The organism is Seongchinamella sediminis (assembly GCF_003457605.1).
Lineage (GTDB): Bacteria > Pseudomonadota > Gammaproteobacteria > Pseudomonadales > Halieaceae > Halioglobus > Halioglobus sediminis.
Genome location: NZ_QRAN01000006.1, coordinates 1 through 115,343 on the forward strand (window position 1 = coordinate 1; position 115,343 = coordinate 115,343).

Annotated in this window: 94 protein-coding genes (1 of these 94 running past the window's edge); 45 read left to right on the forward strand and 49 right to left on the reverse strand. The window is 63.6% G+C overall.

The genetic code is table 11. The annotated features are described in order from the left end of the window. Positions 1–509 (forward strand): transposase (locus tag DWB85_RS07015; protein WP_162846043.1); only part of this gene is annotated, 509 nt, incomplete at its 5' end. A 314-nt stretch (positions 510–823) separates the two neighbouring features. Here the strand turns inward: DWB85_RS07015 and DWB85_RS07020 are convergent. The 3 genes from DWB85_RS07020 to DWB85_RS07030 form a co-directional block, all read right to left on the reverse strand. After that, positions 824–2,074 (reverse strand): ATP-binding protein, encoded by a 1,251-nt coding sequence (locus DWB85_RS07020; RefSeq protein ID WP_117953510.1) that lies wholly within the window; start codon positions 2,072–2,074, stop codon positions 824–826. A gap of 213 nt (positions 2,075–2,287) precedes the next feature. Further along, positions 2,288–2,701, reverse strand: a complete 414-nt coding sequence (locus tag DWB85_RS19645; protein WP_117953511.1) for an integrase core domain-containing protein — start codon at positions 2,699–2,701, stop codon at positions 2,288–2,290. A 36-nt stretch (positions 2,702–2,737) separates the two neighbouring features. Beyond that, positions 2,738–3,190, reverse strand: coding sequence for an RDD family protein (locus DWB85_RS07030; protein WP_117953512.1), 453 nt, complete (start codon positions 3,188–3,190; stop codon positions 2,738–2,740). Between the two features lie 290 nt (positions 3,191–3,480). On the opposite strand from DWB85_RS07030, the gene DWB85_RS07035 reads away from it, so the two are divergent. From DWB85_RS07035 to DWB85_RS07045, 3 genes are all read left to right on the forward strand, one after another. Next, complete coding sequence (locus DWB85_RS07035) at positions 3,481–6,978, forward strand: indolepyruvate ferredoxin oxidoreductase family protein (protein ID WP_205422680.1); 3,498 nt, start codon at positions 3,481–3,483, stop codon at positions 6,976–6,978. Positions 6,979–7,146: 168 nt separating this feature from the next. Next, on the forward strand, positions 7,147–8,988 hold the full coding sequence (locus DWB85_RS07040) for a DUF3604 domain-containing protein (protein ID WP_239017247.1): 1,842 nt from the start codon (positions 7,147–7,149) through the stop codon (positions 8,986–8,988). A 235-nt stretch (positions 8,989–9,223) separates the two neighbouring features. Next, positions 9,224–9,928, forward strand: a complete 705-nt coding sequence (locus tag DWB85_RS07045) for a Crp/Fnr family transcriptional regulator (protein WP_117953515.1) — start codon at positions 9,224–9,226, stop codon at positions 9,926–9,928. 39 nt (positions 9,929–9,967) lie between these two features. On the opposite strand, the gene DWB85_RS07050 is transcribed toward DWB85_RS07045, so the two are convergent. From DWB85_RS07050 to DWB85_RS07070, 5 genes are all read right to left on the reverse strand, one after another. Beyond that, a complete protein-coding gene (locus DWB85_RS07050; protein WP_239017248.1) occupies positions 9,968–11,620 on the reverse strand; it encodes an AMP-binding protein in 1,653 nt (550 codons plus the stop codon). Positions 11,621–11,873: 253 nt separating this feature from the next. Next, positions 11,874–12,539: a glutathione S-transferase family protein gene (locus DWB85_RS07055; RefSeq protein ID WP_117953516.1), complete on the reverse strand. Its 666-nt coding sequence runs from the start codon at positions 12,537–12,539 to the stop codon at positions 11,874–11,876. Positions 12,540–12,660: 121 nt separating this feature from the next. Further along, positions 12,661–14,205 (reverse strand): WS/DGAT/MGAT family O-acyltransferase, encoded by a 1,545-nt coding sequence (locus DWB85_RS07060; protein WP_117953517.1) that lies wholly within the window; start codon positions 14,203–14,205, stop codon positions 12,661–12,663. 47 nt (positions 14,206–14,252) lie between these two features. Further along, on the reverse strand, positions 14,253–16,454 hold the full coding sequence (locus tag DWB85_RS07065) for a PQQ-dependent dehydrogenase, methanol/ethanol family (RefSeq protein WP_117953518.1): 2,202 nt from the start codon (positions 16,452–16,454) through the stop codon (positions 14,253–14,255). A gap of 106 nt (positions 16,455–16,560) precedes the next feature. Continuing rightward, complete coding sequence (locus DWB85_RS07070; protein WP_117953519.1) at positions 16,561–18,132, reverse strand: arylsulfatase; 1,572 nt, start codon at positions 18,130–18,132, stop codon at positions 16,561–16,563. A gap of 249 nt (positions 18,133–18,381) precedes the next feature. Between DWB85_RS07070 and DWB85_RS07075 the strand changes: the two genes are divergently transcribed. Both DWB85_RS07075 and DWB85_RS07080 read left to right on the forward strand, forming a co-directional pair. Further along, a complete protein-coding gene (locus DWB85_RS07075) occupies positions 18,382–19,821 on the forward strand; it encodes an aldehyde dehydrogenase family protein (protein ID WP_117953520.1) in 1,440 nt (479 codons plus the stop codon). Continuing rightward, a complete protein-coding gene (locus tag DWB85_RS07080; RefSeq protein WP_239017249.1) occupies positions 19,818–20,585 on the forward strand; it encodes an SDR family NAD(P)-dependent oxidoreductase in 768 nt (255 codons plus the stop codon). The genes DWB85_RS07075 and DWB85_RS07080 overlap by 4 nt, the downstream gene beginning before the upstream one ends. Before the next feature lie 84 nt (positions 20,586–20,669). Here the strand turns inward: DWB85_RS07080 and DWB85_RS07085 are convergent, their stop codons facing one another. The 3 genes from DWB85_RS07085 to DWB85_RS07095 form a co-directional block, all read right to left on the reverse strand. Next, complete coding sequence (locus DWB85_RS07085) at positions 20,670–21,446, reverse strand: acetoin reductase (protein ID WP_117953522.1); 777 nt, start codon at positions 21,444–21,446, stop codon at positions 20,670–20,672. A 68-nt stretch (positions 21,447–21,514) separates the two neighbouring features. Next, a complete protein-coding gene (locus DWB85_RS07090) occupies positions 21,515–22,555 on the reverse strand; it encodes a zinc-dependent alcohol dehydrogenase (protein ID WP_162846044.1) in 1,041 nt (346 codons plus the stop codon). A 201-nt stretch (positions 22,556–22,756) separates the two neighbouring features. Further along, positions 22,757–23,764 carry an AraC family transcriptional regulator gene (locus DWB85_RS07095; protein ID WP_117953524.1) on the reverse strand — a complete coding sequence of 336 codons (1,008 nt, stop codon included), beginning with the start codon at positions 23,762–23,764 and terminating at the stop codon, positions 22,757–22,759. A gap of 136 nt (positions 23,765–23,900) precedes the next feature. Between DWB85_RS07095 and DWB85_RS07100 the strand changes: the two genes are divergently transcribed. The 5 genes from DWB85_RS07100 to DWB85_RS07120 all read left to right on the forward strand — a co-directional run bounded on the left by DWB85_RS07100 (position 23,901) and on the right by DWB85_RS07120 (position 30,897). Beyond that, the gene (locus DWB85_RS07100) at positions 23,901–24,869 is read left to right on the forward strand and encodes a thiamine pyrophosphate-dependent dehydrogenase E1 component subunit alpha (RefSeq protein ID WP_117953525.1); all 969 of its coding nucleotides are present in this window, start codon (positions 23,901–23,903) and stop codon (positions 24,867–24,869) included. A 28-nt stretch (positions 24,870–24,897) separates the two neighbouring features. Further along, entirely contained in the window at positions 24,898–25,923 is a 1,026-nt protein-coding gene (locus tag DWB85_RS07105) for an alpha-ketoacid dehydrogenase subunit beta (RefSeq protein WP_338055633.1), read from the forward strand. A 12-nt stretch (positions 25,924–25,935) separates the two neighbouring features. Beyond that, entirely contained in the window at positions 25,936–27,468 is a 1,533-nt protein-coding gene (locus DWB85_RS07110) for a 2-oxo acid dehydrogenase subunit E2 (protein ID WP_117953526.1), read from the forward strand. Positions 27,469–27,476: 8 nt separating this feature from the next. Continuing rightward, positions 27,477–28,874 carry a dihydrolipoyl dehydrogenase gene (lpdA, locus tag DWB85_RS07115; RefSeq protein ID WP_117953527.1) on the forward strand — a complete coding sequence of 466 codons (1,398 nt, stop codon included), beginning with the start codon at positions 27,477–27,479 and terminating at the stop codon, positions 28,872–28,874. A gap of 118 nt (positions 28,875–28,992) precedes the next feature. Next, on the forward strand, positions 28,993–30,897 hold the full coding sequence (locus tag DWB85_RS07120; RefSeq protein ID WP_117953528.1) for a DUF3604 domain-containing protein: 1,905 nt from the start codon (positions 28,993–28,995) through the stop codon (positions 30,895–30,897). 27 nt (positions 30,898–30,924) lie between these two features. Here DWB85_RS07120 and DWB85_RS19760 read toward each other — a convergent pair whose 3' ends face one another. The 5 genes from DWB85_RS19760 to DWB85_RS07140 all read right to left on the reverse strand — a co-directional run bounded on the left by DWB85_RS19760 (position 30,925) and on the right by DWB85_RS07140 (position 37,497). Next, on the reverse strand, positions 30,925–31,755 hold the full coding sequence (locus DWB85_RS19760; protein WP_239017250.1) for an MFS transporter: 831 nt from the start codon (positions 31,753–31,755) through the stop codon (positions 30,925–30,927). Next, a complete protein-coding gene (locus DWB85_RS19765) occupies positions 31,718–32,227 on the reverse strand; it encodes an MFS transporter (protein ID WP_239017251.1) in 510 nt (169 codons plus the stop codon). The genes DWB85_RS19760 and DWB85_RS19765 overlap by 38 nt, the downstream gene beginning before the upstream one ends. 37 nt (positions 32,228–32,264) lie before the next feature. Further along, positions 32,265–33,449, reverse strand: a complete 1,185-nt coding sequence (locus tag DWB85_RS07130; RefSeq protein ID WP_117953529.1) for an acetyl-CoA C-acyltransferase — start codon at positions 33,447–33,449, stop codon at positions 32,265–32,267. A 60-nt stretch (positions 33,450–33,509) separates the two neighbouring features. Continuing rightward, positions 33,510–35,624, reverse strand: a complete 2,115-nt coding sequence (locus tag DWB85_RS07135) for a 3-hydroxyacyl-CoA dehydrogenase NAD-binding domain-containing protein (RefSeq protein ID WP_117953530.1) — start codon at positions 35,622–35,624, stop codon at positions 33,510–33,512. Between the two features lie 67 nt (positions 35,625–35,691). Continuing rightward, positions 35,692–37,497 (reverse strand): acyl-CoA dehydrogenase, encoded by a 1,806-nt coding sequence (locus DWB85_RS07140; protein WP_117953531.1) that lies wholly within the window; start codon positions 37,495–37,497, stop codon positions 35,692–35,694. Positions 37,498–37,630: 133 nt separating this feature from the next. On the opposite strand from DWB85_RS07140, the gene DWB85_RS07145 reads away from it, so the two are divergent. Then, positions 37,631–38,767, forward strand: a complete 1,137-nt coding sequence (locus tag DWB85_RS07145) for a sensor histidine kinase (protein ID WP_162846045.1) — start codon at positions 37,631–37,633, stop codon at positions 38,765–38,767. A gap of 4 nt (positions 38,768–38,771) precedes the next feature. Then, a complete protein-coding gene (locus tag DWB85_RS07150; RefSeq protein ID WP_117953533.1) occupies positions 38,772–39,377 on the forward strand; it encodes a response regulator transcription factor in 606 nt (201 codons plus the stop codon). Positions 39,378–39,577: 200 nt separating this feature from the next. Here DWB85_RS07150 and DWB85_RS07155 read toward each other — a convergent pair whose 3' ends face one another. Next, positions 39,578–41,845 (reverse strand): TonB-dependent receptor, encoded by a 2,268-nt coding sequence (locus tag DWB85_RS07155; RefSeq protein WP_117953534.1) that lies wholly within the window; start codon positions 41,843–41,845, stop codon positions 39,578–39,580. 414 nt (positions 41,846–42,259) lie between these two features. On the opposite strand from DWB85_RS07155, the gene DWB85_RS07160 reads away from it, so the two are divergent. From DWB85_RS07160 to DWB85_RS07170, 3 genes are all read left to right on the forward strand, one after another. Continuing rightward, positions 42,260–42,559, forward strand: coding sequence for a DUF1330 domain-containing protein (locus tag DWB85_RS07160; RefSeq protein ID WP_117953535.1), 300 nt, complete (start codon positions 42,260–42,262; stop codon positions 42,557–42,559). Positions 42,560–42,573: 14 nt separating this feature from the next. Further along, the gene (locus DWB85_RS07165; RefSeq protein ID WP_117953536.1) at positions 42,574–43,668 is read left to right on the forward strand and encodes a zinc-dependent alcohol dehydrogenase family protein; all 1,095 of its coding nucleotides are present in this window, start codon (positions 42,574–42,576) and stop codon (positions 43,666–43,668) included. A gap of 169 nt (positions 43,669–43,837) precedes the next feature. Next, positions 43,838–44,560 (forward strand): FHA domain-containing protein, encoded by a 723-nt coding sequence (locus DWB85_RS07170; protein WP_117953537.1) that lies wholly within the window; start codon positions 43,838–43,840, stop codon positions 44,558–44,560. A gap of 16 nt (positions 44,561–44,576) precedes the next feature. On the opposite strand, the gene DWB85_RS07175 is transcribed toward DWB85_RS07170, so the two are convergent. After that, positions 44,577–45,428 carry a PP2C family protein-serine/threonine phosphatase gene (locus tag DWB85_RS07175; protein ID WP_117953538.1) on the reverse strand — a complete coding sequence of 284 codons (852 nt, stop codon included), beginning with the start codon at positions 45,426–45,428 and terminating at the stop codon, positions 44,577–44,579. Between the two features lie 166 nt (positions 45,429–45,594). Between DWB85_RS07175 and DWB85_RS07180 the strand changes: the two genes are divergently transcribed. Together DWB85_RS07180 and DWB85_RS07185 are read left to right on the forward strand one after the other, a co-directional pair. Continuing rightward, positions 45,595–47,517 carry a serine/threonine-protein kinase gene (locus tag DWB85_RS07180; protein ID WP_117953539.1) on the forward strand — a complete coding sequence of 641 codons (1,923 nt, stop codon included), beginning with the start codon at positions 45,595–45,597 and terminating at the stop codon, positions 47,515–47,517. A gap of 80 nt (positions 47,518–47,597) precedes the next feature. Beyond that, a complete protein-coding gene (locus DWB85_RS07185) occupies positions 47,598–48,674 on the forward strand; it encodes an energy transducer TonB (RefSeq protein ID WP_117953540.1) in 1,077 nt (358 codons plus the stop codon). 3 nt (positions 48,675–48,677) lie between these two features. Here the strand turns inward: DWB85_RS07185 and DWB85_RS07190 are convergent, their stop codons facing one another. The 6 genes from DWB85_RS07190 to DWB85_RS07215 form a co-directional block, all read right to left on the reverse strand. Continuing rightward, positions 48,678–49,487 carry a LytR/AlgR family response regulator transcription factor gene (locus tag DWB85_RS07190; protein ID WP_117953541.1) on the reverse strand — a complete coding sequence of 270 codons (810 nt, stop codon included), beginning with the start codon at positions 49,485–49,487 and terminating at the stop codon, positions 48,678–48,680. Further along, positions 49,484–50,569, reverse strand: a complete 1,086-nt coding sequence (locus tag DWB85_RS07195) for a sensor histidine kinase (protein ID WP_239017252.1) — start codon at positions 50,567–50,569, stop codon at positions 49,484–49,486. The genes DWB85_RS07190 and DWB85_RS07195 overlap by 4 nt, the downstream gene beginning before the upstream one ends. 72 nt (positions 50,570–50,641) lie before the next feature. After that, positions 50,642–52,447 carry an ABCB family ABC transporter ATP-binding protein/permease gene (locus DWB85_RS07200; protein ID WP_117953542.1) on the reverse strand — a complete coding sequence of 602 codons (1,806 nt, stop codon included), beginning with the start codon at positions 52,445–52,447 and terminating at the stop codon, positions 50,642–50,644. A 43-nt stretch (positions 52,448–52,490) separates the two neighbouring features. Continuing rightward, positions 52,491–53,231 carry a fumarate reductase iron-sulfur subunit gene (locus tag DWB85_RS07205; RefSeq protein ID WP_117953543.1) on the reverse strand — a complete coding sequence of 247 codons (741 nt, stop codon included), beginning with the start codon at positions 53,229–53,231 and terminating at the stop codon, positions 52,491–52,493. Then, positions 53,224–55,206, reverse strand: a complete 1,983-nt coding sequence (locus DWB85_RS07210; RefSeq protein ID WP_117953544.1) for a fumarate reductase flavoprotein subunit — start codon at positions 55,204–55,206, stop codon at positions 53,224–53,226. Before DWB85_RS07210 ends, DWB85_RS07205 begins: the two co-directional genes overlap by 8 nt. Continuing rightward, positions 55,203–55,919 (reverse strand): fumarate reductase cytochrome b subunit, encoded by a 717-nt coding sequence (locus DWB85_RS07215; RefSeq protein WP_117953545.1) that lies wholly within the window; start codon positions 55,917–55,919, stop codon positions 55,203–55,205. Before DWB85_RS07215 ends, DWB85_RS07210 begins: the two co-directional genes overlap by 4 nt. Positions 55,920–56,061: 142 nt before the next feature. Between DWB85_RS07215 and lipA the strand changes: the two genes are divergently transcribed. Both lipA and DWB85_RS07225 read left to right on the forward strand, forming a co-directional pair. After that, a complete protein-coding gene (gene lipA, locus DWB85_RS07220) occupies positions 56,062–57,072 on the forward strand; it encodes a lipoyl synthase (RefSeq protein ID WP_117953657.1) in 1,011 nt (336 codons plus the stop codon). Positions 57,073–57,470: 398 nt separating this feature from the next. Next, positions 57,471–58,343, forward strand: coding sequence for a 1-aminocyclopropane-1-carboxylate deaminase/D-cysteine desulfhydrase (locus DWB85_RS07225; protein ID WP_162846046.1), 873 nt, complete (start codon positions 57,471–57,473; stop codon positions 58,341–58,343). A 29-nt stretch (positions 58,344–58,372) separates the two neighbouring features. On the opposite strand, the gene DWB85_RS07230 is transcribed toward DWB85_RS07225, so the two are convergent. Further along, positions 58,373–59,314 (reverse strand): DUF1853 family protein, encoded by a 942-nt coding sequence (locus DWB85_RS07230; RefSeq protein ID WP_117953547.1) that lies wholly within the window; start codon positions 59,312–59,314, stop codon positions 58,373–58,375. Between DWB85_RS07230 and DWB85_RS07235 the strand changes: the two genes are divergently transcribed. The 6 genes from DWB85_RS07235 to pepN all read left to right on the forward strand — a co-directional run bounded on the left by DWB85_RS07235 (position 59,313) and on the right by pepN (position 65,374). Continuing rightward, positions 59,313–60,197, forward strand: a complete 885-nt coding sequence (locus tag DWB85_RS07235; RefSeq protein WP_117953548.1) for an NAD(+) kinase — start codon at positions 59,313–59,315, stop codon at positions 60,195–60,197. The genes DWB85_RS07230 and DWB85_RS07235 overlap by 2 nt on opposite strands. Further along, complete coding sequence (locus DWB85_RS07240) at positions 60,197–61,063, forward strand: rhomboid family intramembrane serine protease (protein ID WP_117953549.1); 867 nt, start codon at positions 60,197–60,199, stop codon at positions 61,061–61,063. The genes DWB85_RS07235 and DWB85_RS07240 overlap by 1 nt, the downstream gene beginning before the upstream one ends. A gap of 57 nt (positions 61,064–61,120) precedes the next feature. Next, on the forward strand, positions 61,121–61,531 hold the full coding sequence (locus DWB85_RS07245; RefSeq protein WP_239017253.1) for a zf-TFIIB domain-containing protein: 411 nt from the start codon (positions 61,121–61,123) through the stop codon (positions 61,529–61,531). A gap of 88 nt (positions 61,532–61,619) precedes the next feature. Next, entirely contained in the window at positions 61,620–61,871 is a 252-nt protein-coding gene (locus tag DWB85_RS07250; protein ID WP_117953551.1) for a YeaC family protein, read from the forward strand. Between the two features lie 9 nt (positions 61,872–61,880). Continuing rightward, a complete protein-coding gene (locus DWB85_RS07255) occupies positions 61,881–62,717 on the forward strand; it encodes a DUF2797 domain-containing protein (protein ID WP_239017254.1) in 837 nt (278 codons plus the stop codon). Positions 62,718–62,725: 8 nt separating this feature from the next. Then, on the forward strand, positions 62,726–65,374 hold the full coding sequence (gene pepN / locus DWB85_RS07260) for an aminopeptidase N (protein WP_117953552.1): 2,649 nt from the start codon (positions 62,726–62,728) through the stop codon (positions 65,372–65,374). 5 nt (positions 65,375–65,379) lie between these two features. Here pepN and DWB85_RS07265 read toward each other — a convergent pair whose 3' ends face one another. Genes DWB85_RS07265 through DWB85_RS07290 form a run of 6 tightly spaced genes read right to left on the reverse strand, consistent with a single transcriptional unit; the run spans position 65,380 to position 72,240 of the window. After that, positions 65,380–67,053, reverse strand: a complete 1,674-nt coding sequence (locus tag DWB85_RS07265; protein ID WP_162846047.1) for a BatD family protein — start codon at positions 67,051–67,053, stop codon at positions 65,380–65,382. After that, positions 67,034–68,836 carry a vWA domain-containing protein gene (locus tag DWB85_RS07270; RefSeq protein ID WP_239017255.1) on the reverse strand — a complete coding sequence of 601 codons (1,803 nt, stop codon included), beginning with the start codon at positions 68,834–68,836 and terminating at the stop codon, positions 67,034–67,036. The genes DWB85_RS07265 and DWB85_RS07270 overlap by 20 nt, the downstream gene beginning before the upstream one ends. After that, complete coding sequence (locus DWB85_RS07275) at positions 68,833–69,873, reverse strand: vWA domain-containing protein (protein ID WP_117953554.1); 1,041 nt, start codon at positions 69,871–69,873, stop codon at positions 68,833–68,835. The genes DWB85_RS07270 and DWB85_RS07275 overlap by 4 nt, the downstream gene beginning before the upstream one ends. Then, on the reverse strand, positions 69,870–70,346 hold the full coding sequence (locus tag DWB85_RS07280; RefSeq protein WP_162846048.1) for a DUF4381 domain-containing protein: 477 nt from the start codon (positions 70,344–70,346) through the stop codon (positions 69,870–69,872). The genes DWB85_RS07275 and DWB85_RS07280 overlap by 4 nt, the downstream gene beginning before the upstream one ends. Then, positions 70,343–71,284: a DUF58 domain-containing protein gene (locus DWB85_RS07285; protein ID WP_117953556.1), complete on the reverse strand. Its 942-nt coding sequence runs from the start codon at positions 71,282–71,284 to the stop codon at positions 70,343–70,345. The genes DWB85_RS07280 and DWB85_RS07285 overlap by 4 nt, the downstream gene beginning before the upstream one ends. Next, positions 71,284–72,240 carry an AAA family ATPase gene (locus DWB85_RS07290; RefSeq protein ID WP_117953557.1) on the reverse strand — a complete coding sequence of 319 codons (957 nt, stop codon included), beginning with the start codon at positions 72,238–72,240 and terminating at the stop codon, positions 71,284–71,286. Before DWB85_RS07290 ends, DWB85_RS07285 begins: the two co-directional genes overlap by 1 nt. A 227-nt stretch (positions 72,241–72,467) precedes the next feature. On the opposite strand from DWB85_RS07290, the gene DWB85_RS07295 reads away from it, so the two are divergent. Further along, positions 72,468–77,345: an NAD-glutamate dehydrogenase gene (locus tag DWB85_RS07295; RefSeq protein ID WP_117953558.1), complete on the forward strand. Its 4,878-nt coding sequence runs from the start codon at positions 72,468–72,470 to the stop codon at positions 77,343–77,345. A 4-nt stretch (positions 77,346–77,349) separates the two neighbouring features. Here the strand turns inward: DWB85_RS07295 and rmf are convergent, their stop codons facing one another. Next, entirely contained in the window at positions 77,350–77,553 is a 204-nt protein-coding gene (rmf, locus tag DWB85_RS07300) for a ribosome modulation factor (RefSeq protein ID WP_117953559.1), read from the reverse strand. 462 nt (positions 77,554–78,015) lie between these two features. On the opposite strand from rmf, the gene DWB85_RS07305 reads away from it, so the two are divergent. Together DWB85_RS07305 and DWB85_RS07310 are read left to right on the forward strand one after the other, a co-directional pair. Further along, a complete protein-coding gene (locus DWB85_RS07305; protein WP_162846049.1) occupies positions 78,016–78,423 on the forward strand; it encodes a bactofilin family protein in 408 nt (135 codons plus the stop codon). A 10-nt stretch (positions 78,424–78,433) separates the two neighbouring features. After that, complete coding sequence (locus DWB85_RS07310) at positions 78,434–79,006, forward strand: hypothetical protein (RefSeq protein WP_117953561.1); 573 nt, start codon at positions 78,434–78,436, stop codon at positions 79,004–79,006. Here the strand turns inward: DWB85_RS07310 and DWB85_RS07315 are convergent. The 6 genes from DWB85_RS07315 to DWB85_RS07340 all read right to left on the reverse strand — a co-directional run bounded on the left by DWB85_RS07315 (position 79,003) and on the right by DWB85_RS07340 (position 85,343). Then, entirely contained in the window at positions 79,003–79,500 is a 498-nt protein-coding gene (locus DWB85_RS07315; protein WP_117953562.1) for a GNAT family N-acetyltransferase, read from the reverse strand. The two genes, DWB85_RS07310 and DWB85_RS07315, sit on opposite strands and share 4 nt — an antisense overlap. Before the next feature lies 1 nt (position 79,501). Beyond that, on the reverse strand, positions 79,502–81,169 hold the full coding sequence (locus tag DWB85_RS07320; protein WP_117953563.1) for an AMP-binding protein: 1,668 nt from the start codon (positions 81,167–81,169) through the stop codon (positions 79,502–79,504). A 79-nt stretch (positions 81,170–81,248) separates the two neighbouring features. After that, complete coding sequence (gene glcF, locus DWB85_RS07325) at positions 81,249–82,475, reverse strand: glycolate oxidase subunit GlcF (RefSeq protein ID WP_117953564.1); 1,227 nt, start codon at positions 82,473–82,475, stop codon at positions 81,249–81,251. Between the two features lie 3 nt (positions 82,476–82,478). Beyond that, positions 82,479–83,513, reverse strand: a complete 1,035-nt coding sequence (gene glcE, locus DWB85_RS07330; RefSeq protein ID WP_117953565.1) for a glycolate oxidase subunit GlcE — start codon at positions 83,511–83,513, stop codon at positions 82,479–82,481. Next, positions 83,506–84,945 (reverse strand): FAD-linked oxidase C-terminal domain-containing protein, encoded by a 1,440-nt coding sequence (locus DWB85_RS07335; protein WP_117953566.1) that lies wholly within the window; start codon positions 84,943–84,945, stop codon positions 83,506–83,508. The genes glcE and DWB85_RS07335 overlap by 8 nt, the downstream gene beginning before the upstream one ends. After that, a complete protein-coding gene (locus tag DWB85_RS07340) occupies positions 84,942–85,343 on the reverse strand; it encodes a secondary thiamine-phosphate synthase enzyme YjbQ (RefSeq protein ID WP_117953660.1) in 402 nt (133 codons plus the stop codon). Before DWB85_RS07340 ends, DWB85_RS07335 begins: the two co-directional genes overlap by 4 nt. A 96-nt stretch (positions 85,344–85,439) precedes the next feature. Here DWB85_RS07340 and DWB85_RS07345 point away from each other — a divergent pair, with 96 nt between their 5' ends. Both DWB85_RS07345 and DWB85_RS07350 read left to right on the forward strand, forming a co-directional pair. After that, complete coding sequence (locus tag DWB85_RS07345; RefSeq protein WP_205422685.1) at positions 85,440–85,889, forward strand: YaiI/YqxD family protein; 450 nt, start codon at positions 85,440–85,442, stop codon at positions 85,887–85,889. 56 nt (positions 85,890–85,945) lie between these two features. Then, positions 85,946–86,512: a lysophospholipid acyltransferase family protein gene (locus tag DWB85_RS07350; RefSeq protein ID WP_117953568.1), complete on the forward strand. Its 567-nt coding sequence runs from the start codon at positions 85,946–85,948 to the stop codon at positions 86,510–86,512. Between the two features lie 8 nt (positions 86,513–86,520). Here the strand turns inward: DWB85_RS07350 and DWB85_RS07355 are convergent, their stop codons facing one another. The 5 genes from DWB85_RS07355 to DWB85_RS07375 form a co-directional block, all read right to left on the reverse strand. Next, positions 86,521–87,615, reverse strand: coding sequence for an ATP-binding protein (locus DWB85_RS07355; RefSeq protein ID WP_205422681.1), 1,095 nt, complete (start codon positions 87,613–87,615; stop codon positions 86,521–86,523). After that, positions 87,616–89,874, reverse strand: coding sequence for an ATPase, T2SS/T4P/T4SS family (locus tag DWB85_RS07360; protein WP_117953569.1), 2,259 nt, complete (start codon positions 89,872–89,874; stop codon positions 87,616–87,618). A 177-nt stretch (positions 89,875–90,051) separates the two neighbouring features. Then, entirely contained in the window at positions 90,052–90,732 is a 681-nt protein-coding gene (gene folE, locus DWB85_RS07365) for a GTP cyclohydrolase I FolE (protein WP_117953570.1), read from the reverse strand. 113 nt (positions 90,733–90,845) lie between these two features. Further along, entirely contained in the window at positions 90,846–91,499 is a 654-nt protein-coding gene (locus DWB85_RS07370; protein WP_117953571.1) for a ChrR family anti-sigma-E factor, read from the reverse strand. A 4-nt stretch (positions 91,500–91,503) separates the two neighbouring features. Then, positions 91,504–92,112, reverse strand: a complete 609-nt coding sequence (locus tag DWB85_RS07375; RefSeq protein WP_338055634.1) for a sigma-70 family RNA polymerase sigma factor — start codon at positions 92,110–92,112, stop codon at positions 91,504–91,506. A gap of 155 nt (positions 92,113–92,267) precedes the next feature. On the opposite strand from DWB85_RS07375, the gene DWB85_RS07380 reads away from it, so the two are divergent. Genes DWB85_RS07380 through DWB85_RS07400 form a run of 5 tightly spaced genes read left to right on the forward strand, consistent with a single transcriptional unit; the run spans position 92,268 to position 96,714 of the window. Then, positions 92,268–93,554, forward strand: a complete 1,287-nt coding sequence (locus tag DWB85_RS07380; protein WP_117953573.1) for an NAD(P)/FAD-dependent oxidoreductase — start codon at positions 92,268–92,270, stop codon at positions 93,552–93,554. Then, complete coding sequence (locus DWB85_RS07385; RefSeq protein WP_117953574.1) at positions 93,551–94,303, forward strand: DUF1365 domain-containing protein; 753 nt, start codon at positions 93,551–93,553, stop codon at positions 94,301–94,303. Before DWB85_RS07380 ends, DWB85_RS07385 begins: the two co-directional genes overlap by 4 nt. A gap of 2 nt (positions 94,304–94,305) precedes the next feature. Beyond that, a complete protein-coding gene (locus DWB85_RS07390; protein WP_117953575.1) occupies positions 94,306–95,562 on the forward strand; it encodes an SAM-dependent methyltransferase in 1,257 nt (418 codons plus the stop codon). Then, entirely contained in the window at positions 95,559–96,080 is a 522-nt protein-coding gene (locus DWB85_RS07395; RefSeq protein WP_117953576.1) for a DUF2878 domain-containing protein, read from the forward strand. Before DWB85_RS07390 ends, DWB85_RS07395 begins: the two co-directional genes overlap by 4 nt. Next, the gene (locus DWB85_RS07400) at positions 96,067–96,714 is read left to right on the forward strand and encodes a hypothetical protein (RefSeq protein ID WP_117953577.1); all 648 of its coding nucleotides are present in this window, start codon (positions 96,067–96,069) and stop codon (positions 96,712–96,714) included. Before DWB85_RS07395 ends, DWB85_RS07400 begins: the two co-directional genes overlap by 14 nt. Here DWB85_RS07400 and DWB85_RS07405 read toward each other — a convergent pair. Together DWB85_RS07405 and DWB85_RS07410 are read right to left on the reverse strand one after the other, a co-directional pair. Next, a complete protein-coding gene (locus tag DWB85_RS07405) occupies positions 96,678–98,132 on the reverse strand; it encodes a cryptochrome/photolyase family protein (protein WP_117953578.1) in 1,455 nt (484 codons plus the stop codon). The genes DWB85_RS07400 and DWB85_RS07405 overlap by 37 nt on opposite strands. Beyond that, positions 98,129–99,568, reverse strand: coding sequence for an SDR family NAD(P)-dependent oxidoreductase (locus DWB85_RS07410; RefSeq protein ID WP_117953579.1), 1,440 nt, complete (start codon positions 99,566–99,568; stop codon positions 98,129–98,131). Before DWB85_RS07410 ends, DWB85_RS07405 begins: the two co-directional genes overlap by 4 nt. A 181-nt stretch (positions 99,569–99,749) precedes the next feature. Here DWB85_RS07410 and DWB85_RS07415 point away from each other — a divergent pair, with 181 nt between their 5' ends. Beyond that, positions 99,750–101,192: a coniferyl aldehyde dehydrogenase gene (locus DWB85_RS07415; RefSeq protein WP_117953580.1), complete on the forward strand. Its 1,443-nt coding sequence runs from the start codon at positions 99,750–99,752 to the stop codon at positions 101,190–101,192. A gap of 84 nt (positions 101,193–101,276) precedes the next feature. Here DWB85_RS07415 and DWB85_RS07420 read toward each other — a convergent pair whose 3' ends face one another. Further along, positions 101,277–102,041, reverse strand: coding sequence for a DUF2189 domain-containing protein (locus DWB85_RS07420; RefSeq protein WP_117953581.1), 765 nt, complete (start codon positions 102,039–102,041; stop codon positions 101,277–101,279). A 266-nt stretch (positions 102,042–102,307) separates the two neighbouring features. On the opposite strand from DWB85_RS07420, the gene DWB85_RS07425 reads away from it, so the two are divergent. Then, positions 102,308–104,182 carry a propionyl-CoA synthetase gene (locus tag DWB85_RS07425; RefSeq protein WP_117953582.1) on the forward strand — a complete coding sequence of 625 codons (1,875 nt, stop codon included), beginning with the start codon at positions 102,308–102,310 and terminating at the stop codon, positions 104,180–104,182. On the opposite strand, the gene amrA is transcribed toward DWB85_RS07425, so the two are convergent. Further along, entirely contained in the window at positions 104,127–104,732 is a 606-nt protein-coding gene (gene amrA, locus DWB85_RS07430; protein WP_117953583.1) for an AmmeMemoRadiSam system protein A, read from the reverse strand. The genes DWB85_RS07425 and amrA overlap by 56 nt on opposite strands. Beyond that, positions 104,710–105,504, reverse strand: a complete 795-nt coding sequence (gene amrB / locus DWB85_RS07435) for an AmmeMemoRadiSam system protein B (protein ID WP_117953584.1) — start codon at positions 105,502–105,504, stop codon at positions 104,710–104,712. Before amrB ends, amrA begins: the two co-directional genes overlap by 23 nt. A 66-nt stretch (positions 105,505–105,570) precedes the next feature. On the opposite strand from amrB, the gene amrS reads away from it, so the two are divergent. Together amrS and DWB85_RS07445 are read left to right on the forward strand one after the other, a co-directional pair. Beyond that, positions 105,571–106,659 carry an AmmeMemoRadiSam system radical SAM enzyme gene (gene amrS, locus DWB85_RS07440; RefSeq protein WP_117953585.1) on the forward strand — a complete coding sequence of 363 codons (1,089 nt, stop codon included), beginning with the start codon at positions 105,571–105,573 and terminating at the stop codon, positions 106,657–106,659. A 276-nt stretch (positions 106,660–106,935) separates the two neighbouring features. Next, positions 106,936–108,474, forward strand: coding sequence for a phospholipase D-like domain-containing protein (locus DWB85_RS07445; RefSeq protein ID WP_117953586.1), 1,539 nt, complete (start codon positions 106,936–106,938; stop codon positions 108,472–108,474). Between the two features lie 44 nt (positions 108,475–108,518). On the opposite strand, the gene DWB85_RS07450 is transcribed toward DWB85_RS07445, so the two are convergent. Continuing rightward, positions 108,519–110,996, reverse strand: coding sequence for a GcvT family protein (locus DWB85_RS07450; protein WP_117953587.1), 2,478 nt, complete (start codon positions 110,994–110,996; stop codon positions 108,519–108,521). Positions 110,997–111,267: 271 nt separating this feature from the next. Here DWB85_RS07450 and DWB85_RS07455 point away from each other — a divergent pair, with 271 nt between their 5' ends. The 5 genes from DWB85_RS07455 to DWB85_RS07480 all read left to right on the forward strand — a co-directional run. Next, positions 111,268–112,092: a class I SAM-dependent methyltransferase gene (locus DWB85_RS07455; RefSeq protein ID WP_117953588.1), complete on the forward strand. Its 825-nt coding sequence runs from the start codon at positions 111,268–111,270 to the stop codon at positions 112,090–112,092. Between the two features lies 1 nt (position 112,093). Further along, positions 112,094–112,465 (forward strand): outer membrane protein assembly factor BamE, encoded by a 372-nt coding sequence (locus DWB85_RS07460; RefSeq protein WP_117953589.1) that lies wholly within the window; start codon positions 112,094–112,096, stop codon positions 112,463–112,465. Further along, positions 112,465–113,052 (forward strand): hypothetical protein, encoded by a 588-nt coding sequence (locus DWB85_RS07465; RefSeq protein ID WP_117953590.1) that lies wholly within the window; start codon positions 112,465–112,467, stop codon positions 113,050–113,052. Before DWB85_RS07460 ends, DWB85_RS07465 begins: the two co-directional genes overlap by 1 nt. An 88-nt stretch (positions 113,053–113,140) precedes the next feature. Further along, the gene (locus tag DWB85_RS07470; protein ID WP_117953591.1) at positions 113,141–114,364 is read left to right on the forward strand and encodes a saccharopine dehydrogenase family protein; all 1,224 of its coding nucleotides are present in this window, start codon (positions 113,141–113,143) and stop codon (positions 114,362–114,364) included. 335 nt (positions 114,365–114,699) lie between these two features. Further along, positions 114,700–115,343, forward strand: partial view of an alpha/beta fold hydrolase gene (locus DWB85_RS07480; protein ID WP_117953593.1) — the 5' portion only. Its footprint extends 232 nt past the window's final position; the window shows 644 of its 876 coding nt (coding positions 1–644); the start codon lies at positions 114,700–114,702; its stop codon lies off the right edge, out of view.

The window sequence follows — 115,343 nt, forward strand, 5'->3', positions numbered from 1 at the left end:
AGTATCTCGGCAAAGGCGTTGACCAGGTGCGCCGCGATGAGCACCGCCTGCTGCTCAAAGCCGGTGATCCGCAGCTGAAAGGCACCAAATACCAGTGGCTGCGGAGTCCGGACAACATGAGTTGGCACCAACGACGTGCCTTTACCTCGCTGCGCAACTCCACGTTGAAAACGGCTCGTGCCTGGGCAATGAAAGACTTTGCGGCGCAGCTGTGGCACTACAAGCACCGGACGTGGGCGATGAAGGGCTGGAAACGCCTGATCAACTGGATGTCTCGCAGTCGCCTGGCGCCGATGAAGAAAGTGGCAGCTACGCTGAAGAAGCACCTGTGGGGCATTATCAACGCCGTTGTTCTCAATGCCGATAACAGTCATGCCGAGAGCATCAACAGCCGAATCAAGACGGTAAAGACGCGAGCGCGAGGGTTCCGCAACAAGCAACGATTCCGCGATGCCATCTACTTCCATCTCGGCGGCCTACAGTTGTATCCGGCTGGAGTTCGTCAATGATTACCCACCATGATTGGTGAAGACCCACAAAGAAAGGCATCAAGGCGCCTTCGGTGTGGGACAGTTTCGTATAGAGGTGGCCCCATTTAATGGAATCGTCAATGAACAAACGTAAAAGCGTGGCGCCCTTGCCGATATTCGCGACGGCTTCGCAAGCGCGGATATGCTTGAGCCGGTATTGCTGGCGCTCAGTGAGGGGGTTCTACTGGGTACTACTCATGGTGCGGCTCCTGTCAGTGGTGACTGACAGGGTGCAGGCCGTCTCGGTTCAGATGAAGGGCGTGGTTAACTTGGCGCTTACGTTGTATGCGTACTTAAACCCCCAGCGCGCCAACTGGCACGACAGCCACACCATCCTCGCGACGGTAGCCGTACCCCGCGCCGATAATGACTCCGAGCAGCGCGGGCTCACCACATTTACGTGTATCCACCCGATCGGCAAATTTCAGCAGGTTGCTGGCCGCGTCATCAACGTGTCCGGTACCCAGCTTGATTTCCAGTGCGGCCCAGCGGCCGTCGGCTGTTTCAATGATGGCATCGACTTCCAGGCCCGTGTTGTCCCGGTAATGGAGCACCCTGGCGTCGTTCGCCTGTGCATAAACACGGAGGTCTCTCACCACCATGGATTCGAACAGCAGGCCCAGCAGGTTCATGTCCTTTAGAAGGCGTTCCGGCGTGGCCCGCAGAGCCGCCACGGCCAGCGAGGGATCGACAAAATGCCGTTTGGCGGCGCTGCGCAGGATGGATCTCGATCGTAGATGCGGCGCCCAGGCTGGTTGATCTTCGATAATCATCAATCGCTCCAGCGCATCGAGATATCCGCGCACGGTCTCGTCTTCCAGCGCACCGTCGGAACCTCCAGCATCGGTCGCGAGTGACCGGGTCGCCACCGGTGTGGCCACGTTGCGGGCAAGGGACTGGGTAACACGCGTCACCTTGAAGGGGTCGCGCCTGCCTCCGTCCAGACGATTGATGTCCACGCGAGTGATCTCTTCCATGTAATCCCGCGCCCGTTGCAGCGCCTGCCTGACGTCCAGTACCTGATGCGCCGGCCAGCCCCCCACGGCGATTCTTTCAACAATATCGCCGATCGAGAGGCCGGGATCCGGGCAATGCTCGAACAGGCCAGAGAGACAATTGCCCAGCGATGCAACGCCGCTGGCATGGCCGGTTTCAAAAAGTGACATCGGACGCAAGCGCAGGCGGGTTAGACGCCCGGCACCTGTATGTCGTGTGATATCGTCTGCTGGTACGGCAGACCCCGTCAGGATGAATTGACCCGGCAGACCGCGCTCGTCCACGGTGCGGCGTATATGATTCCAGATCGCCGGCTCTATCTGCCATTCATCGATTAGTCGTGGAGTCTTGCCCTCGAGCACCAGCTTTGGCTCGATGGCGAGTGCCTGCCTGGCGTTATCGTCGATATCCAGCAGTACCTCGCTGGCTGCGAGCTGGCGTGCGGTCTCTGTTTTACCACAGGCCTTTGGACCCTCTATGACCACTGCGCCCGTAGATGTGAGCCTCGTGGCAAGCTCCGCGTCGGCGATCCTGGCTCGATAAGTCATGTTTAGTGTCCACTGGCGAGATACGGACGATTATATTGCTTTTATACGTAAATATGTAACACATTTATTCGTTAAAATATAATATTTATAATCGGTAAATTGTAATGTGATCACAGGCCAGAAATGCAGGGTGATTAATCCCTGAGTGGATATTCGCAATCGGATTGTATTTCCAGGCAGCGAGGTGCAGGCTGTGGCTGGCGAAATCGTAATTCAAGCAGCCACTGGTAGTTGAAAAAGACCACGGCAATGTCTGTCCCATAGATAATTGGTGAGATCAACGACCTTGTCGTTACCTGAAGAATCAGGCGTAACGCCATGTTGGCTCGAATGACACCGATGTTCGTTGTAGTAGCGTTGGTAGTCTCTAAGCTTGTTCTCCAGATCAGTCACAGTCCAGAAAAAGGCCTGGTCCAGTAGTTCTCTCCTGATGCTGCCGATTAAACGCTCAACAAATGGATGAGACATCGTTTCATGTGGCAGTGACCTGATCGCTTCGATATCCAGCACGCGCCGGACGGTGTCCTTGTCCAGATCCAGTCCGAATGCCAGGTTTATCTGCTGGGCAATTCGCGGATAACCGAATCGTGGATTTCGTTGTTTCATTTCAACGACGGCTTCGATCACTTCTGTGGAAGGAGAGCAGTGTAGAAGGCTTGATAATCACTGTTCGCCGAATCTAACCGTTTCTTTACCCGTTTGGCGTACGACGACTGTTCCCGCCAGCTTGTCGTGGAATCCTTGTTTGCGCTTATCGATACCCACCCAGATTATGCCGAGCATCAGCGGCAAGATGGAAACGTAATAACCGAGGTATCGGCCGATGGCCTTGGGGGTAGAGATGGCTTGCCCTGTGTTGGCATCAACCACTCTCAACCGCAGAGCCAGCTTTCCGGGAGTGCCCATAAATTTGACCCAGAACCAAACGGTGGCGACCGCGGGTAGGATGTACTGCAGCAGGATGTCCCAGAATCCTTTCACCGCCGTTTGATCGGTCCAGTAGGCTGCGCCATATATTAACGTTAGCGGTATTACACAGACGATGACTAACAGGAGTGTATCTATCAGTGCGGCCGCAACTCTGATCCAGAACCCAGCGTATTCTTGTTCTTCCATGAGGCTATCTCTCCTTGGTTGGTGCGCGCCGCCGATAATGTACCACGCATGTAGGCAGAAATCGTAGCAGCTCGTCAGCGGTAAATGATATCGCTCAAACTATATTGATCTTGCCTGGCTTGTGGCAGCGCCCCTTCCCATCGACCTTTTCTCGCACCGGTTTTTGCAGGCCGACTACACTACCTGACAGCCCCCTGCATTTGCCCCAACTGTCAACAGCTTGACAGTATTCCGGCGCCTGGCGGGCGACGATAGTCTGGTTCGATTCCCTGGTCTAAATGGTGCTGAATATGGCAGAGCAAACCGCGGCAAGTGCGTCCGTCTCCCTTGACGACAAGTTCGAGATCACTCATGGGCGAATCTTCATCAACGGCAACCAGGCGTTGGTGCGCCTGCCGCTTATCCAGCAGGAGCTGGACCGGCAGCAGGGCCTGAACACCGCTGGCTACCTGACCGGCTATCGCGGGTCGCCCCTGGGGGGGCTGGACGCCACCCTGTGGCGGGAGCAGCGTCGGCTCGAGGCCCACAACATCGTGTTCCAGCCGGGCATGAACGAGGACCTGGCCGCCACCGCTGTCTGGGGCACCCAGCAGCTGGCGGGGGTCGAGAACCCCAAGTACGACGGGGTATTCTCCTACTGGTATGGCAAGGGCCCCGGCGTCGACCGCTCCGGCGACCCGCTCAAGCACGGCAACTACAACGGCACCAACCGCAACGGCGGGGTACTGGTGCTGTATGGCGATGACCATCCGGGCAAGTCGTCCACTATCGCCCACCAGAGCGAGCAGGCGCTGGCGGCGAACAGCATTCCCTCCCTGTATCCCGCCAGCGTGGCCGAGTTCATCGAGTTCGGCCTGTACGGCTGGGCCCTGTCGCGTTATTGCGGCCTGTGGGTCGGCTTCAAGACCGTGAACGAGACGGTGGAACAGACTGCCACCGTCGATATCGACCTCGACAAGCTCAAGTTCGACTGGCCGGAGCGGGGCGAGCTGCCGGTGAATACGGTGAACATCGAGAACGACCAGTACCTGCTGCCGGTCATCAGCTACGAACTCAACCTCAACCGCTATCGCCTGCCCCTGCTGCACCGCTTCGTGCGCGCCAACCCGATCGACAAGACCCCGGTGGTCAGTTCCCGCCGCAAGCTGGGGATCGTCACCGCCGGCAAGGCCTACACGGACGTGGTGCAGGCACTGCAGCTGCTGGGTATCGATGAGCAGCGCGCCGAAGCGCTGGGGCTGTCGGTGTACAAGGTGGGCCTGATCTGGCCGCTCGAGCCCGAGGGCCTCAAGGCATTCGCCGCCGGTCATGAGGAGTTACTCTTCATCGAGGAGAAGCGCGCCTTCATGGAGCCGCAGGCGGCGAGCATTCTGTTCAATGAAGCCGAGCGGCCACGGATTATTGGCAAGGTGGACGAGGCTGGCGCATCGCTGTTGCCCGTCGACGAACAACTGGAGCCCCGGGACGTGGCGCGCGTTATCGCCGGGCGCCTGCGTCGCTGCGGCAGTGGCGACGCGGCCCTGGATGCCCGCCTGGACCTCTTCGGTGACAGCGCCGGGGAGGCATCCTCCACGGCACCCGCTGCGGTGCGCGGCCCCTATTTCTGTTCCGGCTGTCCGCACAACACCTCCACCCGGGTCCCGGAGGGCAGCGTTGCCATGGCTGGTATCGGCTGTCATACCATGGCAGCGGTGTACCGCCCCGATACCGTGGCGCCGGCGCATATGGGCGGCGAGGGGGCGCAGTGGTCCGGGCTGCAGCACTTCTGCGAGCGCGATCACGTGTTCCAGAACATGGGGGACGGCACCTTCTTTCATTCGGGGCTGATGTGTGTGCGCAACTCAGTCGCTACCGGGGCCAACATCACCTACAAGATCCTCTACAACGACGCCGTGGCCATGACCGGCGGCCAGCCGGTGGACGGCCAGATTTCCGTCGCCGACATGGCCAGGCAGGTCCTGGCCGAGCGCATCAGGGGCCTGGCGCTGGTCAGTGACGACCCGGCCAAGTTCCGCTCCGGCGACCTGCCTGCCGGTGTGGAGGTGTATCACCGGGACGAGCTGGACCACGTGCAGAAGACCATGCGCAAGATTCCCGGCACCACGGTCATCATCTACGAGCAGACCTGCGCGGCCGAGAAACGCCGGCGGCGCAAGCGCGGCACCTATCCGGACCCGGCCCAGCGGCTGTTCATCAACCAGGAGGTGTGCGAGGGCTGCGGCGACTGCTCGAAGCAGTCCACCTGCGTCAGTCTCGAACCCGTGGAAACCAGCAGGGGCACCAAACGTGCCATCGACCAGAGCTCCTGTAACAAGGACTACAGCTGCAAGAAGGGCTTCTGTCCCTCCTTCGTCACGGTGCGCGGCGGCAGCCTGCGCAAGGCGAAAGCCGCCTCCCTCGACGACAGCCTGTTCGCGGCGCTGCCGGCGCCCCGGCCCTGCGCGTTGGACGGCGCCTACGGGGTCATGGTGGCTGGCATCGGCGGCACCGGGGTGATCACCGTCAGCGCGGTGCTGGGCATGGCCGCCCACATCGACGGCAAGGCGGCCTCCATTTTCGATATGACCGGTCTGTCGCAGAAAAACGGCGCCGTGTTCAGCCACCTGAAAATTGCCACCGATCCCGGGCAACTGGGCGCCCAGAAGCTCGGCCTGGGGGACGCCCAGCTGCTGATGGGCTTCGACCTGGTGGCATCGGTGGCCGATGACGCCTTCCGCAGCGTGGGCCCGGCAACCCGGGTCATCGGCAACAGCAAGGTCACCCAGACCGTGCTGTTCCAGCTGATTCCGGGGACCCGGGTGGATGATTCACTGCTGGTACAGCGCCTCAACGGCGCGGTGGGCAGCGACAATGCCCACTATGTGGATGCCACCGGCATTGCCCGGGCCATCCTCGGTGACTCCATCGGTACCAACATGTTCATGGTCGGCTATGCCTCCCAGCAGGGCATGCTGCCCCTGTCACCGGAGGCGATCCGTCAGGCCATCGCCCTGAACGGCACCGCGGTGGCCTTCAACCAGCGCGCCTTTGAGCTCGGCCGGCTCTGCGCCCATGACCCGCAGGCGCTGGTTCCCTATCTGCCGCAGGCGCGACAGGAAGCGAGCCTGCCGACGACGCTGGAGGCGGCCCGTTCCGCGGGCATCGAGCTGTTGACCCAGTACCAGAACGCCGCCTACGCAGAGCGCTTCAGCGCGCTGGTGGACCGGGTTGCCCGGGCGGAGCGCGCCCTTGCCCCGGAGTCGGAGCAGCTGGCCGTGGCCACGGCCAACAGTATGGCCAAGCTGATGGCCTACAAGGACGAATACGAGGTGGCGCGCTTTTACAGCGATCCGAAGTTCATGGAGCGCCTGAGCTCTGTGTTCGAGGGCGACTTCGAACTGCGCTTTAACCTGGCGCCACCCCTGCTGTCGGGCAAGGATCCCAACACCGGGCTGCCGGTGAAGCGGGAGTACGGCGGCTGGATGATGAAGGTGTTCCCGCTGTTGGCGAAATTCAAGTTCCTGCGGGGTACCGCTCTGGACCCCTTCGGCTACCTCGCCGAACGTCGGGCGGAGCGCCAGCTGATCGAGGATTTCGAACAGCTGATGGAGCGGGTGATTGCGCAGCTGAACAGCGGGAATCTCCCGGTGGCCCTGCAGCTGGCCGCGTCCCCCATGGAAATCAAGGGTTACGGGCACGTCAAGGACGAGGCCATCGACAGCGTCAGGCGGCAGCAGGAGGATCTGTGGCAGCGGATGAGCGGGCAAGCCGAGATCGTACAATTGGTCGATCCCGCGGGCGCGGCCTGAGGCTTGAGAGACACGGCTCTGGACAGCTAAGCGGGGGGGGCAAACGCGCTCTATCGGTATTCAGGGTAGTGAGGCCGGCTGCGGCATAGCTCGATGCCGTACCTCTGCTACCCGCCCAATGCTGGCAACTAAACAAAACGACAATTAACCAGAAAAAGGAAAACAGCTATGCCCTGCAACTACTGGATAGGAATGAGCGCGCTCACCGCGACCCTGCTTTGCGCGCCCGGGGCGCTCGCCGCGGAGGCGGCGGGGACGCAGCTCTACTGGGGCGATACCCACCTGCACACCAGCAATTCATTCGACGTCTACCTGTTCAATACACCGACATCTACGCCGGACACTGCGCTGCGCTTCGCCCGCGGCCTGCCGGTGGTGAGCCCGACCACCCAGACTCGCTGGCAACTCAGCGTGCCCCTGGACTTTGCCGTGGTGTCCGACCACGCGGAGCTGTTGGGGTCGATCCCGCGGATGTTTCGCGGTGACGAGGATATCGTCGGCACCAAAGCCGGCAGTGCCCTGCGCAAACTCGGGGGTGAGGAAAGCGAGGAGGAACTGCAGGCTATCTACGACGAGGTGGTGAGCGTGGGCAGTGGTCTGGGTTCGAAGCTCGGCCTGACCCCGGGCGACCTGATCGCCGGCCTGCACGCCGGCGACAAGCGTCGGCCCGCCTGGGAAGCCAATATCGACACCGTGGAGCACCACAATACGCCGGGCGAGTTCACCGCGTTTATTGGCTGGGAGTGGAGCGCCCAGCCAAAAGCCGGCAACCTGCACCGGGTGGTCTTCACGCCCCAGGGGGGCGACGTGGCGCGGCAGTTCCTGCCCTACAGCTCCCTGGAGAGTGGTGATCCACGGGACCTCTGGGCCTGGCTGGAGGAGACCCAGCAACGCACCGGGGCGGATTTCGTCGCCATACCCCACAACGGCAACATCAGCATGGGGCAGATGTTCCCGCTGGTGGACCAGGACGGTGATCCACTGGATGCAGAATACGCCCGCGCCCGGGAGAAGTGGGAGCGGGTGATAGAGATCACCCAGATCAAGGGCGACAGTGAGACCCATCCGCTGCTGTCACCGACCGACGAGTTCGCTGATTTCGAGACCTTTCCTTTCGTGTTGACCCCGGACGGCCGCACCCCGGACCCCACCGAGGGCGACTACGTGCGCGCGGCTTTCAAGCGGGGGCTGGCCTGGGAGGAGCAGTTGGGCGTCAATCCCTTCAAGGCCGGGGTGATCGGCAGCACCGACAGTCATACGGGAATGAGTGCGGCCGAGGAAGATAACTTCGCCGGCAAGGGCCAGCACGATTCCCGCCCTGGGCTGCGCCCCAAGTTGACCGGCATCGGCGGCTCCCGGGGCTGGGATATGGGCGCTGCGGGCTACGCCGCTGTGTGGGCCACGGAAAACTCCCGCCAGGCGATCTTCGAGGCCTTCCAGCGCCGCGAGGTGTACGCGACCACCGGACCGCGGATTACCCTGCGTTTCTTCGGCGGCTTCGCCTTTGAGCAGGCCGACACCCGGGCCCGGGACCTGGCCGGCACGGGCTACCGCAAGGGTGTCCCCATGGGCGGCGACCTGGCGGGCAGCGATGACCAGGCACCGGGATTCCTGGTGGCCGCGTTCAAGGACCCCAACGGCGCCAATCTCGACCGGGTGCAGATCGTCAAGGGCTGGCTGCGGGAGGACGGTACAACTGCTGAAAAAGTCTATGACGTGGCCCTGTCCGACGGGCGCGCCGACGGTGCGGTGATGGTGGGCAACACGGTGGACCTCGAGACCGGCAGCTACAGCAACAGCATCGGCGCCAGCGACTTCACGGTCTTGTGGAAGGATCCCGATTTCGATCCGGCGCAGCGCGCTTTCTATTATGCGCGGGTACTGGAGATTCCGACCCCGCGCCACTCGCTGCTGGACGCTATTGCCCTGGGCCTCGACGTCGCCGAGACCGGCCACCCCGCGACCATACAGGAGCGGGTCTACAGTTCGCCGATCTGGTACACGCCCTGAGCAAGCGGCGCTGCGCGCCCCAGCGCCGAGGCTGCGCGCCGCCACCTTCACAGCCAGCACCAGCGGCATTACCGATATTTCAGGCAGCGGACGGCGGCCACCCGGCGCCTGCTTTTCCATGATTTTTTCCTGATCGATTCTCCTGCTACACTGGCCGGCGGCCCCAAGGGCATTGCCAGTGCCCTGGCAGAAAAACCATAAATGACAGGAAATACAGTTATCAGGTAGAGAACCTATGGCGTCTATCTCACCCCCCGCCGACAACTGGATCTCCCGCTTGTCCCCGGCCCTGCGCGAAGAAATCACAGCAAGCATGACCATCAGGGATTATGCCGATAAGGACCTGATTTACCGCAGTGGTGAACCCGGTGAAGAGATTTTCCAGGTCGTCAGCGGCTATGTCCGGATGTATACCCTGACGGCGGAAGGCAAGGAGCTCGTTTACACTATCTTCGAGCCCGGCTGTTGTTTTGGCGAGATGAGCCTGATCGACAACCTGCCGCGCTTTCACATGGCGCAGGCCTTTGGCGAGGTGCGCCTCGCGGTGTTGTCACGGGCGGATTTCGACAGGTTCTGGGCGTCACACCCGGAGGTCTCGCAGGAACTGTGCCGGTTTTTCGTGATGCGGGAACGGCGCATCTTCCAGATTTATGACCAGAGTAGCCTGGATCCGCTGCCGGTCAAAATTACCCACCGCCTGTTGTCACTGGCCGATACCATCGGCGAGGAGCGGGCCGACGGGATCCATTTCGACATGCGTATCACCCAGGAAGACATCGGGTTTATGGTCGCCGCATCGCGGCAGTCGGTGAACAAGGTGCTGGGACTGTGGCGGCAACAGGGGCTGATCAAAATTGAATACGGCAACCTGGTCATTACGGATGTTGGCAAATTGCGCGAGCTGGCGGCAACGGCGATGACGGCTTACCACCCGGTCTAGGCCCAGGCCGGCCAGCGCAATCAGGCTCTGGCCGGCCCTTCAGTCGTCCCATTCCACCACTACAGTGCCTGTGACCGCCGCCTGGTTCGCCAGTTCTGCCGCTCGCGTTCCGAAGCGTTCCTCAACCTCGTTCCGGCGTATTTTCAGGGTCGGGGTCAACATGGTATTTTCAATCGTCCAGGGTTCCCGGGTGATGATCACGGCCCCTATGCGGGCGTGTTTTTCCACCTCCGCATTGATGCCGGCGATATGTTGTTGCAGGCCCGCAGTGACCTCGGCGGGATCCAGCTCCCTGGCCACCTCTGACAGTACGCAGACAATCACTGTTTTCGAGTAGCCGCGACCGAGCAGGCAGAGTTGCTCGGTCCATTCATTGGCGGCAAAGGCGCTTTCGATGGGGGCAGGGGCGACGAATTTTCCCTGAATGGTCTTGAAGTAGTCCTTGACTCTGCCGGTGAGATAGAGGAAACCATCCGCGTCGATACGTGCCCTGTCTCCGGTGTGGACCCAGCCATCGCGAAAGGTTTCACTGCTTTGTTCCGGCATTTTGTAGTAGCCGATCGCCGCGCCCTCTGCCTTGAAGGCCAGCTCACCTTCCTCGGTAATTTTCATTTCCACATCGGGTGGCACCCGGCCGATTGAGCCAATACGCCGCGACACGGATGTATTGAGGCTGACGGCCATGATCTCTGTCTGGCCAAAGCCCTCCATCAATGGCAGACCGAGCTCCTCGAACCAGGCGATCAGGGCCGGCGGTGTGGGGGCAGCGGCCGTGAGCATGTAATCCGCCTGATCCAGGCCCAGGGTCTGGCGAACGGCCAGCGAGGTGCCTTCCCTGTCCTGCTGCAGTGCCTGGTCGAGGGCGGTCCGGGAGCCAAACTGGGCGAGCACTTTCTGCTGCAACTGTTCCCAGACGCGCGGCGCCCCGAAAAAGAAATTAGGCCGGGTATCGGTCATGTCGCGAATGAGGGTCGCCGCGGATTCGTTAAAGGTCACGGAGCCGTTCTGCAGGATTGACTGCACCATCACCAGTTGTCGCTCGGCGATGTGCGACAGCGGCAGGTAGGAGAGGAATCGCGGGTTTCTCCTGACCTCGGTGTACTTGCATATCCGCTGCATGGGGACAGTCAGCGAGTCGTGGGTTTGCATGACGCCCTTGGGCGCCCCGGTGGTGCCCGAGGTAAAGACAATGGACACCAGGTCGGCGGGTGCCGGCTGGTTAGCCGGCTGCGCCGTACCGGCCTCGCTGATGATTTGCTCCCAGGGAATATGCGCTGCGTCAATGCTCACTCCGGGAAGGGTAATGATATCGACCCCGTCGGGAATCACCTGTCGCACGGCGTTCCAGTTGTCCGCCTCGCCGAGTATAAGCGCGCGGGCATCGGTAAATTCCAGAATGTACTGTGCGGTATCTGCGACCAGCGTGGTGAACAGGGGAATGCTGACGTTGCCGGATGCCATCAGCGCAAGGTCTGCGAGCATCCAGTGAGCCCTGTTGCGGGATAACAGGGCGACATTCGCCTGGTTGTTGCCGTAGCGTTGCTCCAGCCAGGCCGCCGCCGCGTTGATCTCGTCCCTCGCCTGGGTCCAGGTCCATTCTTCGAACACCTCGCCCTGGCGGTCACGCAGCCATACCGCATCGGGATTGCGCGCACATGCTTTGTCCAGGTATCCCATCATTGATTTGTGCATTATTTCAACTCCAACTCCACATCATCGCCTGTCGCGGTCTGCCAGCGCCCAGGTCGTCCCCGGCCCGATCTGCGTACTGACCTTAAGGTTTGCTGAATTATGCCCGAGCCGCCGGGAGGAGAATGTCAATTAAACGACAGCAAATGGCGGCCGGCGCTCCGGGAACCCACCAAGTTGTTGCAATGTATGAATCCCGGTGTGCCCGAACACCGCCTGCGCAGGGATGACGGAATTGTAAGTTTCCGGACGGGCCCTAGCTGCCGTAGCGTTGCCTGATATAGGCGAAAAACTCAGAGGCGTTTGCCTGCTTGTCGGCATCAATCTTCACCGCCGCGGGGCTTTCCGCCATCGCCGCCTCCCAGTTGGCTGCTGCCGGGATGTCGGAGAGCGCGTACCACTGCAGCTGGTTTTCGCCGACAGTGCGCACCATGCCGCTGACGTAGCGTAGATAAATATCGGCCATCGAGAATTCCGCGCCAGTTACCCAGGGATCGAATCGGCAGAGATGATCGAGGGCGGCAATCCCGCGCTGCAGGGTCTGGCGGACCTGCTCCTTGAGCGGCTCCGGCGCCTGGCGCTGCCCGAGGACGTGGGGGAGTAACTGCCGGCTCGACAGTTCCAGGTATAACTCCGACATTTTCATTATCTGGCGTACCTGTGCCCGCCGGTACGGGTCCTCGGGATAGAGCGGCCTGTCGGGGTAGGCTTCCTCCAGGTAGTCGCAGATCACGCTGGTTTCCGACAGGCTGTCGCCGTTTTCGGTGGTGATCGCCGGCACCTTGCTGGCGGGGCTGATCTGTAGCCAGTCCTCGCCGCCGCCATAGGTGAGATCTTCCCTGAAGGGTATATCCTTGTACAGCAGTGCGTGTTTGACGATGTTGTAATAGTTGCTGTAGGGAAATCCGTGCAGAGTCAGCATATTTTTTCTCCTGGTAAATGCCGGTGCTGTTCGAGCCAGTGATTGTCGTGCCAGTAACGGCGGCAGCTGCCGCGAGAAACGGCGAACCAAGGGTAGTGCGTATACATTGCCCCGGTGGCAGCTATTTTTTCCGGCCGCTTCCCGCCTTGCTTTTTGTCGGCGCCCTGGACTTCGATTTTACCCGGGCTTTGGCTTTGGGTGTGGCTTTGGTTTTGCGCTTTGCGCCGCCTGTGGCCCTGGACTTGCCCGGACTGGCTTTCAGCCCGGCCATCTCCTCCAGTTCCTGCAGTGCATCCTCGAGGTAGTCAATCATTCGCTGCACGTGGGGAACGCTGCGCCGGCAGGCGATAATGCCGAAGTCCAGATTCTGGTTGTATCCCACCAGGGTTACGTTCATGGCGAAGCCATCAAAAACAATGGATGCGGGGTACATGCCCTGTAATGCAGCGCCATGCCAGTACAGCTGCTCGCGCGGGCCGGGCACATTGGATATTACCGTGCTGAATGAAGGAAACCGCGCAGCCATGCCCAGCACCGTGGTCAGCACGGTGGGTACCTGGACGAACTGCAGAAAAATCTCGGCCTCCCGCTGCGACATACTGTTTATGAACTTCTTGCCCGCTTGCACCGATTCCTGGATCACCCGCAGCCGACGCTCCGGTGAGCGGATGTTTGTGGCCAGGTCGGCAGTGATGAAGCCGACAGCGTTGGCGGATTCAATATCGCTTTCCGACCGCAACGACACCGGCACCATGGCCTTGAGGGGCAGTTTGGGCAGCTCATTCTGGTCGATGAGATAGCGCCGGAATGCACCTGAGCACATGGCCAGTACCACATCGTTCAGGGTTCCGTTCACTGCCTTCGACACCGCCTTGACCCGTGCGATGGGCCAGGACTGGGCGACAAAGCGGCGGGAGCCGCTGACCTTGGTGTTGATCGAGGTGTGCGGCACATTGCGCCATGGCACCGTCAGCTCACTGTTGCCGACACCGAACAGCGCTCCGCCAAAACTCTTCAGCGCGCCCAGCACATTGGCCGTGGTGTCGAACTGGCTACGGAACAGCTCGGAAACCGAGCGCAGTTCCTGGTCGGTAGGTGCCACCGGCTTTTTCGGCGTGCCGAGTCCGGTTGCGTCTCTGTAGCGTTCAAACATGGAGAGCGAGAGGGGCGAATCGAAGGCTTTTGCATTCGGGTCGGTCGAGCACATGGCCCGGGTCATATGCATCGCCCCGACGCCGTCGATGGCGGCGTGATGTAGCTTCTGGTAGATGGCGAACTGCCGGTTCTCCAGGCCCTCTATCAGATGAATCTCCCACAGCGGCCGGGTGCGGTCGAGCAGTGTGGCATGCAGCCGGGAGACCAGCGCGAACAACTCGCGATAGCGGCCGGGTTTGGGCAGCGCAGAGTGGCGAATGTGGTAGTCCAGGTCGAGATCCTTGTCCTCTTCCCAGTACATCTGCCCGGGCAGTCGCCCCGGTACCGCTATCTCACCAAAGGGCTTGCGAAAATCCCTTGCGTTGTAGAGGATCTCCTTCAACTCGGCGAAGTACTCCCGCTCGTTGACTCCCCGGGGGAGAGAAAAGAGGTTGATGCCCCCCACGTGCTGGGGGGCCTCTCGTTTTTCGGCCAGCAGGAAACCGGCGTCAGTGGCTGGGATACGTCTCATGGTGCTACCCCCTCAAAGCGGGATGTTGCTGTGGTTGGACTTTGCGTTCACTCTGCCGCCTGCATTTCGTCACGGGTTTCGTGGGCCCGGTGGATAAGGTAGGCGTGAATCGCCTCCGCGTCCTGGGCGTCGAGGCGGTCAGCGAATCCCGCCATGCCCCGTTCATGCCGCAGACCGCCCAGCACGATAGCCAGGAACTGTTCGTGCGTCTCCGGGCTCATGAAGCGCAGGTCGGGAATACTGCTGCCGGAGACCGCGCGGTCGCCATGGCAGAAGTGGCAGTAATTGACGAAGGTCTCGTGACCTTCCTCAATGGTTGCAGCATCGGCGGTGAGCGGCGGTGGCTGCGGCAGGCGCAACTGTTGCGGCTCGGGTACTGGCAGCGCCTGCTCGCCGTCCAGGCTGAAGACCAGCAGCCGACTGTTGTTGCTGCTGCCCGCAAGGGTGCTGCCGGCAGCGCGGCCGGCAATTTCGCCGAAGGCAACCAGGGCGCCGCCCCAGCCGGACACTACGGCCACATACTGCTTGCCATCGATGCTGTAGGTGATGGGCGCGGCGACGATGCCGGTATGGGCGGGGCTGGACCACAACTGTTCGCCGGTATCGGCCCGATAGGCGACAAATTCACCATCGGCATTGCCCTGGAACAGGAGATTACCGGCAGTGCTCAGCATGCCGCCGTTCCACAGGGTGGTGTGGGGTACGCGCCATGCCTCTTTCTGCTTGACCGGATCCCAGGCGGTGATAAAACCGGTAAACTCCGCCAGTACCTTGGTTCGCAGTTCGGGGTCGTCCGGCGTTACTGCCGGCATCAGGTCCAGCCCGGTGTTCCAGGCGCCGGGTTTGAACGCGAAGTTTTCATCGTGGGCGTAATTCATCAGGCCCTGGTGGGCGGGGATGTAGACCAGCCCGGTAAGGGGGCTGTAACTCATCGGGTGCCAGTTATGTCCGCCCTGGGTATTGGGGTAGAGGAGGACCGGTTCGCCCTTGTCGTAGCGGGCGTTCTCGGTCTCTACCGGGCGTCCGGTAGCCAGGTCCACATGGCTGGCCCAGGTGACCTTGGTGTATTTCTCGGCGGAGACCAGTTTGCCGTTGGCACGGTCGATCACGTAGAAAAAGCCGTTTTTCGGCGCCTGCATGATCACCTGGCGGGTTTTACCGTCGATTTCGATATCCGCGAGGATCATGTGCTGGGTGGCAGTGTAGTCCCAGCTCTCACCCGGTGTCGTCTGGTAGTGCCAGACATACTCGCCGGTATCGGGCCGCACGGCGACTATCGATGACAGGAACAGGTTGTCACCGCCGCCGGGACTGCGGACCAGCCTGTTCCAGGGGGCGCCATTGCCCACGCCGAAGTAGAGCAGGTCCAGTTCCGGATCGTAAGCCATGGAGTCCCACACGGTGCCGCCCCCGCCGATCTCCCAGTAGCTGTCGCCGGTCCAGGTGGCGGCGGCCTTTTCCAGAATGGGGTTCTCGAAGGGCTTGTCCGGATCGCCGGGGACGGTATAAAAACGCCAGGCGAGCTCGCCACTCTCGGCGTCGTAGGCGCTGATGTAGCCGCGTACCCCCAATTCCGAGCCGCCATTGCCGATCAGCACCTTGCCCTTGACCACGCGGGGCGCGCCGGTGATGGAGTAGGGTTTGTCCCTGGGGGTGGTCTGTATGTCCCACAACTCACTGCCGGTCCCGGCATCCAGCGCCACCAGGCGGCCGTCGATGGTGCCCACGTACACGCGGCCCTGCCAGACGGCGACCCCGCGATTGACCGCGTCGCAACACAGGTTGACCATCCAGGCCTTCGGTACTTCCGGATCGTAGTGCCAGAGCAATTCGCCGCTGCGCGCATCAAAGGCGTAGACCATGCTCCAGGAACTGGTGGTATAGATCACGCCATCGACAAACAGGGGCGTCGCCTCCATACCCCTGTTGGTGGGGAAATCAAAGTACCAGTCCAGTCCCAGCTGATCGACATTGGTGTCGTTGATCATCTTGAGAGGGCTGAAGCGCTGCTCGTCATAGGTCCTGCCGTGGGACAGCCATTGTCCCGGTTCCTTGTCTGCCTCGGTTATGCGTTCACCGGTGACCGCGGCATAGGCAGTGGCGGTGCTCTCCTTCGTGGTCGGCGGGGCGCTGGGGGCGACACTGGTCGTTGCCGGTTCCTGCTGGCAGCCAGCCAGCACAGCGGACAGTAACAGCGCGGTGCCCAGCCTGGTGGCGACACCGCAGTTCGCGCGTGGTGCAGAATTCATACAAACCTCATCTATTTATTCAAATTGGTAAATACGCCCCTGTCGCGGGGCGTGCAATGGGTCAGAGTGACAGTATAGGTCGCTACTATACCGCCGCCAGTGTCGCCTATTCCTGGCGCATGTACTTCTCGACCACCTGGTCGATGGTAAAGCTGGCCGGGCGCTGGCGCGGCGGGAATTCCTTGAAGGTCATCAGGAACTCCTGGACTTTGACCACTGCCGGGCGGGCGTAGATGCCGATCTTGCGCATCATCCAGTCCTCGTAGTGGTTGGAGTCCGTGTCGGCGCGCTCAAAGGGGTCGCGCCGCAGGTTGAACAGTTTTGGAATACGCAGGGAGACAAAAGGTTCGCGCCAGACCTTGAACTGGCGGGCGCGCTGTTCGGCGAATACCATCTTCCAGTCGCCGCTACGTAGCGCCACCAGGCCCCCGTCATCGCTGAAGTAGAAGAAGTCCTCGCGCGGCCCGGAGGCGGTTTCACCGGTCAGGTGGGGCAGGAAATTGTAGCCATCCAGGTGAACCCTGAAGCGCTTGTCGCCCGCGCGGTGCCCCTCGAGCAGGTCCTGCTTGATAGTCGGCTGCCCGGCAGCGGCCATCAGCGTGGGAACCCAGTCCAGGTGCGACATGATGGTGTTGGATACCCCGCCGGCAGCTATCTTCTCGGGCCAGCGCACCATGGCCGGTACCCGGAAGCCGCCTTCCCAGTTGGTATTTTTTTCACTGCGGAAGGGGGTGATGGCGGCGTCAGGCCACTGGTTGAAATGCGGGCCGTTGTCGGTCGAGTAGAACACGATGGTATTGTCGGCGATGCCCAGGTCGTCCAGTTTTTGCAGCAGTTGCCCGACATGGCCGTCGTGTTCCAGCATGGCATCATTGTAGAAACCCTGGCCGGAGGCGCCCAGTTGGGAATCCTTGACGTGGGTGTAGTAGTGCATCCGGGTCGAATTGAACCAGACAAAAAACGGTTTGTTCTCACTGTGGGCCTTGTCGATGAACTTCAGGCTGGCGGCGAGGAACTCCTCATCGACGGTTTCCATGCGCTTTTTGGTCAGGGGGCCCGAATCTTCAATACGACCGTCCGCATAGCTGCGAATGACGCCCCGGGGTCCAAAGCGCTTGTGGAATTCGGGATCCCTGGGGTAATCGGGATCTTCCGGCTCCTCTTCCGCGTTCAGGTGGTACAGGTTGCCGAAAAACTCGTCGAAGCCGTGGTTGGTAGGAAGAAACTCGTCGCGGTCGCCCAGGTGGTTCTTGCCGAACTGGCCGGTTGCGTATCCCAGTGGCTTCAGCAGCTCCGCCAGGGTCGGGTCCTCGGGTTGCAGGCCGATATCCGCCCCCGGTACTCCCACCTTGGTCAGCCCGGTGCGCACCGGGTGTTGTCCGGTGATAAAGGCCGAGCGTCCGGCAGTGCAGCTCTGCTCGCCGTAGTAGTCGGTGAAGACCAACCCTTCCTCGGCAATGCGGTCAATATTGGGCGTGTGGTAGCCCATGGCCCCGCGGCTGTAATTGCTGATGTTGGTAATACCGATGTCGTCACCCCAGATCACCAGAATATTCGGCTTGTTTGCCGCCAGCGTGGCGGCGGCAGGGGCAAGCAATACGGCCAGCAGCACGGTTTTTATCGCTGGCAGTCGCCAGCGAGGAAGGTTGCAAAAAGAGAACGATAGTTTGTCTGACATTGTTTTATAGCCTTTTGCTTCGCTTATAGGTATGTCACAGGACGTTGGAGCTACCGTACCACGGCGCAACTCAACGCACTGATCGAAGTGTACGCTACCATGGGGCCAGCCGGGGCACTGTCAAAGGGGTGACAGTCTGGCCAGATTAGTGCGCGTAAGTTGTCGCCTTGTTGACATTCACGGCATGTTCACTGTGGCAGTATGGGTCTGTTTACATAACGACAATTGGTATCGGAGGCAGAGAGTAATATGCGCAACTATCAGAAATTTTATATTGACGGTCAGTGGGTGACACCTGAGGGAGCGATTGAGCTGGATGTCATCAATCCCTGCACGGAAGAGCGTGCCGGCGTCATTGCGCTGGGCAATGAGGCCCACGTCAACCAGGCGGTCGCGGCGGCCAGGGCGGCCTTTCCCGCCTGGTCACGCACCACCCGCGAGGAGCGCGTGGAAGTGCTCCAGCGCATTTGCAGCATCTATGAGCGACGCCTGCAGGAGATGGCCGAGGCCATCACTGACGAGATGGGCGCGCCGCTGACGAACGTGTCGCTAACCATGCAGGCGCCCGCTGGTCTCGGTCATTTCATGACGACCACGGAAATCCTGCAGAACTTCGAATTCGAGAAAACCATGGGCACTACCACCGTGGTGCACGAGCCTGCGGGCGTGTGCGCCCTGATCACGCCCTGGAACTGGCCGATCAACCAGATTGCCTGCAAGGTGGCCCCGGCGCTGGCGGCGGGCTGTACCATGGTGCTGAAGCCCAGCGAAGTCGCGCCATTTTCCGCCTACCTCATGGCTGAGATTATCGATGAAGCCGGCGTGCCGCCGGGTGTGTTCAATCTGGTCAACGGCGACGGCCCGGGTGTGGGTTCACCACTGACCGCCCATCCCGATATCGATTTTGTCTCCTTTACCGGCTCGACCCGGGCCGGGACGATGATATCCAAGGCCGCGGCTGACACCGTCAAGGGCGTCGCCCTCGAACTGGGGGGCAAATCGGCCAATATCATTCTCGACGATGCCGACCTCGAACAAGCGGTCACCCACGGTGTAAGTACCATGATGCTGAATTCCGGGCAGAGCTGTAACGCCCCCTCCCGGATGTTGGTGCCCGCATCCAGGCTGGAGGAGGCGGAGGCCATCGCCGGCGCCATCTGCGGCCAGATCGTAGTGGGCGACACCAGGGACGAGGCCACGACCATGGGGCCGCTGGCCAGTAAAGTGCATTTCGACAAGGTGCAGGGCCTGATAAAGACCGGAATCGAGGAGGGCGCAAAGCTGGTGTGCGGTGGCCCCGGGCTGCCGGACAGTGTCCAGCGTGGTTATTTCACCCAGCCGACGGTGTTCAGCGCCGTCAACAACCAGATGACGATCGCCCGCGAGGAAATCTTCGGTCCGGTGCTCTGCATGATCCCCTATGAAACCGAAGAAGACGCCGTCGATATCGCCAATGACACGCTGTTTGGCCTGTCAGGCTACGTGTTTGGCGGCGACAAAGAGCGGGTTCGCGCCGTCGCGCGGCGGCTGCGCACCGGTAATGTCCATCTCAACGGCGCCGGGCCGGACTTCCAGGCCCCGTTCGGCGGTTACCGCCAATCCGGTGTCGGTCGCGAATGGGGGATATACGGCTTTGAGGAATTCCTCGAAGTGAAAGCTATCCTCGGCGACAGGGAGGCAGAAGCTTGAACAATCAACTCTTCGCGATGAACGGCCATGTGGCCATGGTCACTGGCGGGGGAACGGGCCTGGGCCGGCGCTTTGCCGCGGTACTGGCCCAGGCCGGTGCCACGGTAATCCTGTGCGGCCGCCGTGTCGACAAACTGGAGGAAACCGCCGCCGCTATCCGGGAGCGGAATGGCGAGGCTCATTGCATCGCGATGGACGTGGCCGATGCCGACAGTGTGACCGGGGCTTTTGCCCAGGCGCTGGAAATCGGCCCCGTTTCGGTGTTGCTCAACAACGCCGGCGTGGCCTCCGAGCCGATGCTGCTCGACCTGCCGGAAGAGACCTGGGACACGGTGATGGACATTAACCTGAAAGGTGCCTGGCTGGTGGCCCGCGCGGCGGCCAGGCAAATGATCGATGCCGGTAGCGGCGGCTCCATCGTCAACATCTCATCGATTCTGGGTTCCAGTGTGCAGAAGGGCACCGGCGCCTATGCGGCTGCCAAAGCCGGCCTGTTGCACCTCAATCGCGCCATGGCGCTGGAGTGGGCGCGCTACAGCATCAGGGTGAATGCCATTGCCCCGGGGTACTACCATACTGATATAGCGGGGGATTATCTCGACTCCGATTCCGGCAGGCAGATGCTCAGGCGCATCCCCCAGCGACGGCTCGGCAGTCCGGAAGAACTGGACGGGGTTCTACTGTTGTTGGCATCGAATGCATTGAGCTATATGACCGGTTCCGTGGTCACCGTCGATGGGGGGCTGTCGCTGTCCATCATATGACAGGATTACTGCGACGTAATTGCCAGCCCCCGGGGAGGCTGGCCAAACCGGTATGACAGCCGGACGCCGGAGCGGGCATGGCCGCTAGATCATCACCATGCCGCCATCGGTCAGGATGCATTGCCCGGTGATGTAGTCCGCATCGTCCGAGGCGAGGAAGGAGACCAGCCGGGCCACGTCCTCTGGCGTCTGCACCCGTCCCAGGGCGATGCCTTCCAGCGCTTGCTGGAACATGTCGCCCGGGGGAATACCCAGTACTTCCGATGCCCGGCTGTCAATAATGTCCCACATGCCGGTATCGACGATGCCCGGGCAGTAGGCGTTGACGGTAATGCCGTGGGCGGCGAATTCCCGGGCCATCACCTGGGTGAGAGCCCGCACGCAGAATTTTGAGGCGCCATAGGTGCCCAGAACCGGGTGGCTGGTGTGCGATGCCGCGCTGCCGGCATTGATGATCCGGCCGCCGTTGCCCTGGGCAATCATCTGTTCGGCGGCTGCCTGGGCGCACCAGAGCAACCCTTTCACATTGATATCGAACAGGCGATCAAAATCCGACTCGGTAATCGCCAGGATGGGGTCCACCTGCACGATGCCGGCGTTGGACACCAGCACATCCAGCCTGCCGAGATCCGCCACGGTTCTGGCCACCATGGCGAACACCTGGTCACGGTCGCTGACATCTGCCGGCACCGCCACGCTCTCGGTGCCAGCCGCCCGCAGCGCCTCCGCCGCCGCCTCGGCGCCTGCCACACTGATGTCGTTAATGGCCAGGGCGAAGCCGTCGTCCGCCAGCCGTTCCGCGATAGCCCGGCCGATGCCTGTTGCTGCCCCGGTAACCAGGGCTGTTTTTCTGTCTGTCATAAGCAACCTTCTTTACTGTCAAAATCCGAACGCCTGATCGTTGCAGCCGCCCGTGCTGAATACCAGACTCAGGGCTTGATGACCGCCTTGAGCGTGGTCCTGGTGTTGATCTGTGCCTCGAACGCCTCGCCAGCTTGCGCCAGATCATAGCGGTGGGTGATCAGCGGCTTGCGGTCCACCTTGCCGTCGCTGATGAGCTGCAGTGACTGCCTGACCTCCTCCTCGGTGTAGCCCAGGGTGCCAAATATGCTGATGTTCTTGGCCACCACCTGGTTAAAATCCACCTGCGGTGTGGTTTCGTACAGCGCCACCGCGATCAGCCGGCCGCTGGCCGGTTTCACAACCTCCAGCGCCTGGTTGAGGGTCTGGGGCAGGCCGGCGCACTCGATAACCACGTCGATGTTGCCGCTGGAGACCGGGCTGTACAGCACCGGCGTTTCGCCCGCCAGCGCTTTCATGGCAGCCACCAGGTCTTCCTCCTGGGCGTTGACCGTGCGTGCAGCGCCGAATTCGCGGGCCATCTGCAGGCGATTTTCCGCCACATCGCTGACAATTACTTCGCAGTCCGGGTGCAGGGCGCGAATGACCTGCAGGCAGCCCAGGCCGATCATGCCGGCGCCGATCAGCAGGATGCGCTCACCCGGCTGCGGGTCCGCGCGCTGCACTGCGGTCAGCGACACCACCAGCGGTTCCAGCGTCGCCGCTTCCTCGTAGGAGACAGCGTCGGGCAGATTGAGTACCAGCGGGTGGGGCGTGGTAATCGGTGTCACGTTACAGTACTCGGCGTAAGCGCCGATAGCGAAACCGACCACCCGATCCCCTGCCGCGATGTCCGCCACACCGGCGTCAGCGCCAATAGCGACCACCTCACCGGCGAACTCATGCCCGAACAGTACCCCGTCCTCCTGGGGCAGGGTCATCTCCTTGAACATGCCGAGCTTGTAGGTATGCAGGTCAGTGCCACAGACGCCCACGGCCTTCACCCTGACCAGCACGCCGTCGTCGCCGACAGCGGGTATGGGCACGTCCTGTACGCGCAGGTCGCGCAGGTCGTGCAGTACCGCTGCGCGCATGGTCTGTCCCGGTTTGTCCTGACTCGCGTTGGCCATCGTATGCTCCCTCGTCCTGTTCCAGTGTGCTTGGGCGCTGCGGTTTGCAGACCGCAGGCGCCGACATCTGCTGGAAGAATAGCGGGCGCCGTGACGCATTACTTGACGCAACGAGACATGTTTTTGATGTTTCGAGACGTTTGGGCGCCCGCAGGCCTGCGGTGACCCCCCGCGGCCGGCCGCTGGCCGGATCCAGGGTGATCAGTCAGACCGGGCAAGCCGCATGCGCCGGGGCGTTTGTCCGAACCAGCGCTGGCAGCTGCGGGTCAGAATGGCCTGCTCGCTGTAGCCAACCAGGCCCGCCACCTGGGACAGTGGCATGTCGGTATGGCGCAGGTAGTGGTCCACGGTCGCACGGCGAACGTCATCGCGGATCGCGTCGAAACTGGTGCCCTCCTCGTGCAGGCGCCGTTGCAGGGTGCGGGGATGCATGGCCATGGCCCGGGCGATCGCTGTCCGGCTGCAACTGCCCGTTGCCAGACTCTTGCGTACGGCGGTTTCAACGCGCGTCGTATAACGCTCATCGGCAGTCGGTGTCTGCACGTCGAGGTAGTCGGTGGCAAGACGGTGCAATTGCTCGCTACGCTGGAGCAGGGGTTTATCCAGGGTCGCGGGGGACACATACAGGGCATTGCGCCCGCTGCTGAACTGCACAGGCGCGCCGAAGTAAGCTTCGTAACGCGACGCCGGCAGCAGGGGGCCATGGGGCAGTTCTACCCGGATCAGGCGATAGTCCTCCTGCGCGAGCAGTTGGACCACGCCGTGGGAGACGCCGAGCGCCAGGTCTTCCGCCTGGCACATGGCATCATGGGGCAGGTGGGCCAGGTCGATGGCAAGCTCCAGGCGCGTGCTCCGAACCAGCTTGTCGATTCTCTGGGACAGCGCCGGACTCTGGATGAAGAGGTAGCTAGCGGCGCAGCGTATGGCATCTTCGACGCTGGCGGAGTTCTGCATGGCCAAGGCCAGCGGCCCCAGCACGCCAATATCCTGGCGCGCCGCGAGGCGCAGGCCGAAGTCGGCGATGCCCAGGCTGTCGGCAGTCCGCTCCAGCAGTTGTACCAGCTGGCGGTAGGGCAGCAGCGCGTCCTCGTGCTGCAGCAGGCCATCGGCAATACCGCACGCCCGGGTATAGCTGCGGGGATCGCCGCCGAGCTCTTTCACCAGCTCGCTGTAGCCGCGCAAACCACCGACCCGCACTTTTGCCGTCATAACCTGCCGCCCCCGAAACGCCTGTCCCCAAGTATCAAAAAACTGTCTCCCGCAGTCAAGACTGGACCGCGCCCGCGGGCTACCTTGGGCGTCGACTGTGCATAAACCGCGCAATAACACTGCCAGGAGGAATCAGATGGCGCTGAAAAAAGCCGAACTGCTTGAGGCCTATCGCCGCATGCAGACCATCCGGGAGTTCGAGGAAAACATTCACCGCGAGAATACCACCGGTGAAATCCCCGGCTTCCTGCATCTTTACAGCGGCCAGGAGGCGAACGCCGTGGCGGTCTGTATGCAGCTGGAGGACAGCGACTACATTTCCAGCAATCACCGCGGCCACGGTCACTGCCTGGCCAAGGGCGCTGATGTCGAGGGCATGATGCTGGAACTGTACGGCAAGGCGGACGGATTGTGCCGCGGTCGCGGCGGCTCCATGCATATCGCCGACGTCGCCCGGGGTATTCTCGGTGCCAACGGGATCGTCGGCGCCGGCGCACCACTGGCCACCGGGGCCGCCCTGACGGCCAAGACCCTGGGCAAGGGTGGCGTGGCGGTCAGCTTCCAGGGCGACGGTGCCTCCAACGAGGGCTACGTATTTGAGGCCATCAACATGGCGGTCATCTACCAGCTGCCCATGATCTACTACTTCGAGAACAACGGCTACGGTGAGTTCACCGGTCACGACTACGCGGTCGGCAGTGGTGACATCGCCGGCCGCGCAGCCGCCTGCGGGCTGCCGGCGGTGAAAATCGACGGCACCGATTTCTTCGCGGTGCACGAGGCCTTTGGCGAGGCGCTCGCGCGGGCGCGGGCCGGCAAGGGGCCATCGGTCATCGAGGCCCAGGCGGTGCGCTTTCACGGCCACTTCGAGGGCGACCCCCAGGCCTATCGCAGCAAGGAGGAAATGGCGGCAAGCCGCGAGCACAAAGACTGCCTGAAGATCCTGCGCGGCAAACTGGTGAAAGGCAAAAAGGCCACGGCAAAGGAGCTGGACGCCATCGATGCGGAGGTCGTGGCGCTGATCGCCCGCTGCCGCGAGGCGGCCAAGGCTGCGGCCTATCCCGAGCCAGACACCCTGACCGACAACACTTACGTCAGCTATTGAGGAGATGAGCACCATGGCTGAGATGGCAATGAGAACAGCAATCAATAGTGCACTGGCCCAGGAGATGGCCCGGGACGAATCGGTGGTACTGATCGGCACGGACCTTTCCGGCGGTCGCGGCGGCAGCAGCGGCGAGGAGGATGCCGCCGGCGGCGTGCTGGGTATTACCAAGGGCCTGGCGCCGCGCTTCGGTGACTCCCGGGTGATCGACACCCCGATCTCCGAGATGGGTTACATGGGCATGGCGGTGGGCGCCGCGGCAACCGGCCTGCGCCCGGTGGCGGAACTGATGTTTATCGATTTTATCGGCTGTTGCGGCGACATGCTGCTCAACCAGGCCGCCAAGATCCGCTACATGTTCGGCGGCAAATCCACCTGCCCGCTGGTGATGCGCACCATGATCGGCGCGGGCGGCAACGCCGCCGCCCAGCACTCCCAGAGCCTCTATCACTGGTTGACCGCGGTCCCCGGCCTCAAGGTGGTGGTGCCCTCCAACGCCTATGACGCCAAGGGCTTGCTGGCCACTGCGATCCGCGATGACGACCCGGTGATTTTCTGCGAGCACAAGGCCCTGTACGACCTTCCCTCAGCCGCGGTGGAGGTGCCGGAAGCGGAGTACCTGATTCCCTTTGGCGAAGCCAACTTCGTCACCGAGGGCAGCGATGTCACCGTGGTGGCCCTGGGCCTGATGACCCACATCGCTGCCGGGGTGGCGGCAGAGATGGCGAAAAAAGGTATTTCCGTGGAAGTGATAGACCCCCGCACTACCTCGCCCCTGGACGAGGAGAGCATTCTGGAGAGCGTGGAGAGCACCGGTCGCCTGGTCATCGTCGACGAAAGCGCCGCCCGCTGCGGCTTTGGTCACGACGTGGCCGCACTGGTGGCACAGCATGCCTTTCATGCGCTGAAGGCGCCGATCCAGCTGGTCACCCCGCCACACTGCCCGACACCGTTTTCGCCACCGCTGGAGCAGGCCTGGATTCCCGGCGCCGAGCGTGTCGCCAGTGCCATTCTGGCGACCATGGGCGCGGCCGATCGCGGCGCGGCGGCGTAGGAGGTAGACATAATGGCGCGTATCGAAGCGATAACGGTCCCCAAGTGGGGCCTGACCATGACCGAGGGCACCGTCAACGCGTGGTTGGTGGAGGAGGGCGATACCATCGCCGTTGGCGATTCGCTGATGGACATGGAAACCAGCAAGATCGTCAATGTGGTGGAGTCGATCGTGGCCGGCACCCTGCGCCGCAAGGTGGCCCAGCCGGGGGATGTCCTGCCGGTAGCGGCCTTGATGGGGGTGGTGGCGGAAGCCGACGTGACTGACGCGGAGATCGATGACTTCATCGCCGGCTTCTCGCCGGATGACAGAGGGGCGGCAACTGACGCCCCAGAGCCAGCCGCGCAGGCCACGCCTTCGGCCCCGCCGCTAGCGTCCGCGGCGGAGGCTGCAGTGAGCCCGCCCCCGGCAGTGACCGCGGCGAATGCCCCCGCGGTCCCGGACGCACTGCGCAGCGGTGACGACGACAGCGATGTTCACGCTACCCTGCATGCCCGCAAGCGGGCGGCGGAACTGGGGATCAACCTTAACAATGTGGCTGCCAGCGGCCGCAACAACCGGATCAGCGTGGGCGACATCGAGCGGGCCATCGTCGATGCCGGCGGCAGCCTGCCCGCGCGCGCACCGGCGGCGCGGATACCCGAAGGGAGCGCCGTGCCCGATGACGACAGTGGCGTGGCCGCCACGCCCGTGGCGCGTCGCCTGGCCAGGTCGCTGGGGGTGAACCTCCACAGCTGCCGGCCCACCGGCCGCCGCGGCAAGGTTTGCAAGTACGACGTGGAGGCAGCGCATGCCTTACAGCATGGCGCTGCCCCGCCTGCGGCACCGACGCCGGAACTCGCTGCCGATACGGCACCGGCGGTAGAAACGCTGCCGATGAGCGGCATGCGCCGCACCATTGCCAGTCGCCTGCAGGCTTCCAAGCAGAGCATTCCCCACTACCGGGTGAGCATGGATATCCGGCTGGACGCGCTACTTGCCCTGCGCCAGCAGATCAACGCGGGCGACCCCGGCGTCAAGGTGTCGGTCAACGACGGCGTGGTGAAGGCGGTGGCCATGGCCCTGGTGAACATGCCCGAGGTCAACGTGCAGTTCGACGAGGCCAGCCAGAGTATTCGTCGCTACCGCAACGCGGATATCTCGGTGGCGGTGGCGATCGACGACGGCCTGATCACACCCATTGTCAAGGCCGCCGACACCAAGACCCTGACCCACATCTCCCGTGAACTGCGCGACCTGGCGACCCGCGCCCGCGCGGGAACGCTGCAGGCGGAGGAGTTCCAGGGCGGCAGCTTCAGTATTTCCAACCTCGGTATGTTTGGCGTGCGCCAGTTCGATGCCATTATCAACCCGCCCCAGGCCGCCATCCTGGCGGTGGCCAGCGGTGAGTCGCGTCCGGTGGTTGATAACGGGGAGCTTGGCGTGGCGACGGTGATGACCGCATCGCTGTCCAGCGATCACCGGGTGATCGACGGTGCCACCGCGGCGCGGTTCCTGCAGGTGGTGAAACGCTTTATTGAAACACCGGCGCTGATGCTGGCCTGAGAGTAAATATGTCGACTTCCTTTGATGTCATGGTGATCGGCGGCGGACCGGGTGGCTACGTCGCGGCGATCCGCGCCGCGCAATTAGGCCTGCGCACCGCCCTGGTGGAGGAGCGGCACCTGGGAGGCATCTGTCTCAACTGGGGCTGTATTCCGACCAAGGCGCTGTTGCAGGGCGCCGAGGTGGCCCACACCCTGGCCCATGCCGGCGACTTCGGCTTCAGCACCGGTGCGGTGAATTTCGATATAAAGCGGCTGGTCCGGCACAGCCGCGAGGTGGCAGAGCGTCTCTCCGGCGGTATTGGCTACCTGATGGACAAGAACAACATCACGCTGGTAGACGGCCGTGCGCGGCTGGTGGGCAAGGGGAGTCTGTCCGTCGAGGCGGACGGCCGCTCTTTGGCCTACCGGGCCGATCACATCATTCTCGCCACCGGCGCGCGTCCGCGGGCGCTGCCCGGTGTCGCCCCCGACGGAGACCGGGTCTGGAGTTACTTTGAGGCGATGGTGCCGGAGTCGCTGCCCGAGTCCCTGCTGGTGATTGGCTCTGGTGCCATCGGCATGGAATTCTCCAGCCTGTATCACGACCTGGGTGTGGACGTCACCCTGGTAGAGGCCCTGGGGCAGTTGATGCCGCAGGAAGACGCCGAGGTGTCGGGCTTTGCGCGGCAACTGTACGAACGCCGTGGCATCAAGGTGAGGACCGCTACCCGGGTAAGCGCCGTGCGGCCGGACAGTGATTGTGTGACCTGCACGCTGCAGGCGGCGGACGGTAGCGAGCAGACCGTGACCGTTGAGCGCGTCATCCTGGCGGCGGGAGTGCAGGGCAATATCGAGGATATCGGGCTGGAGGAACTGGGTGTCCAGACCGAGGGCAGTTTCATCAGCACCGATGCCTGGTGCCGCACCAATGTCGCCGGCATTTACGCGATCGGCGATGTCGCCGGGCCGCCCTGCCTGGCCCACAAGGCCAGTCACGAGGGGGTGATCTGTGTCGAGAAGCTGGCCGGTGTGGCGGGCGTATATCCGCTGGATGGGGAGCGGGTGCCCGGCTGTACCTATTGCCGCCCCCAGGTGGCCAGCGTGGGTTTGACCGAGGCCGCAGCCCGCGCAACGGGCAGGCCGGTCGCGGTCGGCCGGTGCAACCTGCAGGCTAACGGCAAGGCCCTGGCAACGGGTGACGCCAGCGGCTTCGTTAAGACCGTATTCGATGCCGCGAGCGGCGAACTGCTGGGCGCCCACATGATTGGCCCGGACGTCACCGAGCAGATCCAGGGCTTCGGGCTGGCGCAGTCCCTGGAGGCGACGGATGCCGATCTGGCGGCGACCCTGTTCGCCCACCCCACCCTGTCGGAGGCCATGCACGAGGCGGTGCTCGACGCCATGGGTCGGGCGCTGCACCAGTAAACGGGGCGACAGCTTGCGGGGCGGGGATCGTTCCATCCGGGCTGTTATACACCCCGCGGGCAGTGGGTTATATTCATTTGCATACTAACTGACAATATTTACAAGCAGGGAAGTGATTATGCGTACTGGCAGTATCTCTCTATTTCTGATGGCAGCGGCGACCATGTTAGTGGCCTGCGATGCCTCTGAGGGCCCCTCCGCCGGGGGCGATGCCGCCGCCGTACCAGCGTCTCCTGCGGCCACCGCCGTCAGCGAGACCGCTGCCGCGTCGCCGGCGGTGACGGTGCATCCGGACCGGGAGGCCTTTTTCGGCAATTTCCATATTCACACACGCTATTCATTCGATGGCTACGCCAACGGCTCGGTGACCGGGCCCGACGATGCCTATCGCTGGGCGCGGGGCGAGGCCATCCCCGGCGGCGGTGATGGTTCCATGCTCAAAATTTTACGCCCCCTGGACTGGTATGCGGTATCGGATCACGGCGAATTTCTCGGCGTGTTCCCGAGCATGGAGGATCCGGACAGCCCGCTGAGCAAGCTGGCCATTGCCGCGCGCCTGACTTCGGACGACCAGAAGGTTGCCTTCGACGCCTATTCCGAGACACTGGCGAATATGAGCGCGGGTGATGTCGACCCCGCTCTGCTCGACCGGGAGGTAGTCTCCACCATCTGGCAGGACGTGGTCGCCACTGCCGACAAGCACAACGACCCTGGCAGCTTCACCACCTTTCCCGCCTACGAGTGGACCTCCAATCCGGAGAAGCAGAACCTGCATCGAGTGGTGGTGTTCCGCGGCTCGGCGGGCGTTCCCGAGGTGCCTTTTTCGTCCATCGATTCCGATCGGCCGGAGGATCTGTGGCAGTGGATGGACGGGCTGCGCGCCAGCGGTGTTGACCTGCTGGCGATTCCCCATAACGGTAACGCCAGCAACGGCCTGATGTTCCCGGAGGAAACGAGTTACGGCGGCAGCGCGGTGGATGCGGATTACGCGGCCCGACGCATGCGCAACGAGCCGGTGTACGAGGTGTCCCAGATCAAGGGTAGCTCCGAGACTCACCCCCTGCTGTCACCCAACGACGAATTCGCCGGCTTTGAAATCTGGGATTACACCCTGTCGACGGATGCGGTGCCACCGGAGAAGAGGCAGGGCGGCTACGCCCGGGGAGCCTACCTGGCGGGCCTGGAACTGGCCGGTACCGGCCGGGGCAACCCCTTCAAGTTCGGTCTTATCGGCGACTCGGATAGCCACAACTCCGCCGCCATGATTGAAGAGAACAACTATCGCGGCAAGTTCGGCATGGAGAACAACCCCCGGCACCGGCTCCTGGGCCTGCCCGGTTTTCCCGAGCGCAACAACCGGGCGGTGCGCGAGTTCAGTTCCGGCGGGGTCGCCGGCATCTGGGCCGAGTCCAATACCCGCGATTCATTGTTCGAGGCCATTATGCGCAAGGAGACCTTCGCCACCAGCGGCCCGCGGATGAAAGTCCGCTTCTTTGGGGGCTATGCATTCGACGCCGCTTCCCTGACCGCAGGGGACTGGGTGACGCGGGCCTACCGGCAGGGCGTGTCCATGGGCGGCGACCTGGGGCCGGACGAGGGGGGCGCTGCGCCCACCTTCCTGATCATGGCCGCCATGGAGGCGGACGGTGCCCACCTCGACCGCATCCAGGTGGTCAAAGGCTGGGTGGAAGATGGTGAACACCAGGAAAAAATCTTTGACGTCGCCTGGGCCGGCGATCGCAAGATCGACGCGGCGGGCGCGCTGCCGCCGATTGGCAGCACGGTGAATATCGCCGGGGCCAGCTACGACAACAGCATCGGCAAACCGCAATTGCAGGCGGTGTGGACCGACCCCGAATTCGATGCATCCCGGCACGCGGTCTACTACGTGCGGGTGCTGCAGATTCCCACCCCGCGCTGGTCGACCTACGATGCCAGCACGCTGGGGATAGCGCCGCGGGACGACCTGCCGGTGACCATCCAGGAGCGAGCCTGGAGTTCACCGATCTGGTACACGCCCTGATCCTCCGTTGGAATCAGGCCGGGTGACTCAATCGATCTTCAGCTCGCTGCGAATTGCCCGCGACGCGGCCAGGAAATGGAAACTGCTCCACAGCGCGGCTACCGGCACGACAGACAGCAGGGCATAGCGCAGGCCCTCGGCTTGCCCCAGGCCGGGTTGCAATACATCGCTGATGATGCCCACCGACAGTGGACCCAGGCCAAGGCCAATGAGATTGAGAATCAGGAAGTAGATGGCCGAGGCCAGGGCCCGCATGCGGTTGCTGACCAGGCCGTGGGTCACGGAAATAACCGGGCCCAGGTACATGGCGGTGGCGCCCGCTGGCAGGGCGTAGCAGAGCAGGGCCAGGGTGCTGTTGCCGGAGCTAAACGTGACCACCATCAGCGGCGCCGCCAGCAGGATGGCAATGCCCGGCACCCAGGCGTACCAGCGCACATCCCGCTTGCCGTAGCGATCCGCCAGGTAACCGCCGAGGAAGGTGCCGAGGCCGCCGCAGAAGCCGGCGATCAGGGCAAGCCAGGTACCGATGGCGCCGGTGCCCATATCGTGACTGCGGGCCAGGAACGAGGGCATCCAGTTGAGTGCCGCGTATCCGGCAAACGCCGCCAGGGCACTGGCCATGGCGAGGTGCCGGAATGTTCGCTTGTGCATCAGTTCCCGTACCACCACGCCCACCGGTGGCGGCGGCTCGCTGTGGGCATCGGAAGCGACACGCTCGGTGCGTCCGCGACGCGGTTCCTCCACCGTGAAGCGCAGGATGATGGCCAGCAGCAGGCCGGGAATCGCCACCGCCATGAACGCCACCCGCCAGCCGAAAAACTCATTCAGCCAGCCGCCCATCAGGAAACCGACCAACACCCCGAGATTGAGTCCCAGCGAGTAGGTGCCGAGCGCCGTGGCCCCGTTCCTGTGGCGCGAAGATATCGGAGATCATGGAGTGCGCCGGCGGACTGCCACCGGACTCGCCGACGCCGACGCCGATGCGCGCCAGCAGCAACTGCCAGTAGTTCTGTGCCAGGCCGCACATGCCCGTCATCAGGCTCCAGATGCCGATGGCCAGGGCGATGATATTGCGGCGTACGCCAACGTCCGCCCAGCGGGCGATGGCGAGGCCGAAGGTGACATAGAACACAGCAAAGGCGAACTCGGTCAACAGCCCGAGCTGTGAGTCGGACAGTCCCAGCTCCGCCTTGACCGGTTCCTGGAGAATGGCCAGGATCTGGCGATCGATGAAATTGAATACATAGGTGACAGAAAGCGCCCCCAGGACATAGTACCGATAGCCCCTGCGGTCATAGCGGCTGCTCAATGTGTGCTCCGTTGCGCTCATCAGAATCTGCTCCCTAATATCCGTTCCGCCCGTTACTTCAGGCGACCTCAAACAGGCCCGCCGCGCCCATGCCGCCACCGACGCACATGGTGATTACCACGTACCTGGCCCCGCGGCGCTTGCCTTCGATCAGGGCGTGGCCGACCAGGCGTGCGCCGGTCATGCCGTAGGGATGGCCGATGGAGATACCGCCGCCATTGACATTGTAGATCTCCGGGTCGATACCCAGTTGGTCGCGGCAGTACAGCGCCTGGCAGGCGAAGGCCTCATTCAGCTCCCAGAGTCCGATGTCGTTCACGGTCAAACCGTGTTGCTTGAGCAGTTTGGGAACGGCGTACACAGGGCCGATGCCCATCTCCTCGGGTTCGTTGCCCGCCACCATCATGCCGCGGTAGATACCCAGCGGCTGCAGGCCGCGCTGCTCCGCCAGCTGCGCGTCCATCACCACACAGGCAGAGGCGCCGTCGGAAAGCTGGCTGGCATTACCCGCCGTGATGCAGCCGCCCTCGATGACCGGCTTGAGACCCTGCAGGCTCTCCAGTGTAGTGGTGGGACGATTGCCCTCGTCTTTGGCGAGGGTCACTTCCCGGTAGCTGACTTCACCGGTCTCTCTGTCGGTTACTGCCTGGGTGGCGGTGATGGGAACGATCTCGTCATCCAGCCGGCCGGCTTCCTGGGCGGCGGCGGTGCGCAGCTGCGACTGCAGGGCATACTCGTCCTGGGCCTCACGGCTGATACCGTATTTGCTGGCTACGTTTTCGGCGGTGAGCAGCATGGGCATATAGGCGTGCTCTGCGTGGGCAATCACATTCTCGTCCTGGGTTTTCGAGCAGCTGTCGAAATAGGGCCCCTGTACCGCGGAGATGTTGTCCTGGCCGCCCGCGACCACGACCTGCATGCCATCGACGATAATCTGCTTGGCCGCGGTGGCGATAGCCATCAGGCCGGAGGAGCACTGGCGGTCGATGGTCTGGGCCGAGGCGGAGTAGGGCAGGCCGGCGGCAAGCGCCGCCATGCGCGCCACGTTCATGCCGGCGGTACCCGCGTTGAGCACGGAGCCGATGATCACATCATCGATTTCCGCGCCCTCGACACCGGCGCGGTCGACCGCGTGCCAGATCGCGTGGCCCTGCAATGTGGGGGATTTGATATTGTTCAGTGCGCCCTTGAAGGCGCGGCCGATCGGCGTGCGGGCAGTGGAGACAATAACGGCGTCTTTCATGTTCTTTATCCTGGTTGGAGGTGTTTCAGCTGCCGAGGCGGTCGGCAGCCGGTTCATTAATCATGCATTGAGGCTGTTGAAGGTGCTGCCTGCGGCGGCCAGTTTTTCCAGTAGCGGGGCCGGCTTGAACCACATCACGCCGTAGTCGCCCAACTGCTTGCGGTAGCTGTTTAGTGCATCCAGGACCGTATCGAGCCCAATCTCGTCGGCGTACTGCATGGGGCCACCACGCCAGGTGGGAAAGCCATAGCCATTGGTGTACACCAGGTCGCAGTCGCTGGCGCGGTAGGCAATGCCCTCGTCGAGTATCTGCGCGCCCTCATTGATCAGGCTGAACAGCATCCGCTCAAGAATTTCCTGGTCCGATATCTTGCGCCGGGTGATACCCAGTTCCGTCGCGAGGGCGGTGGCCATTACTTCTACCTCGGGGTTGTCACTCTTGTTGCGGCCCTCGTAGCAGTAGAAGCCGCGACCGGTTTTCTGGCCGTAATCCCCCTGCTCGTAGAGCCGGTCGCAGACGATGGCGTAGGCGGGATCATGGCTGATCGCGTCCAGGTTGCCCTGGCGGGTCAGGTAGCCGACATCGATGCCCGCCAGGTCGATCATGGAACAGAAACCCATCGCCATGCCGAAGTCAGTCAGCACCCGGTCGATCTGCGCCGGACTGGCACCTTCCAGCACCAGCCGCGAACCCTCGCGACCATAGGGTTCCAGCATCCGGTTGCCGACAAAGCCATAGCAGACGCCCACGACCACGGGCACCTTCCTGATGCGCTGGGCGGTCTTCATGGCGGTGAGCACCACATCCGCTGCGGTCTCCCGGCCGCGCACGATCTCCAGCAGGCGCATCACGTTGGCGGGACTGAAAAAGTGCAGGCCGATAACATCCTGGGGCCGGGAGGTGACCGCGGCAATCTCGTCGACATCCAGGGTGGAGGTGTTGGTGGCGAGAATGGCGCCTGGCTTGCACACCTGGTCGAGGGTCTCGAAGACGGTTTTCTTGATGGTCATCTTTTCAAACACGGCCTCGATCACCAGGTCGACATCGGCGATATCGGCGTAATCAGTGGTCGCCTGCAGCAGCCCCATGCGCCGCTCTACCTGGGCATCGCTCAGGCGGCCTTTGCGGGCACTGATTTCGTAGTTGTTGCGAATCACCCCGATCCCGCGCTCCAGCGCCTCGGCATTGAGGTCCAGAATCACTGTCTCGATCCCGGCGTTAATGAAGTTCATGGCAATACCGCCGCCCATGGTGCCGGAGCCGATCACCGCGACCCTGGCAATCTTGCGCGGCGGGGTTTTGGGGTCGACACCGGGAATCCTGGTCGCGGCGCGCTCGGCAAAGAACAGGTGCTGCTGGGCGCGAGCCTGGGGTGTGGCCATGCAGTCGGCAAACAGTTCGGCCTCTTTTTCCAGGCCCTGGGACAGGGGCAACTCGCAGGCCGCCTCGACCGCCTGAATGCAGCGTTCGGGGGCAAAAAAGCCTCGGGTCTTGCGGGCGATGGAGGCGCGGAAAGCGCTGAAATAGTCGCTGGGCAGGTCGGCGGTGTCGACCGCCATGTCAGCGCAGTTGCGCAGCGGCGCGCCGCTGTCCACCAGTTCCCTGGCATAGGCGACGGCGGCGTCCAGCATTTCCTCACTGCCCTCGTGGAGGCGATCCACGAAGCCGGCGGCGACAGCCTCAGTCGCTGCCATCGGCGTACCGGAAACAATCATGTCCAGCGCTTTCTGCGCACCGGCAAAGCGGGGCAGACGCTGGGTACCACCGGCGCCGGGGATGATACCCAGGTGAACTTCGGGCAGGCCGAGTTTCGCGCTGGGCAGGGCGATGCGGTAGTCGCAGGCCAGGGCCAGTTCCAGGCCGCCGCCGAGGGCGGCGCCGTTGATCGCGGCGACGATGGGTTTGGCGCTTGCTTCCAGTTCATCCAGTACCTTGGGCAGGAAAGGCTCGGCATCGAACTCGCCACTGGCGAATTCCTTGATGTCGGCGCCGCCGCAGAAAATACCCGCAGAGGAGGCGATCACCATCGCCTGAATATTCTCGTCGGCACTGGCTCGCTGGTAGGCGTCGAGAATGCCCTGGCGCAGGGCCTGCCCCAGGCCGTTGACCGGGGGACTGTTGAGGATGACCAGGGCGACATTGTCGCGGGTCTGGTAAATAACGGGTTCACTCATTGGTGTGGGTTCCTCGCTGTAAATCTGTTGTCGGGATGGCGGAAATTGCGGGCAGTGCCAGGCTCGCTCAGAACCAGTCGCTCTGCATATCGAAGGCCGCCGTATTGCCATCTCGCAGCAGGGCGATCTGCGGCCCGATTTCCGGTAGTTCCCACTCCAGGTAGTAGCGGGCGGTCTGCAGTTTGCCTTGGTAGAAATTGGCCTCATCCGGGTGCAGGCCGGAATCGGCCAGGCGACCGGCGGCGACAATGGCCTGTTTGAGCCAGATCCAGGCGGCGACAATGCGGCCGAAGACATCCAGGTACAGGGTGGCATTGGCCAGGCCGCGGTCCGGGTCCTGCGCCAGGCGCGGCAGCAGCGCCAGGGTCAGCTCATCCAGCTGTTGCAGGGCGTCGCCGAGACTCGCTGCCATTGCCTGCAGCGCCTGCTTCCCGCTGGCCTGCGCCAGGGTCTCGTTGACCGCCCGGACAAACAGTTGATAGGCCGCCATCTCGCCCATGACCACCTTGCGGCCCAGCAGGTCGATGCCGTGGATTGCCTCGGTGCCCTCGTGGATCGGGTTCAGGCGCTGGTCGCGGTAGTACTGTTCCACCGGGTACTCGCGGATATAACCCGACCCACCCAGTACCTGTATGGCCAGTTCGTTGGCCTTGAGGCCGTACCTGGAGGGCCAGGATTTGACGATGGGGGTCAGTAGATCCAGCAGCAGGCCCGCTTCCTCGCGCTGCTGGCTGCTGGCGGCGGTGTGGCTGTCCTCAAACAGCGAACTGGCGTAGAGGCACAGTGCCAGGGAGCCCTCGGCATAGGCCTTTTGCGCCAGCAGCATGCGCCTCACGTCCGCGTGCTGGATAATGGGAATCTGTCTGGACTCCGGGTCCTTGTTGGAGGGCAGGCGGCCCTGGGGACGCTCGCGGGCATAGTCCAGGGAGGCGTTGTAACCCTGGTAGGCGAGGACTGCCGCCCCACTGCCCACGCCAATGCGGGCCTCGTTCATCATCTGGAACATGTAAGCCAGGCCCTTGTGGGGTTCACCCACCAGGTAGCCCACGGCACCGTCTTTTTCACCGAAGGAAAGCACGGTGGAGGTGGTATTGCGATAGCCCATCTTGTGCAGCAGCCCGGCGAGGACAACGTCGTTGCGCTCGCCCAGGGAGCCATCGTCGTTGACCAGGACCTTGGGCACAATAAACAGGGAAATGCCTTTGACCCCGGCCGGCGCGCCCTTGATTTTGGCCAGCACCATGTGAACGATATTTTCGGTAATCGACTGGTCACCGCCCGAGATAAACATTTTCTGTCCGCGGATACGGTAGCTGCCATTGTCGGCGGGTTCGGCGGTGGTGGTGATGTCCGCCAGCGCCGAGCCCTGGCCGGGCTCGGTCAGGGCCATGGTGCCGGCAAAGCGTCCCTCCCGCATCGGGGGCAGGAATCGCGCCTTCTGTTCTTCGCTGCTGAAACTGTGGATCAGGTTGGCCGCGCCCAGGCTGAGGAAGGGATAGCCGGTGGTCGAGATATTGGCCGCGCTGAAATACGCCATGGCAGTGCGCAGCACGATTTCCGGCAATTGCATGCCGCCCTCGGCATAGTCGTAGTGTGCCGCGAGGAAGCCGGCCTCCGCAAAGGCGTCCCAGGCAGCCTTGGTTTCGGGGATCAGGTGCACCTTGTCGCCGTCGAAGACCGGCTCGTTGGCGTCGCCCTTGCTGTTGTGATCGGCGAAGTACTTCTCGGCGATGGTGCGGGCTGTGGCCAGGGTGGCATCGAACACCTCCTGCGAATGATCCTGGTAGCGGGGGCGTTCCAGCAGGGCCTCGGTATCCAGCAGCTCATACAGGAGAAATTGCAGGTCGCGTTCATTGAGCAGGGGGGTTGACATGATGAGCGCCTCGTATATTAGGGAAAACCCTAATATACTCGATTTTTCATGCTTTCGGGAAGAGGAAACCCAGGATAAATAAGGGTTAACCCTGTATTATTGGGCCTGTGATTGTGCTCTGGAAGACGGAATGGTGAAACAAGGGCAAGAGCAGGGGCAGGGGCCGGGGCGTGACGCCGAGCGCTATGCCTTTCTGGTGGAAGAATCGGCGCTGATGATCAGCACCCACAACCCGGGAGACTGGGCCTATACCTCGGTCAACGCCCCCACCTATGACATCCTGGGATACCGCCCGGAGGAGGTGATGGGGGTGCCCGCCTACTTCTTTTTTCATCCTGACGATGCCGCGGCGATGAAGCAGCGTACCATCCCCGCCGTCTATGCCCACGGCACCCGGACTTTCCGCTACCGCTTTCGCCACAAGAGTGGTCACTATCTCTGGCTGGAGAGCACCCATCGCTCCATACGCGACCCCGACACCGGCGAACTGCAGGAGATTATCGCCGTCACCCGGGACCTGACCGCCCAGCGGCAGGCGGAAAAGACCGAGCGCGAACGGCAGCAGGAATTGATCCGGGCCGGTCGCCTGATGACCATGGGCGAGATGGCGACAGGACTGGCCCATGAGATCAACCAGCCCCTGGCCACCATCCTCAACTACAGTCGCGGCGCGCTGCGGCGCATTGAGTCCGGCCAACTGACCGGGCTGGATGACATCGTGCCGGTACTGGATAGCGTGTCACGGCAGGCGCAACGGGCGGCAGACATTATCAAGCGCTTGCGCTCGCTGGTAAAAAAGACCCCTTACCAGCGGCTGCGTTTTTGCGTGAACGAGACCTGCCGTGACGTGGCCGAGTTCCTGCAGCACGAGTGGCGCCAGGCGGGCGTCGATGTGGAATTGCAGTTGCAGGAGCCACTGGCGGATATCGAAGCGGATGCGGTGCAGATCGAACAGGTACTGATAAACCTGCTGCGCAACGCGATCGAAGCCTACAGCGGCCACCAGTCCGCCGTGAAACGCATAACAATCAGCACAGAGCAGCAGCTAAAATTCATCGTGGTGAAGGTGAAGGACCTGGCCGGTGGCATCACTGCCGAGCAGCAGGGAAAAGTATTTGAACCCTATTACTCTACCCGGCCGGAGGGGCTTGGCATGGGGCTCTCCATCTGTCGCAGCATTGTCGAGGCCCACTCCGGCCGGATCAGGCTGGAGTCTGACGGGCAGACTTACAGCTGTTTTGAACTGAGTTTACCCCTGGCGGTGGAATAGCAGCATGACAGAGCAATTAACGGTATTCGTGGTGGATGACGACCAGGATTTTCGCGATTCGCTGATCTGGTTACTGGAGGGTGCCGGGTTCAACTGTAGCGCCTTTGATTGTGCCGAAGCCTTCCTGACTGACTACGCCGGGCAGCCGGGGTGCCTGCTGCTGGATATCCGCATGCCGGGGCTCAGTGGGCTCCAGCTGCAGCAGCAACTCAACCGCACCAGCGTTGCGCTGCCGGTGATTCTGATGACGGGTCATGGCAATGTGGCCTGGGCGGTGGAGGGGATGAAAAACCGGGCGGTGGACTTTATTGAAAAGCCATTCGACGACGAGGCCCTGTTGACACTGGTGGCAGACACCCTGCAGCTGGCCCGGCAGCGCTTTGCCGAGGCCGGGCAGCGGGCGCAACTGCAGGAGCACTGGGACAGTTTGAGCCGGCGTGAAAAGCAGGTAGCGGAGCTGGTTGTTCGTGGCATGGCCAATAAAGAGATCGCAGAGCAGCTGGCCATCACCATCAAGACGGTGGAGGCCCATCGCTCCCGGGCGATGAAAAAAATGGACTGTAGCAGCCTGGCAAATTTTGTCGATGTCTATCGCAGTCTCTCGCGGTGACAGGACGATTACGATAATTGGTTTCGGGGTTTTCCCTTGTCAAGGGGGCTGTCGGGGTGGGTGCGCAAAGGGTCAGAAAAAAGCCCCGGATGACCGCCTGCGGCGCAAACGGCTGCAGGTGGTGCTACGGGGCAAAGGACCTGGGAGCATGACTCCAGCAGATAGTGTCAGGGACGCCCGTAGGGACGCCCCGTCAAAGATCAGAAGTTGAACCTGACGTCCACGCCGTAGGTTCTGGGGGCACCGTGCGACGCCCGGATGCCGGCTGCGTTGGCGACGATATCCTCAAAGTACTCATCCTCGTCCGTCAGGTTGTTACCCCAGATGGAGATGCGCCAGTCCTCCCCGGGGGTGACGTAGCTCAGCCTGGCGCTCAGCAACCCGTAGGCCTCCTGTTCCAGCGGCGCGGAGGTGGGGTGGCCGATGAAATCGTAGTCGTAGGCGTCCTTGTAGGAGTAGCTGACGACCAGCGGCATCCGCGCATCACCGATGTTGAACTCGTAGCGCGCCGAGACGAAGGCCGACCAGTCGGGTGCCCGCAACAGGCTCTCGCCATCGGCATCGAAGGGACGGAGCACCATGCCCGGAGCATCCACCCCGATGGCCCGCGCGAAGACGTTGGCCGAGGCATCGTAGTCCTCGTACTCGGAGTCGAGCAGGTTGAGGCCCAGGGTCAGGGTAAGGGCGTCAGAGACCAGCCAGGTCGCGTCCAGGTCGAGACCGATAATCTCGGCGTTCGCCGCATTCTGGGTCACGTTGATAACCGCGCCGGTATCCGGGTTGGTGACTGCGCGCGTCACCTGCAGGTCCGCGTAGTCGTAGTAGAAAAGCGCCCCGTTCAGGCGCAACATGCTGTCCAGCAACTCGGTTTTCCAGCCGAACTCGAGCATGTCGAGAATCTCCGGTTCCAGAGGTTCCTGCGGCTCGCCGGTAATCGGGTCCGGTGCGCTGGTAACGAAGTTGAAGCCGCCGCTCTTGAAGCCGCGGGCGTAAGTCAGGTAGACCATGCCGGCATCGAAGGCGTACTCCAGCGTGGCTTTGGGGGTGAACTCGCTCCAGTCCTCATCGTCCTTGTAGGGCCAGGGGGCGAGGCTGAACTCGCCGTCCAGCGGTTGCATGACCTCGACTTCCTTTTCCTCGATGCTGTAGCGTCCGCCAAGGGTCAGGGACCAGGCTTCGTCGAAGTGATAGGTGGCCTGGCCAAAGACCGCATAGGCCGTGGTTTCCGAGGACTGGTTACCCTGGGCAATGTTGTCGCGGACGGGGTACAGCGGGGAAGCGGGGGGCAGCAGGTCGCTCAGGTCGAGATTGATCTGGAAGGGGTCGTTGTCCTCATTGTAGTAGAACGCGCCGACGATCCACTCCAGGTCGCTGTCGTTGTTTGAGAGCAGCTGGAATTCCTGACTGATGCTTTTGGTGGCGTAGGGAATGTAGGGTGCGTCCGCATCGCGCCCGGTGGTGCCGTCGGTGTCGGCCGAAGCGATGGCGTCCCAGTCCCAATAGGAGCTGATGGATACGAAGTCCATGCTGTCAAAGGCGTAATCCAGGCGCAGTGTTGCGGCCCAGTCCTCGTTCTCCAGATTCTGGTCGATCACAGTCGCGACTTCGTCTACATCGCGTCCGGCCAGTACCTCGCGTCCGGTCGCCTCGCCGATAGCGATAGCGCGGTTCCAGCCCGGAGGACTCAGGTCGACCACGTCGTTGCCTTCCTGGTCATCCCGCTTGTTGTATTCCAGGGTCAGTTGTGCGGTCAGTGCATCGGTGGCGAGCCAGCGAAACTTGCCCCGGTAGGCCTGGTAATCCTGGTCGTCGTACTCGGGCGAGCCCAGCGGCGACAGGTTGTCGGCGAAACCGTCGCGCTGTTTCGCCAGGCCCGACAGGCGCATGCCGAAGGTGTCGGAGACCGGAATGTTGATGGTGCCGGACAGGCCCCAGGCATTGTAGTTGCCGGCGGTCGCGGTGACGTTGCCCTCCAGCTCATCGTACACGCCCAGGGTCACCACCCGCACCGCACCGCCGGTGGCGTTGCGTCCGTAGAGTGTACCCTGCGGGCCTTTAAGCACCTCGATCCGTTCCACGTCGGAAAATTCGAAGCTGGAGGCCTGGGACCGGCCCACATAGCGGTCGTCAATATAGGTGGCCACGCTGGGGTCGAGACCGGAGAAGGCGAAGCGGGTACCCACGCCGCGCAGGTAGATTTGCGCGGAGGTACTGGTGTTGTTGACCACCAGGCCGGGCGTCACTATCTGCAGGGCCTGGGTATCGGTAATACCAAAATCCTGCAGCGAATCACCGGCGAAAGCGGTCAAGGTAATGGGTACGTCCTGCAAACTTTCACTGCGCTTTTGCGCAGTGACGACGACTTCTTCCAGCTGCGCCTGCGTCGACGCTGACATCAGCAGACTCGCACTGCTGACAGCCAGCGTCAGCACTACGCCCGGGTTTTTCGTGAAACGGTGCTTGATCATAGTAATTTACTCTTATGCGTATATGATTCGATTGCTTGCTGTCCCTGAGGTAACCAGCGCGGTATCAGGGGACTCCATAGAGGCAGTTGCTCAGTGACAACATGATGGCTCAAGCCTCCTGGGGACAAAGTATGCGGATGTCGGCGGCAAAACTCTGTCAGCTTTTTTACATTCCACGGCTAACAGTACTGTGGCCAGTTGCTCCGCTGCAGCAGAGCCTGGGGGAGCCTCCTTTGCCTGGAGCCGCTTGAAATGTAAAGCGCTTGACTTTCTTGCGCCGGGCACAGGGTGACAATGACGCCTGCTATCGTTTATACGCAGTCAGTTCGCAATGCCAGGTGGGCCATGCCGGCAGCAGCGGACCGGTCATTAACGCCCCGGCATGGCGGGGCACAACAACTCGGAGTAAAAGTTATGGCCGCATACGCCATATTTGATATCGACATATGGGATTTAGAGCGTTACCAGGACTTCATGGTCAAAGTAAAACCGGCCATTGAAGCCGCAGGCGGGCGCTATCTGGCCCGCGGCGGTAAGCACAAGGTTATTGAAGGTAGCTGGGAACCGAAGCGCCTGGTGCTGTTTGAGTTTCCTTCGGTGGAGAAGGCGGAAGCGTTTTACCACAGCGAGCTTTACCAGCAATACAAAGCGATAAGGGACGAGTGCAGCTCGGGCAATATTGTCATTGTCGAGGGCATTGGCCAGGACCAGTGAACACGGGAGAGCAAATGAAAGCAGTAAGAATCAAGCACGCATCTGATGACCTCAGCGGCGTTGAACTTATCGATGTGGCCGAGCCTGAGCCAGGCCCCGGGCTGCTCAAGGTTCGCATGACCAATGCCGCGGTGCACCCCTCGGACCTGAACTATATCCGCGGCGAGTACCGGCAGGCGATCGAGCGGCTGATCTGGAACCTCGGCGAAGACCGGGCGGCCTTCGACGCAGCGCGCACAAAACTGCACCCTGAGCTTCCCTGTATCCCCGGTGGCGAGGGCGTTGGCGTTGTCGAGGGCTGCGGTGACGGTGTCGACAGTGGGCAGTGGCTGGGCAAGCGCGTCGCCTTGTTCGCGGGGCCCCCCAGCGGTACCTGGCAGGAGTATGTGCTCGCCGCGCCCCAGCAGTTATCGCCGGTACCTGATCAGCTCCCGGACGCGCAAGCGGCCCTGATGATGCTTAACCCGATGACGGCCCTGGTGACAGCGCGGCATGTGTTGCGGGTGGGAGAGGGGCAGTGGATTCTGGTCAGCGCCGGTGCCTCAGCGGTGAGTAAACACATTGCTGCCATTGGCCGCCATTACGGCTTCAAGACGATAAGCCTGGTGCGTGACGACATGCCCGCGGATCTGCCCTCGGAACAGTTGGGAGAGGTGGTTATCAATACTGCGCGGCAGAATGTCCGCGAAGAGGTCAAGCGGGTAACAGGCGGCAGAGGAGTAGAATTTGCACTCGACTGTGTTGGCGGTGCGCTGGCGGAACAGATGATCGGTTCTCTCACCGAGGGCGGCAGAATGTTGCTCTACGGCACGCTCGGCAGTCCGTCCATGACGCTCTTTTCCCGCGACCTGATGATGGCGAACGCATTTGTTGGCGGTTTCTATCTGCCGGGCTGGCTGGCGGCGCAAACACCCGAGACACTGACCGAGGTGATGGCGGAGTTGAGCGAGCTGAGTGCCATCGGCATGTTCCATTCCCGGGTTGAGGCAGAGTATCCGCTGGCAGACGCCGTCGAGGCGGTTCGCGCATCGCTCAAACCCGGCCGCAGGGGGAAAGTGTTGCTTGATATGAACCTAGCAGCGCTAAAAAATCGATCTCAAGCGCTGTAACGCAAAGCTGACAGGGCGGTCTGTCGATGCATGCCGGGTAGCGCATCCCGTTGTTCATGGCTTCATCGCCGAACGCCAGGGGCCTGTCACTGCCAAATACTGCCAGATTCACTTCCGCTGAGAATCTGCGCTATAGTGGAGTGACAAAAACACGGCGGCGTTTGAGCACATGGACGAAGCGAAGTCGACAGGCTCTTTTTTCAGCGAGCTGCGCAGGCGCAAGGTCATTCGCACCTGCCTGCTATATATCCTGGTCTGCTGGGGCGCGCTGCAGGTATTCGATATTGTCGCCCCGGCGCTGGGGTTCGATGCCGACCTGGTCTCCCGCTACTTCCTCTATGTTGCCGTGCTCGGTTTCCCGGTTAACTTTGCCCTGGCCTGGTTTTACCAGATTTCCTCCAGCGGCATTGTACGCACCCAGTCTTTTATAGAGCGGCGGGTGCTGGATAACATTCCGCCCATCAATGACAAGCGCAAACAGGGGGTTTCCTCGTTCCTGCGCAAGGGCGAGGAGGACGCGTCAGTGCACTGGGTGATTTCCGCGGAGACCGGCCCCCTCAGCGGGCTTAGCTACGCGGTGTACGGACCCATTACCCTGGGTCGGGCGCTGGATTGTGACCTGGCGGTGGTGACGCCGCATGTATCCCGCCAGCATGCGCGCATTGGGGTCCAGGACGACCGGCTCTACATCGAGGACCTGGGCTCATCCAATGGCACCATGGTCAACGGCAAGCGCACCAGCGGCCGCCAGCAGTTGCGCCATGACGACGAGCTGCGCTTTCACGATATCATTTTCAGGGTTACGGAGAACCTGTCCCGGCCGCTGAGCGAACGGCAGGCCTCCGACCAGACGACCTTTATCCACGCGGCGGAGCTGGACAAGCAGGGCTAGCCCCTTGGCCCGGCGCTTACCAGAGCATCCACAACAGGGCCAGCAGCACCATGGCGCCCAGCAGGGCCAGCACCATCTTGTCATGCCCGCTGCCGTTGTCGACGCTTACCGCCTGTTCGTGACTCAGGGTGTCACCCTGGCGGCGCGCCAGCGGCGCCTGGCCCGGTTGCGCTTTTTCGCCGACCACGATCACGGTGATGTTGTCGCGGCCGCCGGCGGCAAGGGCGGCCTCGATGAGCTTTGCTACCTGCGCCTGCGGATCGTCTGCCTCAGCCATAAGACGGCTGATGTCCTCGTCTGCCAGCTCGTCGCTGAGGCCGTCACTGCACAGCAGAACCTGCTCCCCGGCGTTCAGTGTGCCGCGGATGCGATCCGGGGCGACGGTGATGGAGTCGGCCACGCCCAGTGACTGGCTCAACACGTTTCTCTCCGGATGGTTGGCAGCCTGCTCCGGGGTGATGGCGCCGCGGGCAAGCATCTCACTGACCGGGTTGTGGTCGCGGGTGACCTGCTTGAGGCTGCTGCCGTCAAACAGGTAGGCCCGGCTGTCGCCGACCCAGGCGATCTCGTAGTCGTCCCCGTTTAGCTGCAGGGCGACAACCGTGGAGCCCATGTTGCTGCCTGCGCGGCCGGCAATTTCCTGCAGAATGCTGCTGTGGGAGTGGTGTATGGCCTCGATCAGGCTGCTGCCCCGGGCGACGTCCCGGTCCAGGGTGTCGCGGACAATGGCGGCCGCCACTTCGCCGTTGGAGTGACCGCCGACACCGTCCGCTACCAGCCACAGCCCCAGTTCGGGATTGGCCCGGTAGCAATCCTCGTTGTGGCTGCGTCTGTGCCCCGGATGGCTGTCTGCCGAGAAAGCTCTCATTCAGGTTTCTACTTTTTCTTGCGTCCAGATAAGCCTGGTTCTCAGTTGCAGTGTATACCAAGACAGCCGGCTATCGACGGACTTTTTCGGCCTCTGGCTGTAATTGTATGTAAGCAACGATGTGTTTATTCTTGGGCTGGAAGGCAGCGGCCTCGAAAGGACGCCAATGGCAGAACTGGAATTACCGGGATACGAGCTCTACGAACGGCTCGGCAGGGGCGGTATGGCTACCGTATACCGGGCACTGCACCTGAACCTCGACCGTGAAGTGGCGATCAAGGTCATGGACCCGGGAATGAACGCCGACGAGAGCTTCTCTGAGCGCTTCATTCGCGAGGCCCGTATTTCCGCGCGCCTGACCCACCCGCATATTCTGCAGATTTACGACGTCAATACCTTTGACGGTTACAACTATATCGCCATGGAATTGCTCGGCGCCGGTGAGCTCTCGGATTTCATTAACCTGGCCATGCCGCAGAAGCAGATATACACCATCGTCCGGCAGGTGGCGGAGGCCCTGGATTATGCGGCTGGGCGCGGCTATGTACACCGGGATATCAAGCCCAGCAACATCATGCTGCGCGATGCGGACCATTTCGTGCTCGCCGACTTCGGCATTGCCCGGGCCGCCAACTCCGGCACCCAGATGACCCAGACCGGACTGATGGTCGGCACGCCCAGCTATATGAGTCCGGAGCAGGCCAAGGGCCAGGAAGTAGACGGGCGCTCGGACCTGTATGCGCTGGCGGTGCTGGTTTACGAGATGCTCACCAAAACGCTGCCTTACGAATCTGACTCCGCCGTTACCACCGCGGTAAAACACCTGACCGAGGACATTCCCACGCTGCCGGAGCACCTGGCCGCCTACCAGGAATTTATCAACAAGGGCCTGGCCAAGTCCCCCGACGATCGCTTCCAGACCGGGGCTGAACTTTATCAGGCTTTCATGGCCGCCAGTGCCGGTTTCGACGACGATGAAGTGCTTACCGCAGGCGTGGAAAAACCGGCGTCGGCGTTCACCGGGACAGGCGCTGATGCACCGGACAGGACCTCACTGGCCGGTGACGAATCGACCCGCTTGAGCCACGCCTCTTCACCCTCGGTGTCTACGTCTTCCCGGCCCTATAAACTGGAAGGCAGCACCCAGCGCGAACGACTGGTCAGCGGTACCTATGCCCGCAGTGACCGTGCCGCCGCCCGGTCGGGGGGCTTCGCGTTCCGCATTCTGGCCGTGCTGGCCGTACTGGCCGGCGCGGGATACGGCGGCTACAGCTGGTGGCAGGGGCAGCAGAACCTGGCGGCAGAACAGGCTCAGCGGGTCGAGTTGGAAAAGACCCGGCTCGCCGAGGAGCTGGCGCAGGAGCGGGCCCGTATCACTGCGCTGCTGGAAAAAGCCGATGCGGCCGCTGTCGCCATCGCCGCAGACCCCGCTAACGCCGCATTGGCGGTGGGTATTTACCAGAGTGTGAAGGCCCAGGACCCGGACAATCAGCGGGCCGCCGAGGGGCTGGCGGAGGTTGCCGCGTTCTTTGCGGGCGTCGCCAGGGATGCCGCCGGCAGGGGGGACTTCGGCGGCGCGCGCCAGGCCCTGGCGACGGCGGCCACGCTGTTGCCGGGCACGGAAGAACTTGCCCGGCTCGAGGAGCAACTGCCCGCCCTGGAGGAACGCTGGGCCGCGCAACAGGCCGAACTTGCCGCCCGTCGGGTAGCGGAGAAAGCGGCCATCGACCAGGCCGGGAAAGCCGCCCTTGACCAGGCCGAGAAAGCCGCCCTTGCCCAGGCGGAGAAAACCGTGGCCGGCGCCGAGCGTTCCCTGGCCGGCGGTTCCCTGGCGCTGGCCCAGCAGGCCTACGATGAGGTCAGGCAGACACATCCCGATCTGGCCGCGGTGCAAGCCCTGGGCGATAACCTGCGCCGGGCCTATGGCGCTGCCGCCCGCGAGGACATCGACCTGCAAGAGTTCGACAGCGCCGAGAACCACGTGGCCCTGGGGGCCAGCCATTTTCCGGATGATCCGGCCTGGCAGCTGCTGGCGGAGGAGATAGAGACCGCCCGCTCCAGTTCCCGCCGCCGGCTGGGGGCCTATTAGGGCCAACCCGGTTACCGGGAACAGCCTGGGGAGGGATTCCTCTGCTACACTGCTCCCTTCCCACTGTAACTGGAGTCGATATGTTTGCTTGCTTTGCCAGCGGGGCGAGAACCTTGCTCGCTATCATGGTGCTGGCCAGCGTGTGTTCGGGCAGGGCCTGGGCACAGTTTGTGCCGCCACAGAATCTCGATCCGGCGTCGGCGACGATCCGTCTCGACAGCAGTTTCCAGAGTGATGCCTGGCTGGTATATACCTACGATATCGACGAGAGCGGCAAGGTTGTCAACGCCGAGATCCAGAGTTCCAATGGGGTGCTCGAGGTCGAGCAGGCGGTGCTCCGGCAGGTCAATGCCATGCGTTTCAGGCCCGCCCGGCGGGGCGGCAATCCGGTCAAGGTGGCCGCCGATCCGGTGGTGTATACCTGGATCCTGGACCTGCCCCGGGCAATGAGTTCGCGCTTTGCCGAGATTTACCAGCAGGCATGGGACTATTACGCCCGGGAGGACTACGACAGCGCCTTTGATACCGCCGTGGAACTGAAAAACTTCCCCGGTCGCAACGCGCTGGAGGAGGTCAAATTCCAGATCCTGGCAGCATCCATCGCCAGTCGCTGGGACGATGAGGCGGCCGAGCTGCAGCACCTGAGCCGGGTGGTTGAATTCCAGTCACTGGCGCTCAACAACAACTTCAACAACACCTACGTACCGCCGCAGCAGTACCTGCAAATTCTGAAGCGAATCCTGACCCTGCAGCTGAACGCACGCATGCTCGCCGATGCCGGTAATACCCTGGACCTGATGCAGGCCCTGGGTCGTGGTTCAGCGCTGGTGGAGGAGGCCGCGGCGCTGTACCGGCAGTCGGAACAGCAGCTCGGGGCAATGGCCGACGTGGCCATCACTGGCGAGCTGGTGCCGCTGTACCGGGACGGTCCCGGTTCCTGGAAGGCGGGTCTCAGTCGCCGTGAATTCTCGCTGTCAGACGTGCGCGGCAGTGTCGGTGCGGTTTTCCTGGTGTGCGCCGATGGCGAGCGGCCCCTGCGCTATCCTGCCGGCGAGCCCTGGCAGATTCCGGCCGGGTGGTCCGATTGCCTGGTCGATGTGTCTGGCAAGGCGGGTACCCGCCTGGTACTGCACCAGTACGCTGACGGCCAGCGCTGAGCCTCAGGCGCCGAGCAACTGTCTGACCCGGTCGCGAAAACCCCGGCTCACCTTGAGCTGGGCGCCGCCCTCCAGGGATAGCATGTACTCTCCATTACCCAGGGTGTGGGCGCCGCTGATGTAATCGCTGTTGATAATGGTCGAGCGATGGATACGCAGGAAGCGGGCGGGGTTGAGCATGGCCTCCAGCTGTTTCATGGTGATGCGCATGATGTGGGTCTCCCCGCCAGCGTGGATACACATGTAGTCGCCGGCGGCGTCCACCCAGTGGATGTCGGCGACCTTGATCAGGTGAATATCGCTGCCGTCCTTGACCACCAGTTTTTCCGGCCACTGGGTGGGTTCCGAATCCCCCTGGACCATCTCCTCGATGGAGGCAGCGCTGACCCCGGTCATGCCCATCATCAGGTCCATCAGGCGCTGCTTGGAACGTTCCGCTTCCTCCTGGCTGTGATGTGCCACCGCCCGGTCAATCGCCTCGTGCAGGCGATCGTCATCAATGGGTTTCAGTACGTAGTCCACCGCGTGCACCTTGAAGGCGTCTACCGCGTACTGGTCGAAGGCGGTGACGAAGATGACCATGGGCAGGTTATCGGTCTGCAACTGGCGAATCACCTCGAAGCCGTCGATGCCCGGCATCTGTATATCCAGGAACACCAGGTCCGGCGAGTGTTCGGCGATCGCCTCCAGGGCCTGCTGGCCATTGGCGCACTCGGCAATGACGTCGACCTTGGGGATCTGCTGCAGGCGCAGGGCCAGGCCGCGCCGGGCCAGTGACTCGTCGTCGACGATAATAGCTCTGAGGCTGTTCATGAAGCTCGGCTGCCGAATTCCAGTGGTATACATATGTTTATAGTCAATCCGTGGGGATCCGTGGTGGTTAATTCAAAGGACTGGCGCTCGCCGTAAATCTCCCTGAGCCGCTCGCGGCAGTTGGACAGGCCGACGCCGCCCGGGCTTTTTTTGCTGTTGCCCAGTTCCAGTCCGGGGCCATCGTCCGCCACCTGCAGGCAGAGGCGGTCTGCCTCGACCCGCGCGGCGACTGTGATCGAGCCGCCGTTGATGGCGTGGGCGATCGCGTATTTTATGGAATTTTCGACCAGTGGCTGCAGCAGCAGGCTGGGCATCAGTGCCTCGCTGGCGGCCTCATCGACATCAAAGTGCAACTGCAGGCGCTCGTCGAAGCGCACCTTTTCGATATCCAGGTAAAGCCGCAGGGCCTCTACCTCCTCGGCCACCGAGACCTTCAGCATGGGATCGTTGTCCAGGGTATAGCGCAGGAAGCGGCTCAGCCGGGTGACCATGACGTTGGCCAGTTCGTTGTCCCGGTCCAGGATGAGGGTGGAAATGGCGTTGAGGGTATTGAACAGGAAGTGGGGATTGAGCTGGTAGCGCAGCATCTTCAGCTTGGTCTCGTGGGCCATGGACAGGGCCTTGAGCACCCGCTCGCGTTCCTCCTGCGCGGCCATGTAGTTCTTGATGCCGAAGTACAGCGCACTCCACACCAGCATGACCCAGAAGGCGGATACCGCGCCGTCGAAGTAGGAGAGTAACTCCATCCCTTGTTTTTCGGTGATTTTGCGCTCTTCCGGGAACATGTTGTAGAACACCGTGCCGCGAATCGCCATCCACACCAGGCCGGCGGCGTAGGAGCCGGCGACGATGGCGATGATCCGCCGGGTCAGCTCCATTTCCCACATGTGCCGGTACAGCGCCCGCAGCACCAGGGTGATCAGCATGCCCACGGTGGCGATGAAGGGCAGGTAGAAAACATAGTTTTCCGGCGGCCGCCCCCAGACGATCACCCCGAGGTAGAAGGACATCGCCCAGCCGCTCCAGCCGGCGAACTGCAGCAGCCAGAACAGGGAGCGTTTGTCTTTGAGTAAGTCCTGCATATTCATCAGCTCATTATACGGCTTGGTGCCCACAGGCCACTGTCGCTCGTCGCAGGGGCACTGCAACTCGTCTCAGGATGCGGGGGCAAGTGGTTGTTTTTGCTTCTGCTGCGCCCGCCACAGGGCGGCGTAGGCCCCGTCGGCCGCCAGCAGTTGCAGGTGGCTGCCGCTCTCCCGGACCCGCCCCCGGTCGAGGACCACAATGCGGTCGGCGTCGATGATTGTCGACAGGCGGTGGGCGATAACCAGCGAGGTGTGGCCCTCGGCGATCTCCCGCAGCGCGGCGACGATGGCCTGCTCCGAGTGGCTGTCCAGTGATGAAGTCGCCTCGTCGAAGACCATGATCGGCGGCCGCTTGAGAATGGTGCGGGCGATGGATACCCGCTGCTTCTCGCCGCCGGACAGCTTCAGGCCGCGTTCTCCCACCAGGGTCTGTTCGCCCTGGGGCAGGGCGGCGATAAAGTCGTCCAGGTGGGCCAGGCGAATGGCCTCGGCAACCTGCTCGTCGCTGGCCTGCGGATTGCCGTAACGCACGTTGGCGACAATGCTGTCGTTAAACAGCACCGTATCCTGGGGCACAATACCGATGGCCTGGCGCAGGCTGGCCTGGGTGACGGTGGCGATGTCCTGGCCGTCGATGCTGATATGGCCGCGGTCCGGGTCGTAGAAGCGGAACAGCAGCTTGACCAATGTCGACTTGCCGGAACCGCTGGCGCCGACCACCGCGACTTTTTCTCCCGGTGCCACGCGCAGGCTGACCCCCTGGAGGATAGGGCGGTCCGGCTTGTAGGCGAAGTCGATGTTGTGGAATTCGATTGCCCCCCGGGTCAGCTGCAGCCTGCCGGCATCGGGCCGGTCGACCACCGTTGGCGTGACCGCCATCAGCTCGAACATCTTTTCGATGTTGGCCATGGAGCCCTTGATCTCCCGGAACACGAAACCCAGAAATCCCAGCGGCAGGAACAGCTGTATCATGAACTGGTTGATCAGGATGAAATCGCCCAGGGTCAGGTCGCCGCGATAGACCTGGCTGGCCGCCAGGCCAATCATCGCGGTTTGCGACACCGCAATAATCAGCGCCTGGCCGCCGTTGAGGCCAAACAGTGACAGGCGGTTCTTGCGCCGGGCCAGCTCCCAGCGGGCCAGTTCGGTATCGTAGCGCCGGGCCTCGAACTCCTCGTTGCCGAAGTACTTCACGGTTTCAAAGTTCAGCAGGCTGTCAACCGCGCGGGTGTTGCTGGCGGAATCCGCCTCGTTCATTTCCCGTACGAAACGGGTCCGCCACTCGGTGGCGTAGAGTGAAAACAAGCCGTAGAGGACGACCGCGGCCAGGGTGATGAGGGCGAAACCCGGCCCGTAGTTGAACAGCAGAATACCCACCACCATGCCGATTTCCAGCAGGGTGGGGGCAATATTGAAGACGAAGAAGCGCATCAGGAAACTGATGCCCGTGGTGCCGCGCTCGATGTCCCGGGCCAGCCCGCCGGTGCGCCTGCCCAGGTGGTACTCCAGGTCCAGGGCGTGCACATGGCGAAACACCTGCAGGCCGATGCGGCGCATGGCGCGCTCGGTGACGCGGCCAAAGATGGTGTCGCGCAACTCGCCGAAGAATACGTTGGCAAAGCGGGCGCCGCCGTAGGCCAGTACCATGCCCAGCAGCAGCCCCGGTGCCAGGCTGCCGGGTTCCGCACCCTCCAGCGAATCCACCAGGTGCTTGAGCAGGAAGGGGATGAGGATGATGGCGCCCTTGGCCAGTATCAGGCAGGCCAGGGCCAGCAGTACCCGGTAACGCGACTCCAGCAGGTAGGGGACCAGGTGTTTGACGATGCGCCAGTTGATGCTGGCGTTGCTGTCAGTGCTCTGGCTTAAGTGTCGCATGGGCGGATTCTAAGCCGCCGGCTGCCGCTTGTCCTGTGAATTTTCAGACCGCGACCATCCTCCGGCGCAGGAAGGCGATTTGCGCGGCCAGCGGCAGGTCCTTGGGGCACAGGTCCTCGCAGCCCAGCAGGGTCATGCAGCCAAAGACGCCGGAATCGTCGCCCACCAGCTGGTAGAAGTCAGCGTCATCGCGCTGGTCCCGCGGGTCCAGGCGAAAGCGGGTGACCTGGTTCAGGCCCACGGCGCCGACAAAGTCGTCCCGCATCTGGGCGGTGCCACAGGCAGCGATACAGCAGCCGCATTCGATACAGCGTTCCAGTTCGTAGATCTGCTCCGCCAGGTGCGGTTCCATGGGCTGTTCCAGCCGGTCCAGGTCGACAGCTTCCAGATCACTGGCGTGAACCCAGGTTTCCAGCCGTTCCGCCATGCCGCGCATCCACTTGCCGGTATTCACCGACAGGTCGGCGATGAGTTCAAACCCGGGCAGCGGCATCAGGGTGAATTCGTCGGGCAGGTCCCGGGTGAGCGTGCGGCAGGCCAGCCCCGGGCGACCATTGATAATCATGCCGCAGCTGCCGCAAATGCCGGCGCGGCAGACGAAATCGAAAGTGAGAGTCGGGTCCTGTTCCTCGCGAATCAGGTTGAGGGCGATGAACAGGGTCATGGCGTCGGTTTCAACCACCTCGAAGGACTGCAGGCGGGGCTGGCTGTCCGGCTCGGCGGGGTTGTGCCGCAGGATATTAATCCGCAGCGTGCGTTGCTGGCGAAGCGGGATGTTATCCATGCGGGTCTCCCAGGCGCTGGTTGGTGCCGCGGTAAATTTCCGGCAGCAGGTGCTCGAAGGGCATGAGCAGGGCCTGGCGCTGGCGTGCATCCAGCGGCCCCGCCTGGGCCAGCAAGGCGTCGATTTGTGCCTGGCGGGCATCGCTGTCCGGGTGGGCGATAAAGTCCCTGGCGCCGTAACCGCGCCAGCCGGGGGGCAGTTCCATGCTCATGATATCCAGCGGTTCGTAGTCGATGACCGGTTGTTCCCGGCCGGGTTCCGGCCAGCTGGTGAGGGTGCGTTTGAGCCACTGCTGGTCGTTGCGCTGCGGGTAATCCGCGCGGAAGTGGGCGCCGCGGCTCTCGGTGCGCTGCAGGGCGCCGCTGGCGACACACAGCGCGAGTTTGAGCATGCGCGGCAGGCGGTAGGCTGCGACCAGCTCCGGGTTGGGGCCGCGGCGGGCGCAGCTCAGGCCGATATTGCGGGCCCTTGCCTGTAGTGCCAGTAAGCCGGCGACAGCTTCCTCGAGACGCCCGGCACTGCGGAAGATGCCTACCTTGTCGGTCATGATCTGCTGCATCAGGCGGGTCAGCTCCACGGCCTGTTCTGTCCCCTGGTTGTTGGCGATAGCGGCCAGCCTGGCGGCTTCCCTTGACTGGAATTGTGCCGCCAGCGATGTCGACAGGGTCAGGGCACCGCTCGCCGATGCGCAATAGTCGGCGATGGTTTCACCGACAATCATGCCCGCGACCACCGTTTCGGCGACGGAGTTGCCGCCGAGGCGGTTGAAGCCGTGCATATCCCAACAGGCCGCTTCTCCCACCGCGAACAGGCCACTGAGCGTGGGGCACTGTCCCCAGCGGTCGGTGCGGATACCGCCCATGGAGTAGTGTTGCGCCGGCCGCACGGGGATCAGTTCCTCCGCCGGGTCGATACCGAGGAAGTAATGACAGATCTCGCTGACCTCGCGCAGCTTGCTGTTGATGTGCTCCCGGCCCAGCAGGCGGATGTCCAGCCACAGGTGCTCGCCGAAGCGGCTGCTGGCGCCGTGCCCCGCGGCGATGTGCTCTTCCATGCGCCGGGAGACCACGTCGCGGGAGGCCAGTTCGCGCTTTTCCGGCTCGTAGTCTGGCATGAAACGGTGGCCGGCACCGTCCAGCAGCAGGCCGCCGTCTCCTCGGCAACCCTCGGTGACGAGAATGCCCGAGGGAAAAATGCCGGTGGGATGGAACTGCACCGCCTCCATGTTGCCGAGCCGGGCGAGGCCGGTTTCCAGCGCAATCGCGGCGCCCATGCCCTCGTTGATGACGGCGTTGGTCGACACCCGGTAAATGCGTCCGAAGCCGCCGCTGGCGATGCAGGTGGCCCGCGCCAGGTAGGTTTGCAGCTCGCCGGTCATCAGGTTGCGGGCCACGGCGCCACAGCAGCGCTCGCCGTCATGGATCAGGGCGATGGCCTCCATGCGCTCGTGTACGGGAATGCCCGCGGCGATGGCCTGGTTGCTCATGGTGTAGAGCATGGCGTGACCGGTACCGTCGGAGACGTAGCAGGCGCGCCACTTCGCGGTGCCGCCGAAGTTGCGGCTGGTGATCAGTCCGTGGGCCTCATCCGCCTCGCGTATGGTCTTTTTCTGGCCGTCCTCGGTGATCTGGTGTTCGCCTTTCTGCACTCGCGACCAGGGCACGCCCCAGGCCGCCAGCTCGCGGATGGCCTTGGGCGCCATGTGGGCGAACATCCTGACCACGTCCTGGTCGGCGCCCCAGTCCGAGCCGCGCACGGTGTCGGCAAAGTGCAGGTCCTCGTTGTCGCCGGCGCCGCCGAGGCAGTTGCCCAGGCTCGCCTGCATCCCGCCCTGGGCCGCAGCCGAGTGGGAGCGCTTGGCGGGCACCAGGCTGAGCACGGTGACGTCCAGCCCCCGGCGCCGGGCGCCAATGGCGGTCCGCTGGCCGGCCAGGCCGCCGCCGATGACCAGTACGTCAGTAATTATCGGGCTCATTCGGCCGCCTCCTGGGTATAGCGCTCGCCGGCGTAAGGGGCGTGCTGGGCACCGATACGCATGTAGGTCAGCAGGGAAGCGGTACCCAGGCACAGGTAAAACGCCACGATGCAGCAGGCCGCCAGCTTCAGCCGCCCCCGCCACAGGCCCAGGCGCTGGGGGGAGAAGGGGCCCCACTTCAGGCACAGGCGGTAAATGCCGATGCCCGCATGGAGATGAACAATCAGCAGCAGCGGGGCGTACAGCAGCCAGAAACGGCCACTCCAGACCCGGTCCGAGGAGGCGTAGGGGCCGATGTTATCCGGCTGCAGCATGACCACCAGCAGGTGAGCGGAGGCGAGGAAAAACAGGGCAAAGCCGGTGATCACCTGGATATACCAGGCGGTGGTGTCCAGGTGCCGCATGGCGCCAACGTGGCGATTCAGGCGCTGGTACTGCCGGTAGTTGGCGGGAAACTTGCGCAGCGCCAGCAGCGCATGCAGGGCGATCAGGGCCAGCACCAGCGCCGCCGCCACCGACACCAGCGCCGGGTAGGGGCGACCGAGCACATGGGCGCCCTCGAACATACGGGTCACCCAGAGCATGGCGTCCTTGCCCAGCAGGATGCTGGACTCGAAAAACATATGGCCCCAGATGAACAACACCAGCAGCAGGCCACTGAGGCTCTGGGCGGCGTCGAGTCGGGCGGGCCAGCGATTTATTGTCTCTCGCATCGGTTAAGGCTCCAGTGGCATTGCATCCATAGTAGCCTGTCTTCGGCTTTATGCACCTTGTTCTGGCTCAATATCAGGGTCATCGCCGCCGGCGGACAGCTTCGTTATAATGCCCGTCTATTTTGCAATGCAGAGCGTTTCCATGTCCGATGAGAACCTCATTCCCACGGTTCAGGTCACCAGTGGCGAAAAGTTTGTCAACGACCGGGGCATTACCGCGATCAAGGACGGCATCAAGGCTGGCGCCGGGACCGGTGATCGGCTGCGCAAGCCGGACTGGCTGCGGGTGCGTATCAGGGGCGGCGAGACTTTTGAACGGGTCAGCGATATCGTCCACGCGCATGGCCTGGCCACGGTCTGCGAGGAAGCCAAGTGCCCGAACATGAGTGAGTGCTGGAGTTCCGGCACCGCGACCATCATGCTGCTGGGCGATGTCTGCACCCGGGCCTGCCGCTTTTGCGCGGTGAACACCGGTAACCCCCGCGGCTGGCTGGACCCCGAGGAACCGGCCAAGACGGCCCGTTCGGTGCAGCTGATGAACCTCAAGTACGTGGTGCTGACCTCGGTCAACCGCGATGACCTCGACGATGGCGGGGCAGGGCAGTACGCAGCCTGTGTGCGCAAGGTCAAGGAAGTCAACCCGGGAACCGCGGTTGAGGCCCTCACGCCCGACTTCCTGGGGGTGCTGGCGGATGTGGAAACCGTGGTCGATTCCGGCATTGAAGTGTTTGCCCAGAACGTGGAAACGGTCCGGCGCCTGACCCATCCGGTCCGCGACCCCAGGGCCTCCTATGAGCAGACCATCGCCGTGCTGGCGCACGCCAAGCGTTACCGCCCGGATGTGCTGACCAAGACCAGCCTGATGCTGGGCCTGGGTGAAACCGAGGACGAGATCCTCCAGTGCATGGACGACCTGCGCGCGGCGGGGGTGGATATTGTCACCTTCGGCCAGTACCTGCAGCCCACCGCCAATCACTACCCCATCGACCGTTACGTCACCCCGGAAGAGTTCGAGACCTACCGCCAGTGGGGGCTGGAAAAAGGGTTCCTGGAAGTGGTGTCGGGGGTGCTGGTGCGTTCCAGCTATCGGGCCGAACAGGTGCTGGAAAAAAACAATGTCGGGCTGGCGGGGCCCACCCCGGGGAGCGTGTAATCCCCGGGTCAGGCGCCACCAGCGCCGCGATGCTTACTCGACGGTGCCGGTGACCTTGCCCAGGCTCTTGTTGATTTGCATGGCCCAGCTGTTGAACACCCGCGTCACGTCGGCCCGGTTGCTCACGCTGTTGTTGGGGCCCCACATACTGGTGTTCCGGCGCGGCTGCCGTCGATGCGGTGAAGATTGTTGCCGACGACTTCGGCGTCCGCTCCGGTTTGTACCTCCGGCGAGCCGGCGCAGGCGCTCAGCAGAGCGGCCAGGGCGGCGGTGATCAGGTAATGCCTGGGCATGTAGTCTCTACTTTGTCGATGGCCAGCGGGACAGCGATCCGTGACACAATAGTGCCCATGACCCGCCAGCCGATGATACCACTTTCCTTTCCAGGCGCCGCGCCATTGCAGCGGATTGATATCGGCGCTGTGCACATTTTGCGGCTGGATCAAAGCGGAGGCCCGGCACCGGGGAACAAGCGCTTCAAGCTTCGCTATCACCTGGCCGCTGCCAAAGCCCGGGGCAGGAAGCGGATACTCAGCTTTGGTGGTGCCTGGTCCAATCACCTGCACGCCCTGGCGGCCGTGGGTGCCGAACTCGGCCTGGAAACCATTGGCATTGTCCGCGGCGGGGAGCACAGCACCCCGATGCTGGAGGATGCCCGGGCCTGGGGGATGGAGCTGGTCCCGGTGTCCAGGGAGGAGTATCGGCGCCGCGCCGATCCGAACTATATCGAGGCCCTGGCGGCGCGCTTTGGCCCCTGCCTGGTGGTGCCTGAAGGGGGCGGCGGGGCGGAGGGTGTGCGCGGCTGCCTGGATATCGCCGGGATGATCAACCAGCTGGAGCGGCACTGGTCCCGGGTGGTGGTGGCCGTGGGCACCGGCACCACGCTGGCCGGACTGGCGGCAGGGCTGGCCTGCGCCGACGAGTTGCTGGGAGTCGCGGCGCTCAAGGGAGCGCCAGGCCTGGATGCGGCGGTGCAGCAGGCGCTGGACACGGCGGGCCTGGCGGCGCGCCTGCCCTGGCGCATAGATCACGATTATCACTGCGGCGGTTTTGCCCGCAGTAACGCCGCACTGCGCCTGTTCATGCAGGAATTCGAGCAGGCGCAGCGGGTGCCGCTGGAGCCGGTGTACACCGGCAAGGCCCTGTTCGCGGTGCACAGCCTGCTGGCCAGTGGCCAGTGGTCGGCCACTGAACCGGTGCTGGTGGTGCACACCGGCGGGTTGCAGGGGCGCCGGGGTTATGACTGGCTGGACCGGGGGCACCTCGATTGATGTGAACAGACCCGCACCCCGACAACTGCTCAGCCATGCTCCTGCGGCCAGTCATCGGCAACCACAAACAGCCGTTGCTGCTCGCATCCGCTGGCATCGAGCAGGGCAAACTGCCGGGCGCGCCCGCTCTGCTCCGCGGGCCACGCCGGCTCGCCGGTGCCAGAGACCGGGTGCAGCGGGGCCAGCCACTGGCGCCGCGCCAGCCGGACGGCTGTCGAGTTGGCCAGTATGGCCCGGGCGTTTCCGGCATGTGTCCACAGATGCATCGGTTGGCTGTTGTTGCAGCCGGGCGGGGTGCCGCCCCGGGCGCCGTATTGCCGGTACAGTCTCCCTCTTACCGCCAGTTCCCGCAGTGGTGATTCTGCGCCGAGGCGGGCCAGCACCTCGCGGGCCGGCGCCTGTTCCGACAGGCGAACCTGGTGCTGCAGCATGCGCCCGAGTTTGAGATCCAGCCTGTCGTGGCTGTTGGGGCCGAGCCAGTGGCGCCATTCGCTGCCGTCCCTGCCCGGAGCGCAGAGGTAGAACTTCAGTGCCAGTTCCAGGTGGATCGCCCGCTGCCGCTGGTGACAGAAATAAATCAGGTCGAACTCTCCCAGGGTCCTGCCCTCGGCGCGCACCGGGAGATTGCTGGCCAGCAGTTCCACCTGGGGGTCGCTGCGCAGGAAAAACTGCCACAGGGATTCGAAGTAAAGACCCAGCCGACGGCTGTTGGCGCTGGCGATAAACTGCAGCAGTTCCGCCGGCTGTGCATCCAGCTGCCGCAGCCATCGCCGGCGCGCTGCGGTGAGCGCAAAGTGACAGTTGCCCGGCGACTCTCCTGCCGGCAGCAGGTCGGCATCGAATAGCGGCGGCGAGAAACAGGACCAGGCCAGGTCGCGAACCTCGGCAGTGCGCAGTTCCCGCAGGGTGTTTTCGGGGAAGGCATTCACGTGGTTATAATACCAGTCCTTTGCAACGATAGGCGCGCGCATGCCTGGTTCCTTCAAGAAGATCGGTCTGGTGGGTCGCAGCCACCAGGATGACCTGGACGTGGTGCTGCAGGAACTGCTGGACCTGCTGTTACGGCGCGGCCACGAGGTAATTCTCGAGGACCGCCTCGGGGAACTGGTAGCCGACAGCGGCCTCCGGCTGGCGAGCAGGGCGGAGATCGGCCAGGAATCGGACCTGGTGATTGTTGCCGGGGGCGATGGCAGCATGCTCAGCGCCGCCCGCACCCTGGCCCGGTACGAGACACCGGTGCTGGGCGTGAACCGGGGGCGGCTCGGTTTTCTCACCGATATCAGCCCCGACCAGATCGCCGAGCAGGTGCCCCGGGTACTGGACGGCGAGTACGATACCGAGAACCGCTTCCTGCTCGACGCCTATGTGGAGCGCAACGGGCAGGCGGTGGCCAGGGCCGACGCCCTCAACGATGTGGTGGTCAACTCCGGTACCTCGGCGCAGATGATCGAGATCGAGCTGTCGATCAATGGCACCTTTGTCTACCGCCAGCGCGCGGACGGGCTTATCGTCTCCACTCCCACCGGCTCCACTGCCTATTCACTGTCCGGTGGCGGCCCGATCATGCATCCCTCGCTGGACGCCATTGTGCTGGTGCCCATGTTTCCCCACGCCCTGAGCAGCCGGCCCATCGTCGTCGACGGCAATTCGGAAATCCGCATGGATATCCTGCAGCGCAATCGCATCCATCCTCCGGTCACCTGTGACGGCCAGGTCAACATGACAGCCCGTCCCGGAGACACCGTGGTAATCCGCAAGAATCCCCACCGGCTGACGCTGCTGCACCCTCTGGGTCACAGTTTTTACGCCAGTTGCCGCGACAAGCTGCGCTGGAGCAACGCGCTGGTCGACTGATGGCTGATTCCTATATCGTGCTCCAGGTCCCGCTGGAGGAAGACCTGCTGCCGTTGACGGCGCTGCTGCGCCGCCGTGGCGTCCCCCACCGAATCTACGAGGAAGAGGGGCAGCAGGTGCTGGCGGTATTCGACCGGCAGCATGTGCAGCCCGTTGCCAGCCTCTACCAGGCCTGGCGCCGGGGCCAGGTAACCATCGAGCCCGGTGACCCGCGGCCGGTGGCTGCCAGCGCCAGCCGCTTCCAGTGGCGCCAGTCGCCGGTGACGGCGCTGTTCGGCCTGGTCAGCATTGTACTGTTCCTGGCCCTGCTGCTCGGCGCGCCCCAGCAGTGGCTGGGCTGGCTGACCTTCACACCCTTTGAAATCCGCGCCGGACAGCTGCATTTCCTGCCCATGGGGGACCAGTACTGGCGGCTGGTCACGCCCATCTTCCTACACTTCGGCTGGCTGCACATCACTTTTAACACCCTCTGGCTGTGGGAACTGGGCTCGAAAGTGGAGCGCGTCACCGGCAGCCCGAATACCCTGGGCCTGTTGCTGGTCATCGCCCTGGTATCCAATATCTGCCAGTACCAGTTTGGCGGCCCCGGCCTGTTCGGCGGCATGTCCGGGGTGGTCTACGGCCTGCTCGGGTTTTCCTGGGTAGCGCCGCTGGTGCAACCGCGCTGGGTTATCCAGCCGGCCAGGGCAATCATGCTGCTGATGGTCGGCTGGTTGTTCCTGTGCCTATTCGGGGTGGTTGAGTTCCTGGGCTTCGGCGCCATCGCCAACGCGGCGCACCTCGGCGGGCTGGTGGTCGGGCTTGCCCTGGGGGCGGCATTCGGCCTGTTGTCACGCCTGCAGGACAGTGGCAGGCAGGGCTTGTAAGCCGTCGGGCTTGAACTACACTACGATTGGCAAGCCAATAACAAGAGGTTCGAAAAAGTGGAACACAACCCGGAACAGCACAGCCTGAAGTGCCCCAAGTGCCACCATGGAATGGTGGAAGTGGAGCACAGTGACGTGGTTATAGACCGCTGCACAAATTGTCACGGTCTCTGGTTCGATGCCGACGAAGCCCATCAGCTCAAGCAACTGCCGGAGAGCCATGCAGTAGATATCGGCGATCCCAAGGAGGGCTGGAAATGGGACAGCCGGGTGGAAATCGACTGCCCGCGCTGCAACAAGCGCATGGAACTGACCGCCGACGCCAAGCAGAAGCACATCTGGTACGAGGTCTGCCACGATCACGGCATGTTCATGGACGCCGGCGAGTTCGCCGACTTCAAGGAGGAGAGCCTGCTGGACTGGTTCCGGGGCGTGATCAAGGGTGACCGGGCGACCGTCTGCCCCTGAATAATCCGGTGGCCTGCGACCGCAGCGCCACCACTTTTGCCGCAATCGGGCGTATAATCGCGGGTTTTTGGTCGCCCTGGGAAACCCGATGGATTACCAACAGATGATAGAGACCATGACGCCGGAGCTTTACCGGAGCCTGCGTCGTGCCGTGGAACTGGGCAAATGGCCGGATGGGCGGCCACTCACCCCGGAACAAAAGCAGAGCGCCATGCAGGCGGTGATTGCCTGGGGCCAGCGCCACCTGCCGGAGACCAAGCGGGTGGGCTACATCGACAAGGGTCACAAGGCGGGAGACAGCTGTGACGATCCCGCGGAAACACCGCTGAACTGGAAATAGGAGTCACCTGTGGCTGAGCTTCTGGCGGCAGGTGCCGTCCGCAAAATGAAAACCGAACTGGACGAGCAGGTCGGCTATGCGCTGCCCCTGGGGGACGAGGCCCTGCCGATGAACGCGCTGCTGGGCAAGACCCTGCGCCTGGATTACAACGGCGCCATTCATTGCATCGCCTGCGACCGCAAGACCAGCAAGAGCTTTAACCAGGGCTACTGCTATCCCTGTTTCCGGCGCCTGGCACGCTGCGACAGCTGCATTGTGTCGCCGGAAAAGTGCCACTACGCGGCGGGCACCTGCCGCGAACCGGAGTGGGGCGAAACCCACTGCATGATCGACCATATCGTCTACCTGGCCAATACCTCGGGGCTGAAAGTCGGCATTACCCGCCACAGCCAGGTGCCCACCCGCTGGATGGACCAGGGCGCCACCCAGGCCCAGCCTATCTTCCGGGTGGACACCCGGCACCATTCCGGCATTGTCGAGACCCTGTTCAAGGACCACGTGGCTGACAAGACCAGCTGGCAGGCCATGCTCAAGGGCGATGCCGACACAATTGATCTGGAGCAGGAGCGGCAACGCCTGATGGCCGAGTGCGCGGTCGGCCTGCAGGAGGTCAGGGAACAGTTTGGCCTGCAGTCGGTCACAGCACTGGAGGACGCGGGTGAAACCCGCATCCGCTACCCGGTACTGGAGCATCCGGCGAAAGTAAAATCCTTCAACCTGGATAAAGCACCGCAGGTCGAAGGCACCCTGCTGGGCATCAAGGGCCAGTATCTGATTTTCGATACCGGTGTTATCAACATGCGAAAGTACGGCGGCTACCATCTCGCCGTCTCTGAATTGAACTGAGGACTATCATGCGCGACGCCACCCCCGGCACTGTTTTCCTGGAGGACTACCAGGCTCCTTCCTACCTGATCAACCGCACCGAGCTGCACTTTGAACTGGGCGAGGAGGATACCATCCTCACCTCCCGCCTGTACCTGTTGCGCGCGGTGCCGGATGACGTGCCACTGCAACTGCATGGCCAGGAACTCGAGCTGTTGCAGCTCAGCGTCGATAACGAGCCGCTGGACGCCGCTGCTTACCAGGTCACCGACGACTACCTGCTGATCCACAAACTGCCGGAGCAGTGCGTGCTGACCTGCAAGACCCGGATCAAACCCCAGGACAACAGCTCGCTGGAGGGCCTGTACAAGTCCCACAGCATGTTCTGCACCCAGTGCGAGGCCGAGGGCTTTCGCAAGATCACCTACTACCTCGACCGCCCCGATGTCATGTCGGTATTCACCGTGACCATAGACGCGGACGCCGGGCGCTACCCGGTGCTGCTCAGCAACGGCAACCTGCTGGAAGCCACGGCCCTGGACAACAATCGCCACCGGGTGCAGTGGCATGACCCGTTTCCCAAACCCTCCTACCTGTTTGCCCTGGTGGCGGGCGACCTGCAGCATATCGAAGACAGTTTCCGCACCGCCGGGGGCCGCGATGTGACCCTGCGCATTTACGTGGAACCCAAGGATATCGGCAAGTGCGATTACGCCATGGACGCGTTAAAGCGCTCCATGCGCTGGGATGAGGAGGTGTTTGGCCGGGAGTACGACCTGGACATATTCAATATCGTCGCAGTCGACGATTTCAATATGGGCGCCATGGAGAACAAGAGCCTCAACATCTTCAACAGCTCCTGCGTTCTGGCCCATCCGGACATTACCACCGATGCCGGCTACCAGCGGATCGAGGCCATAGTGGCCCACGAGTACTTCCACAACTGGAGCGGCAACCGGGTGACCTGCCGGGACTGGTTCCAGCTGAGCCTCAAGGAAGGGTTCACGGTGTTCCGCGATGCCGAGTTTTCCTCGGACATGGGCTCGCGCACGGTGAAGCGGGTTGAGGACGTGAGCATGTTGCGCAGCGCCCAGTTCGCCGAGGACGCCGGGCCCATGGCGCACCCGGTGCGGCCCGAATCCTATATCGAGATCAACAATTTCTACACCCTCACGGTGTACGAGAAAGGCGCCGAGGTCGTGCGCATGATCCACACCCTGCTGGGGGCGGAAAAGTTCCGCGCCGGCTCCGACCTGTATTTCTCCCGTCACGATGGCCAGGCCGTCACCTGCGAGGATTTCCTGCTGGCGATGGAAGATGCCAGCGGCATGGATCTCGGCCAGTTCCGCCGCTGGTATGCACAGGCGGGCACCCCGGTACTGTCGGTTGCCGACAGCTACGATGCCGAAGCCCAGACCTACACCCTGGAAGTATCACAGCGTTGCCCGGCGACGCCGGGGCAGGCCGAGAAGCAGCCCTTCGTGATTCCCCTGGCCATGGGCCTGCTCGGCGATGCCGGCAACCTGCCAGTGAAACTGGCCGGCGAGGAACCGGATCACGACACCGATGACAACACCCACCGGGTGCTGATCATCGACCGGGAGCAGCAGCAATTTGTGTTCGAGGGGGTGCAGGAACACCCGGTGCCCTCGCTGCTGCGCGGCTTCTCGGCCCCGGTGCGCCTCGAATACAACTACGACCGCGACGCCCTGTGCCAGTTGATGAGCCGTGATGGCGATGGTTTTGTGCGCTGGGACAGCGGCCAGACCCTGGCCCTGCAGGTGATTAGCGAGGTGCAGGCGCAGCTGTCCCGCGGTGAAGCGGCGGCGGTCGATCCCTTGCTGACCGGGGCCTTCACCCGCTTGCTGGAAGACGAGTCACTGGACCCAGCCATGGTGGCCGAGATGCTGGCGCTGCCGGGCGAGGGCTACCTGGCGGAACAGGCGGGCGAGGGGGCGGCCGATGTCGACCTGATCCACCGCGCCCGGCAGCGGGTGAAGCAGGCCATTGGTGAGGCCGCCGAGCAGGTATTGCTGGCGCGCTACCATGGCCTGGCAAGCGATGAGGCTTACCAGCCCGTCGGTGAGCAGATCGCGCGCCGGGCCCTGCGCAACAGCTGCCTGGATTACCTCGCCTGTGCCAATCCGGCGCACCTGGCCCTGGCGAGCGAGCAGCTGGCCAGCGCCGGCAATATGACCGATCGCCTGGCGGCGCTCAAAACCCTGGCTTTCCATGCCGAGGAAGCCGACTGGACCCAGCCGCTGGCCGATTTCTACCAGGACTGGCGGCACGAAACCCTGGTGGTCAACCAGTGGCTGCAACTGCAGGCGGCGATGCCCGATGCGGGCGCCCTGGAGCGGGTACGCGGGCTGATGGAACACCCGGATTTCGACCTGCGCAACCCCAACAAGGTCCGTTCGCTGGTGGGCGGCTTTGCCGGCCAGAACCCGGTCAACTTCCACCGCGCCGATGGCGCGGGTTATCGCCTGTTGGCGGATGTCATCGCCCAGCTCAACAGCATCAACCCGCAGATTGCCTCCCGCCTGCTGGCGCCGCTCACCCGGTGGCGCTTTTACGTCGGGCGCCAGGAGTTGATGCGCGGGGAGCTGCAGCGCCTGGCGGAATTGCCGGAGCTGTCACCCGATGTGTACGAGGTGGTGACCAAGTCGCTGCAGTAAGCGCCTCAGGCAGCGGGGTAGAGGCGCAGCTGCTCATCCCGCTGTGGTTGTCCCGCGGGCCGCTGGCGCTGCAGGCGCTCGACGATGGCCCGCAGCTGGTCACCGCGCCAGCTGTCGGCGTCCTGCCCATATAGGGATTGCTCCAGTGCCTTCAGCTCGCTGGTCAGTGCCGGGTCTGCCAGCAGCGTCGCCGCCTGCTCCAGGGAAGTGATTCCCCGGTCGCACCGGGCGGCGGCCCAGAGAATCAGCTGTTTCCGTGCCTGCTGCGGCTGGTCGGCGGCGCAGGCAGCCAGCAGTGACTTGTAGGCCGCCTTTGGCGAGCGTGCCGGGGCCGGTTCCTCGCTGCCGCCGGTCACCTCACGGCGGCTGCGCCACCACAGCCCGGCGGTGAGCAGCCAGCCCAGGGCACAGGCCAGCGCCAGCACTTGCCACACCCGCACCGCGCCTGACTGCACAATCACCGGCTCCGGCCCGCTGCTTGCGGCGGAACTTGCGCCGTCCGTCGTCGCGGTCGCTGTCGTGGGCGCCGCGGCAGCCACCTTAAGGACGCGCGCCGGGATGCGGGCGGTGCGCATGGTTCGCGCCCCGGTGTCCCACCAGGGGATTTCAATTGCCGGTAGTTCGACCCTGCCGGCGCGGGTGGCAACGATGGCGACGCTATCCGAGCGCGAGCCCAGCAGGCCGCTGGAAATTTCCGTATCGTTGATGACCGGCTGGTCCGGGTAGTGCTTGATACCGTCCACCTCGGGCAGTAACACCGGCGGCAGCTGTGCCCCCTGCAGGCCCTCGCCCCGTACCCGGACAGTGCGGGTGATGGACTCGCCCACACGCAACTGCGCCGGGTCCGAGGACCATTCTTCCTCGATGACGATGTTGCGCGCCGGTAGCCAGGTCGCCGCGGTAAACGCCGCTGGCCTGGGCAGCACTTCTATGTTCAGTGCTTCGCTCTGCAGCCTGACCAGGCGACCGCGGTTGGTGTCGAAGATACTGCGCCGGGGAACACTCTCGCGGGCGGAAAAACTCTGCGCCGGAATGGTCAGGGTGCCGCTCTGTTCCGGGAAAATGGCATAGCGAACCTCGTGCACCAGCCAGGGCCTGCCGTTGACCTGGCGCTGGAAGGACTTTTGCTCCAGTGGCACCACGAAGGCGTCGGGCAGATCCAGGTCGCTGATGCTGCGGCCGTCGAGATTAACCGCCTGCTGCAGTCGCAGGGTGAGTATGAGCTGGCCCTGGACATACACCGAGTCCCGGTCCACGCTGGCCTCGAACAGCACGCTGTCCGCCCCCGGATCGATCTGCGGCGCGTCCCCGACCTCAACCTGCAGTTCACGGGTGCTGGCTGAGCCCAGCTGGAAAGGGGGAATCGACAGTGCACCCTGGCGCCGGGGGGTGATCTCCAGGTGCAGCTGGCGCTCGTGGCTGCGCTTGCCATTGACGATAGTGGTGTTGCTGCGGGTGCTGCGCGACAGAATTTCCCAGTCGCGCTGCAGGGGCGCGAGGTCGACGGCGGACAGTTCCTCGTCGTCACCGGTGGCGCTGATGATCAGCTGCACGGTATCGCCGAGGGCAATCCGGCTGCGGTCGACGCTGGCCTCGACGGCGGCCCGGGCCGTTGCATGCCCCAGTACAAGCAGCAGCACCAGCGTCCACAGCGCCGGCCTACCAGTAAGTGTCATCATCCTTTGTGTTTCCCTGTTGCTGTCGCTGCTGGCTTTGATAGCGGAATTTCTGCCGCAGCAGGCCGGAGGGATCATCGGGCACCCTGCGCAGCCACTGTTCCATGGCCTGGTCGCGCTCCAGGTCCTCCTGCTGGGCCTCGGCGATGGCCTGGTTGAGCTGTTCCTGCTGCTCCGCCGGTTCGGTCTCTGCCTGCTGCTCACCGGGCTGAGGCTGCTGTTCCGGTTTCTCCGCCCCGGTGTCGTCCGGCGCTTGTCTCTGTTGCTGCTGTTGTTCCTGGCCCTGCTGCTGCGGCGATTCGCCGGCTTGCGGCTCCTGCTGCTGGCCCTGCTGCTGGTCCGCTCCCGGCTGTTGCTGCTCCTGTTGCTGTTCCTGTTCCTGCCCGGAGTCCTGTTGTTGCTGTTGTTCCTGCTGCTGTTGCTGTTGTTCCTGTTGTTGCAGCTGTTCCAGCAGAGCCAGGTTGTCCTGCGCATCCTGCCGGTCGGGTTCCAGCTGCAGCGACTGGCGGTAGGCCGCCATGGCCGCATCCAGCTGGCCTGCCCGGGCCAGGGCGTTGCCGCGGTTATACAGGCTATCGGCGTCTTCCTGCTGCTTGAATGCCTGTGCCGCCCGTTCGTAGTCACCGGCCTCGTAGGCGGCGGTGCCCGCCCAGTCGGGATCGGCGAACAGCTGCGCCGCCCGTTCCTGATCGCCCTGCTGCAGGGCTCGCTGTCCCTGCTGGTCTGGCGTCAGCCACAGGTCGTCCCACAGTCCGGCCTGGGCCGGCTGCGGCAGTGGCACCAGCAGCAGCGGCGCCAGGCAGATGATCCAGCCGCGGCGGAACAGGGCCAGCACCACTGGCAGCAGCAGCAGCACCAGCAGGTAGCCCTGGTCCTCCCAGGCGTCGGCGGCCCGGTCGAGGACCAGGGTCTGTTCCGGTAAGTCCAGCAGGTCCTCTGCCAGCAGGTAGTCCAGGTCGCGGTCATCGATCTGCATGCGCATGTAGCGGCCACCGGTGTCTGCGGCCAGACCCCTGAGCTCGCTTTCCTCCAGCCCGGGGACGACAATGGCGCCACTGGCATCCTTGAGGAAGCCGCCCCGGGGCAGGGGCAGGGGTGCGCCGCTGGCGGTGCCGATCCCCATGATGGCGAGGCTGACACCGCTGCCCCGCAGCAGGTCGTTAATCTCGCTGCGGTCGAGCGCGGTAATACCGTCGGTGAGCAATAGCAGCCGACCCCGGCGGATACCGGCGGAGTGCAACAGCTCCATACCCAGGGCCAGCGCCGCGGCGGGCTCCGAGCCCATCACCGGCATCATGTCGGGGTTGAGTGCCGGCAGCAGGTTGGCAATGGTGGGAGTATCGTCGGTGAGCGGGGTCACGATGTGGGCATCGCCGGCGTAGGCGATCAAGCCGGTCTGGCCCTCGCGCCGCCGCTCCAGCAGGTCCAGCAGTTTCTGCCTGGCCCGGTCGGCGCGGGAGGGTGCCAGGTCCGCCGCGACCATGGAATAGCTCAGGTCCAGCACCAGCACCAGCGCATCCTGTTTCTGGTGCACCGGCTGCGGAATTTTCTGCCAGCTGGGACCCGCCGCTGCCAGCGCCGCCAGCGCCCAGGCCAGCAGCAGCGCCGGCGCCGGGCTGCGGCGTCGCTGGCCCTCGCCAGCGCCGATCAGGTAGGGCAGCAGCTGCGGGTCGATGACCGAACTCCAGCTGCCGCTGCGGTGCTTGCGGCGCCACAGCAGGCCGGCCAAAAGCAGTGCCGGCAACAGTGCCCACAGCCATTCGGGGCGCATCAGGTGAAAGCTCATGCGGCCTCCTCCCGGGCAGCGGGCGGGGTGCTGGCGGGCAGCGCCCGCCACAGCTGGCGCAGGGCGAGGGCAAAGCTGATCGCCAGCGCCAGCAACAGGGGCAGGTAGCCCAGGGCCTGGCGCGGCCGGTAGCTGGCGGTGTCCACCTCTATGGGTTCCAGCTGGTCCAGCAACAGGTAGATATTGGCCAGTTCTTCCGGGTTGCGGGCCCGGAAGTACTTGCCGCCGGTCATGCTGGCAATTTGCTGTAACCCGGCCTCATCGAGTTCCGCCGAGGGGTTGACCTGGCGGGCCCCGAAGCTGGAGCCGAACAGGCCCGGCATGGTCAGTCGGTCGGCGCCAATGCCGATGGTGTAAATACGAATGCCCAGGTCCGCCGCCAGCCTGGCGGCATCCAGGGGCTGCACTGAACTGGCGGTGTCCTTGCCGTCGCTGAGCAGGATCAGCACCCGGTTGTCGGCGGGTCGTTCCCGGAGCCGCTTCACCGCCAGGCCAATGGCATCACCGATGGCGGTATCCTGGCCGGCAAAGCCGATCTGCGCCTCCTGCAGGAAGCGCTGTACGGTGGCGGTGTCAAAGCTCAACGGTGACTGCACGTAGGCATTGCTGCCAAACAGGATCAGGCCGAGACGATCCCCTTCCCGCTGTTCGATGAAGCGGCTGCCGACCTGCTTGACCGCGCGAATGCGGCTGACCAGCTGGTCCGATACTTCCATGTCCTCGATGGTCATTGAGCCGGAGATATCCACCGCCAGCATCAGGTCGCGGCCGCTGTTGGGCAACTCGATGGGCTCGCCCACCCAGACCGGTCGCGCCGCCGCCAGCAGTAACAGCAGCCACAGCAGCCACAGGGCCAGTGCCGGCAGGCGGCCGGTGCGGTGGGCGCTGCGCCCCTGGTGTTCGCTGAGCTGCTGCCAGCGGTCGAAGAAGGGTGCCCGCAGGGCCGGTTCCTGACCGTCCGCCGGCGGCGCCAGGCGGCGCACCAGCCAAGGCAGGGGGGCCAGCAACAGCATCCAGGGCCAGATCCATTCGATCATGGCCGCCCCCGGTGGCGTCTGATCCAGCGTTCGCAGAGTTCCAGGTGCTCATCCAGCCCGCTGCCATCGACCTCGCTGGAGTACTGGGCCTGTAGCATGTGCAGCTCGAACGCCGCCGGTGCCGCCATGGCCTGGTTGAGAAAGGCCCGCCATTCCTCCCCGCTGGCGCCGGCGATGTCGCGGCGGGCATAGGCGCGCAGCGCGACAGCCTTCAACAGGGCATTGGCCTCGGTCAGGCAGCGGCGGTGATCGTGGTCTGCCTGCCACTGGGCGCGAATCTGGGCCAGCGCCGCCAGACCCCGGCGGCGATAGGCATTGCGCCGGTAGTGCCGCAGCGCCAGCCAGGCCAGAACCGCCAGGGCGATGAGCCCCAGGACGACAAGCAGCCACCAGCCCGGCGCCGGCGGCCACCAGCCGATGGCCGCGGGCTCGCGCAGCGGGTGGAGCTGTGCCAGGGGATCAGTCGGGTTCACCGGCGGCTGTTCCCGAAGTAGGTTTGCAACAGGGCAAAAGGCGGTTCCGTGGTGGATGCCTGCAGCAGCGGAATCCCGAGGCGGCCGAGATTCTGTTGCAGCCGCAGCTGCCGCTGGCTGAAGGCCTGCTGGTACTCGCGGCGCAGCCGTCGGTCGCCGGTGTTCAACTCGCTGCGTGCCTCGCCGTCGGTTACCGCGTAACGGCCGCTCTGGGGTAATTGGCGCTCCAGCGGGTCGCTGCAACAAATCGCAGTGAGCTGGGTATGCTGGGCCAGCTGGAACAGGTGCTTGCGGCTGTTGTCGTCGCTGGCGCCCTGGAAGTCGCTGACCAGGTAGATACTGCTGCCGGGTCTGGCTATCCGGCGCAGGTTGGTCAGCATGTCGGTAAAACTTTCCGCTGGCGCAGTCCCGGCCAGGGGCAGGGCGGCGTTGAAGGCGCAGAGCTCGGACAGCAGGCCCAGTACCGTGCGCCGGGAGCGACGCGGCCGCACCTCGCGATGGCGCTGGCCGTTGAACACCAGGCCGCCGATGCGGTCACCGCCGTCCAGGGCGCTCCAGCAGAGCAGGCTGGCCAGGTGTGCCGCCAGCACCGATTTGAAGCAGTGGCTGGAACCGAAAAACATCGCTGGCCGCTGGTCGACCACCAACAGCACCGGGCGCTCCCGTTCCTCACGGAACAGCTTGGTATGGGCGTCGCCGGTGCGCGCTGTCACCCGCCAGTCGATACTGCGGATGTCGTCACCGGGCTGGTAGCTGCGCACCTCCTCGAAATCGATACCCCGGCCGCGAAAATTGGACTTGTTGGGTCCGGTGAGGGCGGACAGGGCCCGGTTGCGGCGCGCAAGCTGCAGCTGCCGTGCCGGGAAGCGCAGGGCGATCAGGTCTTCCAGGGAGGCGTAAGCACCCCTGGCCGGGGCTGCGATATCCGCTGCCTGCATCAGCCCACGGGTACCAGCGCCAGCAGCTCGCTGGTGACCTGGTCGGGAGTGATGCCGCTGGCCTCGGCCTCGAAACTGAGCAGCAGGCGATGGCGCAACACATCGGCGGCCACCGCCTGCACATTGTCCGGGCTGACGAAGTCCTGGCCGTTGAGCCAGGCGTGGACGCGGGCGCAGCGGTCCAGGGCAATGGTGGCCCGGGGGCTGCCGCCGTACTCGATCCAGTGTTGCAGTTGCTCGCTGTAGCGGCCGGGTGTGCGGGTGGCGACCACAAGCTGCACCACGTAATCCTCCACCGCCGGCGACATGTGCAGCCCGAGGACTTCCTCACGGGCGGCGAATATCGCCTCCTGGGCCAGGGGCTGCGGCGCGGCTGTGGCAGGTGAACTGGCCTCGGCGCGGGTCAGGCGCAGTATATCCGCCTCGGCGGCGGCATCGGGGTAGTCGACGTTCACATGCAGCAGGAAACGGTCCAGCTGGGCTTCCGGCAGGGGATAGGTGCCCTCCTGCTCAATCGGGTTCTGGGTGGCCATGACCAGGAACAGGCGCGGCAGGTTGTAAGTTTCCGAGCCGATGCTGACCTGGCGCTCGGCCATGGCTTCCAGCAGGGCCGACTGAACCTTGGCGGGCGCCCGGTTGATCTCGTCGGCGAGCACCAGGTTGTGGAAGATCGGACCGCGCTGGAAGTGGAAAGAACCCTCCTGCGGGCGATAAATCTCGGTGCCGGTGACGTCGCCGGGCAACAGGTCAGGGGTAAACTGGATGCGCTGGAAATCGCCCTCCAGGCCGTCGGCGAGGCTCTTCACCGCCCGCGTCTTGGCCAGGCCGGGGGCGCCCTCAACCAGCAGGTGGCCGTCCGCCAGCAGGGCGATGATGAGTCTTTCCACCAGATGTGACTGGCCAATGATCTGGCCGCTGAGCCACTGTTGCAGGGCCCTGATTTCTGCGCTTGCCACGCGATCTCCTGTTGTTTGTGTTAGCGGGTTACTACCGGGAAAGGCAGCCGCATTGTATCGCAACGGTAAACAGCGTCCAGCCCGACCGCAGCGAGGACGATAATGTGACTTTTCACCACAGGAAAAGTTCCTCGGGCTGGTCTCCCTGGCGCCGGCTTTGGTCTAGACTAGCAGCAGGGCCTGGCGCATGGAGCGGGCAATAAGAACACTGGAATCGGGATACCTGAATGATCTGGGAAAGCCTCAAGAAAAACCTGATCAGCGAACTGAAGAAGCGCATCGACAAACACACCGAGGGTGACGAGCGCGCCTCGCTGAATAACCTGGCTGATGATTTTTACCGCCGTTTCGCCGCCGAGGACCTGCGCGGCCGCTCGGTGGAGAATCTCTACGGTTGCCTGCACTACCTGCTGCGCTTCATGCGTGAAGGGCTTGGAGAGCAGCCGCACATCGAGTTTTTTAACCCGGAACTGCAAACTCACGGCTGGGAAAGCACCAACACCGTGCTGGCCATCCACTGCCGCGGTATTCCATTCGTCACCGCCTCTGTGCGCGGTGAAATCAACCGCCGCGGCCTGCCTATCCACATCATCGCCAGTTCCAACCTGGAAGTGGCGCGGGACGAGCAGGGAGTGCTGCGCAGGATCCTGTCCGACAGCGAACAGGAACCGATGGAGAACTCGCAAGAGGCGGTCGTGTATTTTGAGCTGGCCCGGCACTCGCAGCCGGCGGAACTGGACGGGCTGCGCGATACCCTGCTGGATATCCTCGCCGAGGTCGACATGGTGGTGGCGGACTTCCCGGCCATGAACGAGCAGCTGGAACGCGTGGTGGAGGTGGTAAAGGCCAGCAGCTGCGTCGACCCGGAGTTGCGCGAGGAGGCCACGGCATTCCTGCTGTGGCTGCGCGAGCAGCACATGACCATGCTGGGCTACGAATACCTGGAGGTTGATTACAGCGGTACACACCCCACGGTGACGGCCTCCCGCGAGGGCCGGCTGGGTTTGCTGCGCAACCGGGATACCCGCGGCGTGGCCGACCTGGAAGCTGACCTGGCAAACATGGGGCGGGACGAGTTGCTGCGCCGGCAGCTGAGTTTTTCCAAGTCCCGGCAGCGCTCCCGGGTTCACCGCCTGACCTATCCGGACTATGTCGAGGTGCGGGTGTTCGATGAACAGGGCGAGATGGTGGGGCAGCATCGTTTTATCGGTCTCTATACCTCCTCTGTCTACACCATGAATCCCAAGTACATTCCCATCCTGCGGCGCAAGGTCCAGGCGGTGATGGAAATGTCCGACATGGACTGGGCCGAGCACGAGACCCGGGAACTGGCCCGGGTGCTGGAGCTGTACCCCCGGGATGAGCTGTTTCAGTCCAGCAGTGCCGACCTGTACAACACGGTCAACGCCATCAACCGGATTCAGGAGCGTCGCCAGACCCGCCTGTTCGTGCGCCGGGATATCCATGGCAAGTTTGTCAGTTGCATCGTCTATGTGCCGCGTGACCGCTATACCACGGAATTGCGGGAACAGATGGAGTGCATCCTCAGTGAGGCCTTCAAAGCCGAGGAATCCGAATTCACCACCCATTTCTCCGAATCGATCCTGGTGCGGGTGTACTTCGTGTTGCGCGTGGACCCGGCCCGACCCCTGGATTATGACGACACCGAGCTGGAAGACCTGATTGTCCAGGCCACCCTGGCCTGGACCGACCGGTTGCGCAACCGGCTGATCGAAGAGTTTGGCGAGGAGCATGGCAACCAGCATGTAAAGCAACTGGGCAACGGTTTTCCCGCCGGTTACCGCGACGATTTCGACCCCCGCATGGCGGTGGCGGATATCAAGAAGATTCTGCGCCTGGCCCATGGCGAGCGCCTGGCCATGTCCCTGTACCGCACCCTCGAGGACGGCGAGGACATGTTGCGGTTGCGCCTGTACAACGCCGGCACCAGTCTGCCACTGTCAGATGTGCTGCCGATCCTGGAAAACCTCGGACTGCGGGTGATCAGCGAGCGGCCTTACGGCATCAACGCCCAGAGTGGTGACAAGTACTGGGTGCAGGAGTTTTCCATGCTTTACAGCCTTGCGGACAAGGTTGATCTGGAGGATGTGAAGGAAGAGTTCGAGGATGCCTTTGCCCGCATCTGGTTTGGCGAGGCGGAGAGCGACTCGTTCAATCGCCTGCTCATCGGTACCCGCCTGAGCTGGCGCGAAATCGCCCTGCTGCGGGCCTATGCCCGCTACCTGCAGCAGCTCAACTTCCCCTACAGTGTCGAGTACATAGCCGGCACCATGGCCGATCACCTGCATATCACGGCGCTGATCGTGGAATTGTTCCTCACCCGGTTTTCACCGGTGTTCGACGGTGACGAGGCCTGGCGCGGCGAGCGCGAACTGGATGTGGAGCAGCGCATACTGGATTCCCTGGAACAGGTCGAGAACCTGGGCCAGGACCGGATAATTCGCCAGTACGTGAAACTGGTGAAAGCCACCCTGCGCACCAACTTTTTCCAGCAGGCGGAAGGGGGTGGTCTCAAGCCCTACATCTCCTTCAAGCTCAAGCCCTCGGCGATCCCCGACATTCCCAAGCCGGTGCCAATGTTCGAGGTCTATGTGTACTCGCCGCGGGTGGAGGGCGTGCATTTGCGCGGCGGCAAGGTTGCCCGTGGCGGCCTGCGCTGGTCGGACCGCCAGGAAGACTTCCGCACCGAGGTGCTGGGCCTGGTCAAGGCGCAGCAGGTCAAGAATGCGGTCATTGTGCCGGTGGGCGCCAAGGGCGGTTTTGTGGCCCGCCAGCTCAATCCGCAAATGTCCCGCGACGAGGTCCAGCAGGAGGGCATCGAGTGCTACAAGCTGTTTATTCGCGGCCTGCTGGACATCACCGACAATCGCGGCGATGTGTCGATCATTCGTCCGCCCCACGTGGTCGCCAAGGACGAGGACGATCCCTACCTGGTGGTGGCGGCGGACAAAGGCACCGCCACCTTCTCGGATATTGCCAACAGCCTGTCGGCGGAGTACGACTTCTGGCTCGGAGACGCCTTCGCCTCGGGGGGCAGCGCCGGTTACGACCACAAGAAAATGGGCATCACCGCCAGGGGTGCCTGGGTCTCGGTGCAGCGTCACTTCCGGGAGATGGGCGTTGATATACAGTCCACCGACTTCAGCGTGGTAGGCATTGGCGACATGGCCGGCGATGTGTTCGGTAACGGCATGCTGTTGTCGGAGCATATCCGGCTGCTGGCGGCCTTCAATCACCTGCACATATTCGTGGACCCGGACCCCGATGCCGCCGCCAGCTACGCTGAACGCAAGCGCCTGTTCGAGCTGCCGCGGTCGAGTTGGGCTGATTACGCCAGTGAGCTGATTTCCGCCGGCGGCGGGGTGTTTTCACGGGCGGCCAAGTCGATAGCCATTTCACCGCAAATGCAGCAGCGCTTCGATATCGAGGCCGCCCAGCTGACCCCCAGTGAGCTGATTGCGCACCTGCTTCAGGCGCGAGTGGACCTGCTGTGGAACGGCGGCATTGGTACTTATGTCAAGGCCTCCAGCGAGAGTCACCTCGAGGTCGGCGACAAGGCCAACGATTCCCTGCGGGTAGACGGCCGCGACCTGCGCTGCAAGGTGGTGGGCGAGGGCGGCAACCTGGGCATGACCCAGCTGGCGAGGGTGGAGTATGGGCTCAACGGCGGCCGTTCAAATACCGATTTTATCGACAACGCCGGCGGGGTGGACTGCTCGGACCACGAGGTCAACATCAAGATCCTGCTCAACGCCGTGGTGGCCCGGGGTGACATGACCGAGAAGCAGCGCAACGAGTTGCTGGAGGAAATGACCGATAGCGTCGCGCAGCTGGTGTTGAAGAACAACTACCGGCAGGTACAGGCGATCAGCCTGGTGGAACTGCAGGCCGAGGAGCGCTTTGGCGAATACCGCCGCTTTATCCAGAACATGGAGGAAGCGGGCCGCATTAACCGTGTTCTGGAGTTCCTGCCCAGCGATGAAGAATTGCTGGAGCGCAAGTCCAGGGGACAGCCGCTGACCCGCCCGGAGCTGTCGGTGCTGATCTCCTACAGCAAGGCGGTGCTGAAGGAGTACCTGATCGACTCTGACCTGGGCAAGGATCCCCTCCTGCACCAGGCAGTCACCACGGCGTTTCCGCCGCGGCTGGTGGATGAGTTCGCTGACGAAATACGCAGCCACCGCCTGAACCGGGAAATCATGGCCACCCAGGTGGCCAACGACATCGTCAACCGCATGGGGCTCAACTACGTGGTGCGCCAGTCAAAAGCGACCGGCGCCTCGGCGGCGGACGTGGCCCGGGCCTACACCACGGTGATGGAGGTGTTCCGGCTGCGCGAGCTGTGGGAGTGGATCGAACTGCTCGACCACCGGGTTTCCTCGGCAGTGCAGATGGACATGATGCTCAAACTGGTGCGGCTGGTGAAGCGGGCGACCCGCTGGTTACTGCGCAACCGCCGGCACGAGTTGATGCCGACGCCGCTGGTCGGGGAGTTCAGCGCGGGCCTGGAGCAAATGCGGGCCAACTTTCCCTCCATGCTGCGCGGCAGTTCGGCGGACCAGTACGAATCTCTCTATGACCATTATCTGCAGGAGGGGGTTGGTGAAGAACTGGCCGACCGGGTTGCCGGTACGCAGCTGGCCTATACGGCGCTGGGTATCATCCAGGCGGCCGCTGAAACCGAGGCGTCCCTGGAGCACGTCGCCAAACTGTACTTCTTCATGGGTGAACGGCTGGAGCTGGACTGGTTCAGCGGCCAGATCATGGCCAGCAAGGTGGAAAACGAATGGCAGGCCATGGCCCGCGACACCTACATGGAGGACCTGGAGTGGCAGCAGCGCACCCTGGCAATGGGCGCGCTCAAGCACCTGGACGCCGAGGGTAACGTGCTGGCCTGCATGCAGCACTGGGAGAAGGAGCAGGAGCCCATGCTGGCCCGCTGGCAGGCGATGCTGGCGGAACTGCATGCCACGGACGCGCCCGACTTCTCCATGTTTGCGGTGGCCAACCGCGAACTGCTGGACCTGGCCCAGAGCAGCAGGCGGCAGGTAGATCAGGGCCCGGATGCGGGCCCGGGTAGTTGAGGAATCAGAGCGCCCGCATCTTGTGAACGCCAGAGACCCCGGTCAGGCCGTCCCACTGGTCGGAGCGGCCCTCCCGCCAGCCGGAAATCCAGTTCTGGCGGTGGGCGTCGTTCTCGTGGGGACAGTAGTCCAGGCTGCGGCCTGAAACGCCCGCCTGGTAGCCTTTGTCAAATGCCCTGGTGTTCATGTCGCGCTTCTGTCTTCTCATAAAGAATGCCTCCAGTTCAGGCTGTTGCCATGGTCCGGGGCCGCGAGAATGACCTCTCGCTCACCGCGGACGGTGGTCGATTCGGTATGTTTTTTGCGTGTATTCGGCTTGTTAAAGCGAAGCAATACAACGAAGAGTGTCCGGGGACACCAACTCCATGAAACCAGAGCCCCACACACTTGGCCAACAACGATTCGTTCTGAAAGCCGGTTTCCATATAACAAAACTGTCAGGTAACGGAATCTGCCAAAATCTCCAGCTTTTCTCTGGTCGATCCCGGGGGGCGCTGGTAGGATGATTTGCCCGGAATGAGCATGGGACATACCGATGTTTGAACGCAATAAGAACAAACAGCCGCCAGCGCCCCCGGCGGAGCCGCCGCGCCCCGGCCCCGGCACGACCGCTGCCAGCACTCCGGCCCCCCAGGCCAGCCCCAGTCCGGCAACCTCAAGGAGCACAGCAATGATTGGACCCAGTATCGAGATCAAAGGCACCGTTACCGGCGACGAAGACCTGCTCATCCAGGGCAGGGTGGAAGGATCCATCGACCTCGGCGCGCATGAGGTCACCGTGGGCGAATCCGGCAAGGTGAATGCCGACATCAGCGCGCGCACCGTGCGTATCGATGGCGAGGTCGCCGGGGATGTTCGCGGCAATGAGAAAGTGCTGATTTCCAAGACCGGCAACGTCCGCGGCAATATCATTGCCCCGCGCATGACCCTGGAGGACGGCGCCATCTTCAAGGGCTCTATCGATATGGACCCGGGTGATGCCGCCGCAAAGGTCAGCCTGGCCGCCAAGCCCGGCGCCGGCAAGCCAGCAGCGGATGCGGACGCTCCCACCCCGGAACTGGACCTCAAGAGCGGTTGACCCACGCAGCATGAGCGAGCAACAGAGCAGTCAGCTGTTGCCCGGCCTGTTCGAGGGGATCACGGAGGAGCAGCGGATCACGGTGCTGCACCTCGGGCCGGTAATGCCCGAGACGGTGGCGTTTTTTTCCGCTTACCGGTGCAAGCTTTACATCAACGACCTGTTCGCCGAGCTGCCCCTGGTATTCCAGCCCGGGGACGAGCAGACCGTGGCCCAGCGGGTCGCCGGGCTACTGGATATTCCCGCCGGGGTGACATTCGACCTGTGCCTGTTCTGGGACCTGTTCAACTACCTGGACGAAGCGGGGGTCAGGGCAGTGATGGACTGCCTGCGTGACCGCCTGGCGCCGGGTGCCAGGGCCCACGCGTTCGGGGTCCACAATACCCGCGCCGCCCGCCGCGATGGCCGCTATGCCCTGGTTTCCGCGGGGCAGATCTGCGTGCGCCCGCGGGCGCCGGCGCTGCCCTGTTATTCTCCCCATCCGCAGGCGCGCCTGCAGGAATGCCTCGACGGCTTCGCGGTCAAGCGCTCGGTGTTGCTGGCGGAAAGTCGGCTGGAACTGCTGCTGGCGGCCAGGAGCTAGCCGGCTTCCTGTTCAGTGCGGTACAAGGTCATGCCCCGCGCCTGGTAGTTGGCCAGCGCCCCGGGATGGTCCAGCGAGCAGGTATGTACCCACACCCGTTGCACCTCGCCCCAGGCCCAGGCCTGTTCGATGGCGGCGGTCAGCAGTGTGCCGCCCAGGCCCTGGCCGATAAACGCCGGTGTCAGGCCGAAGTACTTGATTTCCACTTCATTGCCAGCCTGTTTCTGCAGCTCGAAATAGCCCGCCGGGGAGCCCTCGCTGTAGCCCACCCAGGTGCGCAGGTCGGCTGCCTCGGCGTAGTCCTGCCACTGCTGCGCTGACCAGCCGAGCTTGTCGTTCCAGTCCCAGGGCCCGCCGACGAACTGGTAGAGGAAACGGTTGAACGGCCACTGTTTGACCCTGGCCTCGGTAATGGTCAGCCCCGGGGCGTCGCTGCCGGGGAGCAACTGCCCCGGCGCTCGCATCTCCAGGTAGTAAACCGTGGTGGCGGTCATCTCAGTCCTGCCAGATCACCTTCTTGCGTGAGTCGTACCAGGCATCGAGAAAAGGCTCGTAGGCGGCCTCGATGTTGTTGCGCTTGATTTTCAGCGTCGGGGTGAGGAAATTGTTCTCCACCTGCCAGGGGTCGCGAACAACAGCCAGGAACTGCAGCCTCTCATAATTCTCCACCTGGCTGTTGACCTCGGCCAGCAGCTTCTCGAAGTGCGCCTCGGCCTTCTCCCGGAACGCGGGATTATCGAACTCGTGGCGCAGGCCCTCTGCCAGCTGCAGGCTGGCATAGCAGGCCGGGCGGCCGGACCCGGACACGCAGCACTGTTCCACCATGCTGTCGGCGCTGAGCAGGTTTTCCAGCGGCACCGGCGCCACGTACTTGCCCTTGCTGGTCTTGAACAACTCCTTCACCCGGCCGGTAATGCGCAGCAGGCCGTCCTCGTAAACGCCCCGGTCGCCGGTCTTGAAGAACCCGTCCTCGGTCATTACCTCGGCAGTCAGCTCCGGCGCCTTGTAATAACCCATCATGAGTCCCGGGGATTTGATCTCGATTTCACCGACCTCCGAAATCCGGCACTCGACGCCCTCGGCGGGCGCACCCACCGTGCCCGGGGCGCGCTGCCCTTCAGTCGACATATGCGAGTAGGCGAAGTCCTCGGTCATGCCGTAGCCTTCCATGATGTGCAGGCCGAGCTTGTCATACCAGCGGATCAGGTCGGCGGGAATCGGTGCCGAGCCGCTGGCGGCGATACGCACGCTGCCCAGCCCGAGGCCGTCCAGTACTTTTTTGCGGATGACGTTGTTGACGAAGGGGATTTTCAGCAGCAGGTTGAGTTTCTCTTCCGGGAATTTCTGGAACACCCCGGACTGGAACTTCAGCCACAGTCGCGGCACGCTGACAAACAGCGTTGGCCTGGCCCGGCGCAGGTCCTCGAGGAAGGTATCGAGCTCCTCGGCGAAATACACGTGAATGCCCTGGTAAATGGCCCCGGCTTCCAGCAGCGCCCGCTCCATGACGTGAGCCAGCGGCAGGTAGGACAGGGCGCGGTCAGATTCGTTGATATTCAGCACTCGACCCTGCAGGTAGGCCGGTGTGGAAACAGAGCCGAAGGAGTGGGCAACCCCCTTGGGTTTGCCGGTGCTGCCGGAGGTATAGCAGATCAGTGCCCGCTGGCCGGCGGGCCAGACCGGCTCCTCGCTGATCGGCTCATGGCGGGCGATGACGTCGTCCCATTGGTCGAAGTCGTTGGGCGGCGCCAGCGGCAGGGCGATCCCGGGCATGTCCTGGGGCACGCCTTCCTGCATGTGCTCCCAGTCATCCAGCTTGCCGACAAACAGCAGTTTGGCCTCGGAGTGGTCCAGGATGTAGGCCACGGTCTCGGCGTTGAGCGTGGGGTAGAGCGCCACGGTACAGTGGCCCGCCATCCAGATCGCCAACTCGGCAATCACGAAGTGGGCGCAGTTCTTGGAGATCATGGCAATGTTGCTGTTGGCCGGTAATCCCAGGGAATTTATGTGCGCGGCCATGCGTCGCGCCTGGTCCATGGTCTTGCCCCAGCTGTAATCTATGGCTTCGCCGTTGACCGGCTGGGTCAGGAAGATCTTTTCCGGGTGGGCTTTTTCGCGTGCGAATGCCGCCTGCAGTACCAGTTTGTCAGGAACGATGCTCATGTCTCAATCCTTTGTTTTTAGTTAGCACGATGATGACAGTATAGCGGGCCCGGAGGCAACGAATTGGCCATTTCCCCGCTCAATGCCCGCGATCAGGGTCGGGGTCCAGCAGTTCCAGCCAGTGCCGGACCGGGGCCCGGCTCTGTTCCCCCAGGTGCAGCTGGCAGCCCACGTTGGCGGTAACGATGAGCTGCGGCTGCCCGGTCTCCAGCGCCCGCAGCTTGCGTTCGCGCAGGCGCTCGCTGCGCTCCCGCTGCAGAATCGAGTAGGTGCCGGCGGAGCCACAGCACAGGTGATCGTCGCGGGTTGCGCTGAGTTCGAAACCTGCCTCGCTGAGGATTCGCTGCACCAGCCGCGGCTGCTTCAGCCCGTGGTACTGGCTGCAGGGCGTGTGCACCGCGACCGGCCCCTGGCCGCTGTCAACGGCCAGGGCCTGCAGGTCCTCGCCGGCAAGGAGTTCCGCGGCGTCCCGGCTCAGGGAAGCGATACGCCGGGCCCTGTCGGCGTAGGCCGGATCGTGAGCCAGCAGTTGGCCGTAATCCGCCAGCAGGCTGCCGCAACCGGTGGCGCTGCTGACAATCGCCTCGGCACCGGCGTCGACGGCAGGCCACCAGGCGTCAATGTTGCGGCGCATGTTGTCCAGGCCGTCGGCGTGGGCCCCCAGGTGATAGTTGACCGCGCCGCAGCAGCCGGCGCCAGCGACGGTTTCCAGGGAGATACCCAGGCGGTCGAGAATCCGTGCCAGGGCGGCGTTGGTCGTCGGGGTGGCGGCAGCCTGCACGCAACCTTCCAGCAACAGCACGCGCCGACTGTGTACCGCCCGGGGCCGCTGTCCTGGCTGCTGCCGCGGCGGAATCTTGCCGGCCAGCGGCGCGGGTAACAGCGGCGCCAGCAGCCGGCCCAGTTGCAGCAGCCGGGAGAACAGGGCCGGGCGGGTCAGGGTGTAGCGCAACAGGGCACGAAAGCCCCGCTCTGGCAGGGGCCTGGGTACCTGCTGCTCCAGCATGCCGCGGCCGATATCGACCAGGCTGCCGTATTGCATGCCGGAAGGACAGGTGGTTTCACAGCTGCGACAGGTGAGGCAGCGATCCAGGTGGGTGCGGGTGGCACTGCTGGCCGTGCCTTCCTCCAGCAGCTGCTTGACCAGGTAGATGCGGCCGCGGGGACTGTCCCGCTCATCGGCCGTGTCCAGGTAAGTCGGGCAGGTGGCGAGGCAGAAGCCGCAGTGCACGCAGGCACTGATCAGCTCGCTGGCGCGGGTGGCCTCGGGCTTGTCACGGTAGCTCGGGTGCAGTTCTACATGCATGGCTTACATCCAGCTGTACAGGCGGCCGGGGTTGAGTATGCCACCGGGGTCCATGGCCTGCTTGAGCCGCCGCTGCAGTTGCCGTTGCACCGGGTCGAGCTCAGCCCGTACATCCGCCTGGCGGTCGCCGCCAGCATACAGGCACAGGTGTGAACCCGGGGGCACCCGTGCCGGCCTGGCCCGCAGCCAGCGCTGGCTGCCGGCCCAGTCGATGCACTGCGCCGGCCCGTTTTCCGCCGCCGTGTGCACATTGGTCGCCAGCCGCCAGAGGGCTTGTTCGCCGGCGAAGAAGGGGTGACTGAAGTCGCGCAGCTGCTGCCACAGGTTGTCGTCCACCCGCTCGCCGCCCCAGCTGCTGGCGGTGTGCTCCACCGCGCGCCGGGCCCCCGCCAGGCGCAGGTACAGGCGGCCATCCAGCCAGCAGGCACCGGTCAGCGGTTTGGGCTGTCGGGCTTTCTCCGCCATCTGCCGCAGTGCCTCGTCGGCGCTGGTCTCAATCGCCAGGGTCAGCGTGCACTCGGGCAGTGGCAGCACCTTCAGGTGGACCTCGGTAATTGCCCCCAGGGTGCCCAGCGCGCCTGCCTGCAGGCGGGACACGTCGTAGCCCGCGACGTTTTTCATGACCTTGCCGCCAAATTCCAGCAACTCGCCCTTGCCGTTGATCAGCTGCACACCCAGCACCGCGTCGCGGACCGAGCCCAGCCAGGGGCGGGCCGGGCCGTTGATGTTGCAGGCCAGGGTGCCGCCCAGGGTGGCCCTGCCGGCAAATGGCGGCGGGTCGAAGGGCAGGGTCTGGCCCTGCTCGGCCAGCAGCGCCTGCAGCTCGCTGACAGGGGTGCCGGCGCGGGCGCTGAGCACAAGCTCGCCGGGCTGGTAGTCGCTGACCCCCCGATAGCTGCCAAGATCCAGTTCCGCGTCGGCCCGGCATTCACGGCCGATGATCCGCGCCTTGCTGTCGCCACCGCGCAGGCGCAGGGTCTGCCCGCTGCGGTATGACTCGGCCACCTGTTGCGCCAGTTTCTGCAGTGCCTCAGCCATGACGGTGCCTCGCCGGCAGTGCGCGGTATTCCTGGCAGCGCTTGAGTAGGGGAATGCCCTTGCCCGGATTGAGGGTCAGCACCGGGTCGAAGGCGTGCTTGATGTCCTCGAACTGGTGCAGCTCGGCCTCGCCGAACTGGCTGGGCATCTGCGCCAGCTTTTCCAGCCCGACCCCGTGCTCGCCGGTAATGCAGCCGCCGACGGCCACCGACAGCTCGAGGATATCGGCACCAAAGCGTTCGGCGCGGGCGATCTCTTCCGGCTTGCCGCCGTCGAACATGATCAGCGGGTGCAGGTTGCCATCGCCGGCGTGAAATACGTTGGCGCAGCGCAGCCGGTAGTGTTGTGACAGGCGGGCGATTTCCTCCAGCACCCCGGACACCTGGCCGCGCGGGATAGTGCCGTCCATGCAATAGTAATCGGGACTCATCCGGCCGACCGCCGGGAAGGCCGACTTGCGGCCCTGCCACAGCAGTTGTCGCTGCGCCTCGTCGGCGGATACTGTCATCGAGGTAGCGCCGTGACCAGTGAATAGCGACTGCACCGCGGCGATGTGTTGCTCGACCTCCTGCTCGGTGCCGTCCAGTTCACAGAGCAGCAGCGCCTGCGCGTCCCGGGGATAGCCGGCGGCGACGAAATCCTCCGCGGCCTGGATGGCCAGGGCATCCATCATTTCCAGGCCCGCGGGGACTATGCCCGCGGCGATAACCGCGCCGACGGCGTCACCCGCCGCGCGCACACTGTCGAAGCCGGCCATGATAACGCGGGCCAGCTCGGGCGTGGGCAGCAGCTTCACCGTCACTTCGGTGACCACGCCCAGCAGGCCCTCGGAGCCGGTGAGCAGGGCCATCAGGTCGTAGCCCGGGCTGTCCAGGCCGCTGCTGCCGAGGGTGGTCCTGTCGCCGGCTACCGTTAACAATTCCAGGGACAGCAGGTTGTGCACCGTCAGCCCGTACTTGAGGCAGTGCACGCCGCCGGAGTTTTCCGCCACGTTGCCGCCGATGCTGCAGGCAATCTGGGAGGAGGGGTCGGGGCCATAATACAGTCCGTGGCCGGCGGCGGCCTGGGAAATGGCCAGGTTGCTGACCCCCGGCTGGACCCGCGCGGTGCGCGCCACCGGGTCGACGTCGAGTATGCGGTTGAGTTTGGACAGCCCCAGCAGCACGCCCTCGGGATGGGGCATGGCGCCGGCGCACAGGCCGGTGCCGGCGCCGCGGGCTACCACCGGCACCTGGAGCCGGTGACAGCAGCGCAATACTGCCTGCGCCTGGTCGACCGTTGCCGGCAGGGCCACCAGCTGCGGCAGCTCCCGGTACAGGGAAAGCGCGTCACATTCGAAGGGGCGCTGCGATTCGCGATCCTCGATCAGGCAGTCGGCGGGCAGGATAGCTCGCAACTGTGTCCGCAATTGTTCGCTGTCTATGGCCTTCACAGGTGCATAACCACTTGCCGGGTGCCACTGAAGTGGCGGTGCTCCCAGAGGTAAATGCCCTGCCAGGTGCCCAGCATCAGTTCTCCGTGCTGGAAGGGAATGCTCAGCTGGGTCGCGGTGAGGGCTGACTTGATGTGCGCGGGCATATCGTCGGCGCCTTCCAGGGTGTGGGTGTACAGCGGATCGTTTTCCGGCACCAGCCGGTTCATCCATTGCTCCAGGTCGATGCGCGCGCTGTCGTCGTAGTTCTCCTGGATTAACAGACTCGCCGAGGTGTGGCGGATGAACAGCGTGCACAGACCCTCGTCCCTGCCACTGTGGCTGAGCGCTTGCCGCACCGCGGGCGTAAACGCGTGCAGGCCCTGTCCAGGGACCTTGATGTCCAGTTGAGTTATCAAAATGTCACTATGAGTTCGATCGATGACCCAGTTTACCCGATTCTCCGGTTTCAGCATAAAATGTTGCCCTGGTACGCGAAGGAAAGACACATGGCGATAACAATCTGGGTGGACGCGGATGCCTGCCCGAAAGTGATCCGGGAGATCCTGTTCCGGGCGGCGAAGCGGGTGGAGCGCCCGCTGGTGCTGGTGGCGAACCATGTGATCCCGGTGCCGAATTCCCCCTGGATCAGCTGCCGGCAGGTGCCGCAGGGATTTGACGTGGCCGACAACTACATCGTGCTGCAGGTCAGCGCGGGGGACCTGGTCATTACCTCGGACATACCGCTGGCGGCGGAAGTGATCGAGAAGGGCGCCGCGGCGATTTCTCCCCGGGGTGAGCAGTTCACCGCCAACAATATCCGTCCCCGGCTCAATATGCGCGATTTCATGGAGACCATGCGCTCCAGCGGCGAGCAGGTGGGGGGCGGGCCGCAGGCTCTGGGCGACCGCGACAAAATGACCTTTGCCAATGCCCTGGACCGCTACCTGGCCAGGCATGCCTGAGCATTGCGGCAGCGGCTGTGCTACTCTGCGCGCCCCTCACCACGGTTGATTAAGCCATGAAACAGTCATTGGCCCGCACACTGCTGGGCTGGCTTGGCTGGACGCTGGAAGGCGCGAAGCCGGATTGCCCGCAATATGTGCTGATAGCCGCGCCCCACACCTCCAACTGGGACTTCCCCCTCATGCTGCTGTTCGCCGCCGCCTTCGACATGAAAGTAACCTGGATGGCCAAGCACTCGCTGTTCTGGCCGCCCCTGGGCTGGTTCATGCGCGCGCTGGGCGGCATGCCGGTCAGGCGCCACCGGAATATGCGCACGGTAGACGCGATGATCGATGCTTTTTCCCAGCGGGCGGAGCTGGTGCTGGTGGTGCCCGCAGAGGGCACCCGCGCCAGGGCCGAGTACTGGAAGTCCGGTTTTTACCACATTGCCAGGCAGGCGGGGGTGCCGGTGGTGCCCTCTTTTCTAGATTTTGGCCGCAAACGCGGGGGCTTCGGTCCGCCCCTGGAGACCACCGGCGACGTGGTCGCCGACATGGATTACCTGCGCGGGTTTTACCGCGGCATGGAGGGCAAGTTCCCGCAGCAGTTCGGCCCGATCAGGCTCAGGGAAGAGGACACCTGAATCTGGCCCTAGAAGCGGAAAGAGGCCTGCCAGCGCTGGAAAATAGTCTCCCAGACCTTGCCGTCCTTGTTCGCCACCTCGGTCTCGAAGTAGTGGTTCATGCGTTTGAGGTCGGCGACATTGTCCTTGATCGCCGCCCCCACCAGGAAGTCGGTGAAGTCCTCGGCGAGCATTTTCCCTTCCCGGTAGTAGTAGGAGTACACGCCCATGGCGTGCGCCACGGATACCGCCTCCGCGGTGGACATGACCGCCGAGGCCAGCCGGTCGGTGCTGCGCCCGTCCAGTGACTGGCCGTTGCGCAGTTCGTGAAAAATGATCACCAGCGCCTCGATGATCTCGGCATCGGGCTTCACCTTCACGCCGGAGGCGGTCAGTGCCTTTTCCGCCTCGCGCATGACCACGCCGATCTCGTCCTCCACATTCCTGATCGGGCGGATGGTCTCGAAGTTCATCCGCCGCTTGAGCGCCGAACTCATCTCATTGACCCCGACATCCGTGGTATTGGACGTAGCCACAAGGTTGAAACCGTCACGGGCGTAGAGAATGGCGTCGTCGCCGGCCAATTCGGGGATGGTGATGGAACGCTCGGACATGATAGACAGCAGCGCATCCTGCAGCGCCGGGGAGGAGCGGGCGATCTCCTCGTAGCGGACCAGCAGGCCCTGCTCCATGCCGCGGTAGATCGGCCCGGGGATGAGCGCCTCCATGCAGGGACCTTTCGACTCCAGGATAGCGCCGTTCCAGGTGTACAGCAGCTGTTGCACGGTTGCTATCGCCCCGCCCTGGATGATCAGGGTGGAATCGTCACAGATCGCCGCGCAAATGAGTTCCGACAGCCAGGATTTGGCGGTGCCGGGGGCGCCGACCAGCATCGCCCCGCGCTGGGTGGCGAGCGAGACAATGACCCGGGTGACAATCTCGCGGGGGGCAACAAACTTGGGTGCGATGCCGGCGTCCGCGTCGCCCAGCACGAAGGTTTCCACCCCTTTTGGCGACAGCAGCCAGCCGGGCGGTTTCGGCCACTTGTCCTGCGCCCGCAGCATGGCCAGTTCCCCGGCGTAATAGGATTCGGCCGGCAGCCGCTGAATTGCCTTGTCCGTCACTTAGCTGGCTCCCCGTTTTTCCGGCGCCATGCGATCCGAGGGCAGCACCCGCGGCAGTTCCGACAGGGGAATGGTGCCGTCGATAACGTGATTCAGGGCACTGTCGCGCATGGTAATCAATCCCGAGTCGAGCGCCAGCGCCCGCAGCTGGGCGATGGGGTAGCGCAGGGATATCCCGGTGCGGATCTCGCTGTTGACCTGCATGTACTCCACCACCCCAATGCGGCCTTTGGTGCCGCGGCCGCCGCAGTTCTCGCAGCCGGCCCCCTGGTAACAGCGGAAGCTGTCCGGTGTGCCCTCGGGGAACAGCTCGGCGATAATTTGCGGGTCCGGTTCGGCTTCCTGGCGGCAGTCCGGGCACACCCGCTTGGCCAGTTTCTGGGCAATCACCGCCATCAGTTCACTGGCGACTGAATTGGCCTGCACATCCAGGTCGTAAATCCGCTGCAGTGCATCCACGGCATCGTTGGCATGCAGGGTCGAGAGCACCACGTGCCCGGTCTGGGAGGCGCGGATGGCTTCTACCGCGGTTTCGGTGTCGCGAATCTCCCCCACCAGGATGACGTCCGGATCCAGGCGCACGAAGGAACGCATGCCGTCGGCGAAGTTGAAGCCAATGTCGGGCCGGGTGTAGGTTTGCTGGATGCCGTCGATGGAGTACTCCACCGGGTCCTCGATGGTCAGCACCTTGCGCCGGCCGTCCTTGGCCAGTTCCGTCAGGCCGGCATACAGGGTGGTGGACTTACCGGAGCCGGTGGGCCCCACGACCAGTACCAGCCCGGATGGGTTTTGCAGCATGCGCCGGTAGGAGCGCATCAGGCGGGCGCTCATGCCCAGGTCCTCGATGGCCACGATATTACCGGACTGGGGCAGCAGGCGGATAACCACCGCTTCCCCGTGCAGCGAAGGCTGGACCTGGATCCGCAGGTCGTAGCTGATGCCGCCCGCGGTCAGCTGGGAGCGGCCACCCTGGGGCAGGCGTTTCTCGGCGATATCCATGTCGCCCCTGATCTTGATCACGTTGACCAGGCCGCGCGCCTCCTGGGGTGACAGGTGATAGTGGTTCAGGTCGTGCAGGTCACCATCCACCCGCAGGCGGATGCGCACGTGGGACTTGTACTGCTCGATATGCAGGTCACTGGCGCCGTCACTGACCGCGTCCAGCAACAGGGCATCACAAAGCGTGATCAGATGGGCCTCGATCCGGGTTTTTTCCCGGTCCAGCAGGTCGTCATTGTCCTCTTCCGGTTCCGGCTTGGCGGCCCACAGCTGGTGGGCGTTACCCTGCAGCGAGAGCTCCACGGTCGTCCACAGGCGTTTGAAGTCATTGGGTGTGACCAGAATCTTGTTGACCTGGTCGTAGGGATACATGTGGTAGATATCGTCGACCTTGCTGTCGGGGTCATCGGTGACCACTTCCAGGGTATGGCCTGCCACCCGCAAGGGGATCAGGTGATGGCTGTCGAGAAAACTGCGGGAAAAGCCTTCCATCAGCTCCGGTTGCACCTGTGGCAGCAGGTCGTCGATGGCGGCGAAGGGCATGCCGTTTTCCTCTGCCAGCCGGCGGTACAGCGGCAGGTCCTCCATATTCAGCTTGTCCCGCAGCACCTTGATGACCGGGAGCTTCTTGTCCCGGGCCAGTCGCCTGGCCTCGGAGAGCATGACCTGGTCCACCATGCCCATATCCAGCAGGGTCAGCCCGGTGTCGCGGGAGAAGTCCATCATCGCCAGTTCCTTGCGCAGCGGGGTGCCCAGTTCACTGACGGTGTAGCGGGTGAGGATGAGGGTGTCGTTCTCCCCCTGTTCAATCGCCAGCAGGCGCCCCCGATCAGCGAGCTGGGCGATCAGCGGCCCCTTGTCGATGACTTTGGGTGTGGCAACGAAAATGCGGTCGTAGGGCCCCAGCTCCGGCGCACCCTCGCTGCCGTCGGTGGTGCGCTGGATCAGGTTGCACAGCCCCAGGTCGTTGAAGCGCCGCTGGGCCTGGCGGGCCATGGCCGGGCAGATTTCCAGGGCGACTACCCGGTCGGCCAGCTTGCTGGCCAAAGCGGCCAGGTAACCAGCGCCGGTGCCGACCAGCAGTACGTTGTGCTCCGGCCCGATGGCGGCGTGATGCAGTATTTCCGATACCGCATTGGTAGGCGGGATGCTGCGCCCGTGGACCAGCGAGGCGTCGCTCATTTCGATGAAGTGATCTCGTGGCAGGTCGCGCATGGCGGCGGTGACCTGCGCGGCAATCGCTGGATCCTGTCGGTACATTGATTTCCTGCAGCCGTCCCTGTTGATGTCAATTATGTGCTATTGGCAGATCGGGTGGTTGAGCGAAATCAACGGACACTGCGCACAGACGGACTCAACTGTACCGTCACGCTGCCGCCCCGGGCAAGGCGGCAGTGGGGCCCCGCGGCATTTTGCCGCAGGAGGGGTGCGCCGGAGTCAGCGGCGGAGAAATTCTGCCCGCTGCTGCGGGTCCGTCTTGAAGCGGCCGCCCAGGGCCAGGGTGCTGGTGCTGGAGTTACCGTCCATGACCCCCCGGGACTTGACGCAGAAGTGAGTCGCCTCAATGCTGACCGCCACGTCATCAGTGTCCAGCAGGGTCTGCAGGGCCACCAGAATCTGCCGGTTCAGGCGTTCCTGTACCTGCGGGCGTTGGGCGAAAAAGCGCACGATGCGGTTGATTTTGGACAGGCCGATAACCCTGGCGCCGGGGATGTAGGCAACCCGGGCGAAGCCATCAATAGTGATGAAGTGGTGCTCGCAGGTGCTCACCAGTTCGATGTCGTCGATGAGCACCATCTCATCCACCCGCATCTTGTTATCGATGGCGGAAATACGGGGAAACTGCTGGTAATCGAGCCCGGAGAATATTTCGTTGAGGTACATGCTGGCGATACGGTGGGGTGTTTCGCTGAGGCTGTCGTCACGCAAATCCAGTCCCAGCGTGCTCAGCACATCGGTGAATGACTGGTGCAGGCGCTGGTACTTCTCCTCGGCGGAGAGGCCGGTGGGGGACATCGGCGTCTCCAGTCCCGCCTCGATCAGCGCCCGGCGGACCCTGTCGGCTTCAGGTGACAGCGCCTCGGCAAGTAGCGCTTTCTCGGGGACGATTGCATTCATTGGTAGTCCTCATTGATTCAGGTTGAATTAGGTACGAGCAGGGCCGGGCATCGGATGCCTCGGCGGGCAGAAAAAAGGCCGCGAATGCGGCCTTGGGCGGGTTGCGGTCCTGGTCAGCTGGGCTGGATCCTCAGGAACGGGTTGACCACCCGGTATTTCCAGTCAGTGAACTTTATCGGCGCATCAAGCACGCCGATGCAGATGCAGTCGCGATCCCGGGTGGCGGTGGGCGAGTGCTGCTGCTGCGCATCCCGGATGATGAAGTCGCCCACCTCGTAGTGCCCCTCCTCGTCGGAAAAGCCGCCTTCCAGCACCAGGGTCAACTCGGTGCCCTTGTGGGTATGTTTGGGAATGCTGGCGCCAGCCTTGATGTGATACAGGGCAAACTCGTTGTCGACATCGCCGGTGCGCAGGCGGCTGATCCGCACATCGGAGGTCACTTTGTCCCAGCCCAGGTCATCGTAATCGCCACGCATCAGGCGCTGGATCAGGGGCGGGGGCGCATCGCTCGCCGGCATGTTCTGGTAGCTGAGCGGCTGAGCTTCGTCGTCCAGTCGCGACAGGACGGTGCGCAGCAGGGAGTCGTCTACCTGCTGTGGCGCCATTTCCTCGAACAGCGCCGAGCCCAGCTGCTGCAGCCGCTGGTGGTTGCGGCGGCACTGTTCACAGTAATTCAGGTGTAGTGACACGCATACTGACTGGGCCAGGGGCAGGGTGCCCGAGGCGTACTCGTTCAGTAATCGTGTGTCGGGGTGGTAGTTAGCCATAACTCTATCTTTCAACCATCAATTGGAGTTTCTTCATTGCCAGACGCACCCGGGATTTGACGGTACCCAGGGGCAGGTCCAGCTCCTCAGCAACCTCGCTGTGAGATTTTCCTTCCATGTAAACTTTCATCAGGATCTGGCATTGCTCGTGGGGCAATTCCTGCAGCATCTCGCGGATGCGCGCCGCTTCCCGCTTTTGCTGCACCGCGGCGAACAGTTCGTCGGACTCCGCCTCGGGCCAGATATCGTCGGCGCTGATCGGGGTGTCAAACTTCTGCAGGCGCCGGTACATGTCTGTTCTGCAATTTCTTGCAATGGTGTAAATCCAGGTGCTGGCGGCGGCCTTGTGGGGGTTGAAGGCCGCGGCCTTCTGCCATACCTTGATCATGACTTCCTGCACCAGTTCCTCGGCGTGTGCCGCCGCCAGTGCTGAACCGTTGAGGGCGAAGGCCTTGATCAGCGGGGCAAAATGCCCAAACAGCCTGGCGAAGGCCTCTCGGTCCCGCTCCTCCGCGACACGCTGCAGGCAGAGGCTCCATTCATCGTCCCGTCTGCCGGTGGAATCCATGCCTGCGGTGTTGGACATCGTTGCGCTCGCTCTTGCTTGGGTCACTGCATTTTCCCGGATTCTATCATTGTCAGGGGCTTGTACGCGCCTGCGCTCTTTACGGATCACCTGATATAAGAAAGACTTTACGGTGTTGATCCGGCGTCTCGGTCGACCCGTAACTAGGCCAGAAAGCAGCTTACACGGGAATTTGCAGCACCATGAAAATCGCGATTATCGGCTCTGGCATTTCAGGGCTTTCCTGCGCCTATTACCTGCACCGGCAGCATGAGGTTCATGTCTTCGAGCGGGCGGAGCGCATCGGTGGCCATACCGCCACGGTAGATGTGGCCATGGGCGGGCGGCGTTTTGCCATCGATACCGGGTTCATCGTGTTCAACGACTGGACCTACCCCAATTTTATCGCCCTGATGGACGAACTGGGGGTGTCCAGCAAGGCCACCGAAATGAGTTTCAGCCTGGCGGACCGCGAGTCCGGGCTGGAGTATGCCGGTTCCAGCCTGAACACGCTGTTCGCCCAGCGGGCCAACCTGGTCTCGCCCCGCTTCCTGGGCATGTTGCGGGATATTATGCGTTTCAACCGCCAGGCGGTGGATGACCTGGAAGCGGGCAGGCTGAGTCCCGATATGAGCCTCCGGGAATATCTGCAGCGCGGCAACTACGGCCGGGCCTTCGTCGACTATTACCTGGTGCCCATGGGCGCGGCGATCTGGTCCGCCGATGTGCCGGTCATGCTCGACTTTCCGCTACAGTTTTTTGTCCGCTTTTTCCGCAATCACGGGCTGCTCAGCATTCGCAACAGGCCTCAGTGGCGGGTGATAGAGGGAGGCTCGCGGGAGTACCTCAAGCCCTTGAGCGACCCCTTTGCCAGGAACATTCACACCGGCGCGGCCATCAGCAGCGTGCGGCGAGTGGAGCAGGGCGCCCGGCTATGCTTCGAGGGCGGCCGGGAAGAGGATTTTGACGCGGTGGTGTTTGCCTGCCACAGCGACCAGGCGCTCGCCCTGCTGGCGGACGCCGGGGCGCTGGAGCGGGAAATTCTCGGCGCCATTCCCTACCAGAACAACGAAGTGACGCTGCATACCGACACCCGGCTGCTGCCGAAACTGGAGCGGGCCTGGTCCAGCTGGAACTACCAGCGCCGGCCGGACACCCAGCGTCCCACCCTGACTTACAACATGAATATTCTCCAGGGGCTCAATGCCCCGGAAACCTTCTGTGTCACGCTCAATGATCGGGCCGCTATCAATCCCAACAAGATTCTCGGCCAGTTTGACTATGCGCACCCGGTGTTTACGCTGCCCGGCATCGCGGCCCAGGAACGCTGGGCTGAGATCAACGGTGGCAGCACCTGGTTCTGCGGCGCCTATTGGCGCAATGGCTTCCACGAGGACGGGGTGTTCTCGGCGCTGCGGGTGGCCGAGGGTATCGGGGTGGACGCCCGTGCGGCGGGCACCCCCCTGGCGCGGGTGGGCACGGCCGCATGAAAAGTGCCGTTTACAGCGGCTGGGTCGCGCACCGGAGGCTGGCCCCCCGGGGGCACAGTTTCCGTTATCGCGTGTTCATGCCGTTGCTCAACCTGGACGAGCTGCCGGCGCTGCTGGAGCGCAGCTGCGGCTGGTCTGCCAGGCGCTGGGCTTTGGCCCGCTTCCGCCGGGAGGACTTTTTCGGCGACCCGCGGGTCGCCCTGAAGACGGCGGTGCTCGATGAAGTGCAGGCGCGGACCGGGGAGCGACCCACCGGGCCGGTGATGATGCTGGCCAATCTGCGTTACTTCGGCTACCTGATCAACCCCATCAGCTGTTATTACTGTTTTGCCGATGACGGCTCACTGCACAGCGTACTGGCGGAAGTGACCAATACCCCCTGGAGCGAGCGCTGCGCCTATGTGCTGCCGGCGGCAGGGCGCGAGGGCTGGCTGGAAGCCGAGTTCGACAAGGCCATGCACGTGTCGCCCTTTATGCCGATGGACATGCGCTATCACTGGCGCAACAACCTGCCGGGCGAAAAACTGGTGCTGCACCTGGCCAACTCCCGGGGCGGCATCAAGCAGTTCGATGCCACCCTGCATCTCGAGCGCAGGGGCGAGTCGCCGGCCTACTTCAGCCGCTACCTGGCGCTGTACCCGCTGATGACCCTGCGGGTCGCCACCGGGATTTACTGGCAGGCCCTGCGCCTGTGGCTGAAGCGCATCCCCTTTATTCCCCATCCAGATACAGTCAACAGCGAGAACTGAACATGAGCGATGTAAGTGCCATCCGCCTTCCCGGGATACGCAGTCACTGGCGCGGCCAGGGCTTTGCCCGACGGATGCTGACCGGCGTACTGTCCCGCCTGCAGGGCGGCTCCCTGACCCTGCACGAGGGGGAGCGCAGCCTGCACTTTGGCGACGACGCGGCGAATGGTATTCACGCGGTTATCAATGTCCACGACGCCGCGGTGTACCAGCAGGTGCTGACCGGCGGGGTGATCGGGTCCGGCGAGGCCTACATGGCCGGTCACTGGTCGTCTCCCAACCTGGTGGATGTGATCCGGCTGTTCTCTGCCAACATGGCCACCATGGAGGCCATGGACTCCGGTTCCTCACGGCTGCGTCAGCTGCTCCTCAAGGGGCTGCACTGGGTAAACAACAACAGCCTGAGCGGGTCCCGCCGCAATATCAGCGCCCACTACGACCTGGGTAACGAGTTTTTCAGCCTGTTTCTCGACCCCACCATGATGTACTCCTCCGCGGTGTATCCTCATGCCGGGGCCAGCCTGGAACAGGCCTCGCTGCACAAGCTGGACTTGCTGTGCCAGCAGCTGGAGCTGCAGCCGGAGGATCATTTGCTGGAAATCGGCACGGGCTGGGGCGGCATGGCGATTTTTGCCGCCCGGCACTACGGCTGCCGGGTGACCACGACCACCATTTCCCGCGAACAGTACAAGTACGCCAGGGAGCAGGTCGCCGCGCTCGGGCTCGAAGATCAGGTGACGGTGCTCTGTGAAGACTACCGCAAGCTCCAGGGCAGCTACGACAAGATCGTCTCCATTGAGATGATCGAGGCGGTCGGCCACGAATACTACGCCGAGTATTTCCGCCGCTGCAGCGACCTGCTGGCGCCGGGGGGCAAGTTTGCCATCCAGGCCATCACCGTACAGGACCAGCGTTACGTCCAGGCCCGGGATTCCGTCGACTTTATCAAACGCTATATCTTCCCGGGGGGCTGCCTGCCGTCCGTGGAGGTCATTTCCCGGCATATCGCCAGGGACACTGATATGCAGGTGGTCAACCTGCGCGATATCACCGCGGATTACGCCCGCACCCTGGCCGAGTGGCGCAGCCGCTTCATGGCGGCCAGGGATGAGGTCAGGGCCCAGGGCTTTGACGACATCTTCGAACGCATGTGGGAATTCTACCTGTGCTATTGCGAGGGCGGCTTCCGCGAGCGGATTATCAGTACCGTGCAGCTGACTTTTGCCAAGCCGGGATACCGCTTCGACGCCCGGGCATGAAACTGAAACTCCTCAATGGCGCCCTGTTCAACATCAGCTGGCTGCTGATTGTCAGCGCCCAGTCTGCCCTGGTGGCCTGGTGCGTGGCGGCGCTGCATGTGGGCCTGCACATGCTGCTCATGGGCAAGGGCAGGGGTGAGTGGACATTCATCCTGCTGATGGGCGCTGTGGGGCTGCTTATTGACCAGTTGCTGTTTGTCGCCGCTGTCCTGCGGCAGGATTCGGGCGGGATCGCGCCGCTGTGGCTGTCGGCCCTGTGGCCGGTGCTGGCCACCACCTCGCTGCACGTGTTTTCCGGTCTTCGCGACCGGGTGGTGCTGGCGGCATCGCTGGGCGCGGTCGGTGGTTTCCTCAGTTATCGCCTCGGGGTGTCGCTGTCGGATATCGCATTCGGGGCCATGCCGGCCAGCGGGATTGTGCTGGCGCTGCTCTGGGCACTGTTGTTCCCCACCATGCTGTTTCTAGCCCGGCAACTCGAACTGCAGTTCGCGCGAGGACAGGCCCATGCGTCCTGTTAGCCTGGTACTGCTGGCCGCAGTGCTGGCGGCGGACGCGGCGGCGATGAATGTGATCGGCAGCGCCTATGGTGTTGATGATGGCGAACTGCGGTACCGCGAAATCCACCAGTGTTCCAGTGATGGCGACCGCTGCACCGTGGAGTATAAAAACCCCGCCGGGGAGGTGTTCGCCCGCAAGGTGGTCAACTACCAGGACTCACTGCAGGCGCCGTCACTGGAGATGCAGGACCTGCGTCATGGCGAGACCGTGCGGATCAAGGGTGACGACGGGGGTGAACTGGTGATCGACGCGGGTTTCGACCACTACGTGCGCCGGCGCTGGCAGCAACTGGTTGACGGCGACACCGTGCGTTTCCCCTTCCTGGTTGCTGGCCGCGACAAGCCGCTGGACATGACGGCGAGGAAGGCAGTGGGCGACGACTGCCCGCAGGGGCGCATGTGTTTTACCGTGGCGCTGGATAACTGGCTGTTGTCCAGGCTGGTGTCCCCCATTTGGCTGGAGTATGACGCGCGGGACAGGCGCCTGCTGCAGTTCAGGGGCGTGAGCAATATTCGCGACGCCGAGGGCCGGTCGCAGCAGGTGCGGATTGATTATCGCTATCCAGAGGCGTCCCCGGAAGGGAGTACGTCGTAGGCATCCAGGGCGGCGGCCCTGGCCTCCTTGTGATCGACCATGGGCTGCGGATAGTGATCGCCAAGCGAGATGCCTGCCGCTTCCATGGCAGCGTCCGGCGCTTCCCAGGGGGCATGCAGGTGTTTGTCTGGCAGATCGGCAAGCTCGGGGACCCAGCGTCGGATGTAGGCGCCGTCGGCGTCAAAGCGCTGACCCTGCAGCACCGGGTTGAAAATCCGGAAGTAGGGCGCGGCATCGGCGCCGCAGCCCGCCACCCACTGCCAGCCGCAGCTGTTGTTGGCGAGGTCGGCATCCACCAGCGTATCCCAGAACCAGCGCGCGCCCCACTGCCAGGGCAGCAGCAGGTGCTTGGTCAGGAACGACGCGCAGACCATTCTTACCCGGTTGTGCATAAAACCCGTGTGCCACAGCTCGCGCATGCCCGCATCGACGATCGGGTAACCGGTCTGGCCCTGTTGCCAGCGCCGTAGCCGGCTGCGGGAATCGCCCCAGGGTAGCTGCTCGAAACGCGGTTTAAAGGGGCGTTCAGGGATGTGGGGATAGTGGAACAACAGGTGGTGGTTGAACTCGCGCCAGCCGATTTCGGCGATGAACTTCTGGCGGTCGCTGTCGCCAGCGGCAGCGGCGGCGAGGATGGCAGCGCAGGCCTGGCGGGGGGACAGTTCGCCCCAGTGGAGGTGGGGTGACAGCCGGGAGCTGCCGCGCAGGGCGGGAAAGTCCCGCGCCTTGCCGTAACCCTCCAGTCCATTGCCCGTGAAGCGGCGCAGGGCGGCTGTGGCGCCGTCGGTGCCCGGTGTCCAGTGATCCAGCCAGCCTTCTGCCCAGTTTGGGGATACCGGCAGCAGGCCCCAGTCCTCGGCTTTGACGCCTTTGAGGCGGTGGTTCTTGAAGCGGCCCCGGGCCAGCTGCTGGCGACTGCCCGGCGCGGGTATGCCCAGCTGGCGACAGTGCCGCCAGTAGGGTGTAAACACCTTGAATGGTTGCCCTGACTTGTTGCGGATGGCATCGGGGTGGAACAGCAGGCTGCCCTCGTGGCGGTGCAGCGGCACCTCGAGTTGCTCCAGGTCTGCCGCCAGCTCACGTTCCAGCTGGCGATTCCACGGCTCGTAGGCCTCACTGCAGTAAACAGCCCTGGCCCCTGTCTCCTGCACCAGCTCGGTGAGCAGTTCGCGGCTGGCGCCCTTGCGAACCAGCAGGCGGCCGCCCTTATCCCTGATTTGTGCGGCCAGGGAGACCAGGCTGTGGTGCAGCCACCAGCGGCTGGCGCCGCCCGGCGCCCAGTCACCGGCGGTGTCATCGTCGAGGACATAACAGGGAATGACGGGATGGCCGCTGGCGGCGGCAGCTTTCAGTGCCGGCAGGTCGCTCAGTCGCAGGTCCTGCCGGAACCAGTAGATGACCGGGTCGGTTGAACTCAACTTGCTTTTGCCTGGGGCAGGGGAGACGCAGTAGCGTTCGCCGCCGGAGCGTATGCCTCGAGGAAGCGGAACAGCTTCTTGCGCTCGGCAGCGGTCTCCTCGGTGCCCTTGAGCAGGTACTGGGTCTGCGGTTCCCGATCCAGCAGCAGCTGGCCGCTGAGTTTGCCCGCTTCGGTGGCTGCCGCCAGCCAGACGATGGTGTCGGCGCCCTCTTCGGGGCTGCGCAGGGCAAAGCGGGTGAGGGTGTGGAAAGTTGGCAGCGACGTCTGTACGCCGGGAGTATCGGCCCAACCCGGATGCATGGCGTTGACCGCAATGCCCTCCTTGCGCCAGGTCCGGGCCCAGTGGCGAGTGACCACCATGAGCGCGCGTTTGGCCCGGGCATAGGCGGTGGCACCGGCAAACTCCTCATCCTCCCGGGAGACCAGCCGCTTGACCGAGAGTTTCTGGGAGTACATGCCGCCGGACACCACATTGATGACCCGGGCCCCGTCCGCTGCTGCCAGCAGCGGTTTCAGGCCCAGGGTCAGGCGGTAGGGGCTTAACAGCAGCAGCGCCACACTGCGCTCGATACCTTCGCTGGTGGCCTGCCACTCGTTGTACAGGGCGCCGGCGTTATTGATCAGCACGTCGATGGGGCGCCCCTGGTCGCTCAGCCGCGCCACCAGTGCGTCCACGTCTGCCAGCAGGGACAGATCGGCCAGCTCCAGGGCGATATTGTCGTTCCCGGTTTCCGCCTGGATTTCCCGCCTGACCGCCTCGGCCTTGCCCTTGTTGCGCATGACCAGGGTCAGGTCGGCGCCCCGACGCGCCAGCTCCATGGCGCTGGCGAAGCCAAGGCCGGTGGAACTGCCGGTGATGACCACGTGCTTGCCCCGCAAATCGGCGGAGACCGGGTGCCAGTGCTTGCGCCCCCGGCGATAGCCAACACGGGTGAAGCGGGCCAGTTTCGGCAGTACCAGCCTGTCGGCAAGGGCGTCGTCGGGCTCACGGGGTGCGGGGAAGCGATCATCCAGCGCTTCCTTGAGTCCTCGCAGGGAGGCCTTGCCCATGCGTTGCAAGCCGGGCTCCATGGCGCCGGTGAGGGGCTTTATCAATGGCCGGAAGTGAAACTGCGCCTGGTAGTCGATGCGCGTGCTGTTGCCGGACCCGGTGAAAGTAATGGTGTCCTCGATGTCGAAAAAGCGGCTGCTGCCGCGCAACAGAATCTTGCGCGGCGGATCCAGCTCCGCGACTTCGTATTCGATGTCGATGGTACCCAGCGGCATGGCGCAGTTGACCAGGAAGCGGGTGCCGACGGCGACCGGACCGGCGGTCAGTTTAGTGGCCTCCCGGGCGGTGGAGTCCCACTCGGCGGTGGTGGTGAAGTCGGCGACATAGGCGAAGGCCTCTGCGGCGGGTCGTTTCACGCGAATGGTTTCGTGGAGCAGTGTCATGTTGGTTACCAGCAATGGTCAGAGTGAATGTCGCCCTTGTTACGCAAAATCGACCCCGCTGGCTCACCCGAAACTGACCTGAAATGACCGCTGTGCATGCGTAATATGTCAAGTTTATCCGGTGGCAACAGGCGTACACTGTGTGCTTACCCTTTGTAAGCCCGAACAGTGAGGCCACCCAATGACTGCTGCCCAACAAGCCGCCGCCAACGATACCGCCGCCATGCTCCGCGACCAGTTTGAACTGCAGCGCCGGGAGTACCTTGCGGCACCCAACCCGGATTACCAGCAGCGCAAGCAGGATCTGCTTAACCTGAAGGCGCTGGTTGCCGATAACATGGAGGCCATCCTCGAGGCGATCAGCGCTGACTATGGTAATCGTTCCCGCCACGAGAGTCAGTTTGCCGAGATTATCTCGGTTACCGATGGCATCAACGACACCATCAAGCACCTGAAGAAATGGATGAAGGTGCAGAAGCGGCACGTGGATATCACCATGTTTCCCGGCGGCAAGAACCGGGTCATTCCCCAGCCACTGGGTGTGGTGGGCATGATTGTGCCCTGGAACTTCCCGGTCAACCTGTCGTTCATGCCGCTGGCGGCGGCCTTTGCCGCGGGCAACCGGGCCATGGTCAAGATGTCGGAGAACTCGATTAATTTGACCCGGCTGTTGATGGAGCTGTCGCCGAAGTATTTTGCCGCCGACAAACTGCGCTTTTTCGAGGAGACCGGTGGCGTCGGTATTGAGTTCTCCCGGATTCCCTTCGACCTGCTGGTGTTTACCGGTTCCGGCCAGACCGGCAGGGCGGTGATGGCCTCTGCCGCCCAGAATCTCACTCCTGTGGTGCTGGAACTCGGCGGCAAGGCGCCGGCGGTGATCGACCCGAATTACAACCTGAAAAAGGCGGTGGAGCGGATTCTGTTTGTAAAGCAGTTCAACGCTGGCCAGATCTGCACCAACGTGGACTACGTCTTTGTGCATGAGAGCCAGCGCGAGGAATTCATTTCGCTGGCCAGGGCCTACGTGGCAAAGCACTGCCCCGATATCGAACACGTCGACTACACCTCGATCATCGACGATCGCTCCATGCAGCGCATGGCGGATACGCTTGCCGACGCGCAGGAGAAGGGCGCCACCATCGTCAATCTCTGTGGTGAGCAGCAGCCGAATTTCGAGACCCGCAAGTTCCCGCTGCACCTGGTGCTCGACACCACCGAGGACATGACCATCCGCAACCGCGAAACCTTCGGTCCGCTGTTGATGGTGATGACCTACCAGGATCACCAGGAAGTGATCGACTACATCAACAGCAAGGATCGGCCGCTGGCCCTGTACCCCTTCACCAACGACCACATACTGTCCGACAGGTATATCGAGCGGGTGATGTCGGGCGGCGTTACGGTCAACGACGCCCTGTTCCATGTGGCCCAGCACGACATTCCCTTTGGCGGGGTAGGTCCCAGTGGCATGGGTCACTACCACGGCCGTGAGGGTTTTGTGACCTTCTCCAAGATGCGTCCAGTCTACTACCAGCCGGGCTTCACCTCGATGCAGTTCCTGCGTCCGCCCTATGGCAGGTTCGCGACCCGGGTATTCGATACCCTGGCCAAAATGAAGAGCTGATTGCCCGTTCTGGAGAGATGGGTTGAGGGCACCACCGGGTGCCCTCGTCAGGGCCAGCCCAGGTAGTGTGAACAGGCCCTGGTTCTATTCCTCCTCCACCGTATCCCGGTAGGCGTACCAGGTCGCATGTCCCAGCAGGGGCACTACCAGCACCATCCCCCACAGGCGGGTCCCGAAACCAAAGGCCACCAGGCTGATGATCAACGCCGCCCAGATGACCATCGCCGGGAGGTCACGCGCCGCGACCCTCAGGCTCATGCGCACGGCGATACCGGGTTCGACGTGGCGATCGATCATCATCGGTACACTGACCACCGACAGCAGGAAAACTACCGTGGAAACTGCGGCAAAGGCCAGTCCGTAAGCCAGCAGGTGGGCGCTGCTCAACTCCGCGACCACATTGCCCCACACCGTGGCTTCGATGGCCGGGGCGATGGAGCCCACGGTGGTGTACAGCGCCAGTGCCGCCACGCTAAAGCCCGCCAGGGCGACAAAGAGCAGCACCTCGGCCAGGCCCAGCAGGTGGCGGCGATTGCGGCGGATGGCCTCCAGCGAGTCCTGGAAGTTGCTGCTTTCGCCGTGGTCCCGGCGCCGGGCGAGTTCGCAAACGCCAGCAGTTATGACCGGGCCCACCACCAGGAACGCGCAGACCGCGGCGGCGATATACAGGGGGTGCTCCTGGTAGTTGAGTATCATCGCCCCCAGTAGCGCCACCAGCGCGCCGTAGGCCAGGCTGGGACCGAGGCTGTGCATCATGCTGTCCCAGCCGGCGGCGAGCCAGATAAAGGGGCGCGATGGGGGTACGCGGTGAACGGGGTAAAGATCGAGAGGGTGATGTGACGCAGCCATAATAGTACCTCCTGTGCGGAATAGGTCCCGCAACGTTGCTGCTCCAGGGTCGAGGCATGGCGCAGGTTAACTCAGGCCACTATGGGGACGAGCCACACCTGCGCCGATGTCCCGGCCTGCAGGTTCTCTGTCTGTTAGGCAGTATAGACCGGCATAAGTTTCCCGCCTCTTGTATCCGCTTCAGGCAGCTACCACCATGGTCGTATTGCCACAGCCATGGCCTAGCGGTTATTTTCATCACAGTGATCACAGAACTGGGTACCCCTATGAGCAATCTCTCTCTCTGGCAGCAAGCGGCGCAGGACATCCACTGGTACCGGGCGCCCGAATGCGTGCTGGACGACAGTAACCCGCCGTTTTACCGCTGGTATGCCGACGGCGTCACCAACGCCTGTTACAACGCCCTGGACCTGCACGTTGAGCAGGGCCGGGGTGAGCAGGACGCGCTGATTTACGACAGCCCGGTGACCGCTACCAAGCGCCGCTATACCTATGCGCAATTGCTGGACGAGGTAGCCCGGTTTGCGGGGGTGCTGGCGGCCCGGGCCGTCAGCAAAGGCGACCGGGTGATTATTTATATGCCCATGGTGCCGGAGGCGCTCATCGCCATGCTGGCCTGCGCCAGGCTGGGCGCGATTCACTCGGTGGTGTTTGGCGGCTTTGCCAGCAATGAGCTCGCCGTCCGTATTGATGATGCCACCCCGAAAGTGATCGTCTCCGCCAGCTGTGGCGTCGAGCCCACGCGCATCGTGCCCTACAAGCCATTGCTGGATGCGGCCATCGATCTCGCTGACCACAAGCCCGGCAGCTGCATTATCCTGCAGCGTCCCATGCAGCAGGCGGAGCTGCAGGAAGGGCGCGACCTGGACTGGGACACAGCGATGGCGTCCGCCGAGCCGGCGGACTGCGTGCCGGTGGCGGCCAACGACCCGCTGTATATCCTGTATACCTCCGGTACTACCGGCCAGCCCAAGGGCGTGGTGCGCGATACCGGCGGCAGCATAGTTGCCCTCAAGTGGAGCATGAAAAACGTTTACGATACCAGGCCCGGCGACGTCTACTGGGCGGCCTCCGACGTGGGTTGGGTGGTGGGCCATTCCTACATTGTTTACGGCCCCCTGTTCAATGGCAGCACCACGGTGATTTATGAGGGCAAACCGGTGGGTACGCCGGACCCGGGGGCGTTCTGGCGGGTGATCGCCGAGTACCAGGTGAAGGTCATGTTCACCGCCCCCACCGCCTTCCGCGCGATCAAGAAAGAGGATCCGGAAGGCAAGTACCTGCAGCAATACGACCTCAGCGGCCTGCAGTCCCTGTTCCTGGCGGGTGAGCGCTGCGACCCCAATACCCTGGCCTGGGCCCAGGACAAGCTGGGCGTACCGGTGATAGACCACTGGTGGCAAACAGAGACCGGCTGGCCCATTTGCTCCAACTGCCTGGGCATCGAGCTGCTGCCGATAGTCCCCGGCTCACCGGCCAGGGCGGTACCCGGCTACGATGTCCAGGTGCTGGATGAAGACGGCGCGCAGATGGCCGCTGGCGACATTGGCGCGCTGGTGGTCAAGCAGCCATTGCCTCCGGGCACCTTTACCACCCTGTGGAATGCCGAGGACCGCTATATCAGCGCCTACTTCAGTCGTTACCCGGGGTATTACGAAACCGGTGACGCCGGTTACATCGACGATAACGGCTACATCTTTGTGATGGCCCGCACCGACGATGTCATCAATGTCGCGGGGCACCGGCTGTCGACTGGCGCCATGGAGGAAGTACTGGCAGACCACCCGGACGTGGCGGAGTGTGCGGTGGTTGGTGTGGCCGACTCCATGAAGGGCCAGCTGCCGCTGGGCCTGCTGGTGCTCAACGCCGGCGTCGATCGCCCCGCCGAGGAGATCATCAACGAGAGCATCCAGCATATGCGGGACCGCATCGGCCCGGTGGCGGCATTCAAGCTGTGCGCGGTGGTGGACCGGCTACCCAAGACCCGCTCCGGCAAGATCCTGCGCGGCACCATGCGCAGTATCGCCGATGGTGAACCCTGGAACATGCCGGCCACGATTGATGACCCGGTCATCCTCGAGGAGATTACCGCGACCCTGCGCGAGCTGGGCTACGCGGCCCCGTCAGCGGAGGCTCACTGAAGTTGCAGCTGGTATAGCGACTGCAGGCCAGTTCGTCGGACCAGTAGTCCGCCGGCAGCCCGGCCTTGGCCAGCAGCTGGGACAGGAACTGCGAGCGGTCTGGCAGCTGTTCCCAGACAGAGGGCAGGAAGGTGGCCCGGCGCTCGCCCTCGGCGATCACCAGGCCGTCTATCCCCGGCTGCAACTGGGCCAGCAGCGAGGACCTGTCGCTTGCTGCCAGCGGCAGGGGGGGACTCAGCACCGCAATTGAAATGGTGACCAGCTCCACCTCGCCCGCCTGCAGCGCAGGGAAGCGGGGGTCGCGGAACGCCGCGCCCGCGGCGCAATCGGCAACGGTGATCGGCAGTGGCTGGCGGGCTTCCAGCTGGCCAATGCAGCCGCGCAGTTCACCGTGCTTTTTCAGGGTGACAAATACGCCGCAACATTGCCCGAGCCCCGCCTCAGCCGTTATCTCCGGCGGTGGCTGATGTCCGGAAATTGCCTGCCGGGCAAGGGCCAGCAGCCGCTGCCTTGCTGCTAGGCCCAGTTCAGTGGAGACTGAATGCGCCATAACCTACCACCCGCTGGCGATCGCCGCCGGCATCTGCGGAGTTGCGGTAATCCAGCAACTGGCGCTGCAGTGTGCCGCCCCTGGCACTGGCCAGCAGGCCGTTGATGGGCCTGGCACCGCAGGCATCGCTGCCCCTGAGCTCACAGTCGCCCGCGAGAATGCGCCGGCAGGAATCCAGGTCGTGGCGCCTGGCGCTGTCAGAGGGCTGGAAGTGGGAGAGGTCGGAACTCACTACCAGCAGTGTCCCGGGATCGCGCCACAGGCTGTCTACCAGGGTAGCCACCGTGGCTGCCGGGCAATCCCCGACCACGACCGGTAACAGCGTAAAATCGCCCAGGACGCATTGCAGAAAGGGCAGCTGAACTTCCAGGGCATGCTCCTGCCGGTGGGCCTCGTCGTTACGGCATACCCCGGGCAGGGCCAGCGCCTGTGCAATGCCCCCCAGGTCAAGCGGCACATCGCCGAGGGGGGTGGCGAAAGCGCTTGTCGACGGGACCGCCATCCCCTGCAGGTAAACCCGATGCGCCGGTCCCAGCAGGATGACCCGATGCACGCTGTCGGCACGGCTTTCCAGCTGCCGGTAGGCCGCGGCGGCGGTGGCGCCGGAATAGATATACCCGGCGTGGGGCACGATGAGCGCCCGCGGTGGCGGCGGGGCAGGGGGCGGCGCCTGGGCCAGCAGGGTTGCCACATCGTGCTGCAGTTGCGCCGCATCCGCGGGGTAGAAACTGCCCGCCACCGCCGGCGGCCGTACATCGGGCCGGAGGTTCATGGGGAACTGAATCGCGTTAAAGCTGCCATACTTGAATAATGGCTCTTCCGGTTCAATTTACAAGTGATGAACGCGACCATTGTTAGCACGGAGTACTGGCACCCGCTGGCAGACGGGCAACTGCAGTGCGACCTGTGCCCGCGCCACTGCAAATTGCAGGAGGGACAGCGCGGCCTGTGCTATGTGCGCCAGCGCCTGGATGGTGAAATCAAGCTGGTCAGTTACGGCCGCTCCAGCGGTTTCTGCATTGACCCCATCGAGAAAAAACCGCTAAACCACTTTTACCCGGGCAGCCGGGTGCTGTCCTTCGGTACAGCCGGCTGCAACCTGGCCTGCAAGTTCTGTCAGAACTGGGACATGAGCAAGTCGCGGCACATGGATACCCTGGCGGATGCCGCCTCGCCGCAACAGCTCGCGCGCACCGCGCTGGCAAGCGGCTGCAGCAGTGTCGCCTTCACCTACAACGACCCGGTGATATTTTTCGAGTACGCGGTGGATGTGGCCGCCGCCTGCCGCGAGGTCGGGGTCAAAACCGTTGCGGTGACCGCCGGCTACATCGACCCGGCGCCGCGCGCAGTGTTTTTCCGCGCGATGGACGCCGCTAATGTCGACCTCAAGGCATTCAGCGATGGGTTCTATTACCGGATCTGCGGCGGCCGCCTGGCGCCGGTGCTGGATACCCTGCGGTTCATCCGCCATGAAACCGATACCTGGCTGGAGCTGACCACCCTGCTGATTCCCGGAGAAAACGACAGCGACGCGGAAATCGACGCCATGAGCCGCTGGGTCGTCGCCGAGCTGGGGCCGGACGTGCCCATGCACTTCACCGCCTTTCACCCGGACTGGAAAATGCCTGACCACGCCCCCACTCCGGCTGCCACCCTGCTGCGGGCGCGGGATATCGCCCGGGCCAATGGCGTCCACTATGCCTATACCGGCAATGTGCGCGACCGGCGCGGCGGCAGCAGCTGGTGCCACCGCTGCGGCCAGTTGTTGATAGAACGCAATGGCTACCAGCTGGGGGCCTGGGGGCTTGATGCCAAGGCCTGCTGCAGTGGCTGCGGCGAAGCGCTGGCGGGGCACTTCAGTGCGCAAGCGGGCAATAGCCTTGAGCGGTCCACCCGGGTGCGGATCCTGGACGCATCTGATCTGTAATGAGCGGTAATTGAGGGTTTACGGGCCCTTTGATACAACTGACGCTGGGTGTTGAGTCAATGGAGCCGGTCATGTCCTGGTTCAAAAACAGAAACTTTGAAGTCGATGAGATCGCCGTGGCCAAGGCATTTTGTGCGGTATGCCTGGCTATCGCCCTCTTTAGCTACCTGTAGCCGCGAGGCCGACACGGGCGGCGCCCGGGCCTTGCATCCCGCCGTCACTGGGCTACAGTGATCACGTGTCCCCTGGCAGGATGAGAGCCAGACTCCAGCGAATGTGAAGATCGACCCCAGACCCTTAGGGCGAAACCTGCGGCAGCTGCTCCCCGGTTTTTGTGCCCTGTTCCTGCTCGTTGCCTGCGCCAGCCCGGTGCAGCGGGTCGAGCTTCCTGTCGAGCAATCCTATGCTCCCTCGGCGGACCGCTTCTGGCAGCACCTTGCCGGGCACAGCCCGCGGGAATGGTTTCATCTCCTCAATACCCATGAAGAGGCCTACGACTGGCGCATTACCCTGATTGACAGCGCCCATGAATCCATCGAGCTGGAAACCTTCCTGTGGAAGCCGGATTTCAGCGGGGCCGCCTTCGTCAGTCACCTGTTGGCGGCGGCCGACCGCGGCGTGCGTGTCCGCCTGCTGCTGGACGATTCCTTTACCGCCCGGGAGGACCAGATTCTGCGTCACCTCGATGCCCACCCCGGCATCAGCCTGCGCCTGTACAACCCCTATGCCTACCGGGTGCCGGACATGGCCGGCAGGGCCCTGATCAATGCGGGCGACTTTAACCGGGTCAATCACCGCATGCACAACAAAACCCTGATTATTGATGGCTGGGCGGTGATTGTCGGCGGGCGCAACCTCGCGGACGAATATTTCGGCCTCCACCGGGACTACAACTTCCGCGACATGGAGGTGCTGGCCATGGGTGCCAGCGTCGCCCAGGTAAGCGCGCATTTCGACCGCTTCTGGAACAGCGGCTGGTCGATACCCATTGCGCAACTGCTGGGGGCGGCGTCCAGCGAGGCGGACCTGCGACAGCTGCGGGCCGAACTGGCGGCGCTTGCCGGCCCCGTTACCTCGGCCGGCGAGGATGAACTGGCCGCTCGCTGGGAGCAGGTGGCGAAACACGCCGTCTCCGGGGCTGCGTTGTTTATGTCCGACGACCCGGCCGCCGATAATCCCGCGGCGCAAGCGGACCGCCCCGACCAGCTGGCGGCTGAAATCCGCCAGGCCATCGACGGCACCGACAGCGAGTTGATTGCCATCAGCGCCTATCTGGTGCCCACCGAGGCGCTGGAATCCACGCTGGAGGCGGCGGTAGACCGTGGGGTGCGGGTTCGCCTGCTCACCAACTCCATGCGCTCCAACAACCACTTGTCGGCGCACGCGGCTTACGGCAAGCACATTCGTGATTTGCTGGAGGCGGGTGTGGAACTGTACGAAGTGCGCGCCGATGCCCACGACCGCGAGCGCTATATGCAGGGACCGGTCGCCGACAAGAAACTGGGGCTGCATGCCAAATTCCTGCTGCTGGACCAGGACCGGGTGTTTATCGGCAGCAGCAATCTCGACCCGCGCTCCCTGCAGCTCAACACCGAGGTCGGGCTGATGATTCACAGCGCCGCGCTCAACGGCAAGTTACGCGCGGCGATCGCCGACGACTTCCTGCCCCAGAACAGCTGGTCGGTTGCCCTGGAGGAGGGGCGACTCAGCTGGCGCAACGACAGCGAGGTCCGCTATCACTCACCCTCGGACTCGGTGTTCCAGCAGCTGGAAAGCTGGTTCTTCGGCCTGCTGCCGATTGACTCGCAGATGTAGCCGCTGCGATTAAAGTGTTTCTCCCCACCCTGGCCATTCGCTGGTCAGGCCTTTATCCGCGCCATCGCCGGATCATAGAGAGGTTTGAGCGAGCAGCGGCAGGGGTAGCGCAGCCCGGCGATATCGATCTCCCAGTGTCCGCTTTGCAGGTACTGCAGGTCGACGGTCTCCCCGGGCTCTATCATCGCCAGGCCGACCGCCCCGCCCAGGGTGTGGCCATAGCTGCCGGCGCGCACATAGCCCACCGCGATATCGTCGCGGTAGATCACCTCCGCCTGCCACAGCAGCGGTTCCGGGTCCTCCACCAGGACCTGCACCAGGCGTCGCTGGCTTGGCCCCGCCGCCTGTTGCCGGGCGGCAGCCTGCTGGCCGATAAAGCCGCCGGGTTTGTCCAGGGCCACGGCGAAACCCAGGCCGACGGCAAAGGCGTCGTCGGTGTTGTCGATGTCGTGACCGTAGTCGCGATAGCCCTTCTCCAGCCGCAGGCTGCCCAGGGCCCGGAGGCCGGCGTGTACCAGGCCATGATTGGCGCCCTCCGCCACCAGCCGGTCGTAGACGTTAACGGCCTGGTCGCTGGCGATGTACAGCTCGTAGCCCAGCTCACCGGCGTAGGTGATGCGGATGCACAGCGCCCGGCCGTAGCCGATATCGATGTCCCGGGCGCAGCGAAAGGGGAAGGCCTCATTGCCGAGGTCGGCGGAAGTGACCGCCTGCAGCAGCGCCCGGCTGCGGGGGCCCTGGATATTTATCTGGGTCATGCCGGCGGTGATATCGGTGATCACCGCGAACTCCCCGTCGCCGATGTGGCGCCGCATCCAGGTCTCGGCGTGGCGATGCATGGTATCGGTCACCACCACCAGGAACTTGTCCTCGGCCAGCTTGGTCACGGTGAGATCCGCTTCCAGCAGGCCGGCGTCATTGAGCCACTGGGTGTAGGTGATAACGCCGGTCGCGCCGTTAACCCGGTTGGCGCTGATGCGCTCCAGCACAGTGCCGGCATCGCGGCCCTGGACCAGGAACTTGGACATGATGCTCATGTCCATAAGGACCACATTCTCGCGGCAGGCGCGGTGTTCCCGTTCCCAGTAGGGCCACCAGTGCATACGGCCGAAGGAAAGCTCGCCCGGTGCCGCTTCCACACCCGGAGGCGCATACCAGCTGGGCGCTTCCCAGCCGCTGGCCTCGCTGAAGCAGGCGCCGGCGGCCACCAGCCGCTCATGCAGGGCCGAGCGCCTGGCGTTGCGGGCGGTTGCGGGTGCTTTGGTGGGATAGTGGCACTTGTATACCGTGCCCAGTGCTTCCACCGCCCGATCGCGGCGATAATCGGGATTGCCCTGGTAGGGGTGGAAGCGGTCGATGTTAAAGCCGGTGACGTCAACATCCGGGCGGCCGTTGAGTATCCAGTGGGCCATGATCCTGCCCAGGCCGCCGGCAGACAGGATGCCGATGGAATTGAGGCCGGCGGCGACAAAGTAGTTGTCCAGTTCCGGCGCCTCGCCGACGATGGGAGCCAGGTCGGGGGTGAAGCTCTCGGGGCCGCAAAAAAACTTTTTGATGCCGCTCTTCAGGCTGATGGGCACCCGGCTCATGGCGCTTTCGAGAAACGGCGTCATCCGCCCCCAGTCCGGCGCCAGTTCACCGAAAGAAAAGTTGTCGGGAATTCCCTCAACCCGCCACGGCGCGGCAACCGGCTCGAACAGGCCCACCATCAGGCCGCCGACTTCTTCCCGGTAATAGCCGTAATTGGCGGGGTCCTCCAGCACTGGCCACTGCCTGCTGATGCCTGCCACTGGTTCGGTAATCAGGTAGTAATGCTCCGCTGCCTGGTTGGGTATAAGCACGCCGTGTTGTTCGCCCAGCTGTCGCGCCCACATCCCGGCACAGTTCACCACGTACTCACAGGCAATGTCTCCCCGGTCGGTGGTCACCCCGGTGACGCGGCCCCGGTGGCGATTTATGCCGGTAACCGCGACTCCGGTGATCAGGGTCGCGCCCTGCATCCTGGCGCCTCTGGCCAGGGCCATGGTGACATCCACCGGGTTCACCCTGCCATCGTCCTCGACGTAAAAGCCCGCCAGCACATCGTCTACCCGGGCCAGGGGAAACAGCTCCTGTACTTCCCGTGCGGAGAGCTCGTGCACATCCACCCCGCAGTAGCGATTGAAGGCCGACACCCGGCGGTATTCCTCCAGCCGGCCTCTGTCGGTGGCCAGTTCGATGAAACCGCAGTGATTGATGCCGGTGGCCTGGCCGGTCTCCGCCTCCAGCCTGGCGTACAGCGCCTTGGAATACTTGCGCATCTCGGTGGCGGTCTCCGACAGGCTGCCGTAGGTGACCATCAGGCCCGCCGCATGCCAGGTGGTGCCCGAGGTAATCTCGTCCCGCTCCAGCAGGACCACATCGTCGCAGCCCATGTGGGCCAGGTGATAGGCGATGGAGGTGCCGATAATGCCGCCGCCAATGACGACCACGCGGGCGCTGGACGGCAGGTTGTTGCTGCTGGTGGTGCGCGCGTCGCTCATGGCGGCAAGGGCCCCTTATTGTTCTATAACCGGTGTCGGCGATGCCCCATGTTAACGGCGGTGTGCGATGCTGCCTAGCTGCAACTGCTCGTGTCTATCCGCATTGTCAGCAGTGCCTTGTGAACAGGTCCTAATATCCCTGCTCGCTCAGGGTGGTTAGCATCAGCAAGAACTAGTATGGTTGGGCGGCCCGGGAAGCGCATCGCACCGACAGGCGGTGCCGATGAAAGCCCTGTGCCACATTTACCTAACAGCCTTACAGGATTAACCGATGAAGAAAGTTTTAGCCCTGGTCTCCGCCCTGGTACTCCCCTCCATGGTGCAGGCCGATGTCGCGTCACTGGAAGCGGCGGTCGCCGGCAAGCACCGCACCGAAGCCTATGTGGCCAGGGATGAGTACCGCAACCCGGTCAAGACCCTGTCATTGTTTGACGTGGAGCCCGATCACACCGTGGTCGAGGTGTGGCCAGGCGGTGGTTGGTACACTGAAATCCTGGCGCCTTACCTGAAGGACCGGGGGCAACTGATTGCCGCCCACTACGACAGCAGCGATGAGCAGGCGAGCTATCGTCCCGGCTCGCGGGAGCGCTTTGAGAAAAAGCTGGCCGCTAACCCCGATGTCTACGGCCAGGTCAAGGTGACCTCACTGATGTTCGACGAAACCAGCGATGAGCTGGTCATGGCTGCCGCGGCCAGTAACTCGGTGGACCGGGTGCTGACCTTCCGTAACGCCCACGGCTGGTTCGCCCTGGGCACCATGGACGCCGCCCTGGCCCACTTCTTCGATATTCTCAAGCCCGGGGGCAAGTTGGGGCTGGTCCAGCACCAGGCGGACCCGGAGCAGGACTGGATGTCGCGCAATATCGGCTATGTCGGTCGCGATTATGTCGTCGGGGCCGCCGTGAAGGCGGGCTTCGAGCTGGAGGCCGAGGGTTTCTTCAACCGCAACCCGCTGGATAACAAACGCTACGAAGTGGGTGTCTGGAAGTTGCCCCCGACCCTGCATAAGCTCGAAACCGATGCGGAAAAAGCACCTTACCTGGCCATCGGGGAAAGCGATCGCATGACCCTGGTATTCAGCAAGCCCGTGGAGTGATATGAACAAATCCTTCGGTGCAGCCCTGCTGCTGCTGGCGGTGACGGTGCTGGCCAGTGGCTGCGCCCAGTACGAGAACAAGCGCGGCGTACTGGCCAGGTGGCAGGATGTATCCGGGCATAAGCTGGTCGCCGGCGAGACCACGCGCCAGCAAGTGCTGGACACCCTGGGTCCACCCTCGCAGCTCATCGCGCTGGGGGATGAAACGGTGCTCTACTACCTGTTTGAGCGCTCCCGGGGCGAGGGCCTGGTGTTGATTGTCTACAATCAGTTCAAGGTCGATACCCGCTACGACCGGGCGATCTTTTTCTTCGACGCCAACGACCGGCTCACTAATCACGCCACCGACTTTGCCGCCGCGGAAGCGCCCTGATGCAGTTACAGCGGCCGCTGCTGTTGCTGTGTTGCCTGTTGGCCGGCTGCAGCCGGCTGCACTACCAGCTGGGCCCGCCGCTGGATGATGCCAGTGCCGGCACTGCGGCCGGGATCAGCGATGTCGCCGGGGCCCTGGCCCGCTTCGGTCCGCCCCAGCGGGTGGCAGCCATCGCCGATGGCTATGTGCTGGCCTGGGAACACTGGCGGATTTCGGAAACCGCGCTGGGAGTGAGCCTTGGCCCGCTGGGCGTCGACGCCTTGTCGGTGGACTGGGGCCGGGCGCGGCTGGCCGGCGATTTCCTGGTCATGCGCTTCGACCGCCAGCATCGGGCCAGCAACCACAGCTTTTCCCGCTGGGACGAGCACGCCGGTGGCGGCTCCGCGCTGCAGCCCTCTGTCGGGGTGGTGGATATCGTTGATGTCAACGACCTGCTGAGCCCGATGCCCCAGCATCGCTGGGGTGCCACCTGGCTGCAGGAACTGCCGCAACTGCTCAACAGCGCCAACAGCCCGGACTCCGGCGCCAGCGCCCTGGAGCAGCGGGGCACCCCGGTTGCCGCCGGCCAGCGCAGCCTGGGACAGTAAGCGGCAACCCCGTTAGCGGCTGTTGTCGCCCCTGGAGAGGCTGTAGACTACTGACCCGCAGCGGTTAAGCAACTACAGCGAGGCAGAGATGAGCAAGGCAACACGGGACTACGAGATCGTTCTCTGGGGCGCCACCGGTTTTACCGGGGCACTGGTGGCCCGTCACCTCGCCGACAACTACGGCGACGACCTGGACTGGGCCCTGGCCGGGCGCAATATGAACAAGCTGCGGGCGCTGCGTGATTCACTGGGTATGCCCGACCTGCCGGTGATCCAGGCCGATAGCGCTGACCGGGAATCCCTGGGCGCGATGTCGGCCAGCACCCGGGTCATCTGCACCACGGTCGGGCCCTATGCCCTTTACGGTGACGAACTGCTGGCCGCCTGCGCCGCGACCGGCACCCACTACTGCGACCTGACCGGCGAAGTACAGTGGATGGCCCGCACCATCGCCCGCTACCTGGCACCGGCCCGCGACAGCGGTGCCCGTATCGTGCACACCTGCGGCTTTGATTCCATTCCTACCGATCTCGGCACCTGGTACCTGCAGGAGCAGATGTTCGAGCGCTACGGCGAGTACGCCGATGTGGTGAAGTCACGGGTGGGGGATTTCAGCGGCGGCGCGAGTGGCGGCACCATCGCCAGCATGTTGCAGATGCTGGAGGAGGCCGGTAACGACCCGGCTGTGCGCGAGGCCCTGGCCAATCCCTACTCGCTCAACCCGGACGGCGAGCAGTGGGGCCCCGATGAGGTCGACAGCAACCTGCCGCAGTACGATCGCGACCTGGGCCAGTGGACGGCGCCGTTTGTGATGGCGGCGATCAATACCCGGGTGGTGCGCCGCAGTAATGCCCTGGCTGGCTACCCCTGGGGCGTCGACTTCCGCGTCGATGAGCGCCTGCTGACCGGTCATGGGTTAATAGGTAAAGCCCGGGCCGCCGCGATCGGTATCGGCAGTGGCCTGACCCCGCTGGCTATGGGCCTGAAACCCCTGCGCAGGATGGCCGGCCGGGTACTGCCAGCGCCGGGGGAGGGGCCCAGCCCGGAGGAGCAGCGCCGCGGGCACTTCGAGTTGTTCCTGCACGGCCGTAATCTCGCCAGTGACAAGGCCCTCACGGTGCGGGTCAGGGGTGATCGCGATCCCGGCTATGGCGCTACCTCGCGCATGCTGGGGGAGGCCGCGGTCTGCCTGGCGCGCGATGAGCTGGACTGCCCCGGCGGTCTGTGGACCCCGGCGACCGCCATGGCGGGCCTGCTGGTGGAACGGCTGCAGGCCAAGGCCGGCGTCAGTTTCGAGGTGGTGGACGGCTGAGAAAACCGGTCGAGCGCCGGGTTTTGCCCGGCGCCGCGCGATCTCAGGCCAGGCCGCAGGGCGCCGGAGCACTCCAGCGCTTCTATGGTGTTGGCGAAATCAGGAGCGCTCTCGTTGCCGGCAATCGTCTCGATTTCTGCCTCGTGGTCGGCAATGCCCCGGGCGATGGCCTGGCGAAAATGCTCCCCGCCCAGGGCGGAGAAATCGGGGAGGCCGTGGTCCGGTAAATCCTGGAGCAGGGGGCTGTCCATTTTATCTCCCAGTCTCTGGTGCTTGCGGGTCGGGTGCCGCAGAATGGCGGTCGCAGGACAGCAATAATACCCAAGGGGGCAGCAATGCGCATCGAAGACTGGCAGGCTCGCGGCACCACCCGCTCACTGCTGGGGCATGAGATATTCTTTATCGATGAACCGGCTACAGGGGAACACCGGGGAACCGTGCTGCTGATCCACGGCTTTCCCAGCGCCAGCTGGGACTGGTGGAAAATCTGGCCGGCGCTCAACCGCCACTATCGTCTGGTGGCGATGGACATGCTGGGCTTTGGCTTCAGCGCCAAACCCCGTCCCCACGACTACCGGATTATGGAACAGGCGGACATTTGTGAAGCCCTGGTGCGGGAACTGGCGCTGGAATCGTTCCATGTACTGGCCCACGATTACGGTGATACGGTCGCCCAGGAGCTGCTGGCCCGGCAGACTGAGGGGGCAGGCGCAGGCCAGTGCTTATCCTGCCTGTTCCTCAATGGCGGCCTGTTCCCGGAAACCCACCAGGCGCTGCTGGTGCAGCGGCTGTTACAGGGCCCGCTGGGCTTCCTGGTGCGCCATGCGTTCAGCCGCCGGAGTATGCGTCGCTCGTTCGACCGGATTTTCGGGCCGGAGACCCGGGCAAGCGACGAGGAGATGGAGGCCCTGTGGCAACTGTTCACCCGCGACAACGGCCAGCGCAACCTGCACCGGCTGATCCAGTACATGGCCGACCG

Coding starts and splice junctions, on each gene's coding strand:
- DWB85_RS07195 (WP_239017252.1), bottom strand. CDS start 50,569: ATGCAGGACTTACTCAAAGACAAACGCTCCCTGTTCTGGCTGCTGCAG.
- DWB85_RS07380 (WP_117953573.1), top strand. CDS start 92,268: ATGAAAATCGCGATTATCGGCTCTGGCATTTCAGGGCTTTCCTGCGCC.
- DWB85_RS07415 (WP_117953580.1), top strand. CDS start 99,750: ATGACTGCTGCCCAACAAGCCGCCGCCAACGATACCGCCGCCATGCTC.
- DWB85_RS07270 (WP_239017255.1), bottom strand. CDS start 68,836: ATGAGCTTTCACCTGATGCGCCCCGAATGGCTGTGGGCACTGTTGCCG.
- DWB85_RS07070 (WP_117953519.1), bottom strand. CDS start 18,132: ATGTCAGACAAACTATCGTTCTCTTTTTGCAACCTTCCTCGCTGGCGA.
- DWB85_RS07090 (WP_162846044.1), bottom strand. CDS start 22,555: ATGGCCAACGCGAGTCAGGACAAACCGGGACAGACCATGCGCGCAGCG.
- DWB85_RS07110 (WP_117953526.1), top strand. CDS start 25,936: ATGGCGCGTATCGAAGCGATAACGGTCCCCAAGTGGGGCCTGACCATG.
- DWB85_RS07390 (WP_117953575.1), top strand. CDS start 94,306: ATGAGCGATGTAAGTGCCATCCGCCTTCCCGGGATACGCAGTCACTGG.
- glcE (WP_117953565.1), bottom strand. CDS start 83,513: ATGGCTGAGGCACTGCAGAAACTGGCGCAACAGGTGGCCGAGTCATAC.
- DWB85_RS07170 (WP_117953537.1), top strand. CDS start 43,838: ATGGACGAAGCGAAGTCGACAGGCTCTTTTTTCAGCGAGCTGCGCAGG.
- DWB85_RS07085 (WP_117953522.1), bottom strand. CDS start 21,446: ATGACAGACAGAAAAACAGCCCTGGTTACCGGGGCAGCAACAGGCATC.
- DWB85_RS07385 (WP_117953574.1), top strand. CDS start 93,551: ATGAAAAGTGCCGTTTACAGCGGCTGGGTCGCGCACCGGAGGCTGGCC.
- DWB85_RS07075 (WP_117953520.1), top strand. CDS start 18,382: ATGCGCAACTATCAGAAATTTTATATTGACGGTCAGTGGGTGACACCT.
- DWB85_RS07150 (WP_117953533.1), top strand. CDS start 38,772: ATGACAGAGCAATTAACGGTATTCGTGGTGGATGACGACCAGGATTTT.
- DWB85_RS07050 (WP_239017248.1), bottom strand. CDS start 11,620: ATGCACAAATCAATGATGGGATACCTGGACAAAGCATGTGCGCGCAAT.
- DWB85_RS07250 (WP_117953551.1), top strand. CDS start 61,620: ATGGATTACCAACAGATGATAGAGACCATGACGCCGGAGCTTTACCGG.
- DWB85_RS07470 (WP_117953591.1), top strand. CDS start 113,141: ATGAGCAAGGCAACACGGGACTACGAGATCGTTCTCTGGGGCGCCACC.
- pepN (WP_117953552.1), top strand. CDS start 62,726: ATGCGCGACGCCACCCCCGGCACTGTTTTCCTGGAGGACTACCAGGCT.
- DWB85_RS07350 (WP_117953568.1), top strand. CDS start 85,946: ATGAAACAGTCATTGGCCCGCACACTGCTGGGCTGGCTTGGCTGGACG.
- DWB85_RS07200 (WP_117953542.1), bottom strand. CDS start 52,447: ATGCGACACTTAAGCCAGAGCACTGACAGCAACGCCAGCATCAACTGG.
- amrS (WP_117953585.1), top strand. CDS start 105,571: ATGAACGCGACCATTGTTAGCACGGAGTACTGGCACCCGCTGGCAGAC.
- DWB85_RS07465 (WP_117953590.1), top strand. CDS start 112,465: ATGCAGTTACAGCGGCCGCTGCTGTTGCTGTGTTGCCTGTTGGCCGGC.
- DWB85_RS07165 (WP_117953536.1), top strand. CDS start 42,574: ATGAAAGCAGTAAGAATCAAGCACGCATCTGATGACCTCAGCGGCGTT.
- DWB85_RS07420 (WP_117953581.1), bottom strand. CDS start 102,041: ATGGCTGCGTCACATCACCCTCTCGATCTTTACCCCGTTCACCGCGTA.
- DWB85_RS07130 (WP_117953529.1), bottom strand. CDS start 33,449: ATGAAAGACGCCGTTATTGTCTCCACTGCCCGCACGCCGATCGGCCGC.
- DWB85_RS07395 (WP_117953576.1), top strand. CDS start 95,559: ATGAAACTGAAACTCCTCAATGGCGCCCTGTTCAACATCAGCTGGCTG.
- lpdA (WP_117953527.1), top strand. CDS start 27,477: ATGTCGACTTCCTTTGATGTCATGGTGATCGGCGGCGGACCGGGTGGC.
- DWB85_RS07135 (WP_117953530.1), bottom strand. CDS start 35,624: ATGAGTGAACCCGTTATTTACCAGACCCGCGACAATGTCGCCCTGGTC.
- DWB85_RS07035 (WP_205422680.1), top strand. CDS start 3,481: ATGGCAGAGCAAACCGCGGCAAGTGCGTCCGTCTCCCTTGACGACAAG.
- DWB85_RS07120 (WP_117953528.1), top strand. CDS start 28,993: ATGCGTACTGGCAGTATCTCTCTATTTCTGATGGCAGCGGCGACCATG.
- DWB85_RS07310 (WP_117953561.1), top strand. CDS start 78,434: ATGAGCGAGCAACAGAGCAGTCAGCTGTTGCCCGGCCTGTTCGAGGGG.
- DWB85_RS07180 (WP_117953539.1), top strand. CDS start 45,595: ATGGCAGAACTGGAATTACCGGGATACGAGCTCTACGAACGGCTCGGC.
- amrA (WP_117953583.1), bottom strand. CDS start 104,732: ATGGCGCATTCAGTCTCCACTGAACTGGGCCTAGCAGCAAGGCAGCGG.
- DWB85_RS07160 (WP_117953535.1), top strand. CDS start 42,260: ATGGCCGCATACGCCATATTTGATATCGACATATGGGATTTAGAGCGT.
- DWB85_RS07305 (WP_162846049.1), top strand. CDS start 78,016: ATGATTGGACCCAGTATCGAGATCAAAGGCACCGTTACCGGCGACGAA.
- DWB85_RS07140 (WP_117953531.1), bottom strand. CDS start 37,497: ATGTCAACCCCCCTGCTCAATGAACGCGACCTGCAATTTCTCCTGTAT.
- folE (WP_117953570.1), bottom strand. CDS start 90,732: ATGAATGCAATCGTCCCCGAGAAAGCGCTACTTGCCGAGGCGCTGTCA.
- DWB85_RS19765 (WP_239017251.1), bottom strand. CDS start 32,227: ATGAGCGCAACGGAGCACACATTGAGCAGCCGCTATGACCGCAGGGGC.
- DWB85_RS07065 (WP_117953518.1), bottom strand. CDS start 16,454: ATGAATTCTGCACCACGCGCGAACTGCGGTGTCGCCACCAGGCTGGGC.
- glcF (WP_117953564.1), bottom strand. CDS start 82,475: ATGCATGTAGAACTGCACCCGAGCTACCGTGACAAGCCCGAGGCCACC.
- DWB85_RS07055 (WP_117953516.1), bottom strand. CDS start 12,539: ATGCTGACTCTGCACGGATTTCCCTACAGCAACTATTACAACATCGTC.
- DWB85_RS07235 (WP_117953548.1), top strand. CDS start 59,313: ATGCCTGGTTCCTTCAAGAAGATCGGTCTGGTGGGTCGCAGCCACCAG.
- DWB85_RS07370 (WP_117953571.1), bottom strand. CDS start 91,499: ATGGCTAACTACCACCCCGACACACGATTACTGAACGAGTACGCCTCG.
- DWB85_RS07045 (WP_117953515.1), top strand. CDS start 9,224: ATGGCGTCTATCTCACCCCCCGCCGACAACTGGATCTCCCGCTTGTCC.
- DWB85_RS07460 (WP_117953589.1), top strand. CDS start 112,094: ATGAACAAATCCTTCGGTGCAGCCCTGCTGCTGCTGGCGGTGACGGTG.
- DWB85_RS07410 (WP_117953579.1), bottom strand. CDS start 99,568: ATGACACTGCTCCACGAAACCATTCGCGTGAAACGACCCGCCGCAGAG.
- rmf (WP_117953559.1), bottom strand. CDS start 77,553: ATGAGAAGACAGAAGCGCGACATGAACACCAGGGCATTTGACAAAGGC.
- amrB (WP_117953584.1), bottom strand. CDS start 105,504: ATGAACCTCCGGCCCGATGTACGGCCGCCGGCGGTGGCGGGCAGTTTC.
- DWB85_RS07285 (WP_117953556.1), bottom strand. CDS start 71,284: ATGCAGGCAGCGGATATCGCAGCCCCGGCCAGGGGTGCTTACGCCTCC.
- DWB85_RS07425 (WP_117953582.1), top strand. CDS start 102,308: ATGAGCAATCTCTCTCTCTGGCAGCAAGCGGCGCAGGACATCCACTGG.
- DWB85_RS07175 (WP_117953538.1), bottom strand. CDS start 45,428: ATGAGAGCTTTCTCGGCAGACAGCCATCCGGGGCACAGACGCAGCCAC.
- lipA (WP_117953657.1), top strand. CDS start 56,062: ATGTCCGATGAGAACCTCATTCCCACGGTTCAGGTCACCAGTGGCGAA.
- DWB85_RS07210 (WP_117953544.1), bottom strand. CDS start 55,206: ATGAGCCCGATAATTACTGACGTACTGGTCATCGGCGGCGGCCTGGCC.
- DWB85_RS07265 (WP_162846047.1), bottom strand. CDS start 67,053: ATGATGACACTTACTGGTAGGCCGGCGCTGTGGACGCTGGTGCTGCTG.
- DWB85_RS07240 (WP_117953549.1), top strand. CDS start 60,197: ATGGCTGATTCCTATATCGTGCTCCAGGTCCCGCTGGAGGAAGACCTG.
- DWB85_RS07400 (WP_117953577.1), top strand. CDS start 96,067: ATGCGTCCTGTTAGCCTGGTACTGCTGGCCGCAGTGCTGGCGGCGGAC.
- DWB85_RS07450 (WP_117953587.1), bottom strand. CDS start 110,996: ATGAGCGACGCGCGCACCACCAGCAGCAACAACCTGCCGTCCAGCGCC.
- DWB85_RS07060 (WP_117953517.1), bottom strand. CDS start 14,205: ATGAGACGTATCCCAGCCACTGACGCCGGTTTCCTGCTGGCCGAAAAA.
- DWB85_RS07295 (WP_117953558.1), top strand. CDS start 72,468: ATGATCTGGGAAAGCCTCAAGAAAAACCTGATCAGCGAACTGAAGAAG.
- DWB85_RS07205 (WP_117953543.1), bottom strand. CDS start 53,231: ATGGATAACATCCCGCTTCGCCAGCAACGCACGCTGCGGATTAATATC.
- DWB85_RS07455 (WP_117953588.1), top strand. CDS start 111,268: ATGAAGAAAGTTTTAGCCCTGGTCTCCGCCCTGGTACTCCCCTCCATG.
- DWB85_RS07030 (WP_117953512.1), bottom strand. CDS start 3,190: ATGGAAGAACAAGAATACGCTGGGTTCTGGATCAGAGTTGCGGCCGCA.
- DWB85_RS07360 (WP_117953569.1), bottom strand. CDS start 89,874: ATGTACCGACAGGATCCAGCGATTGCCGCGCAGGTCACCGCCGCCATG.
- DWB85_RS07020 (WP_117953510.1), bottom strand. CDS start 2,074: ATGACTTATCGAGCCAGGATCGCCGACGCGGAGCTTGCCACGAGGCTC.
- DWB85_RS07040 (WP_239017247.1), top strand. CDS start 7,147: ATGCCCTGCAACTACTGGATAGGAATGAGCGCGCTCACCGCGACCCTG.
- DWB85_RS07230 (WP_117953547.1), bottom strand. CDS start 59,314: ATGCGCGCGCCTATCGTTGCAAAGGACTGGTATTATAACCACGTGAAT.
- DWB85_RS07155 (WP_117953534.1), bottom strand. CDS start 41,845: ATGATCAAGCACCGTTTCACGAAAAACCCGGGCGTAGTGCTGACGCTG.
- DWB85_RS07190 (WP_117953541.1), bottom strand. CDS start 49,487: ATGAACAGCCTCAGAGCTATTATCGTCGACGACGAGTCACTGGCCCGG.
- DWB85_RS07185 (WP_117953540.1), top strand. CDS start 47,598: ATGTTTGCTTGCTTTGCCAGCGGGGCGAGAACCTTGCTCGCTATCATG.
- DWB85_RS07105 (WP_338055633.1), top strand. CDS start 24,898: ATGAGAACAGCAATCAATAGTGCACTGGCCCAGGAGATGGCCCGGGAC.
- DWB85_RS07095 (WP_117953524.1), bottom strand. CDS start 23,764: ATGACGGCAAAAGTGCGGGTCGGTGGTTTGCGCGGCTACAGCGAGCTG.
- DWB85_RS07315 (WP_117953562.1), bottom strand. CDS start 79,500: ATGACCGCCACCACGGTTTACTACCTGGAGATGCGAGCGCCGGGGCAG.
- DWB85_RS07320 (WP_117953563.1), bottom strand. CDS start 81,169: ATGAGCATCGTTCCTGACAAACTGGTACTGCAGGCGGCATTCGCACGC.
- DWB85_RS07215 (WP_117953545.1), bottom strand. CDS start 55,919: ATGCGAGAGACAATAAATCGCTGGCCCGCCCGACTCGACGCCGCCCAG.
- DWB85_RS07100 (WP_117953525.1), top strand. CDS start 23,901: ATGGCGCTGAAAAAAGCCGAACTGCTTGAGGCCTATCGCCGCATGCAG.
- DWB85_RS07275 (WP_117953554.1), bottom strand. CDS start 69,873: ATGATCGAATGGATCTGGCCCTGGATGCTGTTGCTGGCCCCCCTGCCT.